We start from the raw sequence: 115,343 nt of genomic DNA, 5'->3' as shown, positions 1-115,343 counted from the left end.
CAGCTGGATGAGGACCTTTACGGCATGCTGTATGGCGGTTATCTGGAGTCGATGTTCGCCGGTGTCGGTGGCGAAGCGCTGTATCGTCCGATGGGCGAACGCTGGGCCGTGGGTGTGGACATGAACTGGGTCAAGCAGCGTGATTTCGATCAGGGCTTTGGTCTGCGTGACTACGACACCATCACCGGTAATGCCACGCTTTACTATCGCAGTGCCTTCCAGGACATTCTCGGTGCGGTCAGCGTTGGGCGTTATCTGGCCAAGGACTACGGGGTTACCCTGGACCTGTCCCGTGAATTCAACAATGGCGTGCGTTTCGGTGGCTGGGTGACGGTGACCAACGCGACCAAGGAAGAGTACGGCGAAGGTAGCTTCGGCAAAGGTATCTACTTCTCGATTCCGTTCGACGAATTGATGGTCAGTTCCACCACCCGCCGTGCCACCCTGGCGTGGTCGCCGCTGACCCGTGACGGTGGTGCCGCACTGGCGCGCAGCTACTCGCTGTATTCCCTGACGGAGCGTCGCAACATCGACCTGTTCCACAACAACTTCTACAAGGTCACCGAATGAAGCAGCGAATCCTGCGTGCCCTGCCCAAGCTCGCGTTTTTCGTGATCTTGCTGGTGCTGGTTTTCGCCGGAATGCGCGGTGAGCCGGTGCCTCAGGTGTTCGAGAACCAGGACAAGCTGCATCACTGGGCAGGTTTTGCCTGCCTGACGATTAGTGCCTGGCTGGCGTTCCCCGGCACGCGATTGATCTGGTTGTTGTTCTGGCCGTTGCTGGGTTCGATGGTGATTGAGCTGGAGCAGAGCTTAATGCCGCTGCGCAGTGCGTCATGGGGCGATATGGTGGCCAATGCCACCGGCGTGACGTGCGGCATGCTGGTGATTCTGGCGTGGCGCGGGTATCGGTATACGAAGCTCAAAAAGGCGTCCGCGCTGGCGTCGTGAAGCGACAGCCGACCCGACCTACTGTAGGAGCGGGCTTGCTCCGGGCGGTGCTACGACGGTGTTCGTTCAGTTGACTCGATGTAGTCTGACACTACGCCTTCGCGAGCAAGCCCGCTCCCACAGGGGTTTTGTGTACATCCCTTGGCGCGACATCGGCTGTTGAAAAATAAACTCAACAAATCCCCTCCCCCGCCGACACCCTGTCAAAGCCTCACGGATTGAAAACGCCATGCGTAACAACCAGCCTATTACACAACGCGAACGGACCTTTCCCGCTCAGCAACGGTTGATTTCCACCACCGATGCCAAGGGCATGATCACCTACTGCAACGACGCCTTTGTCGAAATCAGCGGGTTCTCCCGAGAGGAGCTGATCCGTGCACCGCACAACCTGGTCCGTCACCCCGACGTCCCGGCCGCGGTGTTCGCCCACATGTGGGGCACGCTGAAACAAGGCTTGCCATGGATGGGCATCGTCAAGAATCGCTGCAAGAGCGGTGATCACTACTGGGTGAACGCCTATGTGACACCGATCTTCGAAGGCAATCAGGTGACCGGTTTCGAGTCGGTGCGGGTCAAGCCCACCGCCGAACAGATCCGCCGTGCCGAAGCGCTCTACCAACGCATCAATCAGGGCAAGTCAGCCATTCCCTCTTCGGATAAATGGTTGCCGATCCTGCAGGACTGGCTGCCGTTCATTCTGGTCAGCCAGTTGAGCTTCATGATCGGTGCATCGCTGAACTCCCATTGGGGTTTTGCCCTGGCCGCCGGTCTCTCGGTGCCACTGGGCTTGATGGGTCTGCAGTGGCAACAGCGCGGTCTCAAGCGTTTGCTGCGCCTGGCCGAGCAGACCACCTCCGATCCGTTGATCGCACAGATGTACACCGACAGTCGCGGCGCCCAGGCGCGGCTGGAGATGTCCATCCTCAGCCAGGAAGCCCGCTTGAAAACCTGTCTGACGCGACTGCAGGATACGGCCGAGCACTTGACCGATCAGGCCAGGCAGTCCGATGCCCTGGCGCACAACAGCTCCAACGGCCTGGAACGTCAACGGGTCGAGACCGAGCAAGTGGCCACGGCGGTCAACCAGATGGCCGCGACCACCCAGGAAGTCGCCAGCCACGTACAACGCACCGCCGATGCCACCCAGGAAGCCAATCGGCTGACCGGTCGCGGTCGTGACATCGCCGGGGAAACCCGCGAAGCCATCCAGCGCCTGTCGGTGGTGGTGGGTGAAACCGGCGTCACCGTGACCCAGTTGGCCAAGGACAGTAACGAAATCGGTGGCGTGGTCGACGTGATCAAAGGCATCGCCGACCAGACCAACCTGCTGGCCCTGAACGCCGCCATCGAAGCGGCCCGTGCCGGTGAGATGGGTCGTGGTTTTGCGGTGGTGGCCGACGAAGTCCGTCAGCTGGCGCAACGCACCAGCGAGTCCACCGGGCAGATTCATGCGCTGATCGCCAAGCTCCAGCAAACCGCCGGTACTGCGGTGCAAACCATGGAAGCCGGGCATCGTCAGGCTGAAGAAGGCGTGGCGCGGGTGCTGGAAGCGGACCAGGCACTGGTGGGAATCAGTGAGGCGGTGGCCAACATCACCGACATGACCACCCAGATCGCCGCCGCGACCGAAGAGCAAAGTGCCGTGGCCGAAGAAATCAGCCGCAACATCAGCAACATCTCGGAGCTCGCGGACCAGACCTCGGAACAGGCACAGAACTCGGCTTTGTTGAGTGAAGAGCTGACCAAGACTGCGAACACCCAGTATTCGTTGGTGGAGCGGTTTAACCGCTGATTGTTGCTGGAATGATAAAAACCCGGACAGTGAGAGCTTCCGGGTTTTTTATTATCAATTTGAAAAGTATGTTGCCTGTGCGGCCGCCTTCGCGGGCAAGCCCGCTCCCACAGGGTTTTGCATTGATCACACGATCAAGCCACACCACAGATCACTGTGGGAGTAACATCTCGGAGCTGGCGGACCAGACCTAGGAACAGGCGCAGAACTCGGCGTTGTTGAGTGAAGAGCTGACCAAGACTGCGAACACCCAGTATTCGTTGGTGGAGCGGTTTAATCGCTGATTGTTGCTGGAATGATAAAAACCCGGACAGTGAGAGCTTCCGGGTTTTTTATTATCAATTTGAAAAGTATGTTGCCTGTGCGAGCGCCTTCGCGGGCAAGCCCGCTCCCACAGGGTTTTGCATTGATCACACGATCAAGCCACACCACAGATCACTGTGGGAGCGGGCTTGCCCGCGAAGAGGCCATTTGCAACACCACACCTTTCACTGAAGGAATGAAGCCACCCTCTCAGCCGCAGCCGCCAAATGCTGCTCATGGCTAAAGCCCGAAGCCTTCAACGGCTTCAAATCATGATCCCCCGCCGCCAGCCAGAACACCTCGATAACCGGCGATAGCGAATACCCTTCGACCGCCTCCCGGTTGCCCAACGCATCGCGCTCGCCTTGCACGATCAAGGTTCTAGTCTTCAGCCCGGCCAGATGCTCGACCCGTGGCTTCTCCGGCTTGCCCACCGCATAAAACGGATACCCCAGGCACACCAGCCCATCCGCCCCCAACTCATCGGCCAGCAAACTGGCCATGCGCCCACCCATGGACTTGCCGCCGATGGCCAGCGGCCCAGTGACATGGCGTCGCACCTGGGCATACACCTCACGCCAGCATTCGAGCAGTTTCGGCGCCGGATTCGGTGGGCGCTTGCCGCCGTCGAGGCGCCGCAGCGCCATGTAGGGAAACTCGAAGCGCAACACGTTGACGCCTTGTGCGGCGAGGCGTGCAGCCATGTCGCTCATCCAGTCGCTGTCCATCGGTGCGCCGGCGCCGTGGGCGAGGATCAGCGTCGCCGCTGCCTTGCCGGCCGCGGCATTCCACAACCATCCATGATCCCGCACGCACTGCGCCCATTGATCCCCGTCAATACCGGCCTTGTGCCCTTTGTCCATGCTTGCCTCGCTTTTAGTCTGCCTATAACTCCGGCCGAAGGGTGCGCTGCCTTGCGCGAGTGCGCTCACTTCGGCTGAACCGTGGATGGGGAACCATGAACACTTCTATCAGTACCGCCTACAACTACAAGGTGGTCCGCCAATTCGCCATTATGACGGTGGTGTGGGGCATCGTCGGCATGGGGCTCGGGGTTTTTCTCGCTGCCCAGTTGGTCTGGCCCGAACTCAACTTCAATTTGCCCTGGACCAGCTTCGGCCGCTTGCGCCCGCTGCACACCAACGCGGTGATCTTCGCCTTCGGCGGTTGTGCGCTGTTCGCCAGTTCGTTCTATTCGGTGCAACGCACCAGCCAGACGCAACTGTTTGCACCGAAAATCGCCGCGTTCTGCTTCTGGGGCTGGCAGCTTGTGATCCTGCTGGCGGCCATCAGCCTGCCGCTGGGCTACACCAGTTCCAAGGAATACGCCGAGCTGGAATGGCCGATCGACATCCTGATCACCATTGTCTGGGTCGCCTACGCCATCGTGTTCTTCGGCACGATCATGCAGCGCAAGACCAAGCACATCTATGTCGGTAACTGGTTCTTCGGTGCGTTCATCATCACCGTGGCGATCCTGCACATCGTCAACAACATGGAACTGCCGGTCAGCTTCACCAAGTCCTACTCGCTGTACTCCGGTGCCACCGACGCGATGGTGCAATGGTGGTACGGACACAACGCCGTGGGCTTTTTCCTCACCGCCGGTTTCCTCGGCATGATGTATTACTTCGTGCCGAAACAGGCCGAGCGCCCGGTGTATTCCTATCGCTTGTCGATCGTGCACTTCTGGGCGCTGATCACCCTGTACATCTGGGCAGGTCCCCACCACCTGCACTACACCGCGCTGCCGGACTGGGCGCAGTCGCTGGGCATGGTGATGTCGCTGATCCTGCTCGCGCCGAGCTGGGGCGGCATGATCAACGGCATGATGACCCTGTCGGGCGCCTGGCATAAGTTGCGCAGCGACCCGATCCTGCGCTTCCTCGTGGTGTCCCTGGCGTTCTACGGCATGTCGACCTTCGAAGGGCCGATGATGGCGATCAAGACGGTCAACGCCCTCTCCCACTACACCGACTGGACCATCGGCCACGTACACGCCGGCGCGCTCGGCTGGGTGGCGATGATTTCCATCGGCGCGCTGTACCACATGATCCCGAAAGTCTTCGGACGCGAGCAGATGCACAGCATCGGCCTGATCAACGCGCACTTCTGGCTCGCCACCATCGGCACCGTGCTGTACATCGCCTCGATGTGGGTCAACGGCATCGCCCAGGGCCTGATGTGGCGTGCGGTGAACGAGGACGGCACGCTGACCTACTCCTTCGTCGAGACCCTGGTGGCCAGCCACCCAGGCTTCGTCGTGCGGCTGGTGGGCGGCGCGATCTTCCTCAGCGGCATGTTCCTGATGGCCTACAACACCTGGCGCACCGTGCGGGCCTCGCAGCCTGCCGAAGTCGCCGCTGCCGCGCAGATGGCCTGAGGAGTCCGCCATGAAACACGAAACTATCGAGAAAAACGTCGGCCTGTTGCTGCTGCTGATGATCCTGGCCGTGAGCATCGGTGGCCTGACCCAGATTGTCCCGCTGTTCTTCCAGGACGTGACTAACAAGCCGGTGGAAGGCATGAAGCCCTACACCGCGCTGCAACTGGAAGGCCGCGACATCTACATCCGCGAAGGCTGTGTCGGCTGTCACTCACAGATGATCCGTCCGTTCCGCGCCGAGACCGAACGCTACGGGCACTACTCGGTGGCCGGCGAAAGCGTTTGGGACCACCCGTTCCTGTGGGGTTCGAAACGTACCGGGCCGGACCTGGCGCGGGTCGGTGCGCGCTACTCGGATGACTGGCATCGCGCGCACCTGTACAACCCGCGCAACGTCGTGCCGGAGTCGAAGATGCCCGCCTACCCGTGGCTGGTGGCCAACCAACTCGACAGCAGCCACACCGAAACCAAGATCAAGGCCATGCGCACCCTGGGCGTGCCGTACACCGACGAAGACATCACCGGCGCCGTCGCTTCGCTCAAGGGCAAGAGTGAAATGGATGCACTGGTCGCCTACCTGCAAGTGCTCGGCACTGCCATCAAGAGCAAGAGGTGAGCAATGTTTGAATTGAGCACTGGAATGATCCGCGGCCTGGGCACCGTCGTCGTGTTCGTGGCCTTCGTCGGCCTGACACTGTGGGTATTCAACAGCAAGCGCGGCCCGGAATTCGCCGAAGCGCGCCTGCTGCCGTTCGCCGACGAACCACAACCCGACCTCACCGAAGATTCAGCAACAAGGAGTACCCGGCCATGACCACCTTCTGGAGTACGTGGATCTGCGTACTGACCATCGGCAGCCTGATCGGCCTGACCTGGCTGCTGATCGGCACCCGCAAGGGCGAGACCAAGGGCAGCGTCGACCAGACCATGGGCCACAGCTTCGATGGCATCGAGGAGTACGACAACCCGCTGCCGCAATGGTGGTTCATGCTGTTCGCCGGCACGCTGGTGTTCGCCGTCGGCTACCTGATCCTTTATCCCGGCCTGGGCAACTGGAAAGGCGTCCTCCCCGGCTATGAAAACGGCTGGACCGGGGCCCACGAGTGGGAAAAGGAAATGGCCAGGGCTGACGCGAAGTTCGGACCGATCTTCGCCAAATTCGCGGCAATGCCACTGGAGGAAGTCGCCAAAGATCCACAAGCGCTGAAAATGGGTGGCCGCCTGTTTGCTTCCAACTGCTCGGTGTGCCACGGCTCGGATGCCAAGGGTGCATTCGGTTTCCCCAACCTGACCGACAGCGATTGGCGCTGGGGTGCCAGCGCAGAAACCATCAAGACCACCATCATGGGTGGCCGGATGGCGATGATGCCGGCCTGGGGTGAAGTGCTGGGGGAAGAAGGTGTGAAAAACGTCGCCGCTTATGTGCGCCATGATCTGGCCGGCCTGCCGTTGCCGGAAGGCAGCAAGGCGGACCTGCAAGCCGGACAGCAAGCCTTCAGCACCACCTGCGTCGCTTGCCATGGAGCAAATGGCCAGGGCACCGAAGCCATGGGCGCGCCGAACCTGACGCACCCGGCCGGCTTCATTTACGGCACCAGCCTGACGCAGCTTGAACAGACGATTCGTCATGGCCGCCAGGGCCATATGCCGGCGCAGAACGAACTGCTCGGCAACGATAAGGTGCAACTGCTCGCGGCTTACGTGTACAGCCTTTCCAGAGGTGATGAGCAGTTGAGCGGCAAGCTTCAAGCTACAAGCGGCAAGTAAAGGCAAAAACAAAAGCTGCAAGCGACGAGTTTTCAACTTGTAGCTTGCAGCTTACAACTTTCAGCTGCTTCCTTTTGTCACACCCCCTCTCTGACTCTTCCTTTCGGTTCCCCGGATTCAGGTCTAAGCTTCCCCCGATGCGGACTGGCCGGTGCCGGTTCCAGGTCGACCCTGAACGATGTGTTCGACGAATCTGCCCGATGACAGGCCGCAAAGGCTGGTAGATACCGGCTGTCGCGCCAGTTGCCTTCGGTCAGCCAAACGTTGCGTTTGAACACACCCCGTTACATCCGACCTGACCCCCTCGCCTGATCATTCCGCCGGGACGTTTTGCCCGCGGGCAATTTTGTCCCTACGCGGCGCATGGAAAGGCCGCAGAATCAGCATTTGAAAGCATTGACCCAGGTCATGGCGCGTTGCAATGACCCCCTGCTTTCTCCATACTTGCGGCCGATTTTTAATCCTAATAAAACACCCAAACCGTGGAACCTTAGAATGAGCACAGCAATCAGTCCGACTGCTTATAACTATAAGGTAGTCCGCCAGTTCGCCATCATGACGGTGGTCTGGGGGATCCTTGGCATGGGGCTCGGTGTCTTCATCGCCTCGCAACTGGTCTGGCCGGAGTTGAACTTCGGTCTGGCATGGACGAGCTTTGGACGCCTGCGCCCGCTGCACACCAACCTGGTGATTTTCGCCTTCGGTGGATGTGCACTGTTTGCCACTTCCTATTACGTCGTGCAGCGAACCTGCCAAACGCGACTGATTTCCGACAGCCTCGCCGCCTTCACCTTCTGGGGATGGCAAGCGGTGATCGTCGGCGCGATCATTACCTTGCCGATGGGTTTCACCACCACCAAGGAATACGCGGAACTGGAATGGCCCCTGGCTATTCTGCTGGCCATTGTCTGGGTCACCTACGGTCTGGTGTTCTTCGGCACCATCGTCAAGCGCAAGACCAAGCACATCTATGTGGGTAACTGGTTCTACGGCGCCTTCATCGTCGTGACCGCGATGCTGCACATCGTCAACCACATGTCGCTGCCGGTCAGCCTGTTCAAGTCCTACTCGGCCTACTCGGGTGCGACGGACGCAATGATCCAGTGGTGGTACGGCCACAACGCCGTGGGCTTCTTCCTGACCACCGGCTTCCTGGGCATGATGTACTACTTCGTGCCGAAACAGGCCGAGCGTCCGATCTACTCCTATCGCCTGTCGATCGTGCACTTCTGGGCGCTGATCACCCTGTACATCTGGGCCGGTCCCCACCACCTGCACTACACCGCACTGCCGGACTGGGCTCAGTCGCTGGGCATGGCAATGTCGATCATCCTGCTGGCACCGAGCTGGGGCGGCATGATCAACGGCATGATGACCCTGTCGGGCGCCTGGCATAAGCTGCGCACCGACCCGATCCTGCGTTTCCTGGTGGTGTCGCTGGCGTTCTACGGCATGTCGACCTTCGAAGGCCCGATGATGGCCATCAAGACCGTCAACTCGCTGTCGCACTACACCGACTGGACCATCGGCCACGTACACGCCGGCGCTCTGGGCTGGGTAGCGATGATCTCGATCGGCGCCATCTACCACATGATTCCGAAACTGTTCGGTCGTGCGCAGATGCACAGCACCGGCCTGATCAACACGCACTTCTGGCTCGCGACCATCGGTACCGTGCTCTACATCGCTTCGATGTGGGTCAACGGCATCACCCAGGGCCTGATGTGGCGTGCAATCAACGACGACGGCACCCTCACCTACTCGTTCGTCGAAGCGCTGCAAGCCAGCCACCCGGGTTTCATCGTTCGCGCCCTGGGCGGTGCGTTCTTCGCCACCGGCATGCTGTTCATGGCCTACAACGTATTCCGTACCGTACGCGCCTCGAACCCGGCTGAAGCCAAAGCCGCCGAACAGATTGCCGTAGTTGGAGCTCACTGATGAAGCATGAAGCAGTCGAGAAGAACATTGGCCTGCTGGCCTTCTTCATGGTCATCGCCGTCAGCGTCGGCGGCCTGACCCAGATCGTTCCGCTGTTTTTCCAGGACGTCACCAACAAGCCGGTCGAGGGCATGAAGCCCCGTACCGCCCTTGAACTGGAAGGCCGGGACGTTTATATCGCCAACGGTTGTGTCGGCTGCCACTCGCAGATGATCCGTCCGTTCCGTGCTGAAACCGAACGTTATGGCCACTACTCGGTCGCCGGTGAAAGCGTCTGGGACCACCCGTTCCTGTGGGGTTCCAAGCGTACCGGTCCGGACCTGGCCCGTGTCGGCGGTCGTTACTCCGATGACTGGCAGCGTGCGCATTTGTACAACCCGCGCAACGTCGTGCCCGAATCGAAAATGCCGGCCTACCCGTTCCTCGTGGAAAACAAGCTCGACGGCAAAGACACCGCCAAGAAAATGGAAGTGTTGCGCACGCTCGGCGTCCCTTACACCGACGAAGACATCGCCGGTGCCAAGGATGCCGTGAAGGGCAAAACCGAAATGGACGCGCTGGTGGCCTATCTGCAAGGCCTGGGCACCATCATCAAAAGCAAACGGTGAATTAGATGGATATCGGGATGATTCGTGGCCTGGGCACCGTTGTCGTGATGGTGGCCTTCATCGGACTGGCACTGTGGGTGTTCAGTCCCAAGCGCAAGTCGGAGTTTGAAGACGCGACCTTGCTGCCTTTCGCGGATGATCCCGAAGCCATCAAGCACGTCGAGCAAGCTTCTAGGAGTAACAAAGAATGACTACATTCTGGAGTCTGTATGTCACAGTCCTCAGTCTCGGTACGATCTTTTCCCTGACCTGGCTGCTGCTGTCGACCCGCAAGGGCCAGCGCACCGAGCAGACAGACGAGACGGTCGGGCACTCCTTCGACGGGATCGAGGAGTACGACAACCCGCTGCCGAAATGGTGGTTCATGCTGTTCGTGGGCACCATCATCTTCGCACTGGGCTACCTGGCGCTGTATCCGGGCCTGGGTAACTGGAAAGGCCTGCTGCCGGGTTACGGCTACCTCGACAACGAGAAGCAGACCCCCTTCGCCAACGGCCAGACCGGCTGGACCGGCGTCCACGAGTGGGAAAAGGAAATGGCCAAGTCGGACGCCAAGTTCGGTCCGATCTTTGCCAAGTTCGCGGCCATGCCAATCGAAGAAGTGGCCAAGGACCCGCAAGCCCTGAAGATGGGTGGCCGACTGTTCGCCTCCAACTGCTCGGTCTGCCACGGTTCCGACGCCAAGGGCGCCTATGGCTTCCCTAACCTGACCGACGCCGACTGGCGCTGGGGCGGCGAGCCGCAAACCATCAAGACCAGCATCATGGGTGGCCGTCATGCGGTGATGCCGGCGTGGGCTGAAGTGATCGGTGAGCAAGGCGTGGCCGACGTGGCCGCGTTTGTCCTGACCAACCTCGACGGCCGCAAGCTGCCGGAAGGCGCCAAGGCCGACCCGGTTGCCGGGCAGAAACTGTTCGCCGCCAACTGCGTGGCGTGCCACGGTCCGGAAGGCAAAGGTACGCCAGCGATGGGCGCACCCGACCTGACTCACCCGGCAGCGTTCATCTACGGCTCGAGCTTCGCTCAACTGCAGCAGACCATCCGTTACGGCCGCCAGGGCCAGATGCCTGCGCAAGAGCAGCTGCAAGGTAACGACAAGGTTCACCTGCTGGCCGCTTACGTCTACAGCCTGTCTCACGGTGAGAAGGCAGCGGACGCCGAGTAAGGCAAACGCTTGATGCAATAAAAAACGGCCCCGCCAATCAGAATTGGCGGGGCCTTTTTTATGGTTCTTCACGCATTCCCGGGAAACTGTAGGAGCCAGCCTGCTGGCGATGGTCGTTTACGACAACGCGTGCTCTCTGGTTCAACGCGGCGCCCTTGACTCCATCGCCAGCAGGCTGGCTCCTACAGGTTGTTGCGTTGAGAATTGATTCCGCCCGCACCTGAAAACCGTCCATAATTTACAAGTCAATTGATTCAAGTCATTACACCATCAATTGATTTTGCCAAACGTGACCAAAGGTCGCACCCGCAGGCTAGAGCGACAGGCGTATCATTGCGCCACTGCAACACCCCTTTTTGACCGCGGTCGGCACGTACTGACCGAGGCACTTTTCCACTGCCGTGGGATGCAATGATGAGCAACCAGATTCCGGTACACGACGTCACTCCACCCACCAAGAACGCGAACAACAGCGTCGACCTCTACGCCGCCAGGGAAAAAATCTACACCCGCGCCTTCACCGGCCTGTTCCGCAATCTGCGGATGACCGGCGGCGCCCTGTTGTTCCTGCTGTATTTCGGTACGGTGTGGCTGGACTGGGGCGGTCATCAGGCGGTCTGGTGGAACCTGCCGGAGCGCAAGTTTTTCATCTTCGGCGCCACCTTCTGGCCCCAGGACTTCATCCTGCTGTCCGGCATGCTGATCATCGCCGCGTTTGGCCTGTTCTTCATCACGGTGTACGCCGGCCGGGTCTGGTGCGGTTATACCTGTCCGCAAAGCGTGTGGACCTGGATCTTCATGTGGTGCGAAAAAGTCACTGAAGGTGATCGCAACCAGCGCATCAAGCTCGACAAGGCGCCGATGAGCGCCAACAAGTTCTTGCGCAAGTTCAGCAAGCACAGCCTGTGGCTGTTGATCGGTTTCGTCACCGGCATGACCTTCGTCGGTTACTTCTCGCCAATCCGCGAACTGGTGTTCGACTTCTTCACCGGTCAGGCCGATGGCTGGTCTTACTTCTGGGTCGGTTTCTTCACCCTCGCCACTTACGGCAACGCTGGCTGGTTGCGCGAACAGGTGTGCATCTACATGTGCCCGTACGCGCGCTTCCAGAGCGTGATGTTCGACAAGGACACCCTGATCGTTTCCTACGACCCGCGCCGCGGCGAAGGCCGTGGCCCGCGCAAGAAAGGCATCGATTACAAGGCCCAGGGCCTGGGTGACTGCATCGACTGCACCATGTGCGTCCAGGTCTGCCCGACCGGTATCGACATCCGCGACGGCCTGCAAATCGAATGCATCGGCTGCGCCGCCTGCATCGATGCCTGCGACGCCATCATGGACAAGATGGATTACCCGCGCGGGCTGATCAGCTACACCACCGAGCACAACCTGTCCGGGCAGAAAACCCATAAACTGCGTCCACGCCTGATCGGCTATGCCGTGGTACTGCTGGCGATGATCAGCTTGCTGGTGACCGCGTTTTTCATGCGTGCGCTGGTGGGTTTCGATGTCAGCAAGGACCGCGTGCTGTACCGCGAGAACGCCGAAGGCCGGATCGAAAACGTCTACAGCCTGAAAATCATGAACAAGGACCAGCGCGACCATACCTACCTGCTCGAAGCCTCCGGCCTGCCGGATCTCAAATTGCAGGGCCGGCGCGAGATCAAGGTCGCGGCCGGCGAGATCGTCAGCCAGCCTGCCGAGCTGTCGGTCGCGCCGGAAAAACTGCCGTCGAGCACCAACGAGGTGAAATTCATCCTCAAGGATGCCGATGACGACAGCGTCCACATTGAAGCCAAGAGCCGGTTCATCGGCCCACAAATTCGTTGAGAGAACTGAACATGCCCGCAGCAACTGCCGCAAGCCCCTGGTACAAGCACCTCTGGCCGTGGATCATCATCGGGATCCTGGCCTGCTCGGTTGCCCTGACCTTGTCCATGGTGACCATCGCGGTGAAGAACCCGGACAACCTGGTCAACGACAACTACTACGAGGCTGGCAAAGGCATCAACCGCTCCCTCGACCGTGAGCTGCTGGCCCTGAACCTGAAAATGCGCGCCAGTATTCATCTCGATGACGTGACCGGCGAAGTTGACCTGCGCCTGAGCGGCGACAGCCATCCGAAAACCCTGGAGCTGAACCTGATCTCGCCGACCCAGCCCGAGAAGGATCGCAAGATCACCCTGACCCGCAGCGAAACCGAACAGGGTCGCTACATTGGCCAACTGAGCGACAAAATCGAAGGCCGGCGTTTTGTCGAATTGCTTGGCACCCAGGACGAGCACATCTGGCGCATGTTCGAAGAGGAACTGGTCAACCATGACAAGGATCTGCTGCTCGGTGACGAACCGTTGCAAGGTGCCGAAGACCTGAAAAAGTAAAAGCTGCGCTCCGCGCATTCGCGAGCAAGCCCGCTCCCACAGGGATCACTGGTGTACACACATTCAGTGCACGACATTGATCAACTGTGGGAGCGGGCTTGCCCGCGAAGAGGCCCTGCTTGACAACAGAGATCCTGCGGCATTAATGAAAATCCCATGACCACCCCACTCCCCTGCTACCACTGCGCCCTGCCCGTCCCAGCCGGCAGCCGCTTCACCGCTGCGGTCCTGGGGCAAACCCGCGAGTTCTGCTGCCCGGGTTGCCAGGCCGTGGCCGAGGCCATCGTCGCCGGCGGCCTGGATAGCTATTACCAGCACCGCAGCGAAGCCTCGGCCAACCCCGAGGCGCTGCCGGTACAACTGGTCGACGAACTGGCGCTGTACGACCGTGCCGATGTACAGCAACCCTTCGTTCGCCACGAAGGCGAGCTCGCCGAAACCACACTCTTGATGGAAGGCATCAGTTGCGCCGCCTGCGGCTGGTTGATAGAGAAACACCTGCGCACCTTGCCGGCGGTGGCCGAAGCGCGCCTGAACCTGTCCAACCATCGCCTGCACGTGCGCTGGAGCGACGCGCAATTACCCCTGAGCCAGGTCCTCAGCGAACTGCGCCACATCGGGTACGCCGCACACCCCTATCAGGCCGATCGCGCCAGCGAACAACTGGCCAGCGAAAACCGCCTGGCCCTGCGCCAGCTTGGCGTGGCCGGGTTGCTGTGGTTCCAGGCGATGATGGCAACCATGGCCACCTGGCCTGAATTCAACATCGACCTCAGTCCCGAACTGCATACCATCCTGCGCTGGGTCGCGCTGTTCCTCACCACCCCGATCGTGTTCTACAGCTGCGCGCCGTTTTTCAAAGGCGCCATGCGCGATCTGCGCACCCGCCACCTCACCATGGACGTTTCCGTGTCGCTGGCCATCGGCAGCGCCTACGTTGCCGGGATCTGGACTTCGATCACCGGGGTCGGCGAGCTGTATTTCGACGCCGTCGGCATGTTTGCCCTGTTCCTGCTGGCCGGGCGCTATCTGGAACGGCGCGCCCGCGAGCGCACGGCCGCCGCCACCGCGCAGCTGGTGAATCTGTTGCCCGCCTCGTGCCTGCGCTTGACGCCTGAAGGCCAGAGCGAACGCATTCTGCTCAGCGAACTGCGAATCGGTGATCAGGTACTGGTTCATCCAGGCGCCATTCTCCCGGCTGACGGCAAGATCCTCGACGGCCAATCGAGTATCGACGAATCGCTGCTGACCGGCGAATACCTGCCGCACCCTCGCACCCTCGGCGATGCGGTCACCGCCGGCACCCTGAACGTAGAAGGCGCACTGACCGTCGAGGTCCAGGCCCTGGGCCAGGACACGCGTCTCTCGGCCATCGTTCGCCTGCTCGATCGTGCCCAGGCCGAAAAGCCGCGCCTGGCGGAAATCGCCGACCGCGCCGCACAATGGTTCCTGCTGTTGTCGCTGATCGCGGCTGCGGCCATTGGCCTGTTGTGGTGGGAACTGGACTCATCGCGAGCCTTCTGGATCGTGCTGGCGATGCTCGTGGCGACCTGCCCGTGCGCCTTGTCGCTGGCGACGCCGACCGCCCTCACCGCGGCCACCGGCACCTTGCACAAACTCGGCCTGCTGCTGACCCGCGGTCATGTGCTGGAAGGCCTGAACCAGATCGACACGGTGATTTTCGACAAGACCGGCACCCTCACCGAAGGCCGGCTGGCGTTGCGCTCGATCCGCCCCCTCGGCGCCCTCGACAGCGACCAATGCCTGGGCCTGGCCGCCGCCCTGGAAAACCGCTCCGAACACCCCATCGCCCGTGCTTTCGGTCGTGCGCCGATGGCGGCCGAAGAAGTCCACAGCACACCGGGTCTTGGCCTGGAGGGGCTGGTTGAAGGGCGGCGCCTGCGCATCGGTCAACCGGGATTCGTCTGCGAACTCAGTGGCGCCAGTGTGCCGCCGATGCCCGAAGAGGCCGGCCAATGGCTGCTGCTCGGCGACAGCGAAGGGCCGCTGGCCTGGCTCGTCCTCGATGATCGCTTGCGCGCCGATGCGCCGGCCTTGCTGGCCGCGTGCAGGGCGCGGGGCTGGCGCACGCTGTTGTTGTCCGGCGACAGCTCGCCGATGGTCGCCAGCGTGGCAGCGGAACTGGGCATCGATGAAGCGCGCGGCGGCCTGCGCCCGGACGACAAACTGCAAGTCCTGCAACAACTGCACAAGGAAGGTCGCAAGGTGTTGATGCTGGGGGACGGCGTCAATGACGTGCCGGTGCTGGCGGCGGCGGATATCAGCGTCGCCATGGGCTCGGCCACTGACCTGGCGAAAACCAGTGCCGATGCGGTGCTGCTGTCCAACCGCCTCGACTCGCTGGTGCAAGCCTTCAGCCTGGCGCGGCGCACCCGTCGGGTCATTATCGAGAACCTGTTGTGGGCCGGGTTGTACAATGGCCTCATGTTGCCCTTCGCTGCCCTCGGCTGGATCACTCCGGTCTGGGCGGCGGTAGGCATGTCGATCAGTTCGTTGACCGTGGTGCTGAACGCGCTGCGCCTGACTCGCATGCCGAGCGAGCGCGCCCTCGACACCCCGCCAGAAACCCGCCCGCTGCCGGCCTGAGCCGCGCGGGCATGGAGTCCAGATGCCAGCTCTCTACGTGATGATTCCCGCTGCGCTGCTGATCGTGGCCATCGCCGTCTATATCTTCTTCTGGGCGGTCGACAGCGGGCAGTACGACGACCTCGACGGCCCGGCCCACAGCATCCTGTTCGACGACCAGGACCCGAACCACACCGCCGCCGTCGACGAAGCCAGCGGCCAACCGGCCAAACCGCAAGACAAGGCCCCGCCCCATGCTTGAACTGGCGCCACTGCTGGTATCGGCGGTGATCCTCGGCTTGCTCGGCGGCGGTCATTGCCTGGGCATGTGCGGCGGCTTGATGGGCGCGCTGACCCTGGCGATTCCCAAGGAGCAACGCAGCCGCCGCTTTCGCCTGCTGCTGGCCTACAACCTGGGGCGGATTCTGAGTTATGCCTGCGCCGGACTGTTGATCGGCCTGGCCGGATGGGCCGTGGCCAGCAGCCCGGCGGCGATGTTCCTGCGAGTCCTCGCCGGCTTGCTGTTGATTGCCATGGGCCTGTACCTGGCCGGCTGGTGGAGTGGCCTGACCCGTATCGAAAGCCTCGGTCGAGGCTTGTGGCGGCACATCCAGCCAGTTGCCAACCGGTTGCTGCCGGTATCGAGCGTTCCGCGTGCGTTGCTGCTGGGTGCGCTCTGGGGCTGGCTGCCGTGCGGCCTGGTTTACAGCACCTTGCTGTGGTCGGCCAGCCAGGGCAACGCGCTGGACAGTGCATTGTTGATGCTCGCGTTCGGGCTTGGCACCTGGCCGGTGCTGCTGGCGACCGGCCTGGCCGCCGAGCGCGTCACCGCGGTGTTGCGCAAGCGCAGCGTGCGCATGGCGGGTGGGATGCTGGTGATGCTGTTTGGCATCTGGACCTTGCCGGGACCGCATCAGCATTGGCTCATGGGTCATTAAACCGGCGGCGCGCCCATCGCGAGCAAGCTCGCTCCCACAGGTTTTGTGTACACAGCGACTCCCCCTGTGGGAGCGAGCTTGCTCGCGATGAGGCCCTCACAAACGACAAAGATTCTGACCTTGATGCAAATCAAGATGCCCAATCCCGCCCTCGCATAAAGTGGCCGACACTGCCAGCCTATCCGGGGAATGCCCGCATGATGCTCGACGCCATTCGTTGGGACACTGATCTGATCCGCCGTTATGACTTGGCGGGACCCCGCTACACCTCGTACCCGACCGCCGTGCAATTCAACAGCCAGGTCGGCACCTTCGACCTGTTTCATGCCCTGCGCGACAGCCGCAAGGCCCAACGCCCACTGTCCCTGTACGTGCACGTGCCGTTCTGCGCGAACATTTGCTACTACTGCGCCTGCAACAAGGTCATCACCAAGGATCGCGGCCGGGCGCAGCCGTATTTGCAGCGGCTGGAACAGGAAATCCAGCTGATCGCCTGCCACCTCGACCCCACACAGAAAGTCGAGCAACTGCACTTCGGTGGCGGCACGCCGACCTTTCTCAGCCACGACGAACTGCGCCAGTTGATGGCGCACCTGCGCAAACACTTCAATTTGCTGGACGACGATTCCGGCGACTACGGCATCGAGATCGACCCCCGCGAGGCCGATTGGTCGACCATGGGACTGCTGCGCGAACTGGGTTTCAATCGGGTCAGCATCGGCCTGCAGGACCTCGACCCGGCGGTGCAGCGAGCGGTCAATCGCCTGCAAAGCCTGGAAGAAACCCGCGCGGTGATCGACGCCGCCCGCACCTTGCAGTTTCGCTCGATCAATATCGACCTGATCTACGGCCTGCCGAGGCAGACGCCGGAGAACTTCGCCCGCACCGTCGAAGAGGTCATCAACCTGCAACCGGACAGGTTATCGGTATTCAACTACGCCCACCTGCCGGAACGCTTCATGCCCCAGCGGCGCATCAACAGCAATGAACTGCCGACACCCGCGCAGAAACTGGAAATGCTGCAGCGCACCATCGAGCAACTGATCGGCGCCGGTTACCGCTACATCGGCATGGACCACTTCGCCCTGCCCGACGATGAGCTGGCGATCGCCCAGGAAGAATCGACCCTGCAACGCAATTTCCAGGGCTACACCACCCACGGTCATTGCGATCTGATCGGCCTCGGCGTCTCGGCAATCAGCCAGATCGGCGACCTCTACTGCCAGAACAGCAGCGACCTGAACCACTATCAGAACACCCTGGCTTCAATGCAACTGGCCACCAGCCGCGGCCTGCTGTGCAATGCCGATGACCGGCTGCGGCGCGCGGTCATTCAGCAATTGATCTGCAACTTCAGCCTGGAATTCTCCGACATCGAACAGGCTTTCAACATCGACTTCCAGGGCTACTTCGGCGAACTCTGGCCCCAACTGCAAGACATGGCCAAAGACGGGCTGATCGAACTCGATCGCGACAGGATCACCATCCTGCCCGCCGGGCGATTGTTGGTTCGTTCGGTGTGCATGGTGTTCGACGCGTACCTGGAACAACACAGTCGCCAGCGATTTTCGCGGGTGATCTAATTCTGCAAGCTAGCGTCCCGGACTGGCCTCGATCTCCTATGGTGAGTTACCCTTACGTCTTATGTGTGAATTCCCACAAGGATTGAAGAAATGTCCGAGCCAGTAAAACAGCGCGCTCATAGTCAAGCCCATTGCAAGGATTGCAGCCTGGCCCCTCTTTGCCTGCCTCTTTCGCTGAATCTGGAAGACATGGATGCGCTGGACGAAATCGTCAAGCGCGGCCGGCCGCTGAAAAAGGGCGAGTTTCTGTTTCGCCAGGGCGATACCTTCGATTCTGTCTACGCTGTCCGTTCCGGCGCCCTCAAGACCTTCAGCCTGAGCGACTCCGGTGAAGAACAGCTCACCGGCTTCCACCTGCCCAGCGAACTGGTCGGCCTGTCGGGCATGGACACCGAAAAGCACCCGGTGTCGGCACAAGCCCTGGAAACCACTTCGGTGTGTGAAATTCCTTTCGAACGCCTCGACGAACTGGCCCTGCAACTGCCGCAGTTGCGCCGTCAGTTGATGCGGGTGATGAGCCGCGAAATCCGTGACGACCAGCAGATGATGCTGCTGCTGTCGAAAAAGACCGCCGACGAACGCATCGCCACCTTCCTGGTCAACCTGTCGGCACGTTTCCGCGCCCGGGGTTTTTCCGCCAATCAGTTCCGCCTGAGCATGTCGCGCAACGAAATCGGCAACTACCTGGGCCTGGCGGTGGAAACCGTGTCCCGGGTCTTTACCCGCTTCCAGCAAAACGAGCTGATTGCGGCGGAAGGCAAGGAAATCCGGATTATCGACCCGATCCAGCTGTGCGCCCTGGCCGGTGGCTCACTGGAAGGCTGAAACAAAACGTTGCGGCTGAGCGAAAGGGTTCAGCCGCCGTTATACTGCGTCGTTTGCAGCCCTGCCAGGACACCCAGACGATGGTCTTCGACTCCTTCGACATCAAATCCCTCATCCGCCCTGTCATCGACTTCCCGAAGCCGGGCGTGATCTTTCGCGACATCACCCCGCTGTTCCAGTCGCCCAAGGCCCTGCGCCTGGTGATGGACAGCTTTGCCCACCGTTACGTCGAGGCTGACTTCACCCACATCGGCGCGATGGACGCCCGTGGCTTCCTGATTGGTTCGGTACTGGCCTATCAGTTGAACAAGCCGCTGGTGCTGTTTCGCAAGCAAGGCAAACTGCCGGCTGAAGTGCTGGCCGAGGGCTATGCGACCGAATACGGCGAAGCCTTCCTGGAAGTGCACGCCGACAGTCTGTGCGAAGGTGACTCGGTGGTGATGTTCGATGACCTGATCGCGACCGGCGGCACCCTGATTGCCGCTGCCAACCTGATCCGCCGCATGGGCGCGCGGGTGCATGAAGCGGCGGCGATCATCGACCTGCCGGAGCTGGGTGGTTCGCAGCGCCTGGAAGACATGGGCATTCCGACGTTCTGCCTGACGCAGTTTGCGTTGAGCGATAAGTAATCTGGCGCCGGTACTGACGCCTTCGCGAGCAAGCCCGCTCCCACATTCTTCCTGACAGAACGCAGTCAAATGTGGGAGCGGGCTTGCTCGCGAATGGCGTCAGTCGCTACACCGCAAAAAACTCAGAGCCCCATCTGCTTGCTGATGATCTCGTTCATCACTTCCCGCGTCCCGCCGCCAATCGACAAAATCCGGTTGTCGCGGTACAGCCGCTCCACCAGGCTCTCGCGCATGTATCCCAGTCCACCGAGTATCTGCACCGCATCGGTCACGATCCGGTCTGCGGTATCCGTCGCAAAATTCTTGGCCATGGAAATTTCCTTGATCACGCTCTGCCCCGCCGCCATTTTCGCGGCCTGGCGGTAAGTGAATTCCCGGGATACCTCCAGCCCGGTCGCCATCTCGGCGAGGCGATGCTTGATCACCTGAAACTTGCCGATCGGCTTGCCAAAGGCTTCGCGCTGGCGCGCCCACTTCAGGCTTTCCTCCAGCGCCAGCTGCGCGGTCATGTTGGCCATCAGTGCCAGGGCCAGGCGTTCGCTCTGGAAATTGCCCATGATGCAGGCAAAGCCCATGTTCTCGGCGCCGATCAGATTTCTCGCGGGCACCGGGCAATCATCGAAGAACAGTTCGGCGGTGTCTGACGCCCACCAGCCCATTTTCTTCAGTTGCCGTCCTACGGTGAAACCGGGCGTGCCCTTTTCGATCAGCAACAGGCTGATGCCGGAGAACCCCGGCTCACCGGTACGCACCGCGACGGTATAAAAGTCCGCACGCACACCACTGGTGATAAAGGTTTTGCTGCCATTGACCCGGTAAAAATCGCCATCGCGCACGGCGCGGGTTTGCAGGTTGGCGACGTCGGAGCCGCCGCCGGGCTCGGTGATGGCCAGGGCGCTGATTTTCTCTCCCGACAACACCTGGGGCAGCACACGATCCCGCACTTCGGGGTGTGCCCACTTGAGAATGGGCGGCAAGCCGATATCCAGCGACCCCAGGCCGGCCACCAGCCCGCCTGAGCCGCAGCGCATCAACTCTTCACTGGCGGCAACCTTGGCGAACAGATCCCCTTCGTGGCTGCCTCCGTAAGTTTCCGGATAACCGATGCCGAGAATCCCCGCCGCGCCGGCCTTGAGGTAGAGCTCGCGAGGGAAGCTTTCGGCTTCTTCCCACTGCTCGATATCAGGAAGAATCTCGCGTTCGACAAAACGTCTGACGCTGTCACGGACCAATTGGTGGCTGGGGTCGAAGTATTCCTGAAAGGCAGACATCGGCGAGCTCCACTGAAGGGGTCAGTGAAGTTAACCGAGCGCTTGCTTGGTTTTCAACAGGATTGTGTGAATGAGCGACACCGAGGTGCGCCCTTCGCGAGCAAGCCCGCTCCCACATTTGGAATGCAATCCCCTGTGGGAGCGGGCTTGCTCGCGAAGGCGTCAGTAAAGACACCGCACAACTCAGAGCGAAATCGGCTTACGCCCGGCAAACGAATGCGCCAGCGTGCCGCCATCCACCAGCTCCAGCTCACCACCGAGCGGCACGCCATGGGCGATACGCGAGGCGATCAGGCCTTTGCTGCTGAGCAACTGGGCGATGTAATGCGCTGTGGCCTCACCTTCCACGGTCGGGTTGGTCGCCAGGATGACTTCGGCGAAGGTGCCGGCCTCTTCGATCCGCGCCATCAATTGCGGGATGCCGATGGCTTCCGGCCCCAGACCGTCGAGCGGCGACAGATGCCCCTTGAGCACGAAGTAGCGCCCGCGGAAACCGGTCTGCTCCACCGCATAGACGTCCATCGGGCCTTCCACCACGCAGAGCAAGGTGTCGTCGCGGCGGGTATCGGCGCATTGCGGGCACAGATCATCTTCGGTCAGCGTACGGCACAAGCGGCAGTGACCGACCCCTTCCATGGCCTGGCTCAAGGCCAGCGCCAGGCGTGAGCCACCGCTGCGGTCACGCTCGAGCAACTGCAACGCCATGCGCTGGGCGGTTTTCTGACCCACGCCTGGCAAAATTCGCAGGGCGTCGATCAGTTGGCGAATCAAAGGGCTGAAGCTCATGGTGGAAAAGTCCGACAAGACAACGAGACGCGGTTTATACCCGCGCCTCGGTTGAGCGTCAAATTGCAGCGTCGATTACTCAGTCCCGGGAAACCCGAACCACCAGTTTGCCGAAGTTGCGCCCCTCCAGCATGCCGATGAACGCGTCGGGAGCCTGTTCCAGACCATCGACCACGTCTTCGCGGAACTTCACCTTGCCATCACGTACCCAGGGCGCCATGGCACTGAGGAATTCCGGCTGGCGATCACCATAGTCATCGAACACGATGAAGCCCTGGATGCGCACCCGCTTGGTCAACAGGGTGCGCTGCAACAGGGGCAGGCGATCCGGCCCGCTCGGCGCTTCATGGGCGTTATAGGAGGCAATCAGGCCGCACAGTGGAATCCGCGCCTTGGGATTGAGCAACGGCACCACAGCGTCGAAGACCTTGCCACCGACGTTTTCGTAGTAGATGTCGATGCCCTTGCCGCAGGCCTTGGCCAGTTCATCGGCAAAGTCCGGGCTCTTGTGGTCGATGCAGGCGTCGAAGCCCAGCTCGTCGACCACATAACGGCACTTGTCCGCCCCGCCGGCCACGCCGACCACACGCAGCCCCTTGATCTTCGCCACCTGGCCGACCACCGAACCCACAGCGCCTGAGGCCGCTGCAACCACCAGGGTTTCGCCGGCCTGGGGCTGGCCGATGTCCATCAGGCCCATGTACGCGGTCATGCCCGGCATTCCCAGCACCCCAAGGGCCATCGATGCACTGGGCAATCCCGACGGCACCGGGACGATGCTGCGCCCGTCATTGATGCTGTGGCTTTGCCAACCGGTGGCACCAACCACCAGGTCTCCTTCCTGAAACTTCGGATTGAGCGAGCGCTCGACCCGGCTGACCGCGCCCCCGGTCATGACTTCGCCGATTTCCACCGGTGCGGCGTAGGACGGCGCGTCGCTCATGCGTCCGCGCATGTAGGGATCCAGCGACAGGAAAACGGTCTTGAGCAGCACCTGACCGTCGGCGAGCTCCGGCAACGCCACCCGCTCCATGCGGAAGTTTTCCGGTGTTGGCGCGCCGACCGGGCGTGAAGCCAGGACAATGCGTTGATTGAGGGTCATGGGGTCGGACATGGCAGCGTCTCCTGTGATCGATGGGGTTGGGTGATATAGGGAGCAGACCTTTGTGGCGGTATGGGGTTCGATGTGTTTTCAGTTGCACCGGGGTGAATTCTTCGCGAGCAAGCCCGCTCCCACACTGGATTTATGTACATCCCCCTGTGGGAGCGGGCTTGCTCGCGAAGGCGCCATCACGGACGACACATACCCAACAGACAGAAACAAAAATGCCAGGCGCAATGCCTGGCATTTTTTGTAGCTCATCTGCCGCCTGAAGGCGAATCAGAATGGCAGTTTCATGCCCGGCGGCAGTTGCATGCCGGCAGTCATGCTGCCCATCTTGTCCTGGCTGTTGGCTTCGATCTTGCGTACGGCATCGTTGACCGCGGAGGCGATGACCGCTTCCAGCATTTCCTTGTCGTCTTCGCTCATGCCTTCGACCAGGCTCGGGTCGATGGTCACGCTCTTGACGTCATGGCGCCCGGTCATCACCACGGTGACCATATCGCCACCGGCCTTACCGGTGACTTCGGCGTTGGCCAGTTCTTCCTGCATCTTGGCCATTTTTTCCTGCATCTGCTGCGCCTGCTTCATCAGGCCGGCCATGCCACCTTTCATCATGGTAATCACCTCAAAAGTACTTGGATCAAAACAGCGCCCGGCGGAGTGTAGCCGAGCGCCTTCAGTTATTAGCCCTGAGTGACCAGGGCGTCGACAGGTTCAATAGTATCGTTACGGACCACCGCACCGAACTGCTGCATCATTTGCTGGATGAACGGATCGCCGTGGATCGATTCCTCCGCCTCGCGCTGACGGTTGGCGCGGCGGCGCGAAGCCGCTTGTGCCGGGGTTTCCTGCTCGGGCTTGATCAGCTCGATGCTCAGGGTCAGCGTGCGCTGGTGGTACTGGTTCAGCGCATCGTTGAGGCGACGCTGCTGAGTGGCGTTGAACAAGGCACTGTGGGCCGGGTCCAGGTGCATCAGCCAATTGTCGCCATCCACCGCGATCAGCGTGCAGTTGGCGGCGATGCTGCCGGTCATGCCGGAAATCGGCAATTTCGGGAACAGCTCCAGCCATTGCAGGGCCAGGCCGGTGGCCGGCATTGCCGCGGGCTCAGGCTCGGGCTCCGGCGCCGGGTCAGCGGCATGCTCGCTGGCCAGTTCGTCGAGGTAACTGTAGGCCGAATCCATGTCCGGCTCGATGTAATCCTCGTCCAGCGGCGGCTCGTCATCCAGGTCCATGCCTGGCGTTGCGGCATCGACGTCCGCCACCGAAGGCTCCGGGATTGGCGCGGCGGCCCACTCCGGGGCGTCCGGCACCACGCTGTCCGGCGTCGGCAACGGCATCGGCGGTAATTCGGGTTGTTCGCTGGCGGTTTCCAGCACCGGCTCCACCGCCGGTTGCTGAACGGGGGCTGGCGCGACCGGGTCATTCCACGGCAGGTCGACCACCTCTTCGACCACGACCGCTTCAACCACAGGCACAGGCGCAGGTTCTGGCACAACGACCGGCGCCACCGGTTCCGGTGCTGGCGCAGGAGCTGCCACTGGCGCAGCCGCTATCGGTGCAACGGCCGCAGCGGCTACCGGCGCAACGACCTGCGCGGCAGCCACTGAGTTTGCGGAATCAACTGTGGCCTGGCTGATCCCCACTGGCTTTAGCGGTTGCCTCGGGGCATCCGCGGTGTCTGCGGGCCGGAACGCCAGCATCCGCAGCAACACCATTTCAAAACCGCCCCGGGGATCCGGCGCCAGCGGCAGGTCGCGACGGCCGATCAGGCCCATCTGGTAGTAGAACTGCACGTCTTCGGCCGGCAAGGCCTGGGCCAGTGCCAGCACGCGATCGCGGTCACCGTGACCGTTATCGACACCTTCCGGCAAGGCCTGGGCAATGGCAACGCGGTGCAGCACATTGAGAATCTCCGAGAGCACGCCATTCCAGTCCGGGCCTTGTTCGGCCAGGTGGCGGACGGCTTCGAGCAACGCCTTGGCATCGCCTTCGATCAGCGCATGCAGGACGTCGTAGACCTGCCCGTGATCGAGGGTCCCGAGCATCGCCCGCACATCGGAGGCCAGGACCTTGCCTTCACCGAAGGCAATCGCCTGATCGGTCAGGCTCATGGCATCCCGCATCGAACCGTCGGCAGCACGACCCAGCAACCACAGTGCATCGTCTTCGAACGGCACGTTCTCGACACCCAGCACGTGGGTCAAGTGCTCGACAACCCGTTCCGGCGTCATGTTCTTCAGGGAGAACTGCAGGCACCGCGACAGAATCGTTGCCGGAAGTTTCTGCGGATCAGTGGTCGCCAGGATGAACTTGACGTAGGGTGGCGGCTCCTCGAGGGTTTTGAGCAGCGCGTTGAAGGAATGGCTGGAGAGCATGTGCACTTCGTCGATCAGGTAGACCTTGAAGCGCCCACGGCTCGGGGCGTACTGCACGTTGTCGAGCAATTCGCGGGTATCTTCGACCTTGGTGCGGCTCGCAGCGTCGATCTCGATCAGGTCGACAAAGCGGCCCTCGTCGATTTCGCGACACACCGAACACTCGCCACAGGGGGTCGACGTGATACCTGTCTCACAGTTAAGGCATTTGGCAATGATCCGCGCGATGGTGGTCTTGCCGACCCCACGGGTACCGGTGAAGAGGTAGGCGTGGTGCAGCCGCTGGCTGTCCAAGGCATTGATCAGAGCCTTGAGCACATGGGTCTGGCCGACCATTTCGCGGAACGAGCGCGGACGCCATTTACGTGCAAGAACCTGATAACTCATCGAAAACCGTCGCAGCGAAGGAAGCAGAAGCGGCTAATGCTAGCGGAGCAAGGCACAAATTGCATCCGGTGCGCTCGTGTATTGTGGCTAAGCTGCACATCACAGGCATTTAACGGAGTGTTTATGCGGTTGGCCTTGGGGGCATTGCTGTTGATCAGCCTGGACGGCGCGGCGGCGCCAGCACCGCTGCGCTTCGTGATAACCGACAGCTGGAGCATGCCCATGGTGCAGCTTGAGCGGGGCAAACCGACCCAGGGCATCCTCTATGACATGATGCTCAGCCTCGCGACCCAGGTCGGCGTACCAGCCGAATTCCACGTATTGCCCCGCCGGCGCATACAAGGCGCCATGGAGCAAGGCGAGGTCGATGTCCGCTGTTATGCCGCACAATCGTGGCTGCCTGAACAGCCTGGTGATTATCTCTGGAGCATCCCGCTCTTCACTCAACCTGACGTGTTGATCACCCGGGATGCAACGCCCGACGCAGTCAAACCCGCCGACTTGCCGCAACAACCCATAGGCACCGTGCTGGGCTACAGCTACCCGACCCTGCAACCGCTGTTCGACAGCGGCCAACTGCAGCGCGACGACGCACGCAATCAGGAACAGGTGCTGGAAAAACTCCTGGCCGGCCGCAATCGCTATGCCGTCAGCAATCAATGGAGCCTGGACTGGTTCAATCACCGCCTGCTGCCGCAGCAGCAACTGCAAAACGTGGCAGTGCTGCAGGAAAACCGTCTCGGTTGCTACGTTCGCAACGACCCACAGGTCCCGGTGCAGAGCATTCTGCGCACCCTGGCGCGGATGAAGATGTCCGGGGAGATCGATGAAATTGTTCGGCTGTATATCGGTGGCGAGCCGGCGACTGTGGATAAAGCGCAAACGACGAAAAACCGCCCCGGAGAAGATCCTGGCAGCTAGCGAAAGTCTGTATTCAAGAAGATGACGCGAGAGAACACTCGCGTGGCGTTAAGGTGGTAACCCTACCAGCCACACCCCGGCACACAATGTCACCGCTGCGGCTGCTCCCTTCCAGGCCTGACCGGGTTCACGGCTGATCGTTGCGGGGGGACCGATAGGGTCACCATAACGATGCTCACCTGTCGGCGAGCCGCGCCATTGTACCTATCTGAGGCGAAGTTACAACCGTTGGTTTCGGATAAAAAACATGAGGGGCTTCAAGCACTTGCTATTGCGCCTCAAGCACCGCATCCGCCCTGCCACCCGCCTGCTGAATCACCAGGTGAATGAAGTGCAGCCTGGTAACGACAGCAGGCGGCAGGACGAAGGGGTAGAAATCCGGCTGCCCCATGCTGCGTGACAGCTCGTTGAGCATGCCGGCCAGTTCGATCCAGGCGTTGACGAACGACAGGAAAGCCGCGCCGCCGGGATGCTGCGGATCGTAGAGGGTTTGGGGTGGAAACGGCTGATAGTCGAAGTCCATTTCCCGGGCGCTCATGCCAAACCCCAGCGCGGTGTCCACGGCGTCCATCATGTGCAGGTAATGCGCCCAGGTTTCCGCCCAGTCTTCCCACGGGTGCATGGTCGCGTAGGCGCTGACGCAGTGCTGCTGCCAGTCGAGCGGTGCGCCCTGCTGATAATGCCGTTCGAGGGCATCGGCGTAGCTCGCGCGTTCATCGCCGAACACGCCGCGAAACGGCTCAAGCCAATGGCTGCGGGCGATCAATCGGTCCCAGTAGTAATGCCCGACTTCGTGACGAAAATGCCCGAGCAACGTGCGATAGGGTTCGTGCATTTGCACCCGCACCTGCTCGCGGTGCGCGTCGTCGGCTTCCTTGATATCGAGGGTGATCAGGCCGTTGGCGTGGCCCGTGGTCGGCGGCTTGCCTTCAAGGTCGACACCGATGAAATCGAAGGCAAGGCCAGTCTCTTCATCGACTGTCCTGGGAATCACCTGCAACCCCAGGCTGACCAGTTGCGCGACCAGACGCCGCTTGGCGGTTTCCACCTTGCGCCAGCGCTCGTGATTTTCGGTGATCGACAGGTCGGGAATCGTGCGATTCAAGCTGCAGGCCATGCACAAGGTTTCGTGGTGATTGGCCGCCAGCAGCCAGTTGCACGCAGCCGGTGAATCGAGGTTGGCGCAGCGGCGGAACGCGCCCGCCTGCGGATCGGCGTCGAGCCACCAGGTCTCGGGGCGCTCGCCCGGTTGCAGGGAAGATAAACGACTTTGCTCAGGCTGATACCCAAGGGCTGCTGAACACGCCAGGCACTGGCTGTTGCGAAAGAACAGCGACTGCCCGCAACGACAGGACCAGACTTTGCTGTTGCGCGAGCTTTCGCCCATGAACGGTGCGGCGATGCGCGAACTGAGCTGTTCGAAGAAAGGGTGCATGGCGATCTCTTCCTGGGGCTTGCCAAGACTAGATCATTTCCGAGAGTTGATTGTTCCGGCTTTCTGCCAAGGTGCTGAAATCGCCTTCGCGAGCAAGCCCGCTCCCACATTCGATCGGATTCTTACAGGAAGAACTCGGTTAAATGTGGGAGCGGGCTTGCTCGCGAATGGCTTCACACCGAAATATCGTGCTCGCGCAGAAACTCGACAAACGCCTCTTCATCCAGCACCTTCAACCCCAGCTCATTGGCCTTGGTCAACTTCGAACCGGCGCCCGGTCCTGCGACCACGCAATGGGTCTTGGCCGACACGGAGCCGGCGACCTTGGCCCCCAGGCTTTCGAGTTTGTCCTTGGCCACATCGCGGCTCATCAGCTCCAGCGAGCCGGTCAGCACCCAGGTCTGGCCGGCCAGCGGCAAGCCTTCGACGACCTTTTTCTCGCTCTGCCAGTGCATGCCGAATTCGACCAGTTGCTTCTCGGCCGCCTCGGCCAATTGGCGATTCTCTTCGAGCGCGAAGAACTCGCGCACCGAATTGGCCTGTTTCTCCGGCAGCGCCTGACGCATGTCCAGCCAGTCAGCACCAATCACCGCCTGCAGCGAGCCGAACTTGTCCGCCAGTTTCTGCGCCCCGCCCGGACCGACCGATGGAATATGCAGTTTGTCGAGGAAACCGCCCAAGGTCGTACTCGCGGCAAACTCGGCACCCAACTCGCCCTGGTCCTGAATCTGCAAGCCATGCTTGAGCAGTTCAGCGATCACCTGCTGGTTATGTGCGTCTTCAAAGAAGCTGTGGATCTCGTGCGCGACTTCCAGCCCGACATCCGGCAAGTACGTCAGCACCTGCGGCAAAGCCTGCTGCACCCGCTCCAGCGAACCCAGGGAACGTGCCAGCACCTTGGCCGTCTCTTCGCCGACATCGGGAATCCCGAGGGCGTAGATGAACCGCGCCAGGCCCGGCTTCTTGCTGTCTTCGATGGCGCCGAGCAGGTTCTTGCTCGACAACTCGGCAAAGCCTTCCAGATCGACGATCTGCTCGAACGTCAGGGCGTACAGATCGGCCGGCGAACTCACCAGGCCTTCGTCGACCAGTTGCTCGACGCTTTTCTCGCCCAGGCCTTCGATGTCCATGGCACGACGGGAGACGAAGTGAATGATGGCCTGCTTGAGTTGCGCGCCACAGGCCAGGCGGCCGACGCAGCGATACACCGCGCCTTCGCTGACCGTCTCGCGGCCCTTGCTGCGCTTGATCAATTGCGTGCGCTCGACATGGGAGCCACACACCGGGCACTTCTCCGGGATCTGCACCGGCCGGGCGTTTTCCGGACGACGTTCCATGACCACCTGCACCACTTGCGGAATCACGTCACCGGCACGGCGAATGATCACCGTGTCGCCGATCATCAGGCCCAAGCGCGCCACTTCGTCCATGTTGTGCAGCGTGGCATTGGCCACCGTGACGCCCGCGACCTTGACCGGCTTCAGACGCGCCACCGGCGTCACCGCACCGGTGCGGCCGACCTGGAATTCCACATCGAGCAGTTCGGTGAGTTCTTCCATCGCCGGGAATTTGTGGGCGATGGCCCAACGCGGCTCACGGGCGCGAAAGCCCAGTTCGCGCTGGGAGGCGATGCTGTTGACCTTGAACACCACACCGTCGATTTCATAGGGCAGCGCGTTGCGCCGCTCACCGATGTCGCGGTAGTAGTCCAGGCACTCGGCGATACCCTGCGCCAGTTTCAACTCATGGCTGATCGGCATGCCCCAAGCCTTGAGTTGCTGCAAATTGCCGATGTGCGTATCGGCAATGTCCGCCGACACCTGGCCGATGCCGTAGCAGCAGAACTCCAGTGGACGGTTGGCGGTGATCTTCGAATCCAGCTGGCGCAAACTACCCGCCGCTGCGTTGCGCGGGTTGGCGAAAGTCTTGCCGCCGACTTCCAGTTGCGTGGCGTTGAGCCGTTCGAAACCGGCCTTGGACATGAACACTTCGCCGCGCACTTCCAGGGTCGCCGGCCAGCCAGTACCGTGCAGCTTGAGCGGAATGTTGCGCACGGTGCGCACGTTGACGCTGATGTCTTCACCGGTCGTGCCATCGCCGCGCGTGGCGCCGCGCACCAGGACGCCATCCTGGTACAACAGGCTGACGGCCAGGCCATCGAGCTTGGGCTCGCAGCTGTATTCGACTGTTGCGCCGCCACCGAACAGGTCGCCCGCCGGCAAATCCAGGCCTTCGGTCACCCGGCGGTCGAACTCGCGCATGTCGGTTTCTTCGAAGGCGTTGCCGAGGCTGAGCATCGGCACTTCGTGACGCACCTGGGTGAACGCCGACAGCGCCGCGCTGCCCACTCGCTGGGTGGGCGAGTCGCTGGTGATCAGCTCGGGATGGGCCGCTTCCAGCGCCTTGAGCTCGTTGAACAAGCGGTCGTATTCGACGTCCGGAATGCTCGGCTCGTCGAGCACGTGATAGCGATAGTTGTGCTGATCCAGCTCAGCGCGCAGCTCTAAAATACGGTTCTTGGCGGCGGTCATGGGTGTTCTCTCGTAAAGCAAAAGAGCAGCCGAGGCTGCTCAATTTTCTAAATACAGTAGCTCAAGGCTATGGACATTGTGGCGAGGGAGCTTGCTCCCGTTCGGTGGCGAAGCCGCCGTAAATCCTGCACACCGGGGCGGCTGGTTTTGGGGCCGCTTCGCAGCCCAGCGGGAGCAAGCTCCCTCGCCACAACAAGCCCCTATGCCACAGAAGCCTGCCCAGCCATTAGATCAGCGTTTCTGGGTCAAGGCGCGGCGTTCGAATTCGACGATGCGCTGACGGTAGTGCTCGATCGTCTGGGCAGTCAGTACGCTGCGCTGGTCGTCCTTCAGTTCGCCGTTGAGCTCCTGGGACAACTTACGCGCCGCGGCCACCATCACGTCGAAGGCTTGCTTCGGATGGCGAGGGCCTGGCAGACCCAGGAAGAAGCTCACCGCCGGGGTGCTGAAGTGGTCGATGTCGTCCAGGTCGAATACGCCCGGCTTGACGGCGTTGGCCATGGAGAACAGCACCTCGCCGTTGCCCGCCATGCTTTCGTGACGGTGGAAAATATCCATCTCGCCGAAACGCAGGCCGCTTTCCAGAATGTTCTGCAACAACGCCGGGCCCTTGAAGCCGGCAGCGTCGCGGCAGATCACGCTGATCACCAGCACTTCTTCAGCTTGCGGCTGATCTTTTTCGCTGTGCGCAGGCGAAGACTTGGTGTCATCCGGGAAATCGTCGTCGCGGCTGCTGAAGCTCGGGCCGCCATCCAGATCCAGACTGAGGTTCATGTCGCCCTGGGAAGGCTCGCTGTGGCCACGCTTGCCGCGCTTGGAGCCCGATTCACGAGGCTCGCGGGCCGGCATGCTCACCGACGGCAGGTCCTGCTCGTCCAGTTGCGGCTCTTTATGCGTGTCCAGCACGCGCGGCGGGCCCAGCAGCTCGGCGCTGCTGTCCTCGTCCGGCAGATTGGACAGACTTCGGTCAAGGCGGAATTTCAGTTTTCCCTTGCCGCCGCGCATACGGCGCCAGCCATCAAAAAGAATACCGGCAATGACAATAATGCCGATGACGATCAGCCACTCGCGCAGACCGATTTCCATGTAATCCCGTGCCTCTATAAAAAATGCTGAAAAATAAGGGGTTTACAACCTGTAAACCGCTTTAAAACGTGGCGCCAACTCTATGTTCTGACAGGCGTTTTGCCCACGTATACGAAAAATTGACATTAAACTAGCACGACCAAAGGCAACTTTACACCGTCTACCAAAATCGCTGCGCAAATTATGTCGATTTGCCATCTTCATTCCACCAGTAGAGCGGCATATAGCCCGCACAGTTCAAGCTTCAAGCTTCAAGCTTGATGCTCACCGCTAGGCGTCCACCATCGCCATCGCCTCCTCGACATCCACTGCCACCAGACGTGAACAACCGGGTTCGTGCATCGTCACCCCCATCAGTTGATCGGCCATTTCCATGGCGATCTTGTTATGGGTGATATAGATGAACTGCACTGACTGCGACATCTCTTTAACCAAATTTGCGTAGCGTCCAACGTTAGCGTCATCCAGTGGCGCGTCAACTTCATCGAGCATGCAGAACGGCGCCGGATTCAACTTGAAGATCGCAAAAACCAGGGCCAATGCGGTCAGGGCTTTTTCGCCACCGGAGAGCAAATGGATGGTGCTGTTCTTCTTTCCAGGCGGCTGCGCCATGATTGTCACCCCTGTATCGAGTAGATCTTCGCCCGTCAGTTCCAAATACGCGCGGCCTCCACCGAAAACTTTTGGGAAAAGCGCCTGTAAACCGCCATTGATCTGATCAAAGGTATCCTTGAAGCGGTTGCGGGTTTCCTTGTCGATCTTGCGAATCACGTTCTCAAGGGTTTCAAGCGCTTCCACCAGATCGGCGTCCTGGGCATCCAGATAACGTTTACGCTCTGATTGTTGCTGGTACTCATCGATGGCCGCCAGGTTGATCGCGCCCAGACGCTGAATCCTCGCGGCGATGCGCTCGAGTTCTTCCTCGGCTTCCTTCTCGCTGGCCTCGGCGGTCAATGTCGCAAGTACGCCGTGGAGATCGTAGCCGTCTTCCAGCAACTGGTCCTGCAAGGTCTTGCGGCGTACGGTCAGGGCTTGCCATTCCATGCGCTGGGTTTCGAGCTGGCTGCGAATCAACTGGGATTGCTGTTCGGCCTGGCTGCGGCGCTTCTCGGCGTCGCGCAATTCGCGGTCGGCGTCTTCGAGGGCGATCTGCGCGGTCTTGAGCTCTTCATCGACGGTCATGCGCTTGTCGAGCAATTCCTCGAGTTTCAGGCGCAGCTCTTCCAGTGGCGCTTCGCCCTCCTCCAGATTGAGGCTCAGTTGTTCGCGCTTTTCGGTCAGGCGCTCGGACTGCATCTCCAGACGCTCCAGCGCCTGGCGAGTCGAATCGTGCTGTGCCTTGAGCGAACCCAGGCGCACCGCCAACTGATGGGCATGATCCTTGTGCTGCCGCGCTTCCTGCCGCACCCGATCCAGGCGCTCGCGCAAACTGTCGCGCTGGGCCAGCAACAGCTCGCGCTGCTCGGTGTCCAGCGCCATGCTGTCGAGGGCTTCCTGCAGTTGCAGACGGGCTTCACCGATGTTTTCGTGCTCCAGCGCGCGCTGCTCGTCCAGCTCGGTGAGTTCTTCGTCGAGGCGAGTGCGGCGCAGGGTCAATTGCTCGGCCTTGGCTTTTCCGGCCGACAACTGGGCTTTCAATTCACCTTGCTGGCGGGCTTCGTCTTGCAGCAAGCGGCGCAAATGCTCGCGGCCGTTTTCCTGCTGACGCTGCTGCGCCCTGAGATTCTGCAGTTGGGTTTCCAGGGTTTCGACCGCGGCTTCGCGCTCTTCGCGCTCAAGGCCCAGTTGCTGGATTTCCTGACCACGGGCGAGCACGCCGCTTTCCGCTTCACTGGCCCGACGCACGCGCAGAAAATGCGGACCGACCCAGTAACCGTCACGGCTGATCAGGCTCTGCCCGGCCGCCAATTGCCCGCGCAAGGCCAGGGCCTGTTCAAGGCTGTCGACCGGTTTGACTTGCCCCAGCCATGGCGACAGATCGATCTGCGCCTCGACCTTGTCCAGCAGGCTGCCCGGCACCCGTACGCCATCGCCGGCCGGGCTGAGCAAACGCAAATCGCCCTGGGCAAAGCCCGACAAATCGAAATTGTTGAAATCATCCACCAGCACCGCCTGCAGGTCGGCTCCGAGCACGGTTTCCACCGCCAGCTCCCAACCGGCCTCGACCTTCAGGCCTTCGGCCAGGCGCGGGCGATCCGCCAGGTGCTGTTCGCGCAGCCATTCGGCGGTGCCGGTGCCCGGATCGAGCGCGGCCTGCTGCAAGGCTTCGAGCGAAGCCAGTCGACCGTTGAGCCGCTGCAAATCGCCCTGGGCCTGTTGTTGCGCCGTCAGCGTTTGCTGTAATTGCTGGCGCAGTTGCTCGAGCTTTTCGACCTGAGCCTCTTCACTGGTCTGCAAATCTTCGAGGGTCGCCTCGGACTCGGCGAGCTGCTCGCTGAGCTCCATGATCGCTGCGTCTTCCGGGTCCGCCGAGAGCAAGGCGCGCTCTTCGCCCAGGCGCTTCTGACGATCGGCCAGGCGCTCCAGGCTGGTTTCCAGCTGCTGGATCCGCGATTGCTGGACTTCGGCCTGACGGCGCGGTTCGGCGGCGGTGAGGTTGAACGTATCCCACTGCTCCTGCCAGCCATGCATGGTGGTTTCGGAGTCTTCCAGCGCGGCGGCGGCCTCTTCGGCGGCGGCGCTGGTGACTTCCTGTTCCGGGGTCAGCATGTCCAGCTCTTCGCCCAGGGTCAGCAACAGCGTGCGGTCATGGCCAAGGTGGGATTCGGTTTCCAGGCGTGCGCGCTCGGCTTCCTTGAGGTCGTCCTGCAATTGCCGCAAGCGTTGCTGGCCATGCTGGATGCTCTGCTCGACCCGGGCAATGTCACCGCCGACCGAGTAGAAGCGCCCCTGCACCAGATTGAAGCGTTCCGACAGGTCGTGGTGCCCGTCACGCAGGCGCTCGATGCTCGCGTCGGCATTGCGCTGTTCGGCCACCAGGGCTTCGAAGGAAACCTCCTGGTTGCCGATGATCGCTTCACGCTGGCCGACCTGATCGTTCAACGCCTGCCAGCGCAGGGCCGACAGTTGCGCCTTGAGCTGGCGCTCCTCGCCCTTGTATTCCTGGTACTTCTTGGCGGCCTCGGCCTGGCGATGCAAGCGCTCGAGCTGACGCGTCAACTCTTCGCGCAGGTCGGTCAGGCGCTCCAGGTTCTCGTGGGTACGACGGATGCGGTTTTCGGTCTCGCGCCGGCGCTCCTTGTACTTGGAGATGCCCGCCGCTTCTTCGATGAAGTTGCGCAGGTCTTCGGGCTTGGACTCGATCAGCTTGGAGATCATCCCCTGCTCGATGATCGAGTAGCTGCGCGGGCCAAGGCCGGTGCCGAGGAAGATGTCGGTGATGTCACGACGCCGGCATTTGGTGCCGTTGAGGTAATAGGTGGTCTGGCTGTCGCGCGTCACTTTGCGGCGAATGGAAATTTCCGCGTAGGCCGCGTATTCGCCGAGCAAAGTGCCGTCAGAGTTATCGAACACCAGTTCGATGCTCGCCTGGCTCACCGGTTTGCGGCTGGTGGAGCCGTTGAAGATGACGTCGGTCATCGACTCGCCACGGAGGTTCTTCGCCGAACTTTCACCCATTACCCAGCGAACGGCGTCGATGATGTTCGATTTACCGCAGCCATTGGGCCCGACCACCGCCGCCATGTTGCTGGGGAAGTTCACCGTGGTCGGGTCGACGAAGGACTTGAACCCCGCCAGCTTGATGCATTTGAGCCGCACGCTCAGGCGTCCGTCAGGGCGGAGATCACCAGATCGCAACTGCGCTGGCCATAGGCGGTCAGCACGGTGCGGATCTGCGCAAAGTCACGGGCGATCACGGCCGCGAGCAGGCGTTCGAACAGTTCCAGGTACTCGCTCATTGACGCCTTGCGCTGGTCCAGGGCAAGGAAATAGGCACGGCTCATGGCCGGCTGCAGATTCTCGACGGTTTCCTGCAGGTACGGGTTGTTGGCAAACCCGTACGTGGCGCGCATCACGCTGAAACTGTCGTCGACGAAGGTGTGGATGTCCTGGCGCTCGTAGCTGGCGGTCAGGCGCTGCTGGATCTGCACGAACGGCGCCAGGTCGGCCTGGACTTTCCAGCCGCTCGCCACGGCGTTGGCCAGCAGGATGTACATCTCACTCATCAGCGTGCACAGGCTCTGCACCTTGTGCGGCGTGAGCTCGGTGACGTGGGCGCCACGTCGCGGCAGGATCGCGATCAGGTGGCGACGCTCGAGGATCAGCAAGGCCTCGCGGACCGAACCGCGGCTGACATTGAGGGCCAGCGTGACCTTCTGTTCCTGGATGCGCTCCCCGGGCTTCATTTCGCCGCGAATGATGCGTTCGGCGAGGTGGTGAGCGATTTGCTCGGCGAGGCTGTCCGGCGCCTTGAACGTCATGGTTGTCCTTCAAACTCTTTGATCTGTACAAGCGGCGCAGTGTAGCGCAATTGCTGCGTCAGGGCGGAGTGCCCGCCCGTAATGTTGTTCACTTAAGCGAAGTGATTCTTTGTGGGAGCGAGCTTGCTCCGGGCGGCGTTCCGACGATGGACTCAAGCGCGCCGCGTTTAGCCAGTAAATACGCGTTATCGTTATCGACCATCGCGAGCAAGCTCGCTCCTACAGAGGACCACATTCGCTTAACTGAACAGCATTAGAGTGCCCGCCCGGAGGTTTTTGGCACGATTCAAGCAAAAAAGCAGGCTATCGAACCAACGACAATAATTAAGGAACAAGGGGTTGATCGACAAAATGCAATTTCCTGACCTTTAAGTCAGAAAATCATTGACCGAAAAGTCAGACCTGCTAAATTCGGTTCCTATCGGTTAACAACAATAATGAGTCTGCGAGGCCTTCCGTGATCCAGTTTTTACTAAACCAGGAACTCCGTAGCGAGCACGCCCTGGACCCGAACCTGACCGTGCTCAATTATCTGCGCGACCATGTGGGCAAACCCGGCACCAAAGAAGGCTGCGCCAGCGGTGACTGCGGCGCCTGCACCGTGGTCGTCGGCGAATTGCAGACCGATGACGAAGGCCGCGAACACATTCGCTATCGCAGCCTCAACTCATGCCTGACCTTCGTATCGTCCCTGCACGGCAAACAACTGATCAGCGTTGAAGACCTCAAGCACAAAGGTGAACTGCACAGCGTGCAGAAAGCCATGGTCGAGTGCCACGGCTCGCAATGCGGCTTCTGCACCCCCGGCTTCGTGATGTCGCTGTTTGCCCTGCAAAAGAACAGCGATGCACCGGATCATGCCAAGGCCCACGAAGCACTGGCCGGCAATCTTTGCCGCTGCACCGGTTACCGGCCGATCCTGGAAGCCGCCGAGCAGTCCTGCTGCGGCAAGCAGCCGGACCAGTTCGACGCCCGCGAGGCCGACACCATCGCGCGCCTGAAGGCCATTGCCCCAACCGATATCGGCGAACTCAACAGCGGCGACAAACGCTGCCTGGTGCCGCTGACCGTGGCCGACCTGGCCGACCTCTACGACGCTTATCCACAGGCCCGCCTGCTGGCTGGCGGCACCGACCTGGCGCTGGAAGTCACGCAGTTCCACCGCACACTGCCGGTGATGATCTACGTCGGCAACGTCGCCGAGATGAAACGCATCGAGCGCTTTGACGATCGCCTGGAAATCGGCGCCGCCACCGCCCTTTCCGATTGCTACGAAGCCCTGAACGCCGAGTACCCGGACTTCGGTGAATTGCTGCACCGCTTCGCGTCCCTGCAGATCCGCAACCAGGGCACCCTGGGCGGCAACATCGGCAACGCCTCGCCGATTGGTGACTCGCCGCCCCTGCTGATCGCCCTCGGCGCGCAAATCGTGCTGTGCAAAGGCGAAACCCGCCGCACCCTGGCGCTGGAAGATTACTTCATCGATTACCGCGTCACGGCGCGCCAGGAAAGCGAGTTCATCGAGAAGATCATCGTGCCCCGCGCCAGCGTCGAAAAACTGTTCCGCGCCTACAAGGTTTCCAAGCGCCTGGACGATGACATTTCTGCGGTGTGCGCCGCCTTCAACATTCGCCTGGAAAACGGCGTGGTCGCTGAAGCCCGCGTCGCCTTCGGCGGCATGGCGGCCATCCCGAAACGTGCTGCAGCCTGCGAAGCCGCGTTGCTTGGCTCGCCATTCAATAACGCCACCGTCGAACGCGCCTGCGCGGCCCTGGGCGAAGACTTCACGCCGCTCTCGGACTTCCGCGCCAGCAAGGAATATCGCCTGCTCAGCGCGCAGAACCTGCTGCGCAAATACTTCATCGAACTGCAAACACCGCACATCGAGACCCGGGTGACCGCTTATGTCTAATCATCACGCCGTAGAGAAGACCCAAGCCGAACTGGCTGAACTGTTCGCCAAGGACCTGACCACCGGTGTCGGCCGCGCCGTCAAGCACGACAGCGCCGCCAAGCATGTCGCCGGTGAAGCGCAGTACATCGACGATCGCCTGGAATTCCCCAACCAGTTGCACGTTTACGCCCGCATGTCGGACCGTGCCCATGCCCGCATCATCAGCATCGACACGTCGCCCTGCTATGCCTTCGAAGGCGTGCGCATCGCCATCACCCACGAAGACGTGCCGGGCCTGAAGGACATCGGTCCGTTGCTGCCGGGCGATCCGCTGCTGGCGATCGACACCGTGCAGTTCGTCGGTCAACCGGTAGTCGCCGTTGCCGCGAAAGACCTGGAAACCGCGCGCAAAGCGGCCATGGCCGCGATCATCGAATACGAAGACCTTGAGCCTGTGCTGGACGTGGTCGAAGCCCTGCGCAAGCGCCACTTCGTACTCGACAGCCACACCCACCAACGCGGCGATTCGGCCACGGCGCTGGCCACTGCCGAGCATCGCATCCAGGGCACCCTGCACATCGGCGGCCAGGAGCACTTCTACCTGGAAACCCAGATCTCTTCGGTGATGCCGACCGAAGACGGCGGCATGATCGTCTACTGCTCCACGCAGAACCCCACCGAAGTGCAGAAGCTGGTGGCCGAAGTACTGGACGTGTCGATGAACAAGATCGTCGTCGACATGCGCCGCATGGGCGGCGGTTTCGGCGGCAAGGAAACCCAGGCGGCGAGCCCCGCGTGCCTGTGCGCGGTGATCGCCCACCTCACCGGCCAGCCGACCAAGATGCGTCTGCCGCGGGTCGAAGACATGCTGATGACCGGCAAGCGTCACCCCTTCTATGTCGAGTACGACGTCGGCTTCGACAGCACCGGCCGCCTGCACGGCATCAACCTGGAACTGGCCGGCAACTGCGGTTGCTCGCCTGACCTGTCGGCGTCGATCGTCGACCGCGCGATGTTCCACTCGGACAACTCGTATTACCTGGGCGATGCGACCATCAACGGTCACCGCTGCAAGACCAACACCGCCTCGAACACCGCTTACCGTGGCTTCGGCGGCCCGCAAGGCATGGTCGCCATCGAAGAGGTGATGGACGCCATCTCCCGCCATCTGGCCCTCGATCCTTTGGCGGTGCGCAAGGCCAACTACTACGGCAAGACCGAGCGCAACGTCACTCACTACTACCAGACCGTCGAGCACAACATGCTCGAGGAGATGACCGCCGAACTGGAAGAAAGCAGCCAGTACGCCGAGCGCCGCGAAGCGATCCGTCGCTACAACGCCAACAGCCCGATCCTGAAAAAAGGCCTGGCGCTGACCCCGGTGAAGTTCGGTATTTCCTTCACCGCCAGCTTCCTCAACCAGGCCGGTGCCCTGGTGCACGTCTACACCGACGGCAGCATCCACCTGAACCACGGTGGCACCGAAATGGGTCAGGGCCTGAACACCAAGGTCGCGCAGGTCGTGGCCGAAGTGTTCCAGGTGGAAATGGACCGCGTGCAGATCACCGCGACCAACACCGACAAAGTGCCGAACACCTCACCGACTGCCGCGTCCAGCGGTGCCGACCTGAACGGCAAGGCTGCGCAGAACGCCGCCGAAACCATCAAGCAGCGCCTGGTGGAATTCGCCGCGCGCCAGTACAAGGTCAGCGAAGAAGACGTGGAGTTTCACAACGGCCACGTGCGGGTCCGCGATCACATCCTGACCTTCGAAGCACTGATCCAGCAGGCGTACTTCGCCCAGGTCTCGCTGTCGAGCACCGGGTTCTACAAGACCCCGAAAATCTACTACGACCGCAGCCAGGCCCGTGGCCGGCCGTTCTACTACTTCGCCTTTGGCGCGGCGTGCTGCGAAGTGCTGGTCGATACCCTGACCGGCGAATACAAGATGCTGCGCACCGACATCCTCCACGACGTCGGCGCCTCGTTGAACCCGGCCATCGACATCGGTCAGGTCGAGGGCGGGTTCATCCAGGGCATGGGTTGGCTGACCATGGAAGAGCTGGTGTGGAACAACAAGGGCAAGCTGATGACCAACGGCCCGGCCAGCTACAAGATCCCGGCCGTGGCGGACATGCCGCTGGACCTGCGGGTGAAGCTGGTGGAAAACCGCAAGAACCCGGAAGACACGGTGTTCCATTCCAAGGCCGTGGGCGAGCCGCCGTTCATGCTCGGCATCGCTTCGTGGTGTGCGATCAAGGACGCCGTGGCGAGCCTGGGTGATTACAGGCATCAACCGAAAATCGACGCACCGGCGACTCCGGAGCGGGTGTTGTGGGGCTGTGAGCAGATGCGCCAGTTGAAGGCGGCGAAGGCTGTCGAGGCTGAAACCGAGTTGGCTTCGCTCTAAGACCGAGGTGCGGCCTTCGCGAGCAAGCCCGCTCCCACATTGAAATGCATTCCAAATGTGGGAGCGGGCTTGCTCGCGAAGAGGCCGGTACAGACAACAGAGATGTTGAGGTGAAACATGTACAACTGGATCGACGCCCTCGCCGACCTGCAAAACCGGGGTGAGCCCTGCGTGCTGGTGACCATCATCGAAGAGCTCGGCTCTACGCCGCGCAATGCCGGTTCGAAAATGGTCATCAGCGCGAACCAGGCCTTCGACACCATCGGTGGCGGGCACCTGGAATACAAGGCCATGAAGATCGCCCGCGAGATGCTGGCCAGCGGCAAGCAGGACACCCATCTGGAGCGTTTCAGCCTCGGTGCCAGCCTCGGCCAGTGCTGCGGCGGTGCCACCGTTCTGCTGTTCGAACCGATGGGCCAGGTGCAGGCGCAGATCGCCGTGTTCGGTGCCGGCCACGTCGGCCGCGCCCTGGTGCCGCTGCTGGCCAGCCTGCCTTGCCGGGTGCGCTGGATCGATTCGCGGGAAGAGGAATTCCCCGAGCAGATCCCCCACGGCGTGCGCAAGATCGTCAGCGAAGAACCGGTGGATGAAATCGATGACCTGCCCGCCGGCAGCTATTGCATCGTGATGACCCACAACCACCAGCTCGACCTCGAACTGACCGCTGCGATCCTCAAGCGCAACGACTTCGCCTACTTCGGCCTGATCGGCTCGAAAACCAAACGCGTGAAGTTCGAACATCGCCTGCGCGACCGCGGTTTCGACACTAGCGTCGTGCAACGCATGCGCTGCCCGATGGGCATCGGCGAAGTCAAAGGCAAGTTGCCTGTGGAAATCGCCATCTCCATCGCCGGCGAAATCATCGCCACCTATAACGCGAACTTCGGCCAGCAGACCTCCAGCGCCGAACCGATTGCCAAACTGCTGCCCGCGTCACGCCGCAGCCAAACCGCAAACTTGAAAGCCTCGAACTGAGAATCTCATGCCTCTGACTCGCAAAGCTTACCGCGCCGCCATCCTGCACAGCATCGCCGACCCAGCCGAAGTCGGTATCGAAGCCTCCTACGAGTATTTCGAAGACGGCTTGCTGGTTGTGGATAACGGCCAGATCAGCGCCCTGGGCCACGCCAGCGAATTGCTGCCGACCCTGCCGGCGGATATCGAGATCACCCACTACCAGGACGCACTGATCACCCCCGGCTTCATCGACACCCATATTCATCTGCCGCAAACCGGCATGGTCGGCGCCTACGGCGAACAATTGCTGGACTGGCTCAACACCTACACCTTCCCGTGCGAAAGCCAGTTCGCCGACAAGGCCCACGCCGACCAGGTCGCGGACATTTTCATCAAGGAACTGCTGCGCAACGGCACCACCACCGCGCTGGTGTTCGGCAGCGTGCACCCGCAATCGGTGAACTCGTTCTTCGAAGCGGCCCAACAGCTCGACCTGCGGATGATCGCCGGCAAGGTGATGATGGACCGCAACGCCCCGGACTACCTGACCGATACCGCCGAGTCCAGCTACGTCGACAGCAAGGCACTGATCGAACGCTGGCACGGCAAGGGTCGCCTGCACTACGCCGTCACCCCACGCTTCGCACCGACCAGCACCCCGGAACAGTTGACCCTGGCCGGCCAGTTGCTGACCGAATACCCGGATCTGTACATGCAGACCCACATCAGTGAAAACCTCAAGGAAATCGAGTGGGTCAAGGCGCTGTTCCCCGAGCGCAAAGGCTACCTGGACGTCTACGACCACTACCAGTTGCTCGGCGAGCGCTCGGTGTTCGCCCACGGCGTGCACCTGTGCGATGACGAGTGCGCGCGCCTGGCAGAAACCGGTTCGGCCATCTCGTTCTGCCCGACCTCGAACTTCTTCCTCGGCAGCGGCCTGTTCAACCTGCCGATGGCCGAGAAGCACAAGCTCAATGTCGGCATCGGCACCGATGTCGGCGGCGGCACCAGTTTCTCGCTGCTGCAAACGCTCAACGAGGCGTACAAGGTGATGCAGCTGCAAGGTGCGCGCCTGAGCCCGTTCAAGTCGCTGTACCTGGCCACCCTCGGCGGCGCCCGTGCGCTGCGTCTGGAAGACAAGATCGGCACCCTGCAACCGGGCACCGACGCCGACTTCCTGGTACTGGACTACAACGCCACGCCGCTGCTGGGCTATCGCCTGAAGCAGGCCAATAACATCGCCGAGACGTTGTTTGTGTTGATGACGCTGGGGGATGACCGGACGGTGCTGCAGACGTATGCGGCGGGGAACCTGGTGCATCAGCGGTAAATTTCTTCGGGCATAAAAAATCCCCCGTTGCTTTTCAGCCCGGGGGATTTTTTGTGTCTTTAAGGCCGCCTTCGCGAGCAAGCCCGCTCCCACAGGGGATTTGTGAACGGCACAGATCAAATGTGGGAGCGGGCTTGCTCGCGAATCAGGCGACGCGGTCTATCAGATTTTCGCCGGCGATCGCCCAGGCTTCTTGGTCTGCAGCAAATGCGAGAACACCGCATGCAGGTCATCCGAAGCACTTTCCTCGTCGAGGTTGAGCTTGCTGTCGATGTGATCCATGTGATGCATCATCAGGTTCACCGCCAGTTCAGCGTCGCGCTTCTCGATGGCGTCGATCAGCTGGGTGTGCTCGTCGTAGGAACAGTGGGAGCGGTTGCCGCTTTCGTACTGGGCGATAATCAGCGACGTCTGGGACACCAGGCTGCGCTGGAAACTGATCAGCGGGGCGTTTTTCGCCGCTTCAGCCAGTTTCAGGTGGAATTCGCCCGACAGGCGGATGCCGGCACCCCGGTCGCCACGGGAGAAGCTGTCGCGTTCGTCGTTGACCATCTGGCGCAATTCGGCGATCTGCTCGGCGGTGGCGTGCTGCACCGCCAGCTCGGTGATCGCGCGCTCGACCAGACGCCGGGCCATAAACACCTGGCGCGCCTCTTCGACACTCGGGCTGGCAACCACAGCGCCGCGATTCGGACGCAACAGCACCACGCCTTCATGGGCCAGGCGCGACAGGGCGCGGCGAATGATGGTGCGGCTGACCCCGAAAATTTCCCCCAGCGCTTCTTCGCTCAACTTGGTGCCGGGCGCCAGACGCTGCTCGAGGATGGCCTCGAAGATATGCGCGTAGACAATATCGTCCTGGGTACCGCTGCGGCCGGCTTTGCCTGCTCGCGGTTGTTTCTTTAGGGGTTGCAACTGTTCGTTCATGGGCACTCGAGTCGGAAGAACTGCGGCGAATTGACCGTGACTGTAATACGGCACAGTGGGTCGCTGGCAAGTATCGCGTAAAAAACACTGCGATTGTACACAATGGATGGTGGCAACACGACTGTACGGCCGAATGTTGCCTCGGCTGTATCGCAACACCTGATTACTTTTGAGTTTAGGCTTGTTCGCAGAATCCGCCTTTTTGGCACGATCCCTGTGGGAGCGGGCTTGCTCGCGAATGCGGTCTGTTTGCCATATCAATGTCGACTGACACGCCCCCTTCGCGAGCAAGCCCGCTCCCACAAGGTTCAGTGTTGCTGCGGACATCTTCATTTGTATAAGGAACACCACCGTCATGAACGACGCCACCCACACGCAAATCCGCCCGCTGGCCGACACCTCGCCCTCGGCCATCGTCGCCGGGTTCATCGCCATGATGACCGGCTACACCAGCTCCCTGGTGCTGATGTTCCAGGCCGGGCAAGCGGCGGGCCTGAGCAGCGGGCAGATTTCTTCGTGGATCTGGGCGATCTCCATCGGCATGGCGGTGTGCTCCATCGGCCTGTCCCTGCGCTATCGCACGCCGATCACCATTGCCTGGTCGACCCCCGGTGCCGCGCTGCTGATCACCAGCCTGGGCGGCGTGAGCTACGGCGAAGCCATTGGCGCCTATATGACCTGCGCGGTGCTGGTGACGATTTGCGGGCTGACCGGCAGCTTCGAACGACTGGTGAAAAAAATTCCGGCGTCCCTGGCCGCCGCCCTGCTGGCAGGGATCCTGTTCAAGATCGGCAGCGAGATTTTCGTCGCCGCGCAACACCGCACGGCCCTGGTACTGGGGATGTTCGTCACTTATCTGCTGGTCAAGCGCCTGTCGCCGCGCTATGCGGTGCTGGCGGCCTTGCTGATCGGCACGGCATTGTCAGGCTTCATGGGGCTGCTGGACTTCAGCGGTTTTCACCTGGAGGTCGCCACGCCGGTCTGGACCACACCGCAGTTCTCCCTGGCTGCGACCATCAGCATCGGCATTCCGCTGTTTGTCGTCGCCATGACTTCACAAAACATGCCCGGCATCGCCGTATTGCGTGCCGATGGCTACACCGTGCCAGCCTCGCCGCTGATCACCACCACCGGCGTCGCCAGTTTGCTGCTGGCACCCTTCGGTTCTCACGGGATCAACCTGGCGGCCATCAGCGCGGCGATCTGTACCGGCCCGCACGCCCATGAAGATCGCAACAAGCGCTACACCGCCGCCGTCTGGTGCGGGATTTTCTACGGGATCGCCGGCGTGTTCGGCGCGACGCTCGCGGCATTGTTTGCCGCGCTGCCCAAGGAACTGGTGCTGTCGATTGCCGCGCTGGCGCTGTTCGGCTCGATCATCAACGGCCTGAGCATCGCCATGAGCGAAGTGAAGGAACGTGAAGCGGCGCTCATCACCTTCATGGTCACGGCATCAGGGCTGACGCTGTTTTCCATCGGTTCGGCGTTCTGGGGGATTGTCGCGGGGGTGGTGACGCTGCTGATTCTGAACAGCAGCTTCAAGCGTTAAGCTGCAAGCTGCAAGCCTGTGCAGCTTGCAGCTTGAAGCTTGCAACTGCTTTTAAGCCTGATTGATCGGCTTTTCCGGGTACCAGACGTCCAGCAGCGGGCTGACTTCAACGCTGGTCAGCTCGGTGCGGCCTTTGAGCCAGGCTTCAACGGCAGCGCGCTGTTCGGCGCTGACCGAGCCACGCTTCTGCAGGCAAACCAGACCGTAGTCGTCGCCGCCAACATAACCCAGGCCGTTGGCTTCCATGGCTTCTTTGAGGAACGCGTCGAGGAAAGCATCAATGGCTTCATCAGCCAAATCTTCTTTGAAATCCAGGTTCAGTTCGAAACCCAGCTCTTGAAATTCATCGACGCACAGTTTTTTGCGCAGACGCTGGGAACGGTTAGTCGCCATTGGAACAATCCTCTTAAGTAATAACGGGCGGCACTTTAGCAGTTTAAGCCGCCGATTGCCTGACTCTCTGGGCCACCTCGCCTACCGTCGGTAAAAAAATAGCCGATCGGACAGCCCTCGCACGGCACAAGTCGTGGCACCTTGGGGCATAATGCCGACACTTTCATGACCATTGAGGGAATTTATCTTCATGCCCTCATCTTTTTTCCCCTCGGCTGTAGGGTTTTATTTCAGATGATCAAGTCTTTGCGTCCATTGCTGTTGGCCGGTTTTCTTCTCCCCCTGGCCCTCCCCGTTTCTGCAGCTCCGGTCAATACTGCGCTGTCGCCCAACGTTGAAAAAGCCCTGAAAGCCAGCAAGTTGCAGGACAACGCCCTGTCGCTGGTGATGATCCCGCTCACCGGCCCCGGCACCCCGACGGTGTTCAACGCCGACGTGTCGGTCAACCCGGCGTCGACCATGAAACTGGTCACCACCTACGCAGCCCTGGAAATGCTCGGCCCGAACCACCAGTGGAAAACCGAGTTCTACACCGACGGCACCCTCAGTGGCGGCATCCTCAACGGCAACCTCTACCTCAAGGGTGGCGGCGATCCGAAGCTGAACATGGAAAAACTCTGGCTGCTGATGCGCGACCTGCGTGCCAACGGTGTCACCCAGGTCACCGGCGACCTGGTGCTGGATAAAACCTTCTTCGTGCAACCGCAACTGCCGGAGTTCAATGACGACGGCAACGATGACAACAAGCCGTTCCTGGTCAAACCCGATTCGCTGCTGGTCAACCTCAAAGCGCTGCGCTTCGTTGCGCGCAATGACTCGGGCAAGGTACTGGTCTCGGTGGAGCCGCCGATTGCGAGCATCCGCATCGACAACCAGGTCAAGGCCCTCAACTCCAGGCAATGCACCGGTGGCGTGCGTTACAACCCGGTGGCGCAAGCCGATGGCACCGTGACCGTTACCGTCGGCGGTCAACTGGGTGAAGGCTGCAGCTCGCAGACCTACCTGTCGCTGCTCGACCACGCGACCTACACCGCTGGCGCCGTCCGCGCGATCTGGAAGGAACTGGGTGGCAGCATCCAGGGCAGGGATGTGCTGGCGCCAACCCCTAAAGACGCCAAGGTGCTGGCCCGGGCGTTCTCGCCGGACCTGGCGGAAATCATCCGCGACATCAACAAATACAGTAACAACACCATGGCCCAGCAGTTGTTCCTGAGCCTGGGCCAACGTTTCCGCACCGATGCCGATGGTGATGACGCCAAGGCTGCCCAGCGTGTCGTGCGTCAGTGGCTGGCGAAAAAGGGCATCACCGCGCCGCATCTGGTGATGGAGAACGGCTCCGGCCTGTCCCGCTCCGAGCGCGTCAGCGCCCGGGAATTGGCCTCGATGCTCGAAGCGGCGTGGCACAGCCCGTATGCCGCCGAGTACATCAGTTCGATGCCGATTGCCGGCACCGACGGCACCATGCGCAAGCGCCTGAAGACCACGGCGATGCGCGGTGAAGCCCACGTCAAGACCGGCACGCTGAACACCGTACGGGCGATAGCCGGTTTCAGTCGCGACGTCAACGGCAACACCTGGGCGGTGGTGGCGATCCTCAACGACAAGGCCCCCTTCGGCGCCTCGTCGGTGCTCGATCAGGTGCTGCTCGACCTGTACCGCCAACCGAAAGCGCCGCAGACGGCTTCGGTGTTGTAAGGCAAAGCTCTGCCCCCTGTAGGAGCGAGCTTGCTCGCGATGGATTCGAGAGCGCCGCGTACATTCAGTATGTCCGCGTTATCGTTATCGACCATCGCGAGCAAGCTCGCTCCTACAGGGGCAGCGTTAACCCGGGTTAATTCATCTCCTCTTCTACCCGGTCTCGCCCTGCCTGTTTCGCCGCATAAACCCCCGAATCCGCGCGCAACAGCAAGGCATCGGCGCCCTCCCCGACGCGCCAACTGGCAATCCCGAAACTGGCGGTGACCGTACCGACGCCTTCAATGGGTGAGCTGCGCAGGCTCTGCCACAATTGCTGGGCCAGCACAAAAGCATGTTCGCCGCCGATATCCGGGCACAGCACCATGAACTCCTCGCCGCCCAGGCGGCAGAACACATCGGTGCGACGCAGCCGGTGGCCGATCCGTTCGCACACGGCCTGCAACACCCGGTCACCGATGGCGTGGCCATGCAGGTCATTGATGCGCTTGAAATGGTCGATATCGAGCATGATCACCGACAAATCCCCACCGCCCCGCTCCACCCGGGCCATTTCGGTGGTCAGGCGTTCCTGGAAATAACGCCGGTTGTGGATACCGGTCAGCGAGTCGGTAACCGACAACGCGCGCAATTCTTCTTCCACCCGCTTCATATCGGAAATGTCCGAGATGTAGCCGTGCCAGAGCACACCGCCACCGGGCAGCTCCTCCGGAGTGGCTTCGCCGCGCACCCAACGCAACCCCCGTAGCGGCAGTTGCACACGGTACTCCTCGCGCCAGGGGCTGAGGGTTTCGGCCGAAGCGCGGATCGATTCGCGGACACGGGTAGTGTCCTGGGGGTGAATGCGGGTGAAGATCGCTTCGGCATTGAGCAGCAGTACGTCGGGTTCCAGCTCGTAGATATCGCGAATGCCGTCGCTGGCATAGATCACGCTGAAGCGCCCGTCGAATTCCATCTTGAACTGGTAGATGCCACCGGGCACGTGGGCGCTGAGTTTTTTCAACAGCAGGTCCCGCGCCGCGAGCGCTTCATGGACCCGCTTGCGTTCGGTGATGTCGATGCACACTGCCAGGTGCCCGACCCACAGGCCTTGCTCGTCGAGCACCGGCGTGGCGAGCATGTTGACCATCAGATGGCTGCCATCGCCGCGCACCAGGGTCCACTCCCGCGCCTCGTGGCCGCCCTCCACGTCGCCTTCGACCAGCATCGCCTGGCAGGTCGGCACCGGCTTGCCATAGCGGGCGCTCAGCTCGGCCGAACGACCGGCCAGCTCCCGGGGCAGGTGTAGGTTCTCCAGGGTCATATGGCCAACCACTTCGGCACTGCTATAGCCGAGCATCTGCTCGGCACCGGCGTTGAACGTGCTGATGACGCCGCGCAGGTCGGTGGCGATGATCGCAACCTGGGTGGCGGCATTGAGCACGCCACGCAATTGGCCATGGGTGCCACGCAGCTCCCGTTCCCGATCGCGCAGCTCCTGGGTACGCTGCTCGACCAGTCTCAACGCCCGCTGCCGCTGACTGACCAGCACATAGAGCAAGGCACTGAGCAACAGGCTGAGCAAACCGCCCAACACGACCAGACTGGTCACGGAGGAATGGTTGGCCTGCACGAACGCATCGCTGGGCTGTATATCGACTTGATAGTCATGGTCGGCCATGCGCAACAGGCGCGTGGCCGACAGCTCGCTGACGGCCGGCGGGTTGGGCGACTCGAACAGCACTTCGTGCCGGTCGTCGGTCGACAAATCAAGGATGCGTACCGAGAGATAGTCGCGACTCGCTTCCGGCAGTCCGTCCGCCAGCAATTGGCGCATGCTGATCACGGCCATCACATACCCGTAGGGCTTCGTGGCATTGTGAGCCTGTCCGGTGCGCTGCGTGACCGGCGCGACCAGCAGCACGCCGCGCGCATAGGCCGGCTCGATACTCACCAGATGCATCGGTTGCGACACCGCCATGCCGCCACGCCGATCGGCCCGCTCGAGCGTGGCACGCCGCAGCGGCTGGGCCAGCAAGTCGTAGCCGAGGGGAGCGCCGAGTTTGCTTTGCGTCTGGCTATACAGCACCGCCACGTACTCATCGCGCTCGCCGGCCAGTTGCAATTGGCCGTCGGCGTTGAGCTCTCTCAGGGTGAAGCTGTTCAAGCCCTCGTCTCGCACCCTTCGCTCGAACGCCGCCCGCTCGTCACGAGTGACCCGCTGGGCATAGGAATACGCCTGGGTTCGCAGCAGCAAAGGTTGGGTGTAGCCGTCGAATTCCGCTCGGGACACCGAACCGGAATTGGCGAAAAACCGGCGCAGGCCGTCGAGGCGCTGCTCCTGATCTTCGAAACGTTCTTCGATACGGCTGTAACGCTCACTGGCCAGCAGTTGAAAGCGTTGCCGCAATTGATGGTGAAACAGATTCAGTGTCGACCACGCCAGTAACCCGGTGAGCACCCCGCCGATCAACAAAACCAGCAACGCGACCAGCCAGGCCGAGGCATCTTCGCTGATAAAACCCAGGATCCTGGGGCGCACGGCGTGCAACGACATAAAACGCAACTCAAAACGCCAGGTGCGGGAAAGCCCTTTGGCCATGAGTTGAGTTATAGCTATTTGCCACTAATTTGACCAGCACCCTGTAGGAGCGAGCTTGCTCGCGATGGTCGATAACGATAACGCGAGCTTTCTGAAAGCACGCGGTGTTCTTGAGTCCATCGCGAGCAAGCTCGCTCCTACACAGCTATTTAGCGTGCCATGATTTTCCAGGCGCGATGGATCTTGGCGTTGCGCGCAAAATCCGGATCGAGGGTCTGGGCAGTGATGTCCTCGACCGCATAACGCTCGCCGAGATTGGCCTCCAGTTCGAACTTGCGGAAGTTGTTGGAGAAGTACAACACGCCACCGGGTGCCAGACGCGCCATGGCCAGGTCGATCAGTTGCACCTGGTCGCGCTGCACGTCGAACACGCCTTCCATGCGCTTGGAGTTGGAGAACGTCGGCGGGTCGATGAAGATCAGGTCGTACTCGTCACGACTGGCTTCGAGCCACGCCATCACATCGCCCTGCTCCAGGCGGTTCTTGTCGGAAAAGCCATTCAGAGACAGGTTGCGACGCGCCCAGTCCAGATAGGTTTTCGACAGATCGACACTGGTGGTGCTGCGCGCGCCGCCCTTGGCCGCATGCACACTGGCCGTTGCGGTGTAGCAGAACAGATTGAGGAAGCGTTTGCCGGCCGCCTCTTTCTGGATACGCATGCGCATCGGCCGATGGTCGAGGAACAGACCGGTATCGAGGTAGTCGGTGAGGTTCACCAGCAACTTCACACCGCCTTCATTGACCTCGACAAATTTGCCCTGCGCCGCCTGGCGCTCGTACTGTTTGGTGCCGCTCTGACGCTCGCGGCGCTTGACCACCACGCGGTTCTTGTCGATGTTCAACGCCTGCGGGATGGCGGCCAGGGCATCGAACATGCGGGCCGAGGCTTTTTCCGGATCGATGGATTTCGGCGCGGCGTACTCCTGAACATGGACCCAGTCGTGATACAGGTCGATGGCCATGGAATATTCCGGCATGTCGGCATCGTACACGCGGTAGCAGTCGATACCTTCACGCTTGACCCACTTGCCCAGGGCCTTGAGGTTCTTTTGCAGGCGGTTGGCGAACATCTGCCCGCCTTCGCTCAGGCGCGGCTGCTCGACCACCGGAGCCGGTGCCGGCACCGGTTTGATCGGGTTGCCGTTTTTGTTGAACTTGCGTTCCTGCGGTTCGTTCGGTGTCTGATCGTAGGCGGCTTGCTCACGCTCGACCTGGCGCTGTTCCGGCGTACGACGCTCGCCGGTGACGAACTGATCGGGCAGCACCTTGATCAGCAGCAGCTTGCACGGCAAGGCGCCGTTCCAGAACGAATACTGCTTGTGGCTGCGGATGCCCATGCGCTTGCCCAGGTCCGGCGCGCCGGTGAACACCGCCGCTTCCCAGTTCAGGCAGGCCTGACGCAGGCGTTCGCCGAGGTTCTGGTAGAGGTAGAGCAGGCTCGCCTCGTCGCCCAGACGCTCGCCGTACGGAGGGTTGCAGATCACCAGGCCTTTCTGGTTCTGGTCCGGGCGCGGCTCGAAGGTCGCGACTTCACCCTGGTAGATCTTGATCCACTCGCTCAGGCCGGCCCGCTCGACGTTGTTGCGACCCGGTTGAATCAGCCGCGGATCGGCTTCGTAGCCGCGAATCCACAACGGTGGCTTGGCCATGCCGGCCGCCGCGCGCTCGCTGGCTTCTTCGTGGAGTTTTTTCCACAGCGCCGGAACGTGACCGAGCCAGGCAGTGAAACCCCACTGCTCGCGGCGCAGGTTCGGCGCGATGTCGGCGGCGATCATCGCCGCTTCCACCAGGAACGTACCGACACCGCACATCGGGTCGGCCAGCGCGCCGCCTTCGGCCGCGATACGTGGCCAGCCGGAACGGATCAGGATGGCAGCCGCGAGGTTTTCCTTCAGCGGTGCCGCACCTTGCTGCAGGCGATAGCCGCGCTGGTGCAGGCTGTGGCCGGACAGGTCGAGGGACAGAATGGCTTCGCCACGGTCCAGGCGCAGGTGAATGCGCAGGTCCGGATTGAGCTTGTCGATGGACGGACGGTCGCCTTGCGGGGTCCGCAGTTTGTCGACGATGGCGTCCTTGACCTTCAGCGCGCCGAAGTGGGTGTTGTCGATACCCGAACCATGGCCGCTGAATTCGACGGCCAGGGTGCCGTCGTTGAGCATGTGGTCTTGCCACTCGATGTCCAGTACGCCGTGGTACAGGTCTTCGGCGTCCTTCATCGGGAAACGCTTGAGCACCAGCAGCACGCGGTTGGCCAAGCGTGACCACAGGCACAGGCGATAAGCGGTTTCCATGGTGGCCATGCCGCGCACGGCAGAGGTGTGCTCCCGCGCTTCCTCAAGGCCAAGCCCGACGGCTTCCTCGATGAGCAGGCCTTCAAGGCCTTTTGGGCAAGTGAGGAAGAGTTCGAAACGATCGGACATGGGAATTCCAGAACCTTTAGCTGAGCGACCGGGCAACGCATTGCCGGTCCGGTTTTCAATCAGGCGCTTTTCTCGAAGAGCGCCCGCGTGGCACGAAGGTGTGCCGTTCCACCCCTGCTGCTCGGGTTAAATGAGCTTAGATGCAAGGACAGATAAAAAAGTTGATGCAATGAAATGTCATAAGTCGACCCTTCGTCGAATAGTGCCTCCCGGCAACGGGAGCCATTCTCACTAAAGGATTAAGCCCATCATGCAGCGCAGGGCCGATCATACCGGGGTTTGACTAATAAATACGCTACAAACACTCTGTTACTTATGGCCATAACACATGAATGGTTACGTCCTTATGACAAAACGATCATTCCCTCGATGTGACGCATTGGTTAGAACTCAACTCAGGTTGGCGCCGCAATGACGCCAACACCTTGGCTCGTCACGCCGGCAACGAGCCCCCAACGGCAGAGTTTTTCTGCCAGACCTCAATAGAGGTCGACGCGATACATACAGTCAACAAGTGAGGGCAACACCCTATGAGAAGACTTAAGCGTGATCCGTTGGAAAGAGCATTTTTGCGCGGATATCAATATGGCGTTGGTGGCAAATCCCGTGAGCTTTGCCCATTTACTCTACCGTCGGTACGCCAAGCCTGGATCAACGGCTGGCGAGAAGGACGCGGCGACAACTGGGACGGTATGACCGGCACTGCGGGAATCCACAGACTCAACGAACTTCACGCCGTCGGCTAATTACAGGGCACAACACTCCGACACGACAATCTGATTTTGTACTGAATTAACCACGCACGTCCCATCCGGACGGCGGGCTGCGGCCCAGGGGCTCCTTTAAAGGGGCCCTTTTTTATGCCTGCTCGTTGGCCCAAAACAATCCCCCTGTAGGAGCGAGCTTGCTCGCGATGGTCGATAACGATAACGCGTGCTTGCTGGATACACGCGGTGGTCTCGGGTCCATCGCGAGCAGGCTCGCTCCTACAGGGGATCAGCGCAGGGCTGCGATGGCGTCTACGGATTCACGAATCAGCGCCGGGCCCTTGTAGATGAAGCCCGAATAGATCTGCACCAGGCTCGCGCCCGCGGTGATTTTCTCGGCGGCGTGCTTGCCTTCGGTAATGCCGCCAGCCGCGATGATCGGCAGGCGACCACCCAGCTCCGATGCCAGCACTTTCACGGTGTGGGTGCTCTTGTCGCGAACCGGGGCGCCGGACAGACCACCGGCCTCGTCGCCGTGCTCCATGCCTTCGACGCCGACGCGGCTCAGGGTGGTGTTGGTGGCGATGACCGCATCCATTCCGGTTTCGATCAGCGCCTGTGCAACCTGTGCGGTTTCTTCGTCGCTCATGTCCGGCGCGATCTTGATCGCCAGCGGTACATGCTTGCCATGACGCAAGGCCAGCTCCGCGCGGCGCTCGGCCAGATCAGCCAGCAACTGCTTGAGCGAGTCGCCGAATTGCAGGCTGCGCAGGCCCGGCGTATTCGGCGAACTGACGTTGACCGTCACATAGCTGGCGTGGGCGTACACCTTGTCCAGGCAGATCAGGTAGTCGTCCACGGCACGCTCGACCGGCGTATCGAAGTTCTTGCCAATGTTGATGCCCAGCACGCCCTTGTATTTGGCCGCCGCCACGCGGGCCAGCAGGTGATCGACGCCGAGGTTGTTGAAGCCCATGCGATTGATGATCGCCTCGGCTTCCGGCAAACGGAACAGGCGAGGCTTGGGGTTGCCCGGCTGCGGACGCGGGGTGATGGTGCCGATTTCGACAAAACCGAAACCCAGTTGGGCGAATCCGTCGATGGCCGCGCCGTTCTTGTCCAGACCGGCGGCCAGGCCCACCGGGTTCGGGAACTCCAGGCCCATGACGTTCACCGGCATTTTCGCCGGGGCCTTGCACAGCAAGCCGTTGAGCCCAAGACGCCCGCCCGCGCCGATCAGGTCCAGGGACAGATCGTGGGAGGTTTCCGGGGAAAGTTTGAACAACAGCTGACGGGCCAGGGTGTACATGGGCGGGTTTGACTCGATTGGCGGCGAATTGAGGCGGCGATTATAGCCGGGCCAGCACGTTGCGAGCGAGGCCCCCTGTTAATTAGAAATCACTGTTTGCGGCCAACCGTCGCAGGTATCGCGTGCGAAGCGTTATTTGATAGCCGCAATGGCGCAAGAGGCTGAATGATCGCAAGCAAGCCCCTTCGTCATAAAGAGCGAAAAATGACTATATCCTCAACCGGATCAACTGCCTCATTCTCAACCTCATCTGCTGCAAAGTCGACCGAGTCAAGCCCTCAAACAAATCGTCGTGATCACACGATCATAGATATGGAAGGTAGCTCTCAAGCCATCGATAATTGGATTCTCAAACATACAGACCCCCTTCGCGGGAGCATCTCTCCACTTCAAATGGATCAAGTGATAGTCCAAATAAAGAAGCTCGACAGCGAAATCGATTCCGTCATTACAGGAGAATTGGCGGACACCCTTGACCAAATTGTAGTAATTCCACGCATCACCGCATCGCTGATGGAGGGTGACCCCAAAGCTCTCGATGAGGCACGAGATCAATTGGCCCTGAATCTCGATTATCCGGGTATGTTCGACAACTCAATGCATCAGGATCGTAGTCCTAATCCGAATCTGATTGACGATCAGAAAGACTCCAACATCCCTCTACAACGCGCCCAAATCATCGTTGACTCCCTTGGCGAACTGCTGGGCAAACTGGGCCGCAACGAATTCGAAGGAGATCTCGGCCGCCTGGCCAGCAACCTCACAATCACCGGCCTGCGAACCGGGCTCATCGTGGGTACCCTGACAACGATCCGCCAACTGATCGGATTCGCCCTGGAAAAATGCTTGCAGTCCAATGCCGCCTCCCCGCTGACACGCAACGTCATAGGTGGTGTTTCTCTGATGATTGGTCCGGCGTTGAACATCCTTGGCGCGCTTCGGGATGAATGCAACGGCACGGCAAACACTGAAACGCGACTGTCACGACTGATGACTTTGTCGTTATCGCTGGCTGCATTCGCCGTTGCACTGGTCACGCCGCAGGCGCTTCCCGCCCTCGCCTCATTCGGCCCGCAGATGGCTTTCTTCACCTTGGCCCGCGACCTCACACAGGTGTTTGTTCCATTAAACGACAACGCACAAATCAATCTGCCAGGTACAGCAGCCAATGCAGGCCTCTACGGAGCCCTACAGTTTCTTCTCGGTACAGCCATGGATCAGACAGCGCCGAACTCAGGCGCCGGATATGCCATGTCGGCCGGTAGCGGACCATCCACTGTTGATGACGGGTTCACAGCGCAACTGATGAACTGGATGCACACATTCGTCACTTCAAACACAACCCCGGAGACCCAGGCCACAGAGATCCTTGAATCCCTTGCTCCAGTTCTAGGACACGACATTCTGCGGGGTGTCTACAATGGGGCGGTTGAAGTCATCGCCGATACGGCAGGTGGCGGCATAATGCACAGGCTCCAGAGCGAAAGAGAGCCTGGCGGCTTTCGAATGACTTTCGCCCCGCGCGTCCCCTCCGCCTCAGAAGTAGCCGATCAACTTCTGACGACCTCAGCGATGCGAACCTCGTTCGGCGGAACGATCATGGCTGCCGCGATTTCCGCAGGGACTTACTTTGGCAGTCTGGGTTTATCCACTTCAGCGGTAAATCACGCGGTCAATGCCGTAGTAGCCGCCGTCGCCATCGCCGGCTTACCAGGTTTTTTCTACGCTCATCAGGGCAATAGTCCAGTGGACAATACAACCGTGTAACCCTTGCGGTGCGTTCCGCCATTTCGGCGGGACGCACCCCGGCTTCACCACTCACTCTTCTCCCAAGCGTCACCCTCCATCGGTTGAAACACCTCACGCATGAAGCCCTTGACGAAGAGGTCCATGTTGAACGCCAGGCCATTGGCACCTTTGACTTCCTTATAAAGCTGCGACTCTTGCAGCCCGTCGTCCTTCAATCGAACCAGTACCTGGAGCGTGACCGCCATCAACGCCTGGGCAGTGGGGTACGCGGGTGATTGGCCATCTGCACCTCGAAGTGAACGGAGAAACTCATAGATGGCCTTTTCTCCCTGCCCCTCCATGGCTGACAGCAACTCATACAAACGCTCGAATTCGGGGTCCGGGCGCTGGTTTTCAGGCACGTTTCGGCTGGCCGCAAGCACACGTGACTCAAGCGACTCGAGCGTTGCGCGCCCCCCGCTCTCGGTTGTGCGCTGACTCAAACCGGTTTCAATCTTCATGATGAACCTCGGGCGGGGCCGTTTCAGTGCAACCGGGCGAGCGTTCGGCAAAGGTCGAATACAGATCCGTGAGCGCCTGCATGGAAGCCCGGTCCAGAGCGCGAACCGATTCCGGCAGGTTCGCAACGCATGCCAGCAACCGCGGCTCCAGTCGTTGCCGCGTCGTTTCCAGATCGAATTCCAGCAACTGATCTGCAAGCCGCGCCACATAGCGCTCTTGCGGGTGATAGTCGAGGACCAGTTCTCCGGGCCAATGCCTGCGCAAGCGCTCGCGCAGTTCATTGCCCTGCGGCCGACAACGCAGCGGCAGCAGCACTTGCAACACGGCGCTCGAATCGCCCGGTTGCTCGCTCAGCCAACGCTCCAGCATGTCATCCAGCCATTCGGGACGACTCAAGGCTTGTGCGAGCAAATCGCGGGCGGCCTGGGCAAGGTCTTTGCGCAGTTGCAGCCCCAGCGTCTGGGACATCAGCAGGCCGTCAGCCAGCTGCCCGGTCGCGCGCACGATGCCCGCGGCATAGCCCTCCTGAAAGGCCTGGGCATGAAGCGCCTGGGCATCACGCCGGGCCTGCTCGACACAATCGCGGGCCCAGCGCTGCGCCTGTCGCTGCAAGGTCTGGCGTCGACGTGCGGCGGCGATGTCCTCGCGCGACAGATGGGCGTCGCTCGACTCGGGGAGTTCAGTCAGGGTTCGGATAGCGTCGAGCATATTGCACCGCCAAAAAGAAAAGAGTTGTATCGGGTTGCGTGACCGGCCATTGCCTGTGCAGGCGAACAACCGGCTCGGAAAATTGCAAGGTCAGGCGTTCGAGCAAGGCTGGCGGTACCTGCTCGTACCAACTCCATAACGCATTGAGGCCGGCGGCTTCGATCTGCTCTATCGAAACGGGCGAGCCCTCGATCGGCAGGCCGCATCGAACACCGAGGCTGTAACCGGCGAACCGGCGCAATGACAAGGGCAGGCCTAGCAACGCCGCGCCTCGCGCCAGGTCGGGCTTCAAGCGATAAGCGCCCATCAGCCTGGCGATGTAGGTCAGCTGGCGCCAATGGCGAACCCATTGCCTGGCTACGGCTGTCAACGGCGTCGAAGGCCACGGGCCCGGCCGTTCGAGATCTTCAAGCAGGATCTGGTTGAGCCAATGGCGTGCCTCGGGCCGATCAAATCCCTGCGGCGTCGGCAGGCGCTGCGGATGCAGATAACTCAAGGGCTCGGTGAGAATCTGCGCCAAACACTCAGCGTGCGACATCATGCTGACCTGCGCTTGATTGGCGGTAAGCCCAGGCTGCGCCACTGGCCAACAGCAATGCGGTCACCGCGGCCAACCACCAGACCCAGTGCGAATGCCCTTGCGTTGCGGCCACGGACGGCGCGACATGCTGGGTCGGGGAACGCTTGGACAGTACCACCGAGATGTTCTCGTACTCGACCGCCGCAAAACTGTTCTTGAGAAATCGCTTGATGTCGGTGATCAGCAATTGCGGGTCGACGTCGAGCTCATGGATCGCCACTGCCGAGAGGTGGACAGGCGGCGCCTTGCGTCCGCCTTCGCCGGCCTCCAGGTCATAACTGACATGCACTCGCGCCGACACCACGCCTTCGAGCACCCCCAGCGACTGTTCGATTCGCTGCTCCAGCGCCGAATAAAGCCGGGCCTTTTCAGCGCGGGGCGAAGCCACCAGCGAGTCGGCAGGAAACATCTCTGCCACTTGCAGGCGCGGCCGCGAAGGCAAGGAATAGAGGTTGAGCAAATCGACAGCCGCGGAAAAATCGACCTGATCGATTTTCACCGCATAGCCGGTTTTGCCGGCATCGACTTTCACCGCCGCAATATTGTTGCGCTGCAGCACCGAAAGCACTTCATTGGCCTGCTGTTGATCCAGCCCTTCAAGCAGATTGGGTTGGCGACACCCCGCCAGCGCCAGGCACAACAGTATCAGCAACACGCCAGGCTTCATGAGGCACGCAACAGGGTTTCGGCAGTACCTACCGCTTTGCGGACCAGCACGTTAAGCAGGTTGATGTCCACGTTGTATTGTCCTGTCAGCTCCTGCAACTTGGCCAATACTTCGGGGCTGGTGATATCCGGGCGCTGCATGATCTGATTGATGGCTGCAACGTCCTGCTCGCTATTGACCGCGGAACCGGCAAACGCTTCGATCAATCGGGACTCGAGGGATACGATCGGTCCTTCCTGGGGACCGTGCAATTCCGTAAAGGCTGTCCGGCCGATGTCAGACAGGGAAATATTTTGAATAGCCATGCGATGCACTCGTGAAAATGGCCATTGACACGTACCAATGGCCGGTCAAAAAAGGATGAATCAGCGAGCTGCCTGGATGATCGCCATGTCGATATCCTTGAAGCCTTTGATGGTGTTGGTCTGGGCGTTTCGAAACACCGTGTAGGATGAAAACGCGGTCTGATAAGCGGCCAACTTGCCAGGGTCCGATACATTGCCCTCCAATTCTTTCAGCGCTTCGTCCAGCTTGTCCTTGAGTTTGGATGCACCGTCTTCGAATGCCTGGGCCTGACGCCCGAGAAAGTCATCGGAAAAGTCGATGGGGATACCGATGTCGGCCATGAGTCACCTCTTAGTGTTGTGTAGGAAAATGCCAGGATGACGAGGTCATCTTGATGTAGCCCTGCGGGCCGGTCTGGAACGACTTGTCCTTGAGCGAGTCGTCCTTGAGTTCGACGGTGAAGTGCACGTAGCGATCCCCCCACTGCCGGTAAAAGCTGTCGACGTACCGGCGAGCGTTCGCCAGTTCGGTATCCTGCAAATTACCGGCAATGGCAAACGTGACACTGTCCTCGTGCTCGATGCGGCTGAAGGCCAGTGACAAGCGCTGCAACCCCTCTTGCGCCAGATCGACGAGCAGGCTGTCATCCTGCATTTGCACCGCGATGTCCTGGGCATATGGCGCGGCCAAGAGCAGTGCTTCGAGCAGTTTTGCCTGTTTTTGCGGGGTGAGCAGATTGCGTTGTGCGCTCAGCAGCAGTCGCGGTATCGATGGATCCTTCAGATCAATGGAGTGCCAGGCCAGTTGTGGATCATGGTCGTCCAGCAAATGCTCCAGCCGACGACGCTCCTGGTCCATCACCAGCACTTTGCCGCTCAGCGTGTTGTGCCGCACCAGCACTTGCCGACTCCAGCCGGCATCGCGTTCGGAAGCCACGAACACATAGATCGCATTGTCACGTCCGCTCAACACCCTGGCCTCGTCACTGGCTCCGGCGATCAACGCGCGAACATCGGTTTCAGGGGTGGGCAGCCCAGGCATCGACCAGATGCCAACCGCGGTGACCAGTGCGGCCAGTGCCAGACCGCTGGCGATCCACCTGGACAGAGGGGCCCGCCACCACGCAACAGCAGCGGCGTCAGTGGTAGCTTCAGGTTGCAGCCCGAGCAGTTCAGGTGCCCAGGATTGGTCTTCAGGCCGCAGGGCGATCTGCAGGCCGCCGATCTGCACCCTGGTGTGGAAGGCACAGTGGCGCACTTCCATTGACTCATTGAGCACCCGCAGCGGCAGACCATCCGGCGTGACTTGATCGGCCAATACCTCAAAATTGCATCCCCCCGACGCCAGGGGAACGAAGATGGCATCCGCCGGGACGCTGGCAGTCAGTACCCCCTCTCCCAGCAGATCAACAGTCCCTACCACGAACAGGGTTGTCGTTTCGCCGAGGGGAAATTCGCAACCTTGCAGCGCGCCATTGAGTATCCGTAGAACGCAAGGTTGTGGGTCGGGGGTCGGCAGAACTGTCACCGTTGCAGCTCCTGGGCTGTGAAATGAACGGCCATGGTAGACAGGCTGGCTGCAGGCTTCCTGATCGAATTCTGTCGATCGCGCCCTGCAGAGGATCAGAATCTTGCGCCAGCGCTCATGGCACCGTCATTGCCGAGCCAGGGAAAACACCTGATAGCGCTGCCAGACCTTGCGTGCATAGCGCAGGCGCGCGGCTTGCCGGTCGGGTGAATGACCGGCGTTGTAGGCACCCACTGCCGTCCAGTTGTAGCCGTAACGCGCGATAAAATCGGCAAGCACCGACGCACCGACTTCAACCGACAGGCAAGGATCACCCAACAGTTGCTGCTCAGTGATGCCCTGGGCACTCAACCGGGGGAGATGATGGCTGTTGATCTGCATTAACCCGATGTCTCGCGAACCATCCTTGTTGTAGTTCATTGCGTTCGGATTCTGTCCCGATTCGACATCGGCAATCGCTCGGAGCAGTTCGGGTTCGATCGCATGTCGCGCCCCCGCCTCATTCCAGCACCAGGCTTGCGCCTGACCCGCGCCAAGGCACACCAGCACCGTTAGCCACTTGAGTCCGCTCTGTGTCATGCCATACGCCGCTCGCTGACCAGCATCAGTTGCTCGCGGACAGGATCGTCCTGCGTCGATGCCTGATAGCCCACTTCAGGTGTTCGTTGCAAAGAACTCCAGAGTGGCTCAATCACCGGACCACCCGATAAACCGGACCCACCTGACAACGGAATGTCATCAACGGATCGCAGCCGGGTCAGAGCCAACCAGTTCGCATGCAAGTCGCGGGCACTGAACGAATTGACGCCGAACAGCACATTCCAGGCAGCCAGTCCCTGTTCACCGATTGCGCTTTCGCAGAGCCCGGCCTGTTCGAGCTCGTTCCAGGCTGCCGCGTGATGGTCAAAATAAGCCAACACCACGGCATACAGAATCACCAGCAACGAACTGCCCGAGGCGCCTTGTTGCAGGGCTCGACGAGCCATCTGCAAGGCCGACTCGGGACTTGCGGCAAGCGCAATGCGCATACGCAAGACCTGCGCCCTTACGCAATCAGGATCGTACCGCAGAGCATTGTCGATGCTTTGCGCAGCCAGATCGTTATGCCGCCAGAACCAGTGATGCCAGGCATGAAAGTAATGAACGTCAGCCTGATCGGCAGCCAGCAGACAGCGTCGGAAAAGCACCTGGGCCGCCTGTTCGCAGCCACCCAGACTGGTGAGCAAAGCCAGGCGGGCCAATGCAGGGATGTTGCCAGGGTCCAATGCCAAGGCATTGGAAATCGCCGATTGTGCCTCATCGATTGCCCGGCCCTGATCACAGGATCCGATCATTGCCTGCCCCAGCCACGCATCTGCCAAACCATACCAGGACAATGTGTGCCCGGCATCGAGCTTCAGGCACTGGCGAAACAGTACCAGGGCATCGCGCAGGCTTTGCGGCGTGTGCTGCTGCACGCTACACAAACCACGCAGGTACGCCACCGCTGCCGGGTATGACGCGCAGGCATCACCGACAAAACTCAAGCCGGGAATGCGCTGTGCAACCAGGCACGTCAATGCCCCAAGCGATGCCCCGGGATCACGGGCATCCAGTGTCTGCCCATGCAGCAAAGCGTGATCGCGGCCACGGATCAACTCGACCGACCATTGCTGCTGATCGTTCGGGCCGCTACAACGCCCGCTCAAGCAGTAGTCCGCAGACAACTGCCCGACCAGCGACCGCACATCGACCGGTTGCGTATAGGCGGCCATCAATCCCGAGGGAATGACGTGCAACATCTCGCCGAACGCCAACGTCAACTGACGGATCATCACATCCTGCAGATCCAGCGCTACAGTCTCTCCCAGATTGCGAAACGGCAGAACAGCCAGCGAAGGCGCCACAGCCCTCGCCTGACCCGGTGTGTCGAGTTCGACAACCGCACAGGTAAAGCGATAACCCTGGCCGTACACCGTCGCAATGTAATCCTTGTTTTCCCTGAGCAGCTTGCGCAATGCATAAATGCAGCGGGTCAACGATTCTTCGGCGGCATCCATCTCGGGCCATACATGGTCCAGCAAATAATCCTTGCTGACGACCGCCCCCGCCGACTTCAGCAACAGGCGCAAAACATTCAACTCTTTGGGCGGGACGTGAACGCCATCTCCATCCCGCATCAGCGTTCCATCACTTTGCAATAACCAGTGGTCAAAAACGAATGACTTGACCAGCGTTTGATCAGCTGCACTGTCCATACTTTGAAATTTCTCTATAGAAAGTTACTGAGCGCAATCAAGCCTGTCCGTGATCAGGCTCGAGATGACAAACCGCGTGACTATAGGAAATTGAGTAGGAGGGTTCCGTAGGAGAATTGATTTATTACGAAATGAAACTACGATTTTTCCTGTAGGAAAAATCGCAAAACAAACAACAACCATGAAAAAATGCCTTGCTTTTAGATAAACAAGGCATTTTGCTTGCTCACTCCAAATCTGACGCCCGGCAACTTCTTGAACTCATCACTGTTTCACAAACATCTTCTACCGTCCTCCACAACCCGACTCTATCTTCAGGAAGGTCAATACCGAAGGTTTCGTTCAGCGCCATGACAATCTCAATCAGACTGATGGAGTCAACATACAAATCCTGGACCAATCGCGAAGTCAACTCGATGTCTCGACGACCGGCCGGAAAATAGTCCGACAACACCTTGATCACTTGACTCGCAATGTCGAACTTATCACTTGACTCATCTGACATTCTTTTCTCCCACATAACAAAACGCAGGCGCAACGCCAGATCAAACGAACCCGTGTTACGCCCGATCTACTGACATTCAAATGCTTTACCCAAACAACCCAGACTCACATCAAAAATTCAACATTGCCTTCAACATGTCAAAAAACTGATTCAAATGTGAAGACAGCGTTTTACTGAAATTGTCATGATAAGAGTTGGCATTCGAGTATTTTTGCGTGAAGGACTGCAATGTGTTCTTCATGCGCTCTTCCTGGGCATTGAAGCCGGTTTGCCAAGCCTGGAATCTGGCGTTATCAAAGTAAACACTATCATCCCCCGCGCCTGGTGGCAGGCTGCCTAGCATTGTCCAAAGCGGCCCAGTGTCTATTACGACGCAGTAACTGCCGTCGGAATTTTGCTTAAGGCAAGCGTCAGGCAGCCCCAGCGCTTTTAGCCACTTTTCCGCTTCCGCCTTGCTCGCGCCTTCATTTCCGGGTTTGGGAAACAGCACGGATGCAGGATTTGGATGGCTGTATTTATCGATCAGGGCATTGAGTGCGGTTCGCAGCGGACCGTTATACAACCAGACCCCGTTACCTTGGTCCTCACCCACGACCCAGTCTTTCAACCTCGCTGTAATTAGCTCGTTGAAATCGACGAAGAAGTCCGAATAGGCCCTCATAATGTATTCATAACCGCCCAGATAACCGTTTTTGATCAGGTCAATGAGGTCGATCAGCTTGTCGAAAAATTCGACTGAAGAGTTCACTTTCACGTCGAACGCGTCAGCGATCTCATCCGGCACCGACATTCGTCTGTACTCATCGAGAATACGATCTTGCTCATCGTAGAGTGGCTGACGTTGCTCCATTGGCAGCGTATCGAGGCAAAGATTGAACACCATTCCAGTCTGACGCATCTGGTGTGTCCACATCAGCGATCGAATACGTTTAGCGTGAATCTGCTCGGCAAACTCGGTAGACGAAAAATACTGCGCAAGAATTTCTGCAGGCGAGCCTTGAAGCTCCCTTGGAACGCCCGCTTGACACTTGAGCATGTTTTCCAGGTTGCGATTGAGCACCTTCACCGAACGTTCGAGCAACTGCGCAAGGGAAAATCCGGCGTGAACCTCGGGAGGCATTTCGGGAGGCAGCGGCGCATCAACGTTGGCATTGAAGTCAGCAGGCAAACCGCTTCCTGGATGTGAGGGCTCTGCAATTCTCATATTGGTTTCCTCACTCAAACCCTTCCAAGGACTTCAATGCGCGACCGGCTTATCTGCGCTATCTCATCCATCATCTTTTGCACCAGTGCCCTGTCGGCGGAGTCTTTCTGAGCGACCTCGTCACTCAGGCTTTTCTGAGTGTTCTGTGCACTTTGCTGCAGGACTTCTTTCTCCCGCGCAGCGTACACGCTCATGCGCACCATGCTGGACACGACCTGACTCAGGCTCATCGACATCGCACTGAGCGCACGGCCGATTTCGAGCTTTTTCTCAATGTCTTTGATGCCCGAAAGGCTCAACCAGTCGGAGGTTTTCCCAACCTCCTTCGCCTTGGAGATTTCCCCGTCGAACCACGCCTGCTCCTGAGGCGTCAGCGTGGTCCCCTCGGGTTTGAAGTCGACGAATTTCGACCGGCCGAAATCGTCGAAAGTCTCTATTTTGTAGGTGGTTTGCGGATCCCAGTCATCGCGGGAACGATCGAGCTTCAGGTCACGCTCAATTTTGTTGGCGTCCAGAGCGTTGCGCTTGTGCAGGTTGATATCGTCATGCTTGAGCCCCAGGCCTTTCAACGTCTTGATCATACCGGAAGCGGCAATAAAGCCGGACACTATGGCGGAACTGGCGGCGCTGTAGAAGTCTGCATCACCGGATTCGACGATGGCCTCGCCCTGGGCCTTGGCGGCCTCCGCCGCCAAGACACTGAAATGTCCGCGCAAATACGCGTTGGCGACCCGTGCGACGTTGAGTGCAATGATCGCGGCGACCAATACGTTGGCATGTTTCTCCCACGCGCCCGGATCAAACACCAGATCGTTGCGCACTTCATCGCTGAGCATCGTCAAAGCTGCAGCGAAGTCTTGCCAGTCCGACTCACTGGGCTGGTAGGCGTTGCTTTTACTTTCGAGCTCCGCAGCCGTAGGCGCGATGAAGCTACCGTTCTGGAGCACTTGCTCAGTGGTGACCTGGTTGACAAGCGGCGTATCCGAGAGGCGCTTGCCTTTGAGATCTTTCGAGAATTGCTCCTGGGCAATCAACTCGCTCAACCCTGCGTCGTTCACCGGATCGTGAGTCAATACCGCTGGAGCAGGCCTGGTCGTGGTGTGAATGGTGGTCATGAAAAATTACCTTTTTATCCGTGGCTTCGAACGTTCCGGGCCATTTGCAGGCTCACGTAATGACTGCGATCGTTGTCGGCAATTAACTTCCCGATCTCATCGGTGCGGACCTGCATCGCCTGGCCGTAGTCCTCGACCAGCCGGGTGAGGTAGTCCGTGATCTCTTCGCTGATCGCCATGCGCACCTGCACGTCCGCCAGGTGCTTCGCTGCCTTGGCCAGATGTTCGCCGCTACCGATCTGCAAACCGCCCTGCACTGCCACATTGCCGAACTCGGTGACGGCCTGAGCCGTCTGCAGATAGGCGGTAATGCGGGCCAGGGTCACCGCATCGGCGCCTCTGGTGATGAAGCTGCGCAACTGGGTCAGCATCTGGGTCAGTGAATTGCTGACCGATGAAGACACCTGCTTGAACGCCTCCATGGCAGCAGGCACAGCGTTGGCGATCATCGAGGACAGTCTCGAGGCAATGGCGTCGGCCATTAGCCCGACCACCTTTGCCCCGAGCACGGACACCACTGCAACGGCAGCCAACGTGGCCGCGATCCCCGCGATCATGCCGGCGATTTGCGCAATGTCTTTTGCGGTCTTCTCGTCGACTCCAAACAACACCAGACCTATTGTATATAGTTCGGTCAACAGCTTGATGGCTTCCTGCATGACCGTGGTCAGCGGCTTCATGGCTTCGGCCATGAACGACTTGCCCGTCACCTCCTCGACCACCAAATCGCTAATCATCACTCCCGCGCCAATCACCCCGACCACGAACAGCACCGGGTTGAGGGTCAGCACGCTGACAACAATGGTTGCGAGGGTCAATATCGCGCCGACGATCTTGCCAATGCAGCCCATGGTGCTCTGCAGCGCCTCGGCCTTACGGACTTCTTCCAGGTACTTTTCCGACTCGAGCTTCATGTGTTCCTGAAGCTTGGCTTGCATCTCCTGGAACAACTCCTGGTTGAGCTCCTCCTTGTTCTGCGCCGCCTCGCCAAGCAACTCGATAATCTTCAAGCGGTTCAGGAGCGCCAGTGCGCTGCTGTTCAGCGCTTTTTCGTTGGACTCCTTCACCGAGGGTCCGGCGAGTCCGGCTTCTTGCACCTTCACGGCCACCATGGCCAGCGTTTTGGCGCAGGCGTTGGCGATCTCGATCAGTTTCAGGTGAGCATCGGTCGCCTTTTGCAGTATTTGGGTATGGCCCGCCAGTTCACCCTTCAGCTTGTCGCGCAGTGCCAGTTCGCGAGCGTATTCCGGTGATTCAGAATCCAGTTCCGCCAACCGTGCCTCACTCTCATTCAGCAGGCCCTGGACCTGCCGAACCCGCTCCTGCAACTGATCGAGGTGCTCCTGGCTGCTGCCGATATTGCCTTCGGCGACTTCCAGCGCCTCGACGGCGGCGGCGTAGTCAGCCGCCAGCTTTTCATACCCCTGCTGCTTGGCACCGGCCATGCTTTGCAGCATCGCCAGGCGGTTTTTCAGTTTTTTGACGTCGACTTCGCCGATCAACTCGCTGATCATCGCCATCAACAGCGTGAACAGATCACCGTTGGTTTCCTGTTTGTTGCCGTCAGCGCGTAGAGCTGGCAAGTGCAGCAAGGGTCTGCCCGCACTGGCGACGGATGGGCCGGGCAGGCCTTCGTAGCTCACCGACATCAGGCGAGCCAATGCCTCTTGGCCGGCCTTCTGATAATCCACCGTTCCGGCCGCTTGACTGACAGCCTTGCCATATTTTTCAACGGCCCCGTCCCGACCGGTGACGCCCGAAAACGCCGGGATGGAGGTTTTACTGATTTCAATCTTTTCAACGGCCACGTCTCGACCGGTCGAGCCGAAATACGCCGACCTGGGGGGAATACTCATTTCACTCATGTTCAGTCTCCGAACAATCTTTTTCAATGTGACTCAAGGTGTCGAGATACACCTGAGCCTGTTTGCGCAAATCGTCTTCCGTGGCTTGCTCAAGCACATATTCGAAGCACAATCTGGCCTTGCCGACCTTGCCCAGCGCCAGGTGACACTGGCCGGTGTACAGCATCGGTCGGTAGTCGTTCTTGCCTTGGGCGAAGGCGATCGCATACAGGTCGATCGCTTTCTGGTGGTTCTGCTTGAGTTGGTGTACGGCGGCCAACCCCATCCAGTAATGGCTGTTGTTGAGGTCGTAGATGCACAGAAAATGGAAGAACTTTTCGGCGTCGTCCAGCCGTCCCTGCTCGTAAAACTGGAACGCGAAGGCATAGAGACCGTTCATGTGTTCGTCACTGATGCCTTGCACGTCTTTCAATGCCGCACCACCGAGCACCGCATCCACGACATCGAGGGCCAGTTGTTCATCTTGTTGTTTGTCGCGACTCATCAGCCACACTCCTGAAAAACGTCAGCGTTGCTGACGACTGCATTGAGCCAAAGCGCTGCTGAGTACGCTGCCAAATTGCGCTCATGCCAACGTTTGGAAGAAAAAGGAAAAGGGAGAAATCAGGCCTGCTCGACCTGTTCGAGCCAGATCAACAGACGCAGGACTTCTTCGATTTCCTGTACTTGAAGAAAGCTGTAGCGCTGGTGGGTTTTGAATATCCGCCGGGCCAATGCGATGTCATTGATTACCGGCACACCGACTTCTTTGGCATAGGCGCGAACGGCCAGGGCGCGCTGGTTGGTTTCCATCAGGGAGATAAACGGCAACACGGTGATTTCCGGGCGGAAATACACACCGATGGCAATGTGCGTCGGGTTGGCGATGATCATCCGCGAGCTGCGTATATCGGATTTGATTTGCTCCGACAGCAACTCACGATGCAGGTCACGACGGCGTCCCTTGATCTCGGGATTGCCATCCTGTTCCTTGTGTTCGCGCTTGACCGAATCCTTGTCCATCATCTGATCCTTCATGAACAGCCAGTATTCGCTCAACGCATCGAGCACGACGATCAGCAGCACGCATCCGAGGAACGCCAGCACCAGCACCAGCAACAAGTGGCCCCAGATTGCGAACAGGTCAGATGCCTGGGCGAACAGTTGGGCAAACAGCAATTGCCGCTGGGTGATCCAGACAATCCACAGGGCCAGGGCAAAACTGCCCAGGTATAGCAGCGCTTTGACCGTGTCCTTGACGGTGCGCATGCTGAACAGTTTTTTGAAGCCATTGATCGGGTTCAACGCTCCCAGGTTGAGCTTCAAGGCTTCGCTGGCCAGCGCAAAACCGCTTTGCAACAGTGCAGGCAATGCGCTGGTCAACACACAGACCAGCAGCAACGGCAACAATGCCTTGAGCCCGACCAGCACCAGCATGGCCGAGTACGCTTGCAGGTCCACGTCAAAGTCACTGGCAATGATGCGCCGATAGACTTCCATGACCTCCACCAGCGAACTGTTGAACACCATGTAGGTGATGCCGCAGAGGGTCAGGCAGGTGATCACCAGATCCTTGGCCTTGAACGTCTGCCCTTTGCGTGACGCATCGCGCAGGCGCTTGGCGGTGGGTTTCTCAGTCTTCGAGGCGCTGGACGACATCGGCAGCCTCCCCTTCTCGGCCCAGATAATGTTCCAGCCCTTGGGACTTCATGCCCATGCGCAGGACTTCGTCCGGCAGGTGAACGCCGAAATACAGCATCAACACCACCAGCGCCACCAGGCTCTTGACCGTCAGCGACACCGAGAACGCATTCATTTGCGGCGCATACCGCGAGAGCAAGCCAAGCAGCGCTTCGCTGATCAACAGCGTGGCCACCACCGGCGCGCTGATCACCAGGGTCTTGCTCACCAGCGCGTCGAGCAGGCTCAGAATCGATGTCAGGTGTATCTCGCAGCCATTGACCGGCGCGCATAGGCGGTAACTGTGGCCAACGGTTTCAAGCATCAGCAGCATGCCGCCGCCCTCGAGATAAACCACCGCGGCAAACAACTGGAGAAAATTCGCCAGCTCCGACGTATCGACGCCGTTGGCCGGGTCCACGGTGCTGCTGAGCATTGCCCCGCGCTGGTTGTCGATCAGGTTGCCCATGGCGTGCAGCACCCAGAACGGCCAGCACAGCAGGCATCCAAGCAGCACGCCAATGCCGGCCTCGCGCAACACCAGACCAAAGAACGCCAACCCGTCGAGGTCCGGCAGCGGCACTCCCACATAAGCCTGGAAACCCAATGCCACCAACACAATGACAGCCTGGCGTGGCGCGCCCGTGAGCACCCCACTGTTGAGGAACGGCAACATGAAAAAAATCGGCGCCAGGCGTGCAAACCCCAGAAGGGCGGCGGCAAGCCAGGTGTACAGGTCGAAAAACAGCGTCACCGACATCGCGCTAAGCCAGCGCCAGGCGGATGACTTCTCGACTGAAGTCGAGCAAGGTTTCGCCGTACCAACCCGACAGCAGGAACAGGCACGCGGCGACGGCCAGCAGCTTGAAACCGAACGGCAGGGTCTGCTCCTGTAACTGGGTCACGGTCTGAATCAGACCGACCACCATGCCGACCACCGTGGCAACGATGATTGGCCAAGCCACCATCAACAGGATCAGGTAAAGGGTTTTATTGCCGGCATAGACCAGATCGTTCATGAACCCGCGCCTATGCCAGCAACGTCAGGTATTGCTTGACCAGCCCGGTGGACAGCAGCGCCCAGCCGTCCAGAGCAACAAACAATACCAATTTGATCGGCACCGAAATGATCACCGGGCTCATCATCATCATGCCCAGCGCCAGCAGGATGCTGGAGATCACCAGATCGACGATCACAAAGGGTAAGTACAGGTAGAAGCCGATCTTGAAGGCGCTTTTGATTTCACTCAACGCATAGGCCGGCAGCAGGGAAAACAGCGACGGCACGAGTTCTTCATCGGCAGGCAGAACGATGTCGGACTCACTCTGCACCACTTGGGCCCGCTCGAAGAACAGCGCCAGTTCCGGGTCGGTGTACTTGCGCAGGTAATCCTTGTAGCCGCCCAACCCGTTCTCGGCGAAATCCACCACCGACTCGATATCGGTAAAAGCCACCTGTTCTTCCTTGTAATAGCCATAGCCCTGTTTCATCACCGGCGTCATCACGAAAATCGCCAGCATCAAGGCGATCGCATTGAGGGCCATGTTCGAGGGCACCTGCTGCAAGCCCAGGGCGTTACGCACGATGACAAAGACGATGGAAAACTTGATGTAGCAGGTGCCGGCCGCCACCAGAAACGGCAGCAGTGAAGCGAACGCCAGCAGCGCGATCAGCGAGACGTCGTTCATCGCGGCATTCCGTCCGGTGAACCGTTGCGATAGACCTCGAGCACCTCCACAGCCAACTGCTCTTGCAGTTGCACCAGCTCACCACGGGCCACCGGCTTGCCATTGGCGCGCACCTCGATGTGCCGCGCCGCATCGTCCGCCAGCGGGATCAGTTGGCCCGCGATGATCTGCGACAGCGTGGCCAGGTCGATTTCCCGGGTCGCGAGCAGGAACTCCAGGCGCACCGGCAAAGCGCCGAGGTCAAAATCGGTATCGGTATCGGTATCGGTATCGGTATCGGTATCGAGATCTGCCGTGCTTTGGGCGTCGGTCGCGGTCGATTGCATGTGTATCCCCTGTTCAGTAAAGGTGAAAGCGCCGAGGCATTGATGCCCCAGGTAGCATCGTTGCGAACGCTGAATGATTCGCAGGACATCGCCGGCCTTGAGCCGTATCCCGTGTCCGAGGTGGCTCGACCCCAGCATCAGCTCCAGGCGCAGTGGCAAATCGCTCAGCCATGAGTCGGCGTCCAGGGGCCGGCTGGCGGCCCATGCCGGTGGCAATCGGGTCAACCACAGGCGCCCGCGGGGCGTGTCGAGCCATGGCAGTTCCTGCGGGGGCAATTGCCCGGGAAGGACCCCATCGACGTCGGATATTTGCCGGTAGTGCAAGTCCTCTACCTCCAGCAGCAAGGGTTGCGGCACCGCGCGAAACAGCTCGGCGATGTTCATCAGTGAGCACTCGACCGACAGTAACGAGCGCAACCCCGGGAGTGATCGATGCAACCAGTCGCGGGCGTCGATCAAACCTTGCCATTCCCCACCCTCGCCTGATGCGCGAAAACACAGATAGCCCGATTGCCCTGGCGGATGGCTTGAACCGGCGTCGACATCCGCGTTTCGCCAGCGTCGTATCGCTTGCGCGGCGGCATGCGCCGAAGCGTTGACCCGGCGCAACTTCAGTGCGCTCATGCGCCCTGCCCGGCGTCTTCGGTCTGCTCGTCGTCCGGCGGCTGCCGCGAGCCCTGGCGCTGCTGCTCGCCGTCGCTATCGGTCAGGCGCCAGGCGGGTTCGCGGACGTGCTCCAGCGACACTTTGAGTTGTTCGAAAACCAGGGCATTGCTCGGGCTGATTTGCAGGTTACGGGTGGGCTCATCGGCCACGCGGCTGATCGTCACCTGCCCGCTGGCGGTACCTTTATTGAACGGAACCTGCAGCAAGCCCCGGTCGGCAACCGGCAGGGTCTCGATGATCGGGTCGAGGGCCGGCGGCGCTGGCGGCATCCCGGGCGCCGAGGCCGCAGGTGAGGCCATTGGCGGTACATGGCGCGCGGTCGGGAGGCTCGACAAGGCTTCGGGCCTTTGCCCTTCGAACTCAAACTTCGAGGGTGCACCTGGACTGGCGGCACGCTCGACCGGTAGCGCTTCGACGATGTTTGACGGGCGCTCGGTCAGCCCTGGCTCAACAACGATCCGAGTCGGCAGGTTTGTAGGTGTCAGTGTCGGTGTCGATGTCGGCGCGCCCCCCCTGTCGACAACAGGCGCAACGTCAGCCACCGCTGGCAACAACCGAGGTGGCACAGGTTTACTCGACAGCGGCTGCGCTTGTGGATGAGACACCGGTGGCGACACCCGAGGCTGCTCAGGTTTACTCGACAGCGGCTGCGCTTGTGGATGAGACACCGGTGGCGACACCCGAGGCTGCTCAGGTTTACTCGACAGCGGCTGCGCTTGTGGATGAGACACCGGTGTGAGCGGCCGTACTTCGTCGAGTTCAGCCGCTGGCTTTTCCGGGAGCGTGACCATCGCCTGCAGAGTGATTGCGCGCCCCGTGTCCATCAGGGGCCGATGACGCAGGATCAACGGCGCCATCAGCTCCAGCACACCTTGCGGCAGCTCATCCTCCCGCACCGGCACCCGCCTGTCGTGCGACTCATCCATCGGCTGCTCGGTGGCAGGGTCCAAGGGTTGAACCGGCAAGGGTGAAATTACAGATACATTGCTCATCGCGAAACTCCGTTCATCTCTTCGGTTTCTCTTTCTTCCCGGCGTACCTGCTCCAGCCGTTGCCCCCGTAACAGCTGCTGAACAGCCCCTTCGTACTTGTCGTGTTTGCGCTGCGCAAACCGCAGTTGCTCGCGCTGCTCCTGCAACGCTTGCTCAATCTCCCGGCACTGCTGATCGACCCGGTTACGCTCGACGCGCAACAGCTCGATCTGCCGCCGAATGACCGCCTGCCTTCGCAACAGCGCCAACAGTTGTCCGTGATCGAGCACACAGTCATAGGCACGATGGCTGGCCAACAAACCGTGCAGCGCCGCCTCTTGTCCGTCGAAAGCGGCCCGTTCCTGGACCAGCGGCTGCAGTTGCTGCCGGGTACGCGCAATCAGCAGTTGACCGCGTTGCAGGCGGAACTGGCTGAGCGTCAACAGCCGACGACGATCGGCTAATGGATTCATGCCATGACCCCCTGCAATTGGCCCAGGGCCTCGTCCGGTTCACAGCGTTCGCCCGTGGGCTGGCGCAACCACTGGTAGAGGGCTGCACGGCGTTGCAGCGCCTGGTCATTGGCGGCGTCCGCGCCTGGGCTGTACTCGCCCATGTCGAGAAAAACCTGCAGCTGCTCAAGCCGCGTCAACGTTTCCCGGGTCGCCGCCGCCAGTTGCTGCACCTGCGGCGCAGTGACTTGCGTCGCCACACGACTGACACTGCGCAACACATCGATCGCCGGGTAGTGCCCCTTGGCCGCCAGCGCACGGCTGAGGTAAATATGGCCGTCGAGGATTGAGCGAATCTCCTCGGCGATCGGGTCCGGTTCGTCGTCACTTTCCAGCAGCACCGTGTACCAGGCGGTAATGCTGCCGGAGGCAGTCACCCCGGGCCGTTCCAGCAGGCGCGGCAAGGCATCGAACACCGAGGCCGGATAGCCTCGTCGCGCCGGCGCTTCTCCCGCGGCCAGGGCCAGATCCCGACGGGCCCTGGCGTAGCGCGTCAACGAGTCCAGCAACAACACCACACGCAGGCCCTGGTCACGGAAATATTCGGCGATGGCCGTAGCCTGCAGGGCCGAGTTGCAGCGATCCACCGAGGAAAAATCCGAGGTGGCATACACCACCACGCATCGTGAACGTATTTCAGACTGACGCAGATGCTCGATGAATTCGGTCACTTCACGTCCGCGCTCACCGATCAGGCCAATGACAAACACATCGGCGGCGGTGTGGTTGATCAGCATATTGATCAGGGTGGTTTTGCCGGAGCCGGCGGCGGCGAAAATGCCGATGCGTTGGCCGACACCGCACGTCAGCAAGCCGTCGATGACCCGAATACCGGTGCGCAACGGGGTGTCCACCGGGCGCCGCTGCTGGTATGACGGCGGGTCGGCGTCCACCGGATAGTCCTGTTGCGCCAACGCCGTAGACGGTGCCAGACGCTCGACGATAGTGCCTTGAGGGTCGACTACGCTGCCGAGCAAGGCATCACTGCACGTCAGTTGCAGGATCGAGCCCGTGGGAACGATCATCGACTCCCTGGACAAGCCCTTGGCATCGCCGAGCAAGCTGAGCAGGACCGCGCCGGGCTTGAAGCCAATGACCTGCGCCCTGGCCGCTACCTCAGGCAAGCGCCAATGCCGACGCACTTCGCAGACTTCACCGATCACCACGTCGCCCAGCGCCGCTTCGATCAATGGACCACTCAAACGCAAGGGATGGGCACCGTGCCGTTGCAGCCGGATGTTCATCGACGCAACAGTTCGCACAGTGTTTCAAGCGCCAGCACAAAAGAGTCGAGGGCCTGGGCGAAATGCCCGGCGTCACTCAGGGCATCGGCATTGGCCATCAACCGCAGTTCCAGGCGCTCCTGAACCTCGCACAGATGCAATTGCCCGGTGCGGGAAAAAGCGTTGCCTTCAAGCAAAAATCGTATCAACTCACCGGCACAATGATGGGCAAACTGTGGGCCGGCTTCGGCGACCACCGCCCATACCCATACATCGCCCTCCACCTCAGCGACGTTGACATCAGGCAGGCTCTTCATCTGCATTTCGATTGTACTGTGACTGTCGAAGTGCCCTATCTGGCTGTCCATGCAGCCGCTGTGCCGTAGCGCTTCGCGCAACAGGTCGGCAATATCCGTTGGAACCATTTGCAGTATTTCCTTACAGTGTTTTGATGACATTGACGGAGACGGTCTCGGAGATTTCGCCGAACGACATCACGTCCAGCTCCCGGAACCGCCCCTCGATCAGTTTCTTGATGTAGCGCCGCACATCGACCGAACACAGCAACACCATGTCCTTGTGTGCAATGTGCAGACTGCCCAGGCCGACACTCAGCCGGTCCATCAGCTCTTCCGACTCGGCCGGTTCCAGATTGATGAAACTGCCGCCCGAGGTTTGCCGGATGCCCTTGCGCACCACCTCTTCGAACTCCGCCGACAACAGCAACACCCGCAAGTCATTACCCTGGGCAAACTTGTTGCTGATGTAGCGGGCCAGCGAGCCACGAACGTGCTCGACCAGCGCCAGCGCGTCTTTTTCCCGGGACGCCCAATGGGCCAGGGACTCAAGAATCAGCTTCATGTTGCGCACGGAAATGCGCTCGCCAATCAGGCGCTGCAACACTTCGGTAATCTTCTGCACGGTGACGTGGCGATAGACTTCCTTGAGCAGATCGGGACAGCGGGTTTCCATTTCGTCGAGCAGTTGCTTGGTTTCCTGCACGCCAAAAAACTCCTGGATGTTGCGCGCCAGCAAGGTGACCAGGCAGCGGTAGCATTCCTCGTCCGCCGGGCGCAGGTGATAGCCCAATTGCTGCACCCGTTCCTTGTCGTTGGCGTTGACCCACACCCCGCCCAGGCGATTGCTGTCACTGCCGTGCACCAGGGCAAAGCCCATGGGTTCCAGCTCCGGCGAGTAGTCGAGCAGTCGCCAGTGATCGAAATGGATATCGAATTGCTCGGCGCGCACTTCGTTGATCAGTACCGCCACTTGATGCGCCGGCAAGGCATCGCTGGCGCGCAATTGCGGCTCGGGAATGCGCAGCCCGTAATCGACAAAAAACTGACTGCGAAAACGCGCCGCCCAACGGGCCGTGTTCAACTCGTCGAGGCGCGCCGTGGGCACCAACAACATCAGCGGGATGGTTTCAGTGGCGACGTTATCGATGTCCTCGAGCAGGCCCGAGCCGGTCTGCATGGCTTGGCCCTGCGTCGACGATGGACGGCTGTCACCCTGCCCCTCGGCCCTGGAGGCCTTGCGCCGGCGAACGAATACCAGCAGTGCCAGGGCCGCGGCGATGGGCAGGAAAGTCAGCAGCGGAAAACCGGGCAGCAGGCCGACGCCCACCGCCAGCAGCGCCGTCACTCCCAGCACGAACGGATGACCGAGCATCTGGGCGAGCATGTTGCGCCCCAGGTTGGCGTCATCGCCGTTGACGCGGGTGACGATGAAGCCGGCGCCGATGGCGATCAGCAACGCCGGAATCTGCGCCACCAGACCATCGCCGATGGTCAGCAGGGTGTAGGTCGACAAGGCGGTGGACAGGTCCATGCCCATCTGTCCGACGCCAATGGCCATGCCGCCGATGAAGTTGACGAAGATAATGATGATGCCGGCGATGGCATCGCCCTTGATGAACTTCATCGCGCCGTCGAACGAGCCGTACAACTGGCTTTCGCGCTCCAGCACGCTGCGTTTTTCCTTGGCTTCCTCGGCCGTCATGGCGCCGGCCTTGAGGTCGCCGTCGATGCTCATCTGCTTGCCGGGCATGCCGTCCAGCGAGAAGCGCGCCGCGACTTCGGCCACCCGCTCCGAACCCTTGGTGATCACGATGAACTGGACAATAGTGACAATGGAAAAGATCACGAAGCCCACCACCAGGCTTTCGCCGATCACGAACTCACCGAAGGAGGCGATGATCTCCCCCGCATCAGCCTGGCTGAGGATCAGCCGGCTGGTGCTGATCGACAGCGCCAGGCGGAACAGGGTGGTCAACAGCAGCAACGCCGGAAAGGTCGAGAAACTGAGGATGCGTTCGATGTAGAACGACCCCATGAACACCAGCAGCGAAATCACGATGTTCAGGCCGATGAGAAAATCCACCAGCGCCGTCGGCAGGGGAATGATCAGCATGGCGATGATCATCACCATCAACGTCAGGATCAGCAGCTCCGGACGAGCGCCGACGTTGCGTAAAAACACATTGAGCATGGCAGGTCAGCTCCGGGAAAACGTCATGGGCAGCCGCCGAGGCGTCGCCGTTCTTTGCATTCGTGGGCGTAGGCAATGTCAGCCAGTCGGGTGAACTGTTCTGCCAGGCGCAGTGGTGCGAGTTCATCGGCAAACAGTTGCGGCGGCAACTGCAGGCTGTGCCGGCGCACCTTCTGCAGCAGCGTCGAACGCTCACGGTGTGGGCTCAACAGCACACTCTCACCCAACGCACCGAGCAACAGCTGGTCGAGCTCATCGGGGTACGTCAGCAGGCCGAGCAGGAACACCAGCCAGTCGGGCTCATTGGCGTTGTGCCGGCAAATGAGTGCATCGCCGAGCAGTTGGGTGATAAACAGCTCATCAGCTGAGCGCAGGCGCTTGAGGTCGGTCACCCTGGCCAGCAGTTGACCGAACTCCACGCGCGAGCAACTGGGGTCCTGGGCACTGATATCCGTGAGCAATGCTGCTTCGATGAAGGCAAGTACCGCCATGCGTTGTGACGGACCATACAGTGCGATCCAGTCCTGATAACAACTGATCGGGCCCTCGTCGGACTCCAGAAAATCCCGGTAGGTCTCACGCAACAACCCTGCGCGCACCGCCATGCTCGCCCCGAACATCCTGGCTTTGAGGGCGGCGTTTATCCCGGCATTCATCCGCTTGGGGGAGCCTTGGGCAACCACCGTCTGTAAAAGCGTTTCAAGTCGCTGACGGGTGGTCTTTTCCAGTTTCTTGCGACGTAGCAGTTCTCGCAGCACCAACGCCAGATCACTGTCATCGGGGAACAGTTGTCGCACCCTTTGCAGCAACCAGGCGACCGGCTTGTCCGCCAGCCGCGCGAGGCTGAGCACCTGCTGCACCTTGGGCACAGTGTCGTCTTCAAGGACTCGTTCGAAGTTGTCCATCAGGGTCTCGGACTTGAGTTCGAAATGTCGCCGCCCGCGAAACTGAGCCAGTGCCGCCGACATTTCATCGCTGATCTGCACAAAGCGCTGCGCAACGGCAACCGTCGCGCTGTCGTCGAGATCAACCTGCGCATCCGCCTGGGGCTGTGGATGTTCGGCGGCCTTTTCGGCATTGAGCCGTGCCTGGGCGGCTCGCCCACCTGTGGAAACCGGCGGCAGGATCACTGTTCTGCCGCCCGCAAATAGGCACGGCGCACCCGCTCATGCTGCTGCGGGGTCAGCAGCCCGGTGGCCGGAACAGTCGTGGCGGGCTCCAGTGTGTCGAGAATCTCCTTGGGCTGAATCAGGAACACCCGCACCGTGTTGGCCGAACGGTTCTGGCGATAGCTGAATAGGCGTCCGATCCACGGAATCGAACCCAGTACCGGAATCCGCCCGACTTGCTCGCTGTGATCATCGCGGGTGAAACCGCCCACCAACAGACTCTTGCCCTGGGGCACACGCGCCACCGTGCTGATCCGTGTGCGCCCGACCGTCGGCAAACTGCCAGGTTGCTTGTTCTCGTCAGGTTTTTCTACTTCGTTGCCGTCTTCGATATTGAGTGACATTTCAATTTCGTCCGCCTGGGCGAAACGGGGCAGAACACTGACGAGCGTGCCATAGGTCACGTGCTGCAAATCGACACTGCGCTCCCCCACCAGCGGGGCATAAAAGGTGCGGTTGTTGTCGAAGATCGCCGGCACGTTCTCTTGTGTCAGGATCACCGGACGCGAGACCACATTCGCCCGGTTGGTGCGCTCCAGAGCCATGACCTGGGCGACGAACGAAGCGCCATCGAGGGTGGTCGCCGAGCCGGCGTTCAGCGACATGGTGAATGTCCCGCTGGACTTCAATGCGCCCTGCCAGTTGATACCCAGCTGATTGAGTTCATCCTTGTGCAAATCGATGATCCACAACGACAACTCCACGTGCCGTTTCGGCGTGTCCAGCGCACTCACCAGGTTCTCGATAAAGCGCACTTGCTCCGGAAGCCCCTTGACCAGCAGGCTGTTGGTGTCGGGATAGGCCACCACCCGTATATTTCCGGCAGCCACCTCTCGCGCAATGATTCGCGGCGCGGTCGGGTCTTGCTCCGAGGGGGCGCTCGCCAGGCCTTCCAGGGGAAACGCCGGCATCAATCCCTGAGGACGCTGCGCAGGGGCTTGTGCCACCGACGGCTCGACCTCGCGCTTTTCGCCACGCAACAAGTCCTCGATCACGGTTGCCAGCCCGGGAATGGTCACCTTGTCATCACGCAGCTCATACTTTCGGTCGCTGACAAAGGTATTGCGCACCTGGATCACGCCGATCTGCTGCTTGCCCAGCAACAGTTCCGAGCGCTGGTTATCCATCAGTCCGGCGGCTTGCACCACCAGATCGACATACATCGGCGGGCCCGACACATGAAAAGTGCGCAAGCCGTCGTGGCGCAATGGATAACGTGCATCGTGCAACCCGGAACGCTCAAGGAACGCCTGAAGTCGGGTGACAGTCAGGGTCTGCAGCGACATCATCGAGCTTTTGACTTCCGACGCGTCATACAGATAAATCGCCTGGCCATCGCTATACCAGATAAGCCCCATCTGCGCGCTGACCCGCTCAAAGGTCCGCTGCGGCGAACGCAGATCGAAGGCACCGGAAATCCGTTTGGCGGCGGCAGTCTTGCTGACGATGACAGGTTTGCCCAAGGGTCCGGACAACTCGCTGAAGAATGTGCGCACGCTCTGTTCGCGAGCCACATAGCCGTCGGCATTGGCGCGCGCGGCAAGCGGCACCAGCGACAACAGGGCGCCTAACCAGAACGGCAAAACAAATAAGGAAAGTAATCGGCGGTTCATTGGCTCACTTGCCTGGGAGGTAGGTTATGTCGGCCAGGCTACTGGGCGTGAAGCCAACCAGATCACGGATTTCCTTGGAGAAATGCGAAGAAGAGGCAAAACCCAACTCCAGCGCGATATCCGTCAGGGAGCCGTCCTGGAGGCTCATGTTCAACAGCGCCCTGGCCGCGCGCCAGCCGCGCAAGGCAGGCTTGGTTGCTGTGCCCAGGGCCTGCCGGCACAGCCGACGGAAGTGCGACACGGAAACGCCATAACGCTGGGCCAGGGTGGTCAACTTTTCGCTGTGGGTGCCCTGCTCCAGCAGGAAGCGCACAAGTCCGTAACTTTCGGTATGACGCAGCACGCCGGCGAAGGTCTGGTAAGCCATCCCCCCGACCATGGCCTGTTCGATGTACCAGCGCTCAAGCACCCGCCCGGACCACACGGCGGGGTACGCCACCGGCAATGCCGCCCAGGATGTCGGGCCGGGTCGTTGATCAACCAGTGTGTTTCCCAGATCGATGAACACTTGCAATTTAACCAGCGCCGCTTCTGCAACCGCCCGGGTCTGCACGCCGCCGCTCAGCTCGAATGTATCGCTCGTTGCAATCAGCCCTTCCCAACCGACCGGCAGACAGACCCGCGGGCGCTGCGCCGAAGCCAGATACACAGGGGATTCGCTGACCCGCACATGCAGCACCCGCTCGCTGCAACGAGCATCGGGCAGACCGGTGGCGCGTAGTAATTGAATTTGCACGCCAACCTCCTTTGCGGCCTGACGATTAACGGCCGGCAGGATGAAAGACATGGCGCGATGAATCCTGATGTAAAGCTGATGAACCGGTGATGGCATATGCCTTGCACCCTTCCAGGCACCAGCACCCACGCCAGCGTCGGAATGGGTGCAAAGACAATGGCGTCGTCCCCGGCCTGCCCATGCACGGACCCGGGACGACGTTTTTTTTGCAAGGTGAACGCGCGATGAACGAACCGTCAGCCGGCCCTCTGGCTTGGGTCAATGGCAGCGATGCCCCGGAAAAAACCGAAATCAATCTCGGCTTCATGGCCCTGAGCGACTGCGCCTCGGTGGTGGTCGCCGCCACCCAGGGCTTCGCCCAACCCTATGGCTTGACCCTGAACCTCAAGCGCCAAACGTCCTGGGCCAACCTGCGGGACAAGCTGGTCAGCGGCGAACTCGATGCAGCCCACAGTCTCTACGGTCTGATTTACGCCGTTCACCTGGGCATCGGTGGCGTGGCCGCGACCGACATGGCCGTGTTGATGGGCCTGAATCAAAACGGCCAGAGCATCAATCTGTCCCGCGGCTTGCAGGCGCTTGGGGTGACCAGTCCTGAGGCATTGGATCGGCACGTGCACCAAACTCGCGCAAAACTCACCTTCGCTCAGACGTTTCCTACCGGTACCCACGCCATGTGGTTGTATTACTGGCTGGCCAGCCAGGGCATTCACCCGCTGCTGGATGTCGACAGCGTCGTAGTGCCGCCGCCGCAAATGGTCGCCCACCTGCGGGCCGGGCGTATCGACGGGTTCTGTGTCGGCGAACCCTGGTCCGCCAGCGCCGTGCAGCAGAACCTGGGTTTCACCCTGGCCACGACCCAGGCCCTCTGGCCCGATCACCCGGAAAAGGTCCTCGGCTGCACCCGTGCGTTCGTCGAGCAATATCCCAATACCGCGCGGGTGTTGGTGATGGCGATTCTGGAAGCCAGCCGCTTCATCGAACAAAGCAACGAAAATCGTCGCAGCACCGCGCAACTGCTCAGTGCCGCGCAATACCTGGATGCGCCGCTGGAATGCATCGAGCCGCGCCTGCTGGGCGACTATGTCGATGGCCTGGGCAATCGCTGGCAAGACCCGCACGCCCTGCGCTTGCATGGTGAAGGCGAGGTCAATCTGCCGTACCTGTCCGACGGTATGTGGTTCATGACCCAGTTCCGTCGCTGGGGCTTGTTGCGCGATGATCCGGATTACCTCGCCGTGGCCCGTCAAGTCCATCAACTAGACTTGTACCGTGAAGCGGCCGGCGCGGTAGGTGTCGCGGCACAGGGCAAGGAGATGCGTAGCAGTCAATTGATCGACGGCAAGATCTGGGACGGTTCGGACCCGGCCGGTTATGCCCGCAGCTTCAAACTGCACGCCATGAGCGACAGCTCACACCGATCCGCCAGCCGCTGACAGGAGACGACGAACATGCTGCGTATCCTGCTGATCAACGACACCGCGAAAAAAGTCGGACGCCTGAAGGCCGCCCTGACCGAGGCCGGGTTCGAAGTGATCGATGAGTCCGGCCTGACCATCGACTTGCCCGAACGCGTCGAAACGGTGCGTCCGGACGTGATTCTGATCGATACCGAGTCACCAGGCCGCGATGTCATGGAACAAGTGGTGCTGGTCACTCGCGACCAGCCACGACCGATTGTGATGTTCACCGACGAGCATGACCCCGATGTGATGCGCCAGGCGATCAAGTCCGGGGTCAGTGCCTACATCGTCGAAGGCATTCACGCACAACGCCTGCAGCCGATTCTCGATGTGGCCATGGCACGCTTCGAAAGCGATCAGGCCTTGCGTGCCCAGTTGCAGGCCCGCGACCAGCAACTGGCCGAGCGCAAGCGCATCGAGCTGGCCAAAGGGCTGCTGATGAAAATGAAGGACTGTAACGAAGAAGAGGCCTACACACTGATGCGCCGCCAGGCGATGAGCCGCCAGCAGAAGCTGATTCAAGTGGCGGAGCAGATTATTGCCATGAGCGAGTTGCTTGGCTGAAGCCCTGTGGTGCCTGTGAGGACGCCATCGCGAGCAAGCTCGCTCCCACAGGGGAATGGCGTCGAACACAAATCACCTGTGGGAGCGAGCTTGCTCGCGATGGCAGCGACTCGATTTCGAGTGTTGGCACAGATCTGGCAAAGCAATCACCACAGGTAACCAACGGCGGTTGCCCCACCTACGACAAAGACGTCGCTCACCTCATTTGCCCTTGGCGGATCGGGTGGCGGCGTTTTTTCGTTTTGGCCCCAGAGCACGGGGCCGGTGGAGCGGCCGTATCGGCGCCCCACCTGCAAGCTCATGACTCCTTTCGAGACTCTTCACAGCTGAGGTGCGCAATGAATTCAAGCTTCTGGAAATCCGGCCATACCCCCACATTGTTCGCAGCCTTCCTCTATTTCGACCTGAGCTTCATGGTCTGGTACCTGCTCGGCCCTCTGGCGGTACAGATCGCCGCCGACCTGCACCTGACGACACAGCAACGCGGGCTGGTGGTCGCCACGCCGATTCTGGCCGGGGCGGTCTTGCGTTTTGTCATGGGGATGCTGGCTGATCGCCTGTCGCCGAAAACCGCCGGGCTGATCGGCCAGGTCATCGTGATCTGCGCGCTGTTCGGCGCCTGGAAGCTCGGCATCCACAGCTACGAGCAAGCGCTGCTGCTGGGTCTGTTCCTCGGCATGGCCGGTGCATCCTTTGCCGTTGCCCTGCCCCTGGCCTCGCAGTGGTATCCGCCGCAGCATCAAGGCAAGGCCATGGGCATCGCCGGCGCCGGGAACTCGGGGACGGTATTCGCCGCCTTGATCGCTCCGGTACTGGCGGCGGCGTTTGGCTGGAGCAACGTATTCGGTTTCGCCCTGATTCCGCTGATCCTGACCCTGATCGTCTTTGCCTGGCTGGCGAAAAACGCCCCCGAGCGACCAAAAGCCAAATCCATGGCCGACTACTTCAAGGCGCTGGGCGATCGTGACAGCTGGTGGTTCATGTTTTTCTACAGCGTGACGTTCGGCGGCTTCATCGGCCTGGCCAGCGCCCTGCCCGGCTATTTCAACGACCAGTACGGCCTGAGCCCGGTGACGGCCGGGTACTACACGGCGGCCTGCGTGTTCGGCGGTAGCCTCATGCGCCCCTTGGGCGGCGCTCTGGCTGACCGGTTCGGTGGCATTCGGACCCTGCTTGCGATGTACACCGTCGCGGCGATCTGCATCACCGCGGTCGGTTTCAACCTGCCGAATTCCTACGCCGCACTCGCACTTTTCGTCTGCACCATGCTCGGCCTGGGTGCCGGCAATGGCGCGGTATTCCAGTTGGTGCCGCAGCGTTTTCGTCGGGAGATCGGTGTGATGACCGGCCTGATCGGCATGGCCGGCGGCATCGGTGGCTTTGCCCTCGCGGCCGGCATGGGTGCGATCAAACAGAGCACCGGCAGCTATCAACTGGCACTGTGGTTGTTCGCCAGCCTCGGCATTCTGGCCTGGTTCGGCCTGCACGGCGTGAAACGGCGCTGGAGAACCACCTGGGGTTCGGCGGCCGTGACGGCTGCACGGGTCTGACGCCTCGATGAGCCTGCAACTGAGTTTCGCCGAAGCCAGCGCCATCGGTCCGCGCGAGGAGAACCAGGATGCCCTGCGCCTCGTCACGCCGGCCCCGGCGCTGGCGGCGAGCAAAGGCTACCTGTTCGCTATCGCCGACGGTGTCAGCCAGTGCGCCGATGGCGGCCTGGCGGCCCGTTCGACGCTGCAGGCCCTGGCGCTGGATTACTACGCCACGCCGGAAACCTGGAGCGTGGCGCAGGCACTTGATCGCCTGTTGCTGGCGCAAAACCGCTGGTTGCAGGCCAACGGCGGCGGACAACCGCTGCTGACCACCCTCAGTGCGCTGGTCCTGCGTGGCCGGCGTTTTACCCTGGCGCATGTCGGCGATTGCCGGGTGTACCGCTGGCACGCCGACCGATTGCAGCGAATCAGCGAGGATCACGTCTGGGACCAGCCGGGCATGCAGCATGTGCTGAAACGGGCGCTGGGCCTCGATCAACATCTGGTGCTGGATTTTCTCGACGGTGAATTGCGCCCCGATGAAAGTTTCGTCCTGCTCAGCGACGGCATCTGGGCCGTCCTGGGCGATACCGCCATTGCGGCGATCCTGCGTGATCAACCGGACTTGCACAGCGCAGCGCAAACCCTGGTCAATGCCGCACACCTGGCAGGCAGCCAGGACAACGCCAGCGCCTTGCTGGTGCGGGTCGACGCCCTCGGTGAAGCGAGCATTGGCGATGCATTGATGCACTTGCAGCAATGGCCGCTGCCGCCGGCCCTGAAACCGGGCCAGGTGTTCGAGGGCTGGCAGGTCGAAGGGATCGTCGCACAGAGCCAGCAATCGCTGCTTTATCGCGTGCGCGACACTCAGCAACGACCCTGGCTGCTGAAAACCCTGCCGGGGCGCCTGCACGACGATCACCAGGCCGGGCAAGCGTTGCTGTCGGAAGAGTGGTTTCTCAAACGCGTGGCCGGCCGGCATTTTCCTGAAGTACATGCCGCCAGTCAGCGTCAGCATTTGTACTACGTGATGCGCGAATATTCGGGCGCTACCCTGGCGCACCGGCATGAGCAAAACGGGCCGTTGCCGCTGCCCCAGTGGCAAGACATCGCCGAACGCTTGCTGCGAGCGGTCGGCTTGCTGCATCGACGGCAGATTCTGCATCGCGATATCAAACCGGAAAACCTGTTGCTGGGGGACGACGGTGAACTGCGCCTGCTGGATTTCGGCCTCGCCTACTGCCCCGGTCTCTCGCAAGACCTGCCCTGGGCTTTGCCGGGTACACCCAGTTACATCGCGCCGGAAGCCTTTCGTGGCGACGTGCCGACGCCACAGCAGGACCTGTATGCAGTTGGTGTGACCTTGTATTTCCTGCTCACCGGGCACTATCCCTATGGCGAAATCGAAGCGTTCCAGCGTCCGAGGTTTGGTCTCCCGGTCAACGCCAGCCGCTACCGGCCCGACCTGCCGGACTGGATCGCCCATCACCTGGAGCGCGCCGTAGCGGCGGCACCTGAACAGCGTTTCGAAACGGCGGAAGAATGGTTGCTGCTGATAGAGCAAGGCGAACGCCGCAGTTTGAGCGTACGCCCAAAACCCTTGCTGGAGCGCGAGCCGCTGAAAGTCTGGCGGACATTGGCGCTGGTATCGCTGCTGCTCAACCTGGTGCTGCTGGTGGTGGCGCTCCATTAGCGGGCAACGCGCCTTTAATCGGTGCATTCCCTCGCGGCCCTGCCCTTGCGAACGGGAAGAACGCCAACAAACACGGGGCCTGAGCAACTTGGCACAACCACTGCATTACCCTTTTCAACAGACATAAAGCGCAGGCTTCAACGACGAAGGCTGCACTTCCCGAGAGAACGGGACCAGGACAAAGGCGTCCTCGCTAGGCAACTAGCGGGACGCCTTTTTTTGTTTGCGCAAAATTTGTCGAGCATGGCCTGAACCCTGATGAGGCAGGCCTGGACTCCCCGGAGAACCTGATGAAAAAACTAAAACTGGTGATGATCGGCAACGGCATGGCCGGGGTCCGGACCCTGGAAGAACTGCTCAAGCTGAGCACTGAGCTGTACGACATCACGGTCTTCGGCGCCGAACCGCACACCAACTACAACCGCATCCTGTTGTCGCCGGTGCTGGCGGGCGAACAGACCTTCGAGGAGATCGTGCTCAACGACCTGGACTGGTACCTGGACAACAACATCAAACTGCTGCTCAACCGCAAAGTGGTGGAGATCGACCGGGTCAAGCGCCGGGTCATTGCCGAAGACGGCAGTGAAGCCGAATACGATCGCCTGCTGATCGCCACCGGCTCGACGCCCTTCATCCTGCCCATTCCCGGCAACACCCTCGAGGGCGTGATCGGCTACCGCGACATCGCCGATACCCAGGCCATGATCGACACCGCGAAAACCTACCGGCACGCCGTGGTGATCGGCGGCGGCCTGCTCGGCCTGGAGGCCGCCAACGGCCTGATGCTGCGGGGCATGCACGTCACCGTGGTGCATATCGGCGAGTGGCTGCTGGAGCGGCAACTGGACAAGACCAGCGGCCAGTTGCTGCAAACCGCCCTGGAGTCTCGCGGCCTGCATTTCCGCCTGTGCGAGCAGACCCAGGCCTTGCACGACGCGGGCAATGGCCGGGTCGGTTCGGTGCAATTCAAGAATGGCGACATCATCCCTGCTGACCTGGTGGTGATGGCCGCCGGCATTCGCCCCAATACCGAACTGGCGGAGAAATCCGGCATTCCGTGCAACCGCGGGATTCTGGTCAACGACACCCTGCAAACCTATGACCCGCGGATCTACGCAATCGGCGAGTGCGCCAGCCACCGCGGCATCGCCTATGGTCTGGTGGCGCCGCTGTTCGAACAAGCCAAAGTCTGCGCCAACCACCTCGCCCAACTGGGGTTTGCCACCTACAAGGGCTCGGTGACCTCGACCAAGCTGAAAGTCACCGGCATCGATCTGTTTTCCGCCGGCGACTTCATGGGCGGTGAAGGCACCGAGACCATCACCCTCTCCGACCCGATTGGCGGGGTCTACAAGAAACTGGTGATCAAGGATGACGTGCTGGTCGGCGCCTGCCTGTACGGCGATACGGCCGATGGCGGCTGGTATTTCCGGCAGATCCGTGAAAACCACGCCATCGGCGAGATCCGCGATCACTTGATGTTCGGCGAAAACGCTTTGGGCGACGTAGGGCACCAAGGCCAGGACAAAGCCATGAGCATGGCCGACACGGCCGAAGTCTGCGGCTGCAACGGCGTGTGCAAAGGCACCATCGTCAAGGCCATTCAGGAACACGGGCTGTTCAGTGTCGACGAAGTGAAGAAACACACCAAGGCTGCCAGCTCCTGCGGTTCGTGCGCGGGTTTGGTGGAGCAGATCCTGATCAACACCGTGGGCGGTGCCGCCGACGTCAAACCGAAAAGCGAAAAGGCCATCTGCGGCTGCAGCGACCTCAACCACGGACAAATCCGCCAGGCCATCCGCGAGCAACACCTGCTGACCATCGCCGGCACCCTGAGCTACCTGAACTGGCGCACACCCAACGGCTGCGCCACCTGCCGGCCGGCACTCAACTACTACCTGATTTCCACCTGGCCGGGGGAAGCCAAGGATGATCCGCAATCGCGCCTGATCAACGAACGCGCCCACGCCAACATTCAGAAAGACGGCACCTACTCGGTAGTCCCGCGGATGTGGGGCGGTGTGACCAATCCTTCAGAACTGCGACGCATTGCCGACGTTGCCGACAAGTACAACGTGCCGATGGTCAAGGTCACCGGCGGCCAGCGCATCGACTTGCTGGGGATCAAGAAGCAGGACTTGCCAGGCGTCTGGAAAGACCTCGACATGCCCTCCGGCCATGCCTACGGAAAATCCATCCGCACCGTGAAGACCTGCGTCGGCAGCGAGTTCTGCCGCTTTGGCACCCAGAACTCCACACAACTTGGCATTGAACTGGAACATGACCTGTTCAACATGTGGTCGCCGCACAAAGTGAAACTGGCTGTCTCCGGTTGCCCGCGCAACTGCTCGGAAGCGGGCATCAAGGACGTAGGCATCATCGGCGTCGATTCCGGCTGGGAGATGTACATCGGCGGCAACGGCGGGATCAAGACCGAAGTCGCGGAATTCTTCGTCAAACTGAAAACCGCCGAAGAAGTCCGCGAATACAACGGCGCATTCCTGCAGCTCTATCGCGAAGAAGCCTTCTACCTCGAGCGAACCGTGCACTACCTGCAACGGGTCGGCATGGACCACATCAAGAAAGCCGTGCTTGAGGACCCAGAGCGGCGCAAGGCGCTCAACGATCGCCTGCAGTTCTCCCTGTCGTTCGAACAAGACCCGTGGAAGGAACGCCTGGAACAGCCACAACTGAAAAAAGAATTCGACGTCATCCCCGTGAAAAACCTGGAGGTGCTGGCATGAACTGGCTGGATATCTGCGCACTGGATGAAATCAATGCCCTGGGCTCGCGGATCGTTGCCGGCCCTAAAGGCGACATCGCGATTTTTCGTACCAGCGACGATGAAGTGTTCGCCCTCGACGACCGTTGCCCGCACAAGGGCGGACCGCTGTCCCAAGGTTTGATCTACGGCAAACGCGTGGCCTGCCCGCTGCACAACTGGCAAATCGACCTGGAAAGCGGCGAAGCCCTGGCCCCGGACGTCGGCTGCGCCCACCACCACCCGGCGCGGGTCGAAAATGGCCGAGTGATGCTGGCCTTGCGGGACGCAGGCTGATGGACCGCCAGATCACCGCGTCCACCTGCTGCTATTGCGGGGTCGGCTGCGGCGTGCTGATCGAGCATGACGGCGAGCGCATCCTCGGCGTCAGCGGCGATCCGGCGCACCCGGCCAATTTCGGCAAGTTGTGCAGCAAGGGATCAACCCTGCATTTGACCGGCGACTTGACAGCAAGGGCGCTGTACCCGGAACTGCGCCTGGGCAAAGGCCTGGCGCGCAGCCGCACCGACTGGGATAGCGCGCTTGATCACGCCGCCAGCGTTTTCGCCCAAACCATTGCCGAGCATGGCCCGGACAGCGTGGCGTTCTACATTTCCGGGCAGTTGCTGACCGAGGACTACTACGCCTTCAACAAACTGGCTCGGGCGCTGGTGGGCACCAATAACATCGACAGCAATTCACGGCTGTGCATGTCGTCGGCGGTGGTCGGCTACAAGCGCAGCCTGGGCGCCGACGCCCCGCCATGCAGCTATGAAGACCTGGAATTGAGCGATTGCGTGATGATCGTCGGCAGTAACATGGCCTACGCCCACCCGGTACTGTTTCGCCGACTGGAAGAGGCCAAATCCCGCCGGCCGCAGATGAAAGTCATCGTCATTGACCCACGCCGGACAGACACCTGCGATCTGGCTGACCTGCACCTGGCGATTTTGCCTGGCACCGATGTCGCCTTGTTCCATGGGATTTTGCATCTGCTGCTGTGGGAAGACTGGATCGACCGTGACTTCATCAAGGACCATACCGAAGGCTTGCCCGAGCTGAAGAAACTGGTGCGCGATTACACACCGCAGATGGTCTCGCAGCTCTGCGGAATCAGCGTTGGGCAATTGCAGCAATGTGCCGAGTGGATCGGCACGTCACCGTCTTTCCTGTCGCTGTGGTGCATGGGGTTGAACCAGTCCACCGCCGGCAGCGCGAAAAACAGTGCACTGATCAATCTGCACCTGGCCACCGGGCAGATTGGCCGTCCGGGAGCAGGTCCTTTCTCATTGACCGGTCAGCCGAATGCCATGGGCGGGCGGGAAACCGGTAGCCTGTCTAACCTGCTGCCGGGCCATCGTGACGCCGCCAACCCTGAGCACCGTGCCGACGTGGCCGCTTACTGGGGCGTTGATCAACTGCCTGAAAACCCGGGGCTGACTGCCATCGAGTTGTTTAAGCAGGTGGGCAGCGGCAAGATCAAAGCCTTGTGGATCGCCTGCACCAACCCCGCGCAGTCTCTTCCCGATCAGGCTGCCGTGCGCGCGGCACTGGAGGCCTGCCCGTTCGTGGTCTTGCAGGAGGCCTTTCGCACCACCGAAACCGCCAGGTTTGCCGACCTGTTGTTGCCCGCCGCCAGTTGGGGCGAAAAGGACGGCACGGTGACCAACTCCGAACGGCGTATTTCCCACGTCCGCCGCGCTATCGTCGCACCAGGCGAAGCGCGCCCAGACTGGACGATCACGGTGGATTTCGCACAGCGCCTGGAGAAACATCTGCGTCCGCAAGCCACCAGCCTGTTTGCCTTTGACACCCCGGCGCAGGTCTTCGACGAATACAAACAGCTGACACGGGGCCGGGATCTGGATTTGTCCGGGATCAGCCACGGGTTGATCGACACCATCGGCCCGCAACAATGGCCCTTTCCTGCGGGGTCCAGCGCAGGCACCGCGCGCCTCTATCTCGACGGCATTTTCCCGACTTCCAGCGGACGCGCGCAGTTCGTGGCCGATCCGTATCGCGCCGCCAAGGAACAACGGGATGCGCGCTTCCCGCTGACGCTGATCACCGGTCGTCTGCGTGATCAGTGGCACGGTATGAGCCGCACCGGCACCGCCGCGCAGTTGTTCGGCCATGTCAGTGAAGCCGTATTGAGCCTGCACCCGGATGAGCTGCGCAGGCATCGCCTGCAAACGGGCGATTTGATCAGCCTGAAAAGCCGCCGCGGCGCGGTGATCGTGCCGGTCGCCAGTGACGACAGCGTACGTCCGGGCCAAGCCTTCTTGCCGATGCATTTTGGTGACCGTTTTCTCAAGGGGGGCGTGAACAGCCTCACCCTGCCCGCCTTCGACCCGTTGTCGAAACAACCGGAGCTCAAACACAGCGGCGTGCGCCTGGAACCGGTGCAATTGCCTTGGCACCTTTTCGCGCTGATAGAGGGCGATGTCCAACAACACTTTGAGACGCTACGCCCCCTCTGCGAGACGTTTTCCTACGTCAGCCTCAGCCTTACCGGTCGTGAGCGCCCTGCGCTGCTGATACGCGCTGCCAGCGCCACGGCGCCAGATCCGCAACTGCTGCGCGATATCGATCAATGCCTGGGGCTCAACGACGGACCGGTGCTGGCCTACGACGATCCACGACGCTCCATCGGTAAGCGGGTGCGGATCGAGAACGGCCGGATCACCGCGATCCGCCTGGCGGGTGAAACCCTCGCCCGGCACTGGCTGCAAAACCTCTGGCTCGAAGGTCGCGCCGATGAACAGCTAAGGCGCTGGCTGCTCGCGCCCTTGAGTGCCCCACCGGGCCAGGTTGACGCCGAAGCGATCGGTAACAAAACCCTGTGCAACTGTAAGAACGTCAGCCAAAACGCGGTCTGCGCCGGCATCCGCCGCGGCCTGGACTTGCCGGGGTTGAAACAAGAATTGGGTTGTGGCACGCAATGCGGCTCCTGCGTCCCGGAAATCAAGCGTTTGTTGGCCGCCACCGCGCAGCCGCAAGCCGCCATCTCGTGAGGAAAACACTATGAGCGCAAAAGTCTGGCTGGTGGGTGCAGGTCCCGGTGATCCTGAATTACTGACCCTCAAAGCCGTTCGGGCGTTGAGAGAGGCGGATGTCGTGCTGATCGACGATCTGGTCAACGTCGCGGTGCTGGAGCACTGCCCCGGCGCGCGGATAATTCCTGTGGGCAAGCGCGGCGGCTGTCGTTCAACGCCGCAAGCCTTTATCCATCGCCTGATGTTGCGTTATGCCCGTCAGGGCAAATGCGTGGTGCGCCTCAAGGGTGGCGACCCGTGCATCTTCGGGCGTGGCGGTGAAGAAGCGCAGTGGTTGCGCGAGCGTGGTGTCGAGGTTGAGCTGGTCAATGGCATTACCGCTGGCCTGGCGGGCGCGACGCAATGCGATATTCCATTGACCCTGCGCGGCGTGGCACGAGGGGTAACGCTGGTGACCGCCCACACTCAGGATGACAGCAGCCTGAACTGGCAAGCGCTGGCCCAAGGCGGCACGACACTGGTGATCTACATGGGGGTGGCAAAGCTCAGCGAGATCCGTGAGCAACTGCTGGCAGGCGCAATGGCGGCAGATACGCCGGTGGCAATGATTGAAAATGCATCGTTGCCGCATCAACGGGAATGTCGAAGCAACCTGATGGCAATGGAGGAAGATGCCTGTGCCTTCGAGTTGAAAAGCCCGGCAATTCTGGTGATTGGCGCAGTCGCTGCCAACGCCATCTCCTCCTGCGGGAGCGAGCCTGCTCGAGAAGAGGCTCTGCCCGTCGACATCAATGTTGGAAGTCAGCGCGCCTGACGCGTCCCTCCTCACCAAATCGCAGGCAAAGAAAAGCCCGGCCTGAGCCGGGCTTTTCTCAGAGCTGCGGGCTAATTACTTAGCTTGAGCTTCAACCTGCGCTTCTACGCGACGGTTAACAGCGCGACCAGCTTCAGTTTTGTTGTCAGCAACTGGGCGGGATTCGCCGTAGCCAACGGACTGAACGCGGGACGATTCAACACCGTACTGGTTGGTCAGAACTTGTTTAACGGCGTTTGCACGACGCTCGGACAGTTTCTGGTTGTAAGCGTCAGGACCGACGGAGTCAGTGTGACCTTCAACAGTAGTGCTGGTGGATGGGTACTGCTTCATGAAGTCAGCCAGGTTCTTGATGTCGCCGTAGCTGTTTGGCTTGACTACCGACTTGTCGAAGTCGAACTTCACGTCCAGCTCAACACGAACAACTTCAGCAACTGCCGGGCAGCCGTCAGCGTCAACAGTTACGTTAGCTGGGGTGTCTGGGCACTTGTCAACGTTGTCGCAAACGCCATCGTTGTCGCTGTCAGAGCAAACTTCAGGAGCTGGAACTGGAGCAGCAGTTGGCTTGCTGCCGCCACCGAAGTTCACACCGAGACCGACGCTAGGAGCCCACTCGGTGTTGCCCTGGTCGATGTTGTACTGAGCTTCAACGCCAGCACGGGCGTAGAAGTTGTCGGTGAAGTACAGCTTGGCACCGCCGCCAACGTTGGCGAAGGTGGAACGGTTACGACCGTTCGAGCCGTTCTGGTCGATGCTCTGGTCGGAGAAACCGCCCGAGACGTAAGGACGCAGCATGTCGCCTGGGTTGTTGAAGTGGTACAGAGCGTCCAGAGCGGTGTTCGCGCCCTTAACGTTCTTGCCATCGTTTGCACGGGCATTGTGCACTTCGTCGTAGGCCAGACGCAGTTCAACGTCGTCTGTCAGGAAGTAACCGATCGAACCACCCGGCAGGATGCCGTCGTTCTTGAAGTTACGGTCGCTATCGAAATATTGCTTCTTTGCGTAGCCTTCGATTTCAACTGCGCCTTGGCCCTGTGCCAGAGCGCCGATGGAAGTGGCGGCAATAAGAGAACCAATGGCCAAGCCCAAGGTGTTTTTCAGTTTCATCCGTTAAATCCCCATCTGGTGATTGTGAAGCAGTCCCGCAAACCGGGGGACAACTCGGCGGCAAGTCTAACAGAACTTGCCTACACGTAAGAGATATTTGCGCTGAACTAAGTTTCAGCAATGCCTGCAAATTTCTCACGCAATTTATCTAGAGCGCGTTTGTACCGCATTTTTGTTGCGCTCAAACCCATATGCATGATGTCTGCGATTTCCTGAAACTCCAGTTCTGCGACAAATCGTAGCACCAGAATTTCACGATCAATCGGGTTGACATACACCAACCAGCGATCAAGTCCGCCTTTTTCCTCAGGTTTCGGCGTCTTTTCTTCGGACGCTTCCTCGAGGGGGTCAAGACTCAATGCGTCCATCAAGCGACGCTTTCGCCGTTCCTTGCGATACTGTGTGATGCACTCGTTGTACGTGATGCTATATAGCCATGTCTTGAACTTCGATTTACCCTCGAAGTTCTTCAGGCCATACAGCACCTTCAACATGACCTCCTGACAGACATCGTCTGCATCGCGATCGTTCCCGAGATATCTTGCGCACACATTAAATAATGTTCGCTGGTAACGCCGCATCAGTTCTTCGTAGGCGCGTGTTACGTGAAACAGCTCGGTATGCGAGCGCGCGACCAACTCCTCATCAGAGAGCTCGCGGGGGTCGTAGCGCATGGATAGCGATTGAGCTTTATTCAAAACAAGTCGGGCCGACAGTCAGGTCAATATCCTCCGCAGCCAGCGTCAGCTGGCATTTTGCGGCGGCATACATTAGCAGGGTTTGCCGGGTTAGCGGCTACTCACATGCTGCTCGAGGAGGATCCGATTGGAAAGAGAGACTAGCTCACCCTCATCGGTCAGCAATGTGGTTTTAACCGTGCCGATCTCTTCGATCTGGCCTTCGACCTCGCCAACACGCACTTGTTGCCCAACCTGATACAGCTCACGCACGTAGATTCCCGCAAGAATCTGGCCGGCAATTTCCCGGCTTCCCAACCCCATGGCCAGCGCTACCGCCAGACCAACGGTTATCAGCACAATCACGATCACGTGGTTCAGCAGGTCGGTCTTGACCTCCAACTGGCTGATCGCCACCGAAATACTGATGATGATCACCAGGCCCTGGGCAATTCGTCCAAGCCCCGAAGCATAGTCCAGCCCCACGCCTTCTGCCGCTCCGCGCACCAGCCCGTTGGCCAGTTGCGCCAGCAAAACACCGACCAGCAACACCAGCGCCGCGCCGAATACTTTCGGCAAATACAGCGCAAGCATATCCAGCGTAGCTGATACTCGCTCAAGTCCAAGGGATTCTGCGGCAGAAACCAGAAAAATAAGCAGAACGAACCAATAGACGATCTTGCCGATCAGGGTCGAAATGGGAACCTGCAGGCCGGCGCGGGACATCAGCTTGGTCAGGCCAGTGCCGCCCATCAAGCGGTCCAGGCCCAGTTTGGCGAGCAATTTGGAAAGCAAGGTGTCCAGCAGTTTGGCCACGACAAAACCCAACAGCAGCACAACCAGAGCGCCGAACAGGTTTGGAATGAAGTTCGCAACCTTGGTCCACAACGCAGTCATTGCAGTGACGAGGCTCTGTGTCCAGAGATCAAGTTCCATATTCAATCAGCCTTATCAGCAGTGCGGGCAGCAGGTTTACGGAGACGGGATACCGGCGAGACATGGGCCGATCCGTTATTCAGGGCAATCATCAGTGCGGGCAACCAGCGCCCCAGCAAGCTGAACAAATCACCGGCGCCGACCTGGCGGTTGGCGGTTTTCAGCACACGCCCCAGACACGCATCGTCGTCCCGGGTGGACGGTGAGGCGTTGAGCATGTCGCGCAAAGACTGTTCAAACGGATCGTGCATACGCACCTCTCGTGATGTCTGTGGGAGACGCGGTCAGTTTTGGTCGGGTCACATGCTTTCCCTCAGACCCAGCGCAAACGTCGGAACAACCACCACTGCCCCAGCGCCACCGAGACCATCATCAGGCAGGCGATCAGAAAGCCGTAAGGGCTGGCAGAGAATGGAATGCCACCGACGTTGATCCCCAAAAGCCCGGCCAGAAAACTCATGGGCAAAAAGATCCCGGTGATGATCCCGAAGCGATACATCGTGCGGTTCATGCGCACGCTCAAGCGACGGTCTTCAGCCTCCAGGACCAGCCCCACCCGCTCCCGGGTCAGTTCCAGTTCCTCGAGGTAGCGGGTCAGGCTGTTATTCAATTCGTTCCAGTAATCACCGTCGTCCTCGACGAACCAGGGCAACTTGATTCGCGTCAACTGCCCGAAAATATCCCGCTGCGGAGCAAGAAAGCGCTTCAACGCTGCCGCCCGCCGACGAATCTGCAAAACCGCCCCGTGTTCAGGCGTATACCGTTCGTCGGCATCCAGCTTTTCTTCTTCCTCATCGACCACTTCCGAGAGACAGCTGACCAGATCCTGCACCTTGTTGGTGAGGTACTGCGCCATGCACAGGATGAGTTCGGACGCGGTTTTCGGCCCCTTGCCCTCGGACAGTTGCACCAGCAACTCGTCAGTGGCACGCAACGGACGCAAACGCAGGGAAATGACACGCTGGGCAGAACCGAAGATCCGCACCGACACCATGTCTTCCGGCTCGGCACCGGGGTTCAGATTGACCCCGCGCAAAAACAGCAGCAGTTCGCCGTCCGAAAGCTGCAAAAGTCGCGGACGGGTGTTTTCTTCGAGTAACAGGTCACAGCTGAATTCGCTCAGACCGCTGGATTTGCGTAGCCAGGTCCGGGTTTGCGGATGACTGCGATCCCAGTGCAACCAAAGGCTTTCATGGGCCTGCAACTGCAAGTCGTCAAGTTCAGTCCGGGCAATCGAACGCGCACCGCCTCTACCGTCCAGCACCAGGGCATGCACCAGCCCCCATTGCGCGTTTTCTTCCTCGAACATCCGCACTCCTCTGGTCTGCAGCCGCTTTTATTCAGGCATTTTCAAGGGGCTGGGAGAGATGATCACGCCGTTGTTGTCCGCATAGATGTAATGGCCCGGATGGAAGGTCACGCCGGCGAAGGTCACGGCAACGTTGAGATCGCCGATACCGCGCTTGTCGGTTTTCATCGGGTGGCTGGCCAGCGCCTGAACCCCCAGATCGGTTTGCGCGATGACGTCGACGTCACGGATGCAACCATAGATCACCAGGCCTTCCCAGCCGTTTTTCGCGGCTTTCTCGGCGATCATATCGCCCAGCAACGCACGGCGCAGGGAACCGCCACCATCGACGACCAGGACCTTGCCATTACCCTTAAGCTCGGCTTGCTCCTTGACCAGCGAGTTGTCTTCGAAGCACTTGATGGTCACGATTTCGCCACCGAAGGAATCACGGCCGCCGAAATTGCTGAACATCGGTTCCAGCACCTGCACCAGCTCCGGATAGGCGTCGCACAGGTCAGGCGTGAGGTAATGGTTCATCGAGAAACTCCTGTTAAAGAGGAAGACAGCACGAACATCAGTGATGACTCAATCACGCAAAGTGACTGGAACAGCTCAATGCGTCATATCTTAGCCGCAAGCCGACCGGAGCGAAATGCCCTTGTTAGAGCATCAGGCTCAAACCGCCGCGGCCAAATCCCCTTGCTCACCCAACAAGGGTGTCTGCTGATCCGCCAGCCAGCGGGTCACCAATGGCCAGACTTCGGCCTGGGCAGGTTTGCTGACGAGCATTTCAACGTGACCGAAATTGTCGCTGAAACCCTGATCACGACCCAGATTGATAAATTGCTTGCGCTCGGAACCGAACTGCTCGAACAGTTTGCGGCACGCCCACGCCGGGTCCTGATGATCACCCGCTGCACTCACGGCGAGCACCGGCAACCTGACCTCGGCCAAACCGGCCCACCAGTCTTTATCGGCATCGCCAAAGCGCCCGAACAGGCCGAACCAGCGCATGCTTTCCAGGGCCAGGCCGATCGGCTCGTCCTCCGGGCCGCGCTTGAGCCTTGCGCCGGACAACTGGGCAAAACGCTTGAGAATGAAGCGACTGCTCCACTCCACCGGCGGAATCTTCAATGGCCAGTAGGTGCGGCTGACTTGTGTACCGAAAAAAGCCGCCGAGGCCACCACCGGCTCACCGATGTACTCGCCACCCAGCGCTGCGGCCAGTGTGGTACCGCCCAGCGAGTGACCGATCCAGTGTGGAACCTGCCCGCTCTGTTCACGCACGAACACGCCGATGGCCGGCAGGTCATAGCGTGCGTAGTCGGCGACCCGGTTCTTGCGGTAGTCGTGGTTACGCTGGGACAGGCCATGGCCGCGCATTTCCGGAATCCAGACGTCGAACCCCAAGCGGGCCAGATAGGCGCCCAACCCCAGGCCCTTGGGAGAAAACCAGAACCGGCGATTGGAAAAGCTGCCGTGCAGCAGGATCACCGGCACACCACGGGATGACGGCTCATCGGCCATGCCAAGGCGTGTCACAGCCAGTTCGACAGTGAAGTCGGGGCTGTTACCGGGTTTCAAGCGATACACATCTTCGCTCAGATCGCCGCGCCGTTCGGCGCTGATCAGGGCGACAGGAAATAGGTTGCTGCTGCTTTGCATAATCTCTTGCACAAAAAAGGGCGGCATCCGGAGGAGCCCGCCCTGCTTGAATCTCTAAAACGCCCGCTCACTGACGCTACGTCGCCCCCTGTAGGAGCGAGCTTGCTCGCGAAAAACTTCAGGACACCTCGTTTATCCAGGATAAACGCGTGATCGTTGACGTCCATCGCGAGCAGGCTCGCTCCTACAAAGGCATGTGAGCGGCCCGTTCACACGGGGTCAAGCCTGCGCCTGACCCTCTGCCAGGAAGAACCAGGTCTCCAGTACGGAGTCCGGGTTCAACGAAACGCTTTCAATGCCCTGCTCCATCAGCCACTTGGCCAGGTCCGGGTGGTCCGAAGGACCCTGACCGCAGATGCCGATGTACTTGCCGGCCTTGTTGCAGGCGGCAATGGCGTTGGCCAGCAGCTTCTTGACCGCCGGATTACGCTCGTCGAACAGGTGCGCGATGATACCGGAATCGCGGTCCAGGCCCAGGGTCAGCTGGGTCAGGTCGTTGGAACCGATGGAGAAACCGTCGAAGAACTCGAGGAATTCTTCGGCCAGGATGGCGTTGGACGGCAGTTCGCACATCATGATCACGCGCAGGCCGTTTTCGCCACGGGCCAGACCGTTTTCCGCCAGCAGATCCACCACCTGGCTCGCTTCACCCAGGGTACGAACGAACGGCACCATGATTTCGACGTTGGTCAGGCCCATCTCGTTGCGCACGCGCTTGAGGGCGCGGCATTCGAGTTCGAAGCAGTCGCGGAACGACTCGCTGATGTAACGCGAAGCACCGCGGAAGCCCAGCATCGGGTTCTCTTCTTCCGGCTCGTACAGCTTGCCGCCGATCAGGTTGGCGTATTCGTTGGACTTGAAGTCCGACAGACGCACGATGACCTTCTTCGGCCAGAACGCAGCCGCCAGGGTGCTGATGCCTTCGACCAGTTTCTCGACGTAGAAGCCGACCGGGTCGTTGTAACCGGCGATGCGCTTGTCGACGCTTTCCTTGATGTCCAGCGGCAGACCGTCGTAGTTCAGCAGTGCTTTAGGGTGCACGCCGATCATGCGGTTGATGATGAACTCCAGGCGGGCCAGGCCCACACCGGCGTTCGGCAGTTGCGCGAAGTCGAAGGCGCGGTCCGGGTTGCCGACGTTCATCATGATCTTGAACGGCAGCTCAGGCATGGCATCCACGGAGTTCTTCTTGATGTCGAAGCCCAGTTCGCCTTCGAAGATGAAACCGGTGTCGCCTTCAGCGCAGGAAACGGTCACGCCCTGGCCGTCTTTCAACAGCTGGGTGGCGTTGCCGCAACCGACTACCGCTGGAATACCCAGCTCACGGGCAATGATCGCCGCGTGGCAAGTACGGCCGCCACGGTTGGTGACGATGGCACTGGCGCGCTTCATGACCGGTTCCCAGTCCGGGTCGGTCATGTCGGACACCAGTACGTCGCCTGGCTGGACCTTGTCCATCTCGGACACGTCCTTGATGATGCGGACCTTGCCGGCGCCGATGCGCTGGCCGATGGCGCGACCTTCAACCAGCACGGTACCGGTTTCTTTCAACAGGTAACGTTCCATGACGTTGGCCTGGGTGCGGCTCTTCACGGTTTCCGGACGGGCCTGCACGATGTACAGCTTGCCGTCGTCACCGTCCTTGGCCCACTCGATGTCCATCGGGCACTGGTAGTGCTTCTCGATGATCATCGCCTGCTTGGCCAGCTCGCTGACTTCAGCGTCGGTCAGGCAGAAACGTGCGCGCTCGGCCTTGTCCACGTCGACGGTCTTGACCGAACGACCGGCCTTGGCCTCGTCGCCGTAGATCATCTTGATGGCCTTGCTGCCCAGGTTGCGGCGCAGGATGGCCGGACGACCGGCCGCCAGCGTGCCCTTGTGGACGTAGAACTCATCCGGGTTCACCGCGCCTTGAACGACGGTTTCGCCCAGACCGTAAGCGCCGGTGATGAACACCACGTCACGGAAGCCCGATTCGGTATCGAGGGTGAACATCACGCCGGCGGTGCCGGTTTCGGAACGGACCATGCGCTGCACGCCGGCCGACAGGGCAACCAGCTTGTGGTCGAAGCCCTGGTGCACGCGGTAGGAAATGGCACGGTCGTTGAACAGCGAGGCGAAGACCTCTTTGGCGGCGCGAATGACGTTTTCGACACCACGGATGTTCAGGAAGGTTTCCTGCTGACCGGCGAAGGAAGCGTCCGGCAGGTCTTCGGCGGTAGCGGAAGAGCGCACGGCCACGGCCATGTCAGGGTTGCCGGCGGACAGCGTGGCGAACGCGGTACGAATTTCGGCATTCAGTTTTTCAGGGAACTCGGCTTCCATGATCCATTGACGGATCTGGGCACCGGTCTTGGCCAGGGCATTCACGTCATCGACGTCCAGTGCATCGAGTGCGTCGTGAATCTGCTTGTTCAGGCCGCTCAGCTCCAGGAAATCACGATAAGCCTGAGCGGTCGTGGCGAAGCCGCCGGGCACCGATACACCGGCACCTGCAAGGTTGCTGATCATCTCGCCCAGGGATGCGTTCTTGCCCCCCACATGCTCAACATCGTGTTTGCCGAGCTTATCGAGGGAAACTACGTACTCTACCAAGGTGATCTCTCCACTAACTGTGTTGGAAAAGCTCAGAAACCGGCTGCTTAAGTGAGCATTTGCCGGCTATATGGCCTGGACCTGGAAAATAAGTGAGAATGCGGGCCATTGGCGGCCAGCAAATCGCGCCTATCATATCCAAGATTCGTCACTAGCTTAAGGCCCAAGGTGCAAATGAAACGATCTGCTTTCTTTATCTCCGATGGTACCGGCATTACCGCCGAAACCCTGGGTCAAAGCCTTCTGGCGCAGTTCGAAAACATTACCTTCAGCAAAGTCACGCGGCCGTACATCGACAACGTGGACAAAGCGCGGGCCATGGTACAACAAATCAACAAGGCCGCCGAAACCGACGGCTTCCGTCCAATTATCTTCGACACCATCGTCAATCAGGACATTCGTGAGATTCTCGCCACCTCGAATGGTTTCATGATCGACATTTTCTCGACGTTCCTGGCACCGCTTGAACAGGAACTGACCGAGCATTCTTCCTACACCGTCGGCAAGTCCCACTCCATCGGCGCCAACACCAATTACATGGAGCGTATCGAGGCCGTCAACTTCGCCCTCGACAACGACGACGGCGCCCGCACGCACTATTACGACAAGGCCGACCTGATACTAGTGGGCGTGTCGCGATGTGGTAAGACGCCGACGTGCCTGTATATGGCGATGCAGTTCGGTATCCGCGCAGCCAACTACCCGCTGACCGAAGACGACATGGAGCGCCTGCAACTGCCAAACGCCCTGCGCGCCCACCAGCACAAGCTGTTCGGCCTGACCATCGACCCGGACCGCCTCACCGCGATTCGCAACGAGCGCAAGCCCAACAGCCGCTATTCGAGCTACGCCCAGTGCGAATTCGAGGTGCGCGAGGTCGAGAACCTGTTCCGCCGCGAAAACATTCCGCACATCAACTCCACGCATTTTTCCGTGGAAGAAATCTCCGCGAAGATTCTCGTGGAGAAAGGTGTGGAGCGGCGTTTCAAGTAAATCTCCGGCGCCTGTTCCGGCCCTATCGCGAGCAGGCTCGCTCCCACACTGGATTTGCGTCGCACACGAATACCGTGCTCACCGAAGATCAACTGTGGGAGCGGGCTTGCTCGCGAAGGCGCCGTGTCAGTCGACATCAACATTGCCTGACACACCGCTTTCGCGAGCAAGCCCGCTCCCACAGGGCCTTGTGTTGAGTTTCAGATCGGGTTCAGAACGAATCCCCCGGCACCCGCACAAACCCTTCCATCAATACCCGCGCACTGCGGCTCATGATCGCCTTGTTCACGGTCCATTCACCATTGACCAGGCTGGCCTCGGCGCCGACGCGCAGGGTGCCGGACGGGTGTCCGAAGCGCACCGCGTTGCGTTCGATACCACCTGCCGCGAGGTTCACGAGGGTGCCGGAAATCGCTGCAGCCGTACCGATCGCCACGGCCGCCGTACCCATCATCGCGTGGTGCAACTTGCCCATGGACAACGCACGCACCAGCAGGTCGACATCGCCTGCGGCAATCGCCTTGCCGCTGGACGCCACGTAGTCCGCCGGCTTGGCCACGAAGGCGACTTTCGGCGTGTGCTGACGCTTGGCTGCTTCGTCGATGTTGGCAATCAGGCCCATGCGCAATGCGCCGTAGGCACGGATGGTCTCGAACATCAGCAAGGCTTTCGGGTCGCCGTTGATCGCGCCCTGCAACTCGGTGCCCTTGTAGCCGATGTCTTCGGCATTGACGAAAATCGTCGGGATGCCGGCGTTGATCATGGTCGCCTTGAAGGTGCCGACGCCGGGCACTTCCAGGTCATCGACCAGGTTGCCGGTGGGGAACATCGAACCGCCGCCGCCCTCTTCTTCCGCTGCCGGATCGAGGAACTCGATCTGCACTTCGGCCGCCGGGAAGGTCACGCCGTCGAGTTCGAAATCGCCGGTCTCCTGCACTTCACCATTGGTGATCGGCACGTGGGCGATGATGGTCTTGCCAATGTTGGCCTGCCACACGCGAACCACGGCTACGCCGTTATGCGGGATACGGCTGGCGTCCACCAGGCCGTTGCTGACCGCGAACGAACCGACCGCCGCCGACAGGTTGCCGCAGTTGCCGCTCCAGTCAACGAAGGGCTTGTCGATGGACACCTGACCGAACAGGTAATCGACGTCGTGATCGGCCTTGGTGCTTTTCGACAGGATCACGGTTTTGCTGGTGCTGGAGGTCGCGCCGCCCATGCCGTCGATTTGTTTGTCGTACGGGTCGGGGCTGCCGATCACGCGCAGCAGCAACGCGTCGCGGGCCGGGCCCGGGACTTGCGCCGCTTCAGGCAGGTCCTTGAGACTGAAGAACACGCCTTTGCTGGTGCCGCCGCGCATGTATGTAGCTGGAATCTTGATTTGAGCTGCGTGAGCCATGGTGCTCGTTACTCCTGATCTGAAAGCAGACACGGGACTTGAAGTCCCGTGTCTGTATTGCGTGCGTTAAACGGCAACCGCCGACTCTTCGAGGAAGTCCTGGGCGAAGCGTTGCAGCACGCCGCCGGCCTCGTAGATCGACACTTCTTCGGCGGTGTCGAGGCGGCAGGTCACCGGCACATCGACGCGCTCACCGTTCTTGCGATGGATCACCAGCGTCAGCTCGGCGCGCGGTGTGCGGTCACCGATCACGTCATAGGTTTCGCTGCCGTCGATGGCCAGGGTGTGACGGTTGGTGCCCGGCTTGAATTCCAGCGGCAACACGCCCATGCCCACCAGGTTGGTGCGGTGAATGCGCTCGAAACCTTCGGCGGCAATCGCCTCCACACCCGCCAGACGCACGCCCTTGGCCGCCCAGTCGCGGGACGAACCCTGACCGTAGTCGGCACCGGCGATGATGATCAGAGGCTGTTTGCGATCCATGTAGGTTTCGATGGCTTCCCACATGCGCATCACTTTGCCTTCCGGCTCGACACGGGCCAGCGAACCCTGCTTGACCTTGCCGTTTTCCAGAACCATTTCGTTGAACAGTTTCGGGTTGGCGAAGGTGGCGCGCTGCGCGGTCAGGTGGTCACCGCGGTGAGTCGCGTAAGAGTTGAAGTCCTCTTCCGGCAGGCCCATTTTCGCCAGGTATTCGCCGGCGGCGCTGTCCATCATGATCGCGTTGGACGGCGACAGGTGATCGGTGGTGATGTTGTCCGGCAGCACCGCCAGCGGGCGCATGCCCTTGAGCGGACGAGCACCGGCCAGCGCACCTTCCCAGTAAGGCGGACGACGGATGTAGGTACTCATTTCGCGCCACTCGTACAGCGGCGCGACTTTCGGGCCGGTGTCTTCGTGGATGGCGAACATCGGGATGTACACCTGGCGGAACTGCTCCGGTTTCACCGACGCCTTGACCACCGCGTCGATTTCTTCGTCGCTCGGCCAGATGTCTTTCAGGCGGATTTCCTTGCCGTCCACCACGCCCAGCACGTCTTTTTCGATGTCGAAACGGATGGTGCCGGCAATCGCATAGGCAACCACCAAGGGCGGCGATGCGAGGAACGCTTGCTTGGCGTACGGGTGAATCCGGCCGTCGAAGTTACGGTTGCCGGACAACACCGCCGTGGCGTACAGGTCGCGGTCGATGATCTCTTGCTGGATCACCGGGTCCAGTGCGCCGGACATGCCGTTGCACGTGGTGCAGGCGAAAGCCACGACGCCGAAGCCGAGCTTGTCCAGTTCTTCGGTCAGGCCGGCTTCATCGAGGTACAGCGCCACGGTTTTCGAACCCGGTGCCAGGGACGACTTGACCCAAGGCTTGCGGGTCAGGCCGAGCTTGTTGGCGTTGCGCGCCAGCAGGCCGGCGGCGATCACGTTGCGCGGGTTGCTGGTGTTGGTGCAGCTGGTGATGGCGGCGATGATCACCGCGCCGTCTGGCATTTGCCCCGGCACATCGTCCCACTGACCGGAGATACCTTTGGCGGCCAGATCCGAAACCGCCACACGGGCGTGCGGGTTGCTCGGACCGGCCATGTTGCGCACCACCGAGGACAGATCGAACGTCAGGCCGCGCTCGTACTGCGCGCCTTTGAGGCTGTCAGCCCACAGGCCGACCTGCCTGGCGTAGTTCTCGACCAGTTGCACCTGCTCGTCTTCACGGCCGGTGAGCTTGAGGTAGTCGATGGTCTGCTGGTCGATGTAGAACATCGCCGCGGTGGCGCCGTATTCCGGGGCCATGTTGGAAATGGTTGCGCGGTCGCCGAGGGTCAGCGCGGACGCGCCTTCGCCGAAGAACTCCAGCCATGCGCCAACGACTTTTTGCTTGCGCAGGAACTCGGTCAGCGCCAGCACCATGTCGGTGGCGGTGATGCCCGGTTGCAGCTTGCCGGTCAGTTCGACGCCAACGCTTTCCGGCAGACGCATCCACGATGCGCGGCCGAGCATCACGCTTTCGGCTTCGAGACCACCGACACCGATGGCGATCACGCCCAACGCATCGACGTGCGGGGTGTGGCTGTCGGTACCGACGCAGGTATCAGGGAAGGCCACGCCGTCGCGCACCTGGATCACCGGAGACATTTTCTCCAGGTTGATCTGGTGCATGATGCCGTTGCCCGGCGGGATCACGTCGACGTTCTTGAACGCCTTCTTGGTCCAGTTGATGAAGTGGAAACGGTCTTCGTTGCGACGGTCTTCGATGGCGCGGTTCTTCTCGAACGCGTCCGGATCGAAGCCACCGCGCTCGACGGCCAGGGAGTGGTCGACGATCAGTTGGGTCGGCACCACCGGGTTGACTTGCGCCGGGTCACCGCCTTGCAGGGCGATGGCGTCACGCAGGCCGGCGAGGTCGACCAGCGCGGTCTGGCCGAGAATGTCGTGGCACACCACGCGGGCCGGGAACCACGGGAAATCGAGGTCGCGCTTGCGCTCGATGAATTGCTTCAGGGATTCGGTGAGCGTGGCCGGGTCGCAGCGACGCACAAGGTTTTCCGCCAGCACACGGGAGGTGTACGGCAGGGTGTCGTAGGCGCCAGGCTGGATCGCCTCGACCGCTGCGCGGACATCGAAGTAATCCAGGTGGCTGCCAGGCAGCGGTTTACGGAATTGTGTGTTCATCGTCAGGACTCGGTCACGGTAGTTACAAAAGGTGGGGCTTGGCACCGGATTCGAAGCCAACACAATCCACTGTAGGAGCGAGCTTGCTCGCGATGGTGTGTCAGTCGACACCAATGTGAATGACACTCCATCGCGAGCAAGCTCGCTCCTACAGGGATCTGCGTTTAATTCAGATCCCGCTGCCGCCCTCCACCATTCAGCGCTGTTCGATTGGCACGAACTTGCGCTGCTCAACGCCGGTGTATTCGGCGCTTGGACGGATGATGCGGTTGTTGGCGCGTTGTTCGTACACGTGAGCAGCCCAGCCGGTCAGGCGCGAGCAGACGAAAATCGGTGTGAACAACTTGGTCGGGATGCCCATGAAGTGGTACGCCGAGGCATGGTAGAAGTCGGCGTTCGGGAACAGCTTCTTCTGCTCCCACATGGTCTTGTCGATGGCTTCGGAGACCGGGAACAACACCTTGTCACCCACTTCGTCGGCGAGTTTTTTCGACCAGCCCTTGATCACCTCGTTGCGCGGATCGTTGTCCTTATAGATCGCGTGGCCGAAGCCCATGATCTTGTCCTTGCGCTCGAGCATGCCGAGGGTGCCTTTGATCGCGTCTTCCGGCGACGAGAAACGCTCGATCATTTCCATCGCCGCTTCGTTGGCGCCGCCGTGCAGCGGGCCGCGCAACGAGCCGATGGCCGCAGTGATGCACGAATAGAGGTCGGACAGGGTCGATGCGCAAACACGGGCGGTGAAGGTCGACGCGTTGAACTCGTGCTCCGCGTAGAGGATCAGCGAAACGTTCATCACCTTGACGTGCAGCTCGCTTGGTTTCTTGCCGTGCAGCAGGTGCAGGAAGTGGCCGCCGATGGACTGCTCGTCGCTGACACAATCGATGCGCTTGCCTTCGTGGCTGAAGCGATACCAGTAAGTCATGATCGCCGGGAATGCAGCCAGCAGGCGATCGGTCTTGTCGTGCTGCTCGGAGAAGTTGTTCTCCGGCTCCAGGTTGCCCAAGAACGAGCAGCCCGTGCGCATCACGTCCATCGGGTGGGCGTCGGCGGGGATGCGCTCGAGCACTTCTTTGAGCGCTTGCGGCAGGTCACGCAGCTTGCTCAGCTTGGCGATGTAGGCATTCAGTTGCGCCTTGCTCGGCAGTTCGCCGTACAGCAGCAGGTAGGCAACTTCTTCGAACTGTGCGTCAGCCGCCAGTTCACGTACGTCATAACCACGATAGGTCAGACCGGCACCCGACTGGCCCACGGTGGACAGTGCGGTTTGCCCGGCTACCTGGCCACGGAGCCCGGCGCCACTGAGTACTTTTGCTTCGGCCATTGCTGTCTCCAGTTTTCTTGAATTTTTTAGGGGAAACTCATTGCTCTTCTGTGGGAGCGAGCTTGCTCGCGATGGTGGACGGCACACCGCGGGGTATCAGGCTTCCCGCGTCATCGTTGACGTCTATCGCGAGCAGGCTCGCTCCCACAGGTACAGGGTGTTCGTTACTTCTTCGCGGCAAACAACGCATCGAGCTTCTGCTCGAAGGTGTGGTAGTCGATGCGATCGTAAAGCTCCATGCGAGTCTGCATGGTGTCGATGACATTCGCCTGCGTGCCATCGCGGCGCAGTGCGGTGTAGACGTTTTCCGCGGCCTTGTTCATGGCGCGGAAGGCCGACAGCGGGTACAGCACCAGCGACACGTCGACAGCGGCGAGTTGCTCGGTGGTGTACAGCGGGGTCGCGCCGAATTCGGTGATGTTGGCCAGGATCGGCGCTTTCACGCGGCTGGCGAACAGCTTGTACATCTCAAGTTCGGTGATGGCTTCCGGGAAAATCATGTCGGCGCCGGCTTCGATGCAGGCAGCGGCGCGATCCAGGGCAGACTCCAGGCCTTCCACCGCCAGGGCGTCGGTACGGGCCATGATCACGAAGCTGTCATCGGTACGGGCATCGACGGCGGCCTTGATGCGGTCGACCATTTCCTGCTGGGTCACGATCTCTTTATTAGGACGGTGGCCGCAGCGCTTGGCGCCGACCTGGTCTTCGATATGAATCGCCGCCGCGCCAAACTTGATCATCGACTTGACGGTACGAGCGACGTTGAACGCCGAGGAACCGAAACCGGTGTCCACGTCCACCAGCAATGGCAGATCGCAGACGTCGGTGATACGGCGCACGTCGGTCAGCACGTCATCCAGGCCGGTGATGCCCAGGTCAGGCAAGCCGAGAGAGCCGGCAGCCACCCCGCCACCCGACAGGTAGATCGCCTTGAAACCGGCGCGCTTGGCCAGCAGCGCATGGTTGGCGTTGATTGCGCCGACCACTTGCAGTGGATGTTCGCTGGCGACCGCATCGCGGAAACGCTGGCCTGGTGTGCTCTTGTTCAAACTCATGACTCACCTCGTTTGGCTGTCGGGTTGACGCCGTCCTGGTAATGACGGGCGATATTGCGTTTGGAGGCGCCGATGTGACGGCGCATCAACAACTCGGCCAGCTCACCGTCACGGTCGGCGATGGCATCGAGAATGCGGTGGTGCTCGGCGAACGCCTGGTGCGGGCGATTGGGCGTGGTGGAAAACTGGATGCGGTACATGCGCACCAATTGATAGAGCTCGCCGCAGAGCATTTGGGTCAGCGTGCGGTTGCCGCTGCCCTGGATGATTCGGTAATGGAAGTCGAAATCGCCTTCCTGCTGGTAGTAGCCGCGACCTGCCTGGAATGCCTCATCACGCTCATGGGTTTCCAGCACCCGACGCAGCTCGTCGATTTCTTCGAGGCTCATGCGCTCGGCGGCCAGGCGACAGGCCATGCCTTCCAGGGATTCGCGGATTTCGTACAGTTCAAGCAGCTCGGCGTGATTGAGCGACACCACCCGCGCGCCGACATGCGGCACGCGCACCAGCAGGCGCTGACCTTCCAGGCGATGGATGGCCTCGCGCAACGGGCCACGGCTGATGCCGTAGGTACGCGCCAGCTCCGGTTCGGAGATTTTGCTGCCCGGCGCGATCTCGCCTTTGACGATAGCCGCCTGAATGCGGCGGAAGACGTTCTCGGAAAGTGTCTCCGTATCGTCTTGCGTAGAAACCGGGGGATCGAGTTGATCCAGCATATTGTCGACACCTTGTGAGCCAATGCCGCAAAAACTAACGAATACCAGGAGCGCAGTCAAAGGTTAAATCGATATTGTCGACAATCTTCTGATAACCGGTTGCACCATAACGAAGCAACCCGCTGGTTTATAGCCTCCCGCCAGCGCTGGCGCCGTCAAACCACCGTGCTAGAATGCCGCCGCATTTGTTTGTCACATCTGCACTGCCTGTCATAAAAACCTGCCAGGCATACGAGGGAGCTTGCGCAGCGATGCCAGGGCCTTGAATCAAGTCGGACCGCTGCGCACCAGGATTTATGAGACTCAAGCCCTTCCCTGCTTTCCTTTATTTACTTTGCCTGCCCGGGTTCGCCATGGCCGGGGAAAAGACTGTGTATGGCCTGAATGAGTACGCATCGCTCAATGGCATCGACCTGGAAGTGGCGGCTAAACTCGACACCGGGGCGAAAACCGCTTCCCTGAGTGCACGGGACATCAAACGCTTCAAACGCAACGGCGAATCCTGGGTGCGGTTTTACCTGGCCATCGACGCCGCCCATTCGCATCCGATCGAACGCCCGCTGGCCCGCGTCAGCAAGATCAAGCGCCGGGCCGGCGACTACGACCCCGAGGAAGGCAAGAAGTACACCGCCCGCCCCGTGATCGAACTGGACATCTGCATGGGCTCGGCCCTGCGCAGCATCGAAGTGAACCTGACCGACCGTAGCGCGTTCCAATATCCGCTCCTGATTGGCTCCGAAGCGCTCAAGCGTTTCGATGCACTGGTTGACCCCAGCCTTAAATATGCTGCCGGCAAACCCGCCTGCACCACCGACGCTCATACCGCCGAGTAATTCAAATGCGCTCTCTTACCCTTCATCTGAAACTGCTGATCGCCATCCTGGTGGTGCTGGGCATTTCAGTTACGGCCTATCAGATCTTCGTGCTGGGCATCCCGGTGACCGAAGACGCCACTGACGACCTGTGGAACATCGACGCCAAGGTCGAGTTCGTCGCCAGCGCCAAGGATCCGGTCAAGATCCAGATGTTCGTGCCACCGCTGAGCCGCGACTTCGTCAGCCTCAACGAGAGCTTCATCTCCAATAACTACGGCGTGGCCGTGAACCGGGTCGACGGCAACCGCAAGGTCACCTGGTCGGCACGCCGGGCCAAAGGCAATCAGACGCTGTATTACCGCCTGGTGCTGACCAAGCGTTATTCCGGCGAGAAGGCCAAGATCAAAGGCCCGACCTTTCGCGACAGCATCACCATCGAAGGCCCGGAAAAAATCGCCGCCGAAGCCCTGCTCGCACCGATTCGCCAGCATTCGGCCGACGTCGAAACCTTCGTCGGCGAAGCCATCAAGCGGGTCAACAACCTCAACGACGACAACGTGAAACTGTTGCTGGCCGGAGATCCATCCACCGCGCACAAGGCGAAAATCGTCGAGCTGCTGCTGTCCATCGCCCACGTGCCGATCGAGAAGGTCCACACCATCCGCCTGGTGGCCGACCAGCCGCAGATACCGGAACTGTGGCTGCGCAGTTTCAATGGCACCGACTGGCTGTATTTCAACCCGGAAACCGGTGAGCAAGGGTTGCCGACCGACCGCCTGCTGTGGTGGACCGGCGACGAAAACCTGATCACCGTCGATGGCGGCAAGAAGGCCAATGTGACCTTCAGCCTGAACAACAGCGAAATGAACGCCATCCGCCTGGCCAAGCTGACCGACGAAAACACCGACGCCAACTTCCTCGAGTACTCGTTGTACGGCCTGCCGCTGCAAACCCAGCAGACTTTCATGATCATGGTGATGATCCCGATCGGCGTGCTGGTGATCCTGATCCTGCGCAACCTGATCGGCATCCAGACCCTGGGCACCTTCACCCCGGTGCTGATCGCCCTGGCCTTTCGCGAAACCCAGCTCGGCTTCGGTATCGTGCTGTTTACCATCATCACGGCGTTGGGGCTGTCGCTGCGCTCCTATCTCGAACACCTGAAACTGCAGATGCTGCCGCGGCTGTCGGTGGTACTGACCTTCGTGGTGGTGCTGATCGCGGCCATCAGCCTGTTCAGCCACAAACTCGGCCTGGAGCGCGGCTTGTCGGTGGCGCTGTTCCCGATGGTGATCCTGACCATGACCATCGAACGCCTGTCGATCACCTGGGAAGAGCGCGGCGGTGGCCATGCCATGAAAGTGGCCATCGGCACGCTGTTCGCCGCGTCCCTGGCGCACCTGATCATGAGCGTGCCGGAACTGGTGTACTTCGTGTTCACTTTCCCGGCGATTCTGCTGATCCTGGTGGCCTTCATGCTGGCCATGGGTCGTTATCGCGGCTATCGCCTGACCGAACTGGTGCGTTTCAAGGCCTTCCTGAAAAAGGCTGACGCCTGATGTTCGGCTTCTGGAAGACCTGGAAAGCCCTGGAAGCCCGGGGCATCATGGGGATCAATCGGCGCAACGCAGACTACGTGCTCAAGTACAACAAGCGCAGCCTGTACCCGATCGTCGATGACAAGATCATCACCAAGGAACGCGCCATCGCCGCCGGCATCCATGTGCCCGAGCTCTATGGCGTGATTTCCACCGAGAAGGAAATCGACAATCTCGAAGAGATCATCGGCGCACGCAATGACTTCGTGATCAAGCCGGCCCAGGGCGCTGGCGGCGATGGCATTCTGGTCATCGCCGACCGCTTCGAAGGGCGTTATCGCACGGTGTCCGGCCGGATCATCAGCCATGAAGAAATCGAGCACCAGGTGTCCAGCATCCTGACCGGCCTGTACTCCCTGGGCGGTCACCGCGACCGGGCGCTGATCGAGTACCGCGTGATTCCGGACCAGATCTTCAAGAGCATCAGCTACGAAGGCGTTCCGGACATCCGCATCATTGTCTTGATGGGTTACCCGGTGATGGCCATGTTGCGTCTGCCGACGCGCCAGTCCAACGGCAAGGCCAACCTGCACCAGGGCGCCATCGGCGTCGGCGTGGACCTGGCCACCGGCCTGACCCTGCGCGGCACCTGGCTGAACAACATCATCAACAAACACCCGGACACCACCAACGCGGTGGATGGCGTGCAACTGCCCTACTGGGACGGTTTCATGAAACTCGCCGCTGGCTGTTATGAGTTGTGCGGGCTGGGCTACATCGGTGTCGACATGGTCCTGGACCAGGAAAAAGGCCCGCTGATCCTTGAGCTCAACGCCCGGCCGGGGCTGAATATCCAGATTGCCAATGACTGTGGGCTGACGTTGCGTACCCATGCGGTCGAGGCGCGACTGGAAGACCTGAAGGCTCGTGGCGTGACCGAAACGGTCGAAGAGCGCGTGGCGTTTGTGCAAGAGATGTTTGGGCATATTCCTGCAGTCGAGGGCTGAGGCCCTTCTCCTGTAGGAGCGAGCTTGCTCGCGATGGACCAGAGAGCGCCGCGGGGTGTCAGGCTCTCAGCGTCATCGTTCACGCCCATCGCGAGCAAGCTCGCTCCCACACTACATCCCCCTCTAGGAGCAATTCTCCGAGAGGACTACAATCGCCACCCCGCCTCGATGGCTGATCTCCCCCGCCCATGTTGACCTGCTCCGTACACCCACTGCCCTATCGCGCCAACCCCGCCCACTACTTCGCGGCGATTCGCCATGCCCCCGGCGCCGTGCTGCTCGACAGCGGCCGCCCCAGCGCCGACCGCGGCCGCTATGACCTGCTCAGCGCCTGGCCGCAGGAACAACTGACGGTATCGCCCGACGAAAGTGGCGAGGCGTTCCTGCAACGCCTGCGCGATAACCTGACACGCCTGGGCGAAGCCTCTTTGCCGGCCCCTTATGAGCTGCCGTTTGCCGGAGGGTTGATCGGCTACCTGAGTTACGACTTCGGCCGACATCTGGAGCGCCTGCCGAGCCAGGCCAGTGACGACCTGCATCTGCCCGACGCGCGTTTCGGCCTGTACGGCTGGGCATTGGTCAGCGATCACCTTGCGCTGACCAGCCAGTTGGTGTTCCACCCGACCCTGCCCGACAGCGAACGTCAGCGCCTGATCGAGCTGTTCAGCCAGCCCGCACCTGAAGCGGTTGCGCCCTTCAAACTGCTCACCCCGATGACCGCCGACTTGAGCGCTGACGAGTATCAACAGGCCATCGAGCGCATCCAGCAGTACATTCAGGCCGGCGACTGTTATCAGGTCAATTTCGCCCAACGGTTTCGCGCGCCCTGCCAGGGCGATCCGTGGGCCGCCTACTGCGCCTTGCGCGCCGCGTGCCCGACGCCTTTTTCCGGCTTCCAGAGCTTGCCTGACGGCGATGCCATCCTCAGCCTGTCGCCGGAACGCTTCGTCAAAGTCAGCCAGCGTCATGTGGAAACCCGCCCGATCAAGGGCACTCGGCCTCGGGGCCTGACGCCTGGGCAAGACGCCGCGAATGCCGCCGAACTGCTGGCCAGCCCCAAGGATCGCGCGGAAAACCTGATGATCGTCGACCTGCTGCGCAACGATCTCGGCCGGACCTGCCGCATCGGCTCGGTCCGGGTGCCGGAGTTGTTCAGCCTGGAAAGTTACCCGAACGTGCATCACCTGGTGAGCAGCGTCACCGGTGAACTGGCGGATGATCGCGACGCTCTGGACCTGATCGCCGGCAGCTTCCCCGGCGGTTCGATCACCGGCGCGCCAAAGATTCGCGCTATGCAGATCATCGACGAACTGGAACCGACCCGACGCGGCCTGTATTGCGGTTCTTTGTTGTACCTGGACGTGCGCGGCGAGATGGACAGCTCCATCGCCATCCGCAGTTTGCTGGTCAAGGACGGGCAGGTGTGTTGCTGGGGCGGCGGCGGGATAGTCGCGGATTCTGAGTGGCAGGCTGAGTATCAGGAGTCGATCACCAAGGTGAAAATCCTGCTCGATACCCTGCAAAACCTGTAGGAGCGAGCATGCTCGCGATGGACGTCAACGATGACGCGGGGTACCTGACACCCCGCGGCGCTCTCGGGTTCATCGCGAGCATGCTCGCTCCTACAGGGGGTCGGTTTACAAGGTCAGGGGGCGGTTCGAAGCCTTGATGAACTCTTGCTTGAGTTCTTCAAACGTATGCACCGCCGGGAACTGCGGGAACTCGGCGATCACGTTATCCGGCGCATGGAACAGGATCCCGGCATCGGCCTCGCCCAGCATCGTGGTGTCGTTGTAGGAATCCCCCGCCGCGATCACCCGGTAGTAGAGGCTCTTGAAGGCCAGGACCGACTGACGCTTTGGATCTTTCTGACGCAGTTGATAGCCCGTGACTCGCCCGCTGTCGTCGGTAATCAGACGATGGCAGAGCAAGGTCGGGAAGCCCAGTTGACGCATCAACGGCTGGGAGAACTCATAGAAGGTGTCCGACAGGATCACCACCTGGAAGCGCTCGCGCAGCCAGTCGACGAACTCGATGGCGCCGTCCAGCGGCTTGAGCGTGGCGATCACTTCCTGAATGTCGGAAAGCTTCAGGCCGTGCTCGTCGAGAATCCGCAGGCGCTGCTTCATCAGCACGTCGTAGTCGGGAATGTCCCGGGTGGTGGCCCTGAGGGATTCGATCCCGGTTTTTTCGGCGAAGGCGATCCAGATTTCCGGGACCAGCACACCTTCAAGATCCAGACAGGCAATTTCCACAAGACACTCCCATTTGTATTGATTATTGAGTCGAGCGAGCAAAAAGATTGCCGAACTCTAGCGACTCGGGCCTGCCTGCGCAACGCAGAGGATGCCCCGGCCCGCGCAGCTTTTTGTTACCATCGGCCCCATATAGAGCGCCCAGCGCCACCGACCTGTAGGAAGCCGCCCTGATGAGCCCAACGTTCGACGTCGTGGAACTCGCCACGACCTATGCCAACAAATCCGCCCAGGACATCCTGAAACTCGCGTTTGCCGAGTTCGGCGATGACCTGTGGATATCTTTCAGCGGCGCCGAGGACGTGGTGCTGGTGGACATGGCCTGGAAGCTGAACAAGAACGTCAAGGTGTTCAGCCTCGACACCGGCCGGCTGCACCCCGAGACCTACCGCTTCATCGATCAGGTGCGCGAGCACTACAAGATCGACATCGAGCTGGTGTCGCCGGACTACACCAAACTCGAACCCTTCGTGAAGGAAAAAGGCCTGTTCAGCTTCTACAAGGACGGCCATGGCGAATGCTGCGGCATCCGCAAGATCGAACCGCTGCGCCGCAAGCTCTCCGGCGTGAAAGCCTGGGCCACTGGCCAGCGTCGCGACCAGAGCCCCGGCACCCGCAGCGCCGTCGCGGTGATGGAAATCGACACCGCGTTCTCCACCCCGGAACGCACCCTGTACAAGTTCAACCCGCTGGCGCAAATGACCAGCGAAGAGATCTGGGGTTACATCCGCATGCTGGAACTGCCTTACAACAGCCTTCACGAACGCGGTTTCATCAGCATCGGCTGCGAACCCTGCACCCGCCCGGTACTGCCGAACCAGCATGAGCGTGAAGGCCGCTGGTGGTGGGAAGAAGCGACGCAGAAGGAATGCGGGTTGCACGCGGGGAATATCATCAGCAAGTCCAAAGCCTGATCCTTGTAGGAGCGAGCTTGCTCGCGATGGTCGTCAACGATAACGCGGGGTGCCTGATACCCCGCTGCGTTCTCGGGTTCATCGCGAGCAAGCTCGCTCCTACAGTGTTATCTGCAGCTTCAAAAAATGTGTACACACGATTGTCACCATAGGTGCCATTTGTGTGTGCACTTTTAGTTTCTGCGCCCCAAAAAGTTACATTCCTCCCCCTGACGTGCGCTGCCA

The 115,343-nt window shown here is 60.6% G+C and carries 99 protein-coding genes, 1 other RNA gene and 1 pseudogene (1 of these 101 running past the window's edge); 43 read left to right on the top strand and 58 right to left on the bottom strand.

Annotated features, from left to right (window positions below):
- From BSF40_RS11505 to BSF40_RS33500, 4 genes and pseudogenes are all read left to right on the top strand, one after another.
- On the top strand, nucleotides 1–570 hold the final stretch of the coding sequence (locus BSF40_RS11505) for a YjbH domain-containing protein (RefSeq protein WP_095965207.1). The gene continues 1,530 nt to the left of window position 1, outside the view; 570 of the gene's 2,100 nt are visible here — the last part of the coding sequence; its start codon lies off the left edge, out of view; it ends in the stop codon at nucleotides 568–570.
- The gene (locus BSF40_RS11500) at nucleotides 567–950 is read left to right on the top strand and encodes a teicoplanin resistance protein VanZ (protein WP_095965206.1); all 384 of its coding nucleotides are present in this window, start codon (nucleotides 567–569) and stop codon (nucleotides 948–950) included. Before BSF40_RS11505 ends, BSF40_RS11500 begins: the two co-directional genes overlap by 4 nt.
- A 229-nt stretch (nucleotides 951–1,179) precedes the next feature.
- On the top strand, nucleotides 1,180–2,745 hold the full coding sequence (locus BSF40_RS11495; RefSeq protein WP_095965205.1) for a PAS domain-containing methyl-accepting chemotaxis protein: 1,566 nt from the start codon (nucleotides 1,180–1,182) through the stop codon (nucleotides 2,743–2,745).
- Nucleotides 2,746–2,906: 161 nt separating this feature from the next.
- A pseudogene (locus tag BSF40_RS33500) lies at nucleotides 2,907–3,029 on the top strand (aerotaxis receptor Aer); the annotation flags it as partial.
- Nucleotides 3,030–3,233: 204 nt separating this feature from the next.
- On the opposite strand, the gene BSF40_RS11490 reads toward BSF40_RS33500, so the two are convergent.
- Nucleotides 3,234–3,911, bottom strand: a complete 678-nt coding sequence (locus BSF40_RS11490; protein ID WP_095965204.1) for an alpha/beta family hydrolase — start codon at nucleotides 3,909–3,911, stop codon at nucleotides 3,234–3,236.
- A gap of 95 nt (nucleotides 3,912–4,006) precedes the next feature.
- Between BSF40_RS11490 and ccoN (BSF40_RS11485) the strand changes: the two genes are divergently transcribed.
- The 16 genes from ccoN (BSF40_RS11485) to BSF40_RS11410 all read left to right on the top strand — a co-directional run bounded on the left by ccoN (BSF40_RS11485) (nucleotide 4,007) and on the right by BSF40_RS11410 (nucleotide 19,854).
- Nucleotides 4,007–5,431: a cytochrome-c oxidase, cbb3-type subunit I gene (gene ccoN, locus BSF40_RS11485; protein ID WP_095965203.1), complete on the top strand. Its 1,425-nt coding sequence runs from the start codon at nucleotides 4,007–4,009 to the stop codon at nucleotides 5,429–5,431.
- 10 nt (nucleotides 5,432–5,441) lie between these two features.
- Complete coding sequence (gene ccoO / locus BSF40_RS11480; RefSeq protein ID WP_008020035.1) at nucleotides 5,442–6,050, top strand: cytochrome-c oxidase, cbb3-type subunit II; 609 nt, start codon at nucleotides 5,442–5,444, stop codon at nucleotides 6,048–6,050.
- 3 nt (nucleotides 6,051–6,053) lie between these two features.
- The gene (locus tag BSF40_RS11475) at nucleotides 6,054–6,248 is read left to right on the top strand and encodes a cbb3-type cytochrome c oxidase subunit 3 (RefSeq protein ID WP_095965202.1); all 195 of its coding nucleotides are present in this window, start codon (nucleotides 6,054–6,056) and stop codon (nucleotides 6,246–6,248) included.
- Nucleotides 6,245–7,201 (top strand): cytochrome-c oxidase, cbb3-type subunit III, encoded by a 957-nt coding sequence (ccoP, locus tag BSF40_RS11470; RefSeq protein ID WP_095965201.1) that lies wholly within the window; start codon nucleotides 6,245–6,247, stop codon nucleotides 7,199–7,201. Before BSF40_RS11475 ends, ccoP (BSF40_RS11470) begins: the two co-directional genes overlap by 4 nt.
- A 495-nt stretch (nucleotides 7,202–7,696) precedes the next feature.
- On the top strand, nucleotides 7,697–9,139 hold the full coding sequence (ccoN, locus tag BSF40_RS11465) for a cytochrome-c oxidase, cbb3-type subunit I (protein ID WP_008050393.1): 1,443 nt from the start codon (nucleotides 7,697–7,699) through the stop codon (nucleotides 9,137–9,139).
- Nucleotides 9,139–9,747, top strand: coding sequence for a cytochrome-c oxidase, cbb3-type subunit II (gene ccoO / locus BSF40_RS11460; protein ID WP_007905434.1), 609 nt, complete (start codon nucleotides 9,139–9,141; stop codon nucleotides 9,745–9,747). The genes ccoN (BSF40_RS11465) and ccoO (BSF40_RS11460) overlap by 1 nt, the downstream gene beginning before the upstream one ends.
- Nucleotides 9,748–9,752: 5 nt before the next feature.
- Entirely contained in the window at nucleotides 9,753–9,938 is a 186-nt protein-coding gene (locus BSF40_RS11455) for a CcoQ/FixQ family Cbb3-type cytochrome c oxidase assembly chaperone (RefSeq protein ID WP_003175465.1), read from the top strand.
- The gene (gene ccoP / locus BSF40_RS11450; protein WP_015095991.1) at nucleotides 9,935–10,912 is read left to right on the top strand and encodes a cytochrome-c oxidase, cbb3-type subunit III; all 978 of its coding nucleotides are present in this window, start codon (nucleotides 9,935–9,937) and stop codon (nucleotides 10,910–10,912) included. The genes BSF40_RS11455 and ccoP (BSF40_RS11450) overlap by 4 nt, the downstream gene beginning before the upstream one ends.
- A 414-nt stretch (nucleotides 10,913–11,326) precedes the next feature.
- Entirely contained in the window at nucleotides 11,327–12,742 is a 1,416-nt protein-coding gene (gene ccoG / locus BSF40_RS11445) for a cytochrome c oxidase accessory protein CcoG (RefSeq protein ID WP_015095992.1), read from the top strand.
- Between the two features lie 11 nt (nucleotides 12,743–12,753).
- Nucleotides 12,754–13,293 (top strand): FixH family protein, encoded by a 540-nt coding sequence (locus tag BSF40_RS11440; protein ID WP_095965200.1) that lies wholly within the window; start codon nucleotides 12,754–12,756, stop codon nucleotides 13,291–13,293.
- A 156-nt stretch (nucleotides 13,294–13,449) separates the two neighbouring features.
- Nucleotides 13,450–15,900, top strand: coding sequence for a heavy metal translocating P-type ATPase (locus tag BSF40_RS11435; protein WP_095965199.1), 2,451 nt, complete (start codon nucleotides 13,450–13,452; stop codon nucleotides 15,898–15,900).
- 22 nt (nucleotides 15,901–15,922) lie between these two features.
- Nucleotides 15,923–16,141 carry a cbb3-type cytochrome oxidase assembly protein CcoS gene (ccoS, locus tag BSF40_RS11430; RefSeq protein WP_007971444.1) on the top strand — a complete coding sequence of 73 codons (219 nt, stop codon included), beginning with the start codon at nucleotides 15,923–15,925 and terminating at the stop codon, nucleotides 16,139–16,141.
- Nucleotides 16,134–16,817, top strand: coding sequence for a sulfite exporter TauE/SafE family protein (locus BSF40_RS11425; protein ID WP_095965198.1), 684 nt, complete (start codon nucleotides 16,134–16,136; stop codon nucleotides 16,815–16,817). Before ccoS ends, BSF40_RS11425 begins: the two co-directional genes overlap by 8 nt.
- Before the next feature lie 200 nt (nucleotides 16,818–17,017).
- Nucleotides 17,018–18,400, top strand: coding sequence for an oxygen-independent coproporphyrinogen III oxidase (gene hemN, locus BSF40_RS11420; RefSeq protein ID WP_095965376.1), 1,383 nt, complete (start codon nucleotides 17,018–17,020; stop codon nucleotides 18,398–18,400).
- Between the two features lie 90 nt (nucleotides 18,401–18,490).
- Nucleotides 18,491–19,225, top strand: coding sequence for a fumarate/nitrate reduction transcriptional regulator Fnr (gene fnr, locus BSF40_RS11415; protein WP_095965197.1), 735 nt, complete (start codon nucleotides 18,491–18,493; stop codon nucleotides 19,223–19,225).
- Nucleotides 19,226–19,305: 80 nt separating this feature from the next.
- Nucleotides 19,306–19,854 (top strand): adenine phosphoribosyltransferase, encoded by a 549-nt coding sequence (locus BSF40_RS11410; RefSeq protein WP_095965196.1) that lies wholly within the window; start codon nucleotides 19,306–19,308, stop codon nucleotides 19,852–19,854.
- A gap of 122 nt (nucleotides 19,855–19,976) precedes the next feature.
- Here BSF40_RS11410 and BSF40_RS11405 read toward each other — a convergent pair whose 3' ends face one another.
- The 5 genes from BSF40_RS11405 to dnaX all read right to left on the bottom strand — a co-directional run bounded on the left by BSF40_RS11405 (nucleotide 19,977) and on the right by dnaX (nucleotide 25,781).
- Entirely contained in the window at nucleotides 19,977–21,125 is a 1,149-nt protein-coding gene (locus BSF40_RS11405) for an acyl-CoA dehydrogenase family protein (protein ID WP_095965195.1), read from the bottom strand.
- Nucleotides 21,126–21,308: 183 nt separating this feature from the next.
- Nucleotides 21,309–21,911 (bottom strand): recombination mediator RecR, encoded by a 603-nt coding sequence (gene recR, locus BSF40_RS11400; protein ID WP_008050204.1) that lies wholly within the window; start codon nucleotides 21,909–21,911, stop codon nucleotides 21,309–21,311.
- Between the two features lie 79 nt (nucleotides 21,912–21,990).
- Nucleotides 21,991–23,025, bottom strand: coding sequence for an NADP-dependent oxidoreductase (locus BSF40_RS11395; RefSeq protein WP_095965194.1), 1,035 nt, complete (start codon nucleotides 23,023–23,025; stop codon nucleotides 21,991–21,993).
- Between the two features lie 267 nt (nucleotides 23,026–23,292).
- Nucleotides 23,293–23,631 (bottom strand): YbaB/EbfC family nucleoid-associated protein, encoded by a 339-nt coding sequence (locus tag BSF40_RS11390; RefSeq protein WP_007971455.1) that lies wholly within the window; start codon nucleotides 23,629–23,631, stop codon nucleotides 23,293–23,295.
- Between the two features lie 68 nt (nucleotides 23,632–23,699).
- The gene (dnaX, locus tag BSF40_RS11385) at nucleotides 23,700–25,781 is read right to left on the bottom strand and encodes a DNA polymerase III subunit gamma/tau (protein ID WP_095965193.1); all 2,082 of its coding nucleotides are present in this window, start codon (nucleotides 25,779–25,781) and stop codon (nucleotides 23,700–23,702) included.
- A gap of 123 nt (nucleotides 25,782–25,904) precedes the next feature.
- Between dnaX and BSF40_RS11380 the strand changes: the two genes are divergently transcribed.
- Nucleotides 25,905–26,702, top strand: coding sequence for an ABC transporter substrate-binding protein (locus BSF40_RS11380; protein ID WP_095965192.1), 798 nt, complete (start codon nucleotides 25,905–25,907; stop codon nucleotides 26,700–26,702).
- 60 nt (nucleotides 26,703–26,762) lie between these two features.
- Here BSF40_RS11380 and ffs read toward each other — a convergent pair.
- The 6 genes from ffs to BSF40_RS11350 form a co-directional block, all read right to left on the bottom strand.
- Nucleotides 26,763–26,859, bottom strand: an RNA gene (ffs, locus tag BSF40_RS11375) — signal recognition particle sRNA small type.
- 111 nt (nucleotides 26,860–26,970) lie between these two features.
- A complete protein-coding gene (locus tag BSF40_RS11370) occupies nucleotides 26,971–28,137 on the bottom strand; it encodes a putative zinc-binding metallopeptidase (RefSeq protein ID WP_095965191.1) in 1,167 nt (388 codons plus the stop codon).
- Nucleotides 28,138–28,310: 173 nt separating this feature from the next.
- Entirely contained in the window at nucleotides 28,311–30,668 is a 2,358-nt protein-coding gene (ligA, locus tag BSF40_RS11365) for an NAD-dependent DNA ligase LigA (RefSeq protein ID WP_095965190.1), read from the bottom strand.
- 231 nt (nucleotides 30,669–30,899) lie between these two features.
- A complete protein-coding gene (gene zipA / locus BSF40_RS11360) occupies nucleotides 30,900–31,754 on the bottom strand; it encodes a cell division protein ZipA (RefSeq protein WP_007971469.1) in 855 nt (284 codons plus the stop codon).
- A 270-nt stretch (nucleotides 31,755–32,024) separates the two neighbouring features.
- Nucleotides 32,025–35,513, bottom strand: a complete 3,489-nt coding sequence (smc, locus tag BSF40_RS11355; RefSeq protein ID WP_095965189.1) for a chromosome segregation protein SMC — start codon at nucleotides 35,511–35,513, stop codon at nucleotides 32,025–32,027.
- 2 nt (nucleotides 35,514–35,515) lie between these two features.
- Nucleotides 35,516–36,175, bottom strand: coding sequence for a GntR family transcriptional regulator (locus BSF40_RS11350; protein WP_095965188.1), 660 nt, complete (start codon nucleotides 36,173–36,175; stop codon nucleotides 35,516–35,518).
- A gap of 457 nt (nucleotides 36,176–36,632) precedes the next feature.
- Between BSF40_RS11350 and xdhA the strand changes: the two genes are divergently transcribed.
- The 4 genes from xdhA to guaD all read left to right on the top strand — a co-directional run bounded on the left by xdhA (nucleotide 36,633) and on the right by guaD (nucleotide 42,766).
- Nucleotides 36,633–38,087 (top strand): xanthine dehydrogenase small subunit, encoded by a 1,455-nt coding sequence (gene xdhA, locus BSF40_RS11340; protein ID WP_095965186.1) that lies wholly within the window; start codon nucleotides 36,633–36,635, stop codon nucleotides 38,085–38,087.
- The gene (gene xdhB / locus BSF40_RS11335; protein ID WP_095965185.1) at nucleotides 38,080–40,479 is read left to right on the top strand and encodes a xanthine dehydrogenase molybdopterin binding subunit; all 2,400 of its coding nucleotides are present in this window, start codon (nucleotides 38,080–38,082) and stop codon (nucleotides 40,477–40,479) included. Before xdhA ends, xdhB begins: the two co-directional genes overlap by 8 nt.
- 117 nt (nucleotides 40,480–40,596) lie before the next feature.
- Nucleotides 40,597–41,454 carry a xanthine dehydrogenase accessory protein XdhC gene (gene xdhC, locus BSF40_RS11330; RefSeq protein ID WP_095965184.1) on the top strand — a complete coding sequence of 286 codons (858 nt, stop codon included), beginning with the start codon at nucleotides 40,597–40,599 and terminating at the stop codon, nucleotides 41,452–41,454.
- 7 nt (nucleotides 41,455–41,461) lie between these two features.
- Nucleotides 41,462–42,766: a guanine deaminase gene (gene guaD, locus BSF40_RS11325; protein WP_095965183.1), complete on the top strand. Its 1,305-nt coding sequence runs from the start codon at nucleotides 41,462–41,464 to the stop codon at nucleotides 42,764–42,766.
- A gap of 162 nt (nucleotides 42,767–42,928) precedes the next feature.
- Here guaD and BSF40_RS11320 read toward each other — a convergent pair whose 3' ends face one another.
- Nucleotides 42,929–43,693 carry a GntR family transcriptional regulator gene (locus tag BSF40_RS11320; RefSeq protein ID WP_007971481.1) on the bottom strand — a complete coding sequence of 255 codons (765 nt, stop codon included), beginning with the start codon at nucleotides 43,691–43,693 and terminating at the stop codon, nucleotides 42,929–42,931.
- A 355-nt stretch (nucleotides 43,694–44,048) separates the two neighbouring features.
- Here BSF40_RS11320 and BSF40_RS11315 point away from each other — a divergent pair, with 355 nt between their 5' ends.
- Nucleotides 44,049–45,242, top strand: a complete 1,194-nt coding sequence (locus BSF40_RS11315; protein ID WP_095965182.1) for a benzoate/H(+) symporter BenE family transporter — start codon at nucleotides 44,049–44,051, stop codon at nucleotides 45,240–45,242.
- A gap of 51 nt (nucleotides 45,243–45,293) precedes the next feature.
- On the opposite strand, the gene BSF40_RS11310 is transcribed toward BSF40_RS11315, so the two are convergent.
- Nucleotides 45,294–45,635 carry a YggL family protein gene (locus tag BSF40_RS11310; protein ID WP_046042876.1) on the bottom strand — a complete coding sequence of 114 codons (342 nt, stop codon included), beginning with the start codon at nucleotides 45,633–45,635 and terminating at the stop codon, nucleotides 45,294–45,296.
- A gap of 234 nt (nucleotides 45,636–45,869) precedes the next feature.
- Here BSF40_RS11310 and dacB point away from each other — a divergent pair, with 234 nt between their 5' ends.
- Nucleotides 45,870–47,330, top strand: coding sequence for a D-alanyl-D-alanine carboxypeptidase/D-alanyl-D-alanine-endopeptidase (gene dacB, locus BSF40_RS11305; protein WP_095965181.1), 1,461 nt, complete (start codon nucleotides 45,870–45,872; stop codon nucleotides 47,328–47,330).
- Between the two features lie 136 nt (nucleotides 47,331–47,466).
- On the opposite strand, the gene BSF40_RS11295 is transcribed toward dacB, so the two are convergent.
- A complete protein-coding gene (locus BSF40_RS11295) occupies nucleotides 47,467–49,866 on the bottom strand; it encodes a diguanylate cyclase (protein ID WP_095965180.1) in 2,400 nt (799 codons plus the stop codon).
- A gap of 194 nt (nucleotides 49,867–50,060) precedes the next feature.
- Nucleotides 50,061–52,331, bottom strand: coding sequence for a bifunctional 23S rRNA (guanine(2069)-N(7))-methyltransferase RlmK/23S rRNA (guanine(2445)-N(2))-methyltransferase RlmL (rlmKL, locus tag BSF40_RS11290; RefSeq protein WP_095965375.1), 2,271 nt, complete (start codon nucleotides 52,329–52,331; stop codon nucleotides 50,061–50,063).
- A gap of 530 nt (nucleotides 52,332–52,861) precedes the next feature.
- Here rlmKL and rmf point away from each other — a divergent pair.
- Complete coding sequence (gene rmf, locus BSF40_RS11280; protein WP_003223300.1) at nucleotides 52,862–53,077, top strand: ribosome modulation factor; 216 nt, start codon at nucleotides 52,862–52,864, stop codon at nucleotides 53,075–53,077.
- A 250-nt stretch (nucleotides 53,078–53,327) separates the two neighbouring features.
- Here rmf and BSF40_RS11275 read toward each other — a convergent pair whose 3' ends face one another.
- Complete coding sequence (locus BSF40_RS11275) at nucleotides 53,328–54,347, bottom strand: quinone-dependent dihydroorotate dehydrogenase (protein WP_095965179.1); 1,020 nt, start codon at nucleotides 54,345–54,347, stop codon at nucleotides 53,328–53,330.
- Nucleotides 54,348–54,512: 165 nt separating this feature from the next.
- On the opposite strand from BSF40_RS11275, the gene BSF40_RS11270 reads away from it, so the two are divergent.
- Nucleotides 54,513–56,114, top strand: coding sequence for a hypothetical protein (locus BSF40_RS11270; RefSeq protein ID WP_141249727.1), 1,602 nt, complete (start codon nucleotides 54,513–54,515; stop codon nucleotides 56,112–56,114).
- A 44-nt stretch (nucleotides 56,115–56,158) separates the two neighbouring features.
- Here the strand turns inward: BSF40_RS11270 and BSF40_RS11265 are convergent, their stop codons facing one another.
- The 27 genes from BSF40_RS11265 to BSF40_RS11135 all read right to left on the bottom strand — a co-directional run bounded on the left by BSF40_RS11265 (nucleotide 56,159) and on the right by BSF40_RS11135 (nucleotide 80,395).
- Nucleotides 56,159–56,596, bottom strand: coding sequence for a hypothetical protein (locus BSF40_RS11265; protein WP_095965177.1), 438 nt, complete (start codon nucleotides 56,594–56,596; stop codon nucleotides 56,159–56,161).
- Nucleotides 56,586–57,305 (bottom strand): oxygen-regulated invasion protein OrgB, encoded by a 720-nt coding sequence (locus BSF40_RS11260; protein WP_095965176.1) that lies wholly within the window; start codon nucleotides 57,303–57,305, stop codon nucleotides 56,586–56,588. Before BSF40_RS11260 ends, BSF40_RS11265 begins: the two co-directional genes overlap by 11 nt.
- Nucleotides 57,277–57,846, bottom strand: a complete 570-nt coding sequence (locus BSF40_RS11255) for a secretion system protein (RefSeq protein WP_256589467.1) — start codon at nucleotides 57,844–57,846, stop codon at nucleotides 57,277–57,279. Before BSF40_RS11255 ends, BSF40_RS11260 begins: the two co-directional genes overlap by 29 nt.
- Entirely contained in the window at nucleotides 57,830–58,552 is a 723-nt protein-coding gene (locus tag BSF40_RS11250; RefSeq protein ID WP_095965175.1) for an EscJ/YscJ/HrcJ family type III secretion inner membrane ring protein, read from the bottom strand. The genes BSF40_RS11255 and BSF40_RS11250 overlap by 17 nt, the downstream gene beginning before the upstream one ends.
- Nucleotides 58,549–58,857, bottom strand: coding sequence for a type III secretion system inner rod subunit SctI (sctI, locus tag BSF40_RS11245; protein ID WP_095965174.1), 309 nt, complete (start codon nucleotides 58,855–58,857; stop codon nucleotides 58,549–58,551). The genes BSF40_RS11250 and sctI overlap by 4 nt, the downstream gene beginning before the upstream one ends.
- Nucleotides 58,858–58,917: 60 nt before the next feature.
- Nucleotides 58,918–59,178 carry a type III secretion system needle filament subunit SctF gene (gene sctF, locus BSF40_RS11240; RefSeq protein WP_015096035.1) on the bottom strand — a complete coding sequence of 87 codons (261 nt, stop codon included), beginning with the start codon at nucleotides 59,176–59,178 and terminating at the stop codon, nucleotides 58,918–58,920.
- Between the two features lie 10 nt (nucleotides 59,179–59,188).
- Entirely contained in the window at nucleotides 59,189–60,364 is a 1,176-nt protein-coding gene (locus tag BSF40_RS11235; RefSeq protein WP_095965173.1) for a PrgH/EprH family type III secretion apparatus protein, read from the bottom strand.
- A 126-nt stretch (nucleotides 60,365–60,490) separates the two neighbouring features.
- Nucleotides 60,491–60,943 carry a transglycosylase SLT domain-containing protein gene (locus tag BSF40_RS11230; RefSeq protein WP_095965172.1) on the bottom strand — a complete coding sequence of 151 codons (453 nt, stop codon included), beginning with the start codon at nucleotides 60,941–60,943 and terminating at the stop codon, nucleotides 60,491–60,493.
- Nucleotides 60,940–62,523, bottom strand: a complete 1,584-nt coding sequence (locus BSF40_RS11225; protein WP_256589465.1) for a winged helix-turn-helix domain-containing protein — start codon at nucleotides 62,521–62,523, stop codon at nucleotides 60,940–60,942. Before BSF40_RS11225 ends, BSF40_RS11230 begins: the two co-directional genes overlap by 4 nt.
- Before the next feature lie 304 nt (nucleotides 62,524–62,827).
- Nucleotides 62,828–63,106, bottom strand: a complete 279-nt coding sequence (locus tag BSF40_RS11220) for a phosphopantetheine-binding protein (protein WP_095965170.1) — start codon at nucleotides 63,104–63,106, stop codon at nucleotides 62,828–62,830.
- A gap of 109 nt (nucleotides 63,107–63,215) precedes the next feature.
- The gene (locus BSF40_RS11215; RefSeq protein ID WP_095965169.1) at nucleotides 63,216–64,310 is read right to left on the bottom strand and encodes an IpaD/SipD/SspD family type III secretion system needle tip protein; all 1,095 of its coding nucleotides are present in this window, start codon (nucleotides 64,308–64,310) and stop codon (nucleotides 63,216–63,218) included.
- 14 nt (nucleotides 64,311–64,324) lie between these two features.
- A complete protein-coding gene (locus BSF40_RS11210) occupies nucleotides 64,325–65,425 on the bottom strand; it encodes a cell invasion protein (protein ID WP_095965168.1) in 1,101 nt (366 codons plus the stop codon).
- Nucleotides 65,426–65,439: 14 nt separating this feature from the next.
- Nucleotides 65,440–67,281 (bottom strand): type III secretion system translocon subunit SctE, encoded by a 1,842-nt coding sequence (sctE, locus tag BSF40_RS11205; RefSeq protein WP_371918077.1) that lies wholly within the window; start codon nucleotides 67,279–67,281, stop codon nucleotides 65,440–65,442.
- 1 nt (nucleotide 67,282) lies between these two features.
- Nucleotides 67,283–67,774 (bottom strand): type III secretion system translocator chaperone SicA, encoded by a 492-nt coding sequence (gene sicA, locus BSF40_RS11200; protein WP_095965167.1) that lies wholly within the window; start codon nucleotides 67,772–67,774, stop codon nucleotides 67,283–67,285.
- 119 nt (nucleotides 67,775–67,893) lie between these two features.
- Nucleotides 67,894–68,928 (bottom strand): EscU/YscU/HrcU family type III secretion system export apparatus switch protein, encoded by a 1,035-nt coding sequence (locus BSF40_RS11195; RefSeq protein WP_095965166.1) that lies wholly within the window; start codon nucleotides 68,926–68,928, stop codon nucleotides 67,894–67,896.
- Entirely contained in the window at nucleotides 68,903–69,709 is an 807-nt protein-coding gene (gene sctT / locus BSF40_RS11190; protein WP_095965165.1) for a type III secretion system export apparatus subunit SctT, read from the bottom strand. Before sctT ends, BSF40_RS11195 begins: the two co-directional genes overlap by 26 nt.
- Nucleotides 69,710–69,713: 4 nt before the next feature.
- Nucleotides 69,714–69,968 (bottom strand): EscS/YscS/HrcS family type III secretion system export apparatus protein, encoded by a 255-nt coding sequence (locus BSF40_RS11185; protein ID WP_095965164.1) that lies wholly within the window; start codon nucleotides 69,966–69,968, stop codon nucleotides 69,714–69,716.
- Between the two features lie 10 nt (nucleotides 69,969–69,978).
- The gene (locus BSF40_RS11180; RefSeq protein WP_095965163.1) at nucleotides 69,979–70,638 is read right to left on the bottom strand and encodes an EscR/YscR/HrcR family type III secretion system export apparatus protein; all 660 of its coding nucleotides are present in this window, start codon (nucleotides 70,636–70,638) and stop codon (nucleotides 69,979–69,981) included.
- On the bottom strand, nucleotides 70,635–71,588 hold the full coding sequence (locus BSF40_RS11175) for a FliM/FliN family flagellar motor switch protein (RefSeq protein ID WP_095965162.1): 954 nt from the start codon (nucleotides 71,586–71,588) through the stop codon (nucleotides 70,635–70,637). The genes BSF40_RS11180 and BSF40_RS11175 overlap by 4 nt, the downstream gene beginning before the upstream one ends.
- On the bottom strand, nucleotides 71,585–72,622 hold the full coding sequence (locus tag BSF40_RS11170; RefSeq protein WP_095965161.1) for an invasion protein: 1,038 nt from the start codon (nucleotides 72,620–72,622) through the stop codon (nucleotides 71,585–71,587). The genes BSF40_RS11175 and BSF40_RS11170 overlap by 4 nt, the downstream gene beginning before the upstream one ends.
- Nucleotides 72,619–73,074, bottom strand: coding sequence for a type III secretion protein (locus BSF40_RS11165; RefSeq protein WP_095965160.1), 456 nt, complete (start codon nucleotides 73,072–73,074; stop codon nucleotides 72,619–72,621). The genes BSF40_RS11170 and BSF40_RS11165 overlap by 4 nt, the downstream gene beginning before the upstream one ends.
- Nucleotides 73,071–74,357, bottom strand: a complete 1,287-nt coding sequence (sctN, locus tag BSF40_RS11160; protein WP_095965159.1) for a type III secretion system ATPase SctN — start codon at nucleotides 74,355–74,357, stop codon at nucleotides 73,071–73,073. The genes BSF40_RS11165 and sctN overlap by 4 nt, the downstream gene beginning before the upstream one ends.
- Nucleotides 74,354–74,761 carry an invasion protein gene (locus tag BSF40_RS11155; protein ID WP_015096051.1) on the bottom strand — a complete coding sequence of 136 codons (408 nt, stop codon included), beginning with the start codon at nucleotides 74,759–74,761 and terminating at the stop codon, nucleotides 74,354–74,356. The genes sctN and BSF40_RS11155 overlap by 4 nt, the downstream gene beginning before the upstream one ends.
- Nucleotides 74,762–74,774: 13 nt before the next feature.
- Complete coding sequence (locus tag BSF40_RS11150) at nucleotides 74,775–76,826, bottom strand: EscV/YscV/HrcV family type III secretion system export apparatus protein (RefSeq protein WP_095965158.1); 2,052 nt, start codon at nucleotides 76,824–76,826, stop codon at nucleotides 74,775–74,777.
- A gap of 23 nt (nucleotides 76,827–76,849) precedes the next feature.
- Nucleotides 76,850–77,956 (bottom strand): type III secretion system gatekeeper subunit SctW, encoded by a 1,107-nt coding sequence (gene sctW, locus BSF40_RS11145; RefSeq protein WP_095965157.1) that lies wholly within the window; start codon nucleotides 77,954–77,956, stop codon nucleotides 76,850–76,852.
- Nucleotides 77,953–79,608: a type III secretion system outer membrane ring subunit SctC gene (sctC, locus tag BSF40_RS11140; protein WP_095965156.1), complete on the bottom strand. Its 1,656-nt coding sequence runs from the start codon at nucleotides 79,606–79,608 to the stop codon at nucleotides 77,953–77,955. Before sctC ends, sctW begins: the two co-directional genes overlap by 4 nt.
- A 4-nt stretch (nucleotides 79,609–79,612) precedes the next feature.
- Nucleotides 79,613–80,395 (bottom strand): helix-turn-helix domain-containing protein, encoded by a 783-nt coding sequence (locus BSF40_RS11135; RefSeq protein ID WP_095965155.1) that lies wholly within the window; start codon nucleotides 80,393–80,395, stop codon nucleotides 79,613–79,615.
- 173 nt (nucleotides 80,396–80,568) lie between these two features.
- On the opposite strand from BSF40_RS11135, the gene BSF40_RS11130 reads away from it, so the two are divergent.
- The 8 genes from BSF40_RS11130 to cobA all read left to right on the top strand — a co-directional run bounded on the left by BSF40_RS11130 (nucleotide 80,569) and on the right by cobA (nucleotide 92,167).
- A complete protein-coding gene (locus tag BSF40_RS11130) occupies nucleotides 80,569–81,780 on the top strand; it encodes a CmpA/NrtA family ABC transporter substrate-binding protein (RefSeq protein ID WP_095965154.1) in 1,212 nt (403 codons plus the stop codon).
- A 15-nt stretch (nucleotides 81,781–81,795) separates the two neighbouring features.
- Nucleotides 81,796–82,371 carry an ANTAR domain-containing response regulator gene (locus tag BSF40_RS11125; RefSeq protein ID WP_015096057.1) on the top strand — a complete coding sequence of 192 codons (576 nt, stop codon included), beginning with the start codon at nucleotides 81,796–81,798 and terminating at the stop codon, nucleotides 82,369–82,371.
- 338 nt (nucleotides 82,372–82,709) lie between these two features.
- Nucleotides 82,710–83,921: a NarK/NasA family nitrate transporter gene (locus BSF40_RS11120; protein ID WP_095965153.1), complete on the top strand. Its 1,212-nt coding sequence runs from the start codon at nucleotides 82,710–82,712 to the stop codon at nucleotides 83,919–83,921.
- A 7-nt stretch (nucleotides 83,922–83,928) separates the two neighbouring features.
- Entirely contained in the window at nucleotides 83,929–85,596 is a 1,668-nt protein-coding gene (locus BSF40_RS11115) for a bifunctional protein-serine/threonine kinase/phosphatase (protein WP_095965152.1), read from the top strand.
- A gap of 290 nt (nucleotides 85,597–85,886) precedes the next feature.
- Nucleotides 85,887–88,340 (top strand): nitrite reductase large subunit NirB, encoded by a 2,454-nt coding sequence (gene nirB, locus BSF40_RS11110; protein ID WP_007988941.1) that lies wholly within the window; start codon nucleotides 85,887–85,889, stop codon nucleotides 88,338–88,340.
- The gene (gene nirD / locus BSF40_RS11105; protein ID WP_007971500.1) at nucleotides 88,337–88,654 is read left to right on the top strand and encodes a nitrite reductase small subunit NirD; all 318 of its coding nucleotides are present in this window, start codon (nucleotides 88,337–88,339) and stop codon (nucleotides 88,652–88,654) included. The genes nirB and nirD overlap by 4 nt, the downstream gene beginning before the upstream one ends.
- The gene (locus BSF40_RS11100; protein WP_095965151.1) at nucleotides 88,654–91,371 is read left to right on the top strand and encodes a nitrate reductase; all 2,718 of its coding nucleotides are present in this window, start codon (nucleotides 88,654–88,656) and stop codon (nucleotides 91,369–91,371) included. Before nirD ends, BSF40_RS11100 begins: the two co-directional genes overlap by 1 nt.
- A 10-nt stretch (nucleotides 91,372–91,381) precedes the next feature.
- A complete protein-coding gene (gene cobA / locus BSF40_RS11095) occupies nucleotides 91,382–92,167 on the top strand; it encodes a uroporphyrinogen-III C-methyltransferase (RefSeq protein WP_095965150.1) in 786 nt (261 codons plus the stop codon).
- A 75-nt stretch (nucleotides 92,168–92,242) separates the two neighbouring features.
- Here cobA and BSF40_RS11090 read toward each other — a convergent pair whose 3' ends face one another.
- The 8 genes from BSF40_RS11090 to ppsA all read right to left on the bottom strand — a co-directional run bounded on the left by BSF40_RS11090 (nucleotide 92,243) and on the right by ppsA (nucleotide 100,438).
- Nucleotides 92,243–93,274: an OmpA family protein gene (locus BSF40_RS11090; RefSeq protein WP_095965149.1), complete on the bottom strand. Its 1,032-nt coding sequence runs from the start codon at nucleotides 93,272–93,274 to the stop codon at nucleotides 92,243–92,245.
- A gap of 107 nt (nucleotides 93,275–93,381) precedes the next feature.
- Nucleotides 93,382–93,972, bottom strand: coding sequence for an RNA polymerase sigma factor SigX (sigX, locus tag BSF40_RS11085; RefSeq protein ID WP_015096065.1), 591 nt, complete (start codon nucleotides 93,970–93,972; stop codon nucleotides 93,382–93,384).
- 90 nt (nucleotides 93,973–94,062) lie between these two features.
- Nucleotides 94,063–94,887, bottom strand: coding sequence for a mechanosensitive ion channel domain-containing protein (locus tag BSF40_RS11080; protein WP_007916401.1), 825 nt, complete (start codon nucleotides 94,885–94,887; stop codon nucleotides 94,063–94,065).
- Between the two features lie 2 nt (nucleotides 94,888–94,889).
- Nucleotides 94,890–95,138: a hypothetical protein gene (locus BSF40_RS11075; protein WP_007971509.1), complete on the bottom strand. Its 249-nt coding sequence runs from the start codon at nucleotides 95,136–95,138 to the stop codon at nucleotides 94,890–94,892.
- Between the two features lie 62 nt (nucleotides 95,139–95,200).
- On the bottom strand, nucleotides 95,201–96,196 hold the full coding sequence (locus BSF40_RS11070; RefSeq protein ID WP_095965148.1) for a zinc transporter ZntB: 996 nt from the start codon (nucleotides 96,194–96,196) through the stop codon (nucleotides 95,201–95,203).
- Between the two features lie 27 nt (nucleotides 96,197–96,223).
- Nucleotides 96,224–96,715, bottom strand: a complete 492-nt coding sequence (gene rraA / locus BSF40_RS11065; protein WP_027922555.1) for a ribonuclease E activity regulator RraA — start codon at nucleotides 96,713–96,715, stop codon at nucleotides 96,224–96,226.
- Between the two features lie 138 nt (nucleotides 96,716–96,853).
- Nucleotides 96,854–97,843, bottom strand: coding sequence for an alpha/beta fold hydrolase (locus tag BSF40_RS11060; protein ID WP_095965147.1), 990 nt, complete (start codon nucleotides 97,841–97,843; stop codon nucleotides 96,854–96,856).
- A gap of 219 nt (nucleotides 97,844–98,062) precedes the next feature.
- Nucleotides 98,063–100,438 (bottom strand): phosphoenolpyruvate synthase, encoded by a 2,376-nt coding sequence (gene ppsA, locus BSF40_RS11050; RefSeq protein ID WP_095965145.1) that lies wholly within the window; start codon nucleotides 100,436–100,438, stop codon nucleotides 98,063–98,065.
- A 174-nt stretch (nucleotides 100,439–100,612) separates the two neighbouring features.
- Between ppsA and BSF40_RS11040 the strand changes: the two genes are divergently transcribed.
- Nucleotides 100,613–101,431 (top strand): pyruvate, water dikinase regulatory protein, encoded by an 819-nt coding sequence (locus BSF40_RS11040; protein WP_007971527.1) that lies wholly within the window; start codon nucleotides 100,613–100,615, stop codon nucleotides 101,429–101,431.
- Nucleotides 101,432–101,642: 211 nt separating this feature from the next.
- Here the strand turns inward: BSF40_RS11040 and prpF are convergent, their stop codons facing one another.
- The 5 genes from prpF to BSF40_RS11015 form a co-directional block, all read right to left on the bottom strand.
- Complete coding sequence (prpF, locus tag BSF40_RS11035) at nucleotides 101,643–102,833, bottom strand: 2-methylaconitate cis-trans isomerase PrpF (RefSeq protein WP_095965144.1); 1,191 nt, start codon at nucleotides 102,831–102,833, stop codon at nucleotides 101,643–101,645.
- Nucleotides 102,834–102,899: 66 nt separating this feature from the next.
- Nucleotides 102,900–105,494, bottom strand: a complete 2,595-nt coding sequence (acnD, locus tag BSF40_RS11030) for a Fe/S-dependent 2-methylisocitrate dehydratase AcnD (RefSeq protein WP_007971532.1) — start codon at nucleotides 105,492–105,494, stop codon at nucleotides 102,900–102,902.
- A gap of 196 nt (nucleotides 105,495–105,690) precedes the next feature.
- Nucleotides 105,691–106,818, bottom strand: a complete 1,128-nt coding sequence (gene prpC / locus BSF40_RS11025; protein WP_007971533.1) for a 2-methylcitrate synthase — start codon at nucleotides 106,816–106,818, stop codon at nucleotides 105,691–105,693.
- A 164-nt stretch (nucleotides 106,819–106,982) separates the two neighbouring features.
- Entirely contained in the window at nucleotides 106,983–107,873 is an 891-nt protein-coding gene (gene prpB, locus BSF40_RS11020; protein WP_046816178.1) for a methylisocitrate lyase, read from the bottom strand.
- Nucleotides 107,870–108,589, bottom strand: coding sequence for a GntR family transcriptional regulator (locus BSF40_RS11015; protein WP_007971537.1), 720 nt, complete (start codon nucleotides 108,587–108,589; stop codon nucleotides 107,870–107,872). The genes prpB and BSF40_RS11015 overlap by 4 nt, the downstream gene beginning before the upstream one ends.
- A 296-nt stretch (nucleotides 108,590–108,885) precedes the next feature.
- On the opposite strand from BSF40_RS11015, the gene BSF40_RS11010 reads away from it, so the two are divergent.
- The 4 genes from BSF40_RS11010 (at nucleotide 108,886) to pabB (ending at nucleotide 113,481) form a co-directional block, all read left to right on the top strand.
- Nucleotides 108,886–109,422: an ATP-dependent zinc protease gene (locus BSF40_RS11010; protein WP_085716837.1), complete on the top strand. Its 537-nt coding sequence runs from the start codon at nucleotides 108,886–108,888 to the stop codon at nucleotides 109,420–109,422.
- 5 nt (nucleotides 109,423–109,427) lie between these two features.
- Complete coding sequence (locus tag BSF40_RS11005) at nucleotides 109,428–110,963, top strand: inactive transglutaminase family protein (RefSeq protein ID WP_015096073.1); 1,536 nt, start codon at nucleotides 109,428–109,430, stop codon at nucleotides 110,961–110,963.
- Nucleotides 110,963–111,949 (top strand): alpha-L-glutamate ligase-like protein, encoded by a 987-nt coding sequence (locus tag BSF40_RS11000; RefSeq protein ID WP_095965143.1) that lies wholly within the window; start codon nucleotides 110,963–110,965, stop codon nucleotides 111,947–111,949. Before BSF40_RS11005 ends, BSF40_RS11000 begins: the two co-directional genes overlap by 1 nt.
- A gap of 188 nt (nucleotides 111,950–112,137) precedes the next feature.
- Nucleotides 112,138–113,481, top strand: coding sequence for an aminodeoxychorismate synthase component I (gene pabB / locus BSF40_RS10995; protein ID WP_095965142.1), 1,344 nt, complete (start codon nucleotides 112,138–112,140; stop codon nucleotides 113,479–113,481).
- A gap of 105 nt (nucleotides 113,482–113,586) precedes the next feature.
- Here pabB and thrH read toward each other — a convergent pair whose 3' ends face one another.
- Complete coding sequence (gene thrH / locus BSF40_RS10990; RefSeq protein ID WP_095965141.1) at nucleotides 113,587–114,204, bottom strand: bifunctional phosphoserine phosphatase/homoserine phosphotransferase ThrH; 618 nt, start codon at nucleotides 114,202–114,204, stop codon at nucleotides 113,587–113,589.
- 173 nt (nucleotides 114,205–114,377) lie between these two features.
- Between thrH and BSF40_RS10985 the strand changes: the two genes are divergently transcribed.
- Nucleotides 114,378–115,118: a phosphoadenylyl-sulfate reductase gene (locus BSF40_RS10985; protein ID WP_007971943.1), complete on the top strand. Its 741-nt coding sequence runs from the start codon at nucleotides 114,378–114,380 to the stop codon at nucleotides 115,116–115,118.
- Nucleotides 115,119–115,343: the final 225 nt, after the last annotated feature.

The organism is Pseudomonas sp. ACN5, from assembly GCF_002303975.1.
Lineage (GTDB): Bacteria > Pseudomonadota > Gammaproteobacteria > Pseudomonadales > Pseudomonadaceae > Aquipseudomonas > Aquipseudomonas laurylsulfatiphila.
This window is presented reverse-complemented; position numbering and strand designations above follow the sequence as displayed.

Coding starts and splice junctions, on each gene's coding strand:
- BSF40_RS11500 (WP_095965206.1), top strand. CDS start 567: ATGAAGCAGCGAATCCTGCGTGCCCTGCCCAAGCTCGCGTTTTTCGTG.
- BSF40_RS11495 (WP_095965205.1), top strand. CDS start 1,180: ATGCGTAACAACCAGCCTATTACACAACGCGAACGGACCTTTCCCGCT.
- BSF40_RS11490 (WP_095965204.1), bottom strand. CDS start 3,911: ATGGACAAAGGGCACAAGGCCGGTATTGACGGGGATCAATGGGCGCAG.
- ccoN (WP_095965203.1), top strand. CDS start 4,007: ATGAACACTTCTATCAGTACCGCCTACAACTACAAGGTGGTCCGCCAA.
- ccoO (WP_008020035.1), top strand. CDS start 5,442: ATGAAACACGAAACTATCGAGAAAAACGTCGGCCTGTTGCTGCTGCTG.
- BSF40_RS11475 (WP_095965202.1), top strand. CDS start 6,054: ATGTTTGAATTGAGCACTGGAATGATCCGCGGCCTGGGCACCGTCGTC.
- ccoP (WP_095965201.1), top strand. CDS start 6,245: ATGACCACCTTCTGGAGTACGTGGATCTGCGTACTGACCATCGGCAGC.
- ccoN (WP_008050393.1), top strand. CDS start 7,697: ATGAGCACAGCAATCAGTCCGACTGCTTATAACTATAAGGTAGTCCGC.
- ccoO (WP_007905434.1), top strand. CDS start 9,139: ATGAAGCATGAAGCAGTCGAGAAGAACATTGGCCTGCTGGCCTTCTTC.
- BSF40_RS11455 (WP_003175465.1), top strand. CDS start 9,753: ATGGATATCGGGATGATTCGTGGCCTGGGCACCGTTGTCGTGATGGTG.
- ccoP (WP_015095991.1), top strand. CDS start 9,935: ATGACTACATTCTGGAGTCTGTATGTCACAGTCCTCAGTCTCGGTACG.
- ccoG (WP_015095992.1), top strand. CDS start 11,327: ATGAGCAACCAGATTCCGGTACACGACGTCACTCCACCCACCAAGAAC.
- BSF40_RS11440 (WP_095965200.1), top strand. CDS start 12,754: ATGCCCGCAGCAACTGCCGCAAGCCCCTGGTACAAGCACCTCTGGCCG.
- BSF40_RS11435 (WP_095965199.1), top strand. CDS start 13,450: ATGACCACCCCACTCCCCTGCTACCACTGCGCCCTGCCCGTCCCAGCC.
- ccoS (WP_007971444.1), top strand. CDS start 15,923: ATGCCAGCTCTCTACGTGATGATTCCCGCTGCGCTGCTGATCGTGGCC.
- BSF40_RS11425 (WP_095965198.1), top strand. CDS start 16,134: ATGCTTGAACTGGCGCCACTGCTGGTATCGGCGGTGATCCTCGGCTTG.
- hemN (WP_095965376.1), top strand. CDS start 17,018: ATGCTCGACGCCATTCGTTGGGACACTGATCTGATCCGCCGTTATGAC.
- fnr (WP_095965197.1), top strand. CDS start 18,491: ATGTCCGAGCCAGTAAAACAGCGCGCTCATAGTCAAGCCCATTGCAAG.
- BSF40_RS11410 (WP_095965196.1), top strand. CDS start 19,306: ATGGTCTTCGACTCCTTCGACATCAAATCCCTCATCCGCCCTGTCATC.
- BSF40_RS11405 (WP_095965195.1), bottom strand. CDS start 21,125: ATGTCTGCCTTTCAGGAATACTTCGACCCCAGCCACCAATTGGTCCGT.
- recR (WP_008050204.1), bottom strand. CDS start 21,911: ATGAGCTTCAGCCCTTTGATTCGCCAACTGATCGACGCCCTGCGAATT.
- BSF40_RS11395 (WP_095965194.1), bottom strand. CDS start 23,025: ATGTCCGACCCCATGACCCTCAATCAACGCATTGTCCTGGCTTCACGC.
- BSF40_RS11390 (WP_007971455.1), bottom strand. CDS start 23,631: ATGATGAAAGGTGGCATGGCCGGCCTGATGAAGCAGGCGCAGCAGATG.
- dnaX (WP_095965193.1), bottom strand. CDS start 25,781: ATGAGTTATCAGGTTCTTGCACGTAAATGGCGTCCGCGCTCGTTCCGC.
- BSF40_RS11380 (WP_095965192.1), top strand. CDS start 25,905: ATGCGGTTGGCCTTGGGGGCATTGCTGTTGATCAGCCTGGACGGCGCG.
- BSF40_RS11370 (WP_095965191.1), bottom strand. CDS start 28,137: ATGCACCCTTTCTTCGAACAGCTCAGTTCGCGCATCGCCGCACCGTTC.
- ligA (WP_095965190.1), bottom strand. CDS start 30,668: ATGACCGCCGCCAAGAACCGTATTTTAGAGCTGCGCGCTGAGCTGGAT.
- zipA (WP_007971469.1), bottom strand. CDS start 31,754: ATGGAAATCGGTCTGCGCGAGTGGCTGATCGTCATCGGCATTATTGTC.
- BSF40_RS11350 (WP_095965188.1), bottom strand. CDS start 36,175: ATGACGTTCAAGGCGCCGGACAGCCTCGCCGAGCAAATCGCTCACCAC.
- xdhB (WP_095965185.1), top strand. CDS start 38,080: ATGTCTAATCATCACGCCGTAGAGAAGACCCAAGCCGAACTGGCTGAA.
- xdhC (WP_095965184.1), top strand. CDS start 40,597: ATGTACAACTGGATCGACGCCCTCGCCGACCTGCAAAACCGGGGTGAG.
- guaD (WP_095965183.1), top strand. CDS start 41,462: ATGCCTCTGACTCGCAAAGCTTACCGCGCCGCCATCCTGCACAGCATC.
- BSF40_RS11320 (WP_007971481.1), bottom strand. CDS start 43,693: ATGAACGAACAGTTGCAACCCCTAAAGAAACAACCGCGAGCAGGCAAA.
- BSF40_RS11315 (WP_095965182.1), top strand. CDS start 44,049: ATGAACGACGCCACCCACACGCAAATCCGCCCGCTGGCCGACACCTCG.
- BSF40_RS11310 (WP_046042876.1), bottom strand. CDS start 45,635: ATGGCGACTAACCGTTCCCAGCGTCTGCGCAAAAAACTGTGCGTCGAT.
- dacB (WP_095965181.1), top strand. CDS start 45,870: ATGATCAAGTCTTTGCGTCCATTGCTGTTGGCCGGTTTTCTTCTCCCC.
- BSF40_RS11295 (WP_095965180.1), bottom strand. CDS start 49,866: ATGTCGTTGCACGCCGTGCGCCCCAGGATCCTGGGTTTTATCAGCGAA.
- rlmKL (WP_095965375.1), bottom strand. CDS start 52,331: ATGTCCGATCGTTTCGAACTCTTCCTCACTTGCCCAAAAGGCCTTGAA.
- rmf (WP_003223300.1), top strand. CDS start 52,862: ATGAGAAGACTTAAGCGTGATCCGTTGGAAAGAGCATTTTTGCGCGGA.
- BSF40_RS11275 (WP_095965179.1), bottom strand. CDS start 54,347: ATGTACACCCTGGCCCGTCAGCTGTTGTTCAAACTTTCCCCGGAAACC.
- BSF40_RS11270 (WP_141249727.1), top strand. CDS start 54,513: ATGATCGCAAGCAAGCCCCTTCGTCATAAAGAGCGAAAAATGACTATA.
- BSF40_RS11265 (WP_095965177.1), bottom strand. CDS start 56,596: ATGAAGATTGAAACCGGTTTGAGTCAGCGCACAACCGAGAGCGGGGGG.
- BSF40_RS11260 (WP_095965176.1), bottom strand. CDS start 57,305: ATGCTCGACGCTATCCGAACCCTGACTGAACTCCCCGAGTCGAGCGAC.
- BSF40_RS11255 (WP_256589467.1), bottom strand. CDS start 57,846: ATGATGTCGCACGCTGAGTGTTTGGCGCAGATTCTCACCGAGCCCTTG.
- BSF40_RS11250 (WP_095965175.1), bottom strand. CDS start 58,552: ATGAAGCCTGGCGTGTTGCTGATACTGTTGTGCCTGGCGCTGGCGGGG.
- sctI (WP_095965174.1), bottom strand. CDS start 58,857: ATGGCTATTCAAAATATTTCCCTGTCTGACATCGGCCGGACAGCCTTT.
- sctF (WP_015096035.1), bottom strand. CDS start 59,178: ATGGCCGACATCGGTATCCCCATCGACTTTTCCGATGACTTTCTCGGG.
- BSF40_RS11230 (WP_095965172.1), bottom strand. CDS start 60,943: ATGACACAGAGCGGACTCAAGTGGCTAACGGTGCTGGTGTGCCTTGGC.
- BSF40_RS11225 (WP_256589465.1), bottom strand. CDS start 62,523: ATGCGGGATGGAGATGGCGTTCACGTCCCGCCCAAAGAGTTGAATGTT.
- BSF40_RS11220 (WP_095965170.1), bottom strand. CDS start 63,106: ATGTCAGATGAGTCAAGTGATAAGTTCGACATTGCGAGTCAAGTGATC.
- BSF40_RS11215 (WP_095965169.1), bottom strand. CDS start 64,310: ATGAGAATTGCAGAGCCCTCACATCCAGGAAGCGGTTTGCCTGCTGAC.
- BSF40_RS11210 (WP_095965168.1), bottom strand. CDS start 65,425: ATGACCACCATTCACACCACGACCAGGCCTGCTCCAGCGGTATTGACT.
- sctE (WP_371918077.1), bottom strand. CDS start 67,281: ATGAGTATTCCCCCCAGGTCGGCGTATTTCGGCTCGACCGGTCGAGAC.
- sicA (WP_095965167.1), bottom strand. CDS start 67,774: ATGAGTCGCGACAAACAACAAGATGAACAACTGGCCCTCGATGTCGTG.
- BSF40_RS11195 (WP_095965166.1), bottom strand. CDS start 68,928: ATGTCGTCCAGCGCCTCGAAGACTGAGAAACCCACCGCCAAGCGCCTG.
- sctT (WP_095965165.1), bottom strand. CDS start 69,709: ATGTCGGTGACGCTGTTTTTCGACCTGTACACCTGGCTTGCCGCCGCC.
- BSF40_RS11185 (WP_095965164.1), bottom strand. CDS start 69,968: ATGAACGATCTGGTCTATGCCGGCAATAAAACCCTTTACCTGATCCTG.
- BSF40_RS11180 (WP_095965163.1), bottom strand. CDS start 70,638: ATGAACGACGTCTCGCTGATCGCGCTGCTGGCGTTCGCTTCACTGCTG.
- BSF40_RS11175 (WP_095965162.1), bottom strand. CDS start 71,588: ATGAGCGCACTGAAGTTGCGCCGGGTCAACGCTTCGGCGCATGCCGCC.
- BSF40_RS11170 (WP_095965161.1), bottom strand. CDS start 72,622: ATGAGCAATGTATCTGTAATTTCACCCTTGCCGGTTCAACCCTTGGAC.
- BSF40_RS11165 (WP_095965160.1), bottom strand. CDS start 73,074: ATGAATCCATTAGCCGATCGTCGTCGGCTGTTGACGCTCAGCCAGTTC.
- sctN (WP_095965159.1), bottom strand. CDS start 74,357: ATGAACATCCGGCTGCAACGGCACGGTGCCCATCCCTTGCGTTTGAGT.
- BSF40_RS11155 (WP_015096051.1), bottom strand. CDS start 74,761: ATGGTTCCAACGGATATTGCCGACCTGTTGCGCGAAGCGCTACGGCAC.
- BSF40_RS11150 (WP_095965158.1), bottom strand. CDS start 76,826: ATGCTCAATGTGTTTTTACGCAACGTCGGCGCTCGTCCGGAGCTGCTG.
- sctC (WP_095965156.1), bottom strand. CDS start 79,608: ATGAACCGCCGATTACTTTCCTTATTTGTTTTGCCGTTCTGGTTAGGC.
- BSF40_RS11135 (WP_095965155.1), bottom strand. CDS start 80,395: ATGTCTTTCATCCTGCCGGCCGTTAATCGTCAGGCCGCAAAGGAGGTT.
- BSF40_RS11130 (WP_095965154.1), top strand. CDS start 80,569: ATGAACGAACCGTCAGCCGGCCCTCTGGCTTGGGTCAATGGCAGCGAT.
- BSF40_RS11125 (WP_015096057.1), top strand. CDS start 81,796: ATGCTGCGTATCCTGCTGATCAACGACACCGCGAAAAAAGTCGGACGC.
- BSF40_RS11120 (WP_095965153.1), top strand. CDS start 82,710: ATGAATTCAAGCTTCTGGAAATCCGGCCATACCCCCACATTGTTCGCA.
- BSF40_RS11115 (WP_095965152.1), top strand. CDS start 83,929: ATGAGCCTGCAACTGAGTTTCGCCGAAGCCAGCGCCATCGGTCCGCGC.
- nirB (WP_007988941.1), top strand. CDS start 85,887: ATGAAAAAACTAAAACTGGTGATGATCGGCAACGGCATGGCCGGGGTC.
- nirD (WP_007971500.1), top strand. CDS start 88,337: ATGAACTGGCTGGATATCTGCGCACTGGATGAAATCAATGCCCTGGGC.
- BSF40_RS11100 (WP_095965151.1), top strand. CDS start 88,654: ATGGACCGCCAGATCACCGCGTCCACCTGCTGCTATTGCGGGGTCGGC.
- cobA (WP_095965150.1), top strand. CDS start 91,382: ATGAGCGCAAAAGTCTGGCTGGTGGGTGCAGGTCCCGGTGATCCTGAA.
- BSF40_RS11090 (WP_095965149.1), bottom strand. CDS start 93,274: ATGAAACTGAAAAACACCTTGGGCTTGGCCATTGGTTCTCTTATTGCC.
- BSF40_RS11080 (WP_007916401.1), bottom strand. CDS start 94,887: ATGGAACTTGATCTCTGGACACAGAGCCTCGTCACTGCAATGACTGCG.
- BSF40_RS11075 (WP_007971509.1), bottom strand. CDS start 95,138: ATGCACGATCCGTTTGAACAGTCTTTGCGCGACATGCTCAACGCCTCA.
- BSF40_RS11070 (WP_095965148.1), bottom strand. CDS start 96,196: ATGTTCGAGGAAGAAAACGCGCAATGGGGGCTGGTGCATGCCCTGGTG.
- rraA (WP_027922555.1), bottom strand. CDS start 96,715: ATGAACCATTACCTCACGCCTGACCTGTGCGACGCCTATCCGGAGCTG.
- BSF40_RS11060 (WP_095965147.1), bottom strand. CDS start 97,843: ATGCAAAGCAGCAGCAACCTATTTCCTGTCGCCCTGATCAGCGCCGAA.
- BSF40_RS11040 (WP_007971527.1), top strand. CDS start 100,613: ATGAAACGATCTGCTTTCTTTATCTCCGATGGTACCGGCATTACCGCC.
- prpF (WP_095965144.1), bottom strand. CDS start 102,833: ATGGCTCACGCAGCTCAAATCAAGATTCCAGCTACATACATGCGCGGC.
- acnD (WP_007971532.1), bottom strand. CDS start 105,494: ATGAACACACAATTCCGTAAACCGCTGCCTGGCAGCCACCTGGATTAC.
- prpC (WP_007971533.1), bottom strand. CDS start 106,818: ATGGCCGAAGCAAAAGTACTCAGTGGCGCCGGGCTCCGTGGCCAGGTA.
- prpB (WP_046816178.1), bottom strand. CDS start 107,873: ATGAGTTTGAACAAGAGCACACCAGGCCAGCGTTTCCGCGATGCGGTC.
- BSF40_RS11015 (WP_007971537.1), bottom strand. CDS start 108,589: ATGCTGGATCAACTCGATCCCCCGGTTTCTACGCAAGACGATACGGAG.
- BSF40_RS11010 (WP_085716837.1), top strand. CDS start 108,886: ATGAGACTCAAGCCCTTCCCTGCTTTCCTTTATTTACTTTGCCTGCCC.
- BSF40_RS11005 (WP_015096073.1), top strand. CDS start 109,428: ATGCGCTCTCTTACCCTTCATCTGAAACTGCTGATCGCCATCCTGGTG.
- BSF40_RS11000 (WP_095965143.1), top strand. CDS start 110,963: ATGTTCGGCTTCTGGAAGACCTGGAAAGCCCTGGAAGCCCGGGGCATC.
- pabB (WP_095965142.1), top strand. CDS start 112,138: ATGTTGACCTGCTCCGTACACCCACTGCCCTATCGCGCCAACCCCGCC.
- BSF40_RS10985 (WP_007971943.1), top strand. CDS start 114,378: ATGAGCCCAACGTTCGACGTCGTGGAACTCGCCACGACCTATGCCAAC.